At 46.1% G+C, this 111,694-nt stretch carries 132 protein-coding genes and 3 tRNA genes (1 of these 135 cut by a window edge); 63 read left to right on the top strand and 72 right to left on the bottom strand.

The genetic code is table 11. The features are described from left to right. The 6 genes in view from pyrB to B5F25_RS00615 are tightly spaced (at most 33 nt apart) and all read left to right on the top strand, a layout consistent with a single transcriptional unit that may run on beyond the window. A protein-coding gene (gene pyrB / locus B5F25_RS00640) for an aspartate carbamoyltransferase (protein WP_022039878.1) crosses the window boundary here: on the top strand, positions 1-790 show its 3' portion. Its footprint begins 164 nt before the window's first position; 790 of the gene's 954 nt are visible here — the last part of the coding sequence; its start codon lies off the left edge, out of view; it ends in the stop codon at positions 788-790. Between the two features lie 13 nt (positions 791-803). Beyond that, positions 804-1,262, top strand: a complete 459-nt coding sequence (gene pyrI, locus B5F25_RS00635; protein WP_022039879.1) for an aspartate carbamoyltransferase regulatory subunit — start codon at positions 804-806, stop codon at positions 1,260-1,262. A gap of 10 nt (positions 1,263-1,272) precedes the next feature. Further along, complete coding sequence (locus B5F25_RS00630) at positions 1,273-1,839, top strand: flavin reductase family protein (RefSeq protein WP_022039880.1); 567 nt, start codon at positions 1,273-1,275, stop codon at positions 1,837-1,839. Between the two features lies 1 nt (position 1,840). After that, positions 1,841-2,569 carry a porin family protein gene (locus B5F25_RS00625; protein ID WP_087246945.1) on the top strand — a complete coding sequence of 243 codons (729 nt, stop codon included), beginning with the start codon at positions 1,841-1,843 and terminating at the stop codon, positions 2,567-2,569. A gap of 33 nt (positions 2,570-2,602) precedes the next feature. Beyond that, on the top strand, positions 2,603-3,883 hold the full coding sequence (gene glyA, locus B5F25_RS00620; protein WP_087246943.1) for a serine hydroxymethyltransferase: 1,281 nt from the start codon (positions 2,603-2,605) through the stop codon (positions 3,881-3,883). Positions 3,884-3,903: 20 nt separating this feature from the next. Further along, a complete protein-coding gene (locus B5F25_RS00615) occupies positions 3,904-4,623 on the top strand; it encodes an OmpA family protein (RefSeq protein WP_022039883.1) in 720 nt (239 codons plus the stop codon). Positions 4,624-4,947: 324 nt separating this feature from the next. Here the strand turns inward: B5F25_RS00615 and B5F25_RS21000 are convergent, their stop codons facing one another. The 5 genes from B5F25_RS21000 to lysS form a co-directional block, all read right to left on the bottom strand. After that, the gene (locus tag B5F25_RS21000; RefSeq protein WP_140406832.1) at positions 4,948-5,265 is read right to left on the bottom strand and encodes a hypothetical protein; all 318 of its coding nucleotides are present in this window, start codon (positions 5,263-5,265) and stop codon (positions 4,948-4,950) included. A 66-nt stretch (positions 5,266-5,331) separates the two neighbouring features. Next, positions 5,332-6,060 carry an HAD-IA family hydrolase gene (locus B5F25_RS00610; RefSeq protein ID WP_022039884.1) on the bottom strand — a complete coding sequence of 243 codons (729 nt, stop codon included), beginning with the start codon at positions 6,058-6,060 and terminating at the stop codon, positions 5,332-5,334. Between the two features lie 3 nt (positions 6,061-6,063). Then, positions 6,064-7,413, bottom strand: a complete 1,350-nt coding sequence (locus tag B5F25_RS00605; RefSeq protein WP_022039885.1) for a glucose-6-phosphate isomerase — start codon at positions 7,411-7,413, stop codon at positions 6,064-6,066. A 15-nt stretch (positions 7,414-7,428) separates the two neighbouring features. Continuing rightward, entirely contained in the window at positions 7,429-8,424 is a 996-nt protein-coding gene (locus B5F25_RS00600) for an NAD(P)H-dependent glycerol-3-phosphate dehydrogenase (protein WP_087246941.1), read from the bottom strand. 13 nt (positions 8,425-8,437) lie between these two features. Beyond that, positions 8,438-10,168, bottom strand: coding sequence for a lysine--tRNA ligase (lysS, locus tag B5F25_RS00595; RefSeq protein ID WP_087246939.1), 1,731 nt, complete (start codon positions 10,166-10,168; stop codon positions 8,438-8,440). 255 nt (positions 10,169-10,423) lie between these two features. Here lysS and B5F25_RS00590 point away from each other — a divergent pair, with 255 nt between their 5' ends. From B5F25_RS00590 to B5F25_RS00565, 6 genes are all read left to right on the top strand, one after another. Continuing rightward, positions 10,424-11,200: an amidohydrolase gene (locus tag B5F25_RS00590; RefSeq protein WP_087246937.1), complete on the top strand. Its 777-nt coding sequence runs from the start codon at positions 10,424-10,426 to the stop codon at positions 11,198-11,200. Positions 11,201-11,363: 163 nt separating this feature from the next. Continuing rightward, on the top strand, positions 11,364-12,983 hold the full coding sequence (locus B5F25_RS00585; protein WP_087246935.1) for an indolepyruvate ferredoxin oxidoreductase subunit alpha: 1,620 nt from the start codon (positions 11,364-11,366) through the stop codon (positions 12,981-12,983). Next, complete coding sequence (locus tag B5F25_RS00580; RefSeq protein WP_022039889.1) at positions 12,980-13,576, top strand: indolepyruvate oxidoreductase subunit beta; 597 nt, start codon at positions 12,980-12,982, stop codon at positions 13,574-13,576. The genes B5F25_RS00585 and B5F25_RS00580 overlap by 4 nt, the downstream gene beginning before the upstream one ends. Positions 13,577-13,714: 138 nt before the next feature. Next, the gene (locus B5F25_RS00575; protein WP_087246933.1) at positions 13,715-15,043 is read left to right on the top strand and encodes a pyridoxal phosphate-dependent aminotransferase; all 1,329 of its coding nucleotides are present in this window, start codon (positions 13,715-13,717) and stop codon (positions 15,041-15,043) included. Between the two features lie 69 nt (positions 15,044-15,112). Beyond that, positions 15,113-16,414, top strand: a complete 1,302-nt coding sequence (locus tag B5F25_RS00570; RefSeq protein ID WP_022039891.1) for a phenylacetate--CoA ligase — start codon at positions 15,113-15,115, stop codon at positions 16,412-16,414. 64 nt (positions 16,415-16,478) lie between these two features. Next, positions 16,479-16,886, top strand: a complete 408-nt coding sequence (locus B5F25_RS00565; RefSeq protein WP_022039892.1) for an amino acid-binding ACT domain protein — start codon at positions 16,479-16,481, stop codon at positions 16,884-16,886. A 194-nt stretch (positions 16,887-17,080) separates the two neighbouring features. Here the strand turns inward: B5F25_RS00565 and B5F25_RS00560 are convergent, their stop codons facing one another. Both B5F25_RS00560 and B5F25_RS00555 read right to left on the bottom strand, forming a co-directional pair. Then, positions 17,081-17,377, bottom strand: a complete 297-nt coding sequence (locus tag B5F25_RS00560; protein ID WP_022039893.1) for a chaperone modulator CbpM — start codon at positions 17,375-17,377, stop codon at positions 17,081-17,083. 115 nt (positions 17,378-17,492) lie between these two features. After that, positions 17,493-18,425, bottom strand: a complete 933-nt coding sequence (locus tag B5F25_RS00555) for a J domain-containing protein (RefSeq protein WP_022039894.1) — start codon at positions 18,423-18,425, stop codon at positions 17,493-17,495. A gap of 131 nt (positions 18,426-18,556) precedes the next feature. Between B5F25_RS00555 and B5F25_RS00550 the strand changes: the two genes are divergently transcribed. From B5F25_RS00550 to B5F25_RS00530, 5 genes are all read left to right on the top strand, one after another. Next, positions 18,557-20,260 carry a bifunctional metallophosphatase/5'-nucleotidase gene (locus B5F25_RS00550; protein WP_241148324.1) on the top strand — a complete coding sequence of 568 codons (1,704 nt, stop codon included), beginning with the start codon at positions 18,557-18,559 and terminating at the stop codon, positions 20,258-20,260. Between the two features lie 64 nt (positions 20,261-20,324). Further along, complete coding sequence (locus B5F25_RS00545) at positions 20,325-21,167, top strand: metallophosphoesterase (RefSeq protein ID WP_087209540.1); 843 nt, start codon at positions 20,325-20,327, stop codon at positions 21,165-21,167. 282 nt (positions 21,168-21,449) lie between these two features. Further along, a complete protein-coding gene (locus B5F25_RS00540) occupies positions 21,450-21,851 on the top strand; it encodes a hypothetical protein (RefSeq protein WP_087246929.1) in 402 nt (133 codons plus the stop codon). Beyond that, positions 21,848-23,143, top strand: a complete 1,296-nt coding sequence (locus B5F25_RS00535; RefSeq protein ID WP_087213046.1) for a DUF3440 domain-containing protein — start codon at positions 21,848-21,850, stop codon at positions 23,141-23,143. The genes B5F25_RS00540 and B5F25_RS00535 overlap by 4 nt, the downstream gene beginning before the upstream one ends. Continuing rightward, on the top strand, positions 23,140-23,751 hold the full coding sequence (locus tag B5F25_RS00530) for a ParB/RepB/Spo0J family partition protein (protein ID WP_022039899.1): 612 nt from the start codon (positions 23,140-23,142) through the stop codon (positions 23,749-23,751). Before B5F25_RS00535 ends, B5F25_RS00530 begins: the two co-directional genes overlap by 4 nt. Here the strand turns inward: B5F25_RS00530 and B5F25_RS21425 are convergent. From B5F25_RS21425 to B5F25_RS00515, 4 genes are all read right to left on the bottom strand, one after another. Continuing rightward, complete coding sequence (locus tag B5F25_RS21425) at positions 23,691-24,029, bottom strand: hypothetical protein (protein ID WP_162614335.1); 339 nt, start codon at positions 24,027-24,029, stop codon at positions 23,691-23,693. The genes B5F25_RS00530 and B5F25_RS21425 overlap by 61 nt on opposite strands. A 30-nt stretch (positions 24,030-24,059) precedes the next feature. After that, positions 24,060-24,836 carry an MBL fold metallo-hydrolase gene (locus B5F25_RS00525; protein ID WP_087246927.1) on the bottom strand — a complete coding sequence of 259 codons (777 nt, stop codon included), beginning with the start codon at positions 24,834-24,836 and terminating at the stop codon, positions 24,060-24,062. 106 nt (positions 24,837-24,942) lie between these two features. Then, entirely contained in the window at positions 24,943-25,953 is a 1,011-nt protein-coding gene (gene murB, locus B5F25_RS00520; protein ID WP_087246925.1) for a UDP-N-acetylmuramate dehydrogenase, read from the bottom strand. 26 nt (positions 25,954-25,979) lie between these two features. Beyond that, positions 25,980-26,843 (bottom strand): DUF4348 domain-containing protein, encoded by an 864-nt coding sequence (locus tag B5F25_RS00515; protein WP_022039903.1) that lies wholly within the window; start codon positions 26,841-26,843, stop codon positions 25,980-25,982. A gap of 156 nt (positions 26,844-26,999) precedes the next feature. Here B5F25_RS00515 and pheS point away from each other — a divergent pair, with 156 nt between their 5' ends. Further along, positions 27,000-28,034, top strand: a complete 1,035-nt coding sequence (gene pheS / locus B5F25_RS00510) for a phenylalanine--tRNA ligase subunit alpha (protein WP_022039904.1) — start codon at positions 27,000-27,002, stop codon at positions 28,032-28,034. Positions 28,035-28,145: 111 nt separating this feature from the next. After that, positions 28,146-29,345, top strand: coding sequence for an MFS transporter (locus B5F25_RS00505; protein WP_022039905.1), 1,200 nt, complete (start codon positions 28,146-28,148; stop codon positions 29,343-29,345). Positions 29,346-29,638: 293 nt separating this feature from the next. Here B5F25_RS00505 and B5F25_RS00500 read toward each other — a convergent pair whose 3' ends face one another. From B5F25_RS00500 to B5F25_RS00490, 3 genes are all read right to left on the bottom strand, one after another. Beyond that, entirely contained in the window at positions 29,639-30,772 is a 1,134-nt protein-coding gene (locus tag B5F25_RS00500) for a hypothetical protein (protein WP_225226423.1), read from the bottom strand. A gap of 116 nt (positions 30,773-30,888) precedes the next feature. Further along, positions 30,889-30,962, bottom strand: a tRNA-His gene (locus B5F25_RS00495). A gap of 50 nt (positions 30,963-31,012) precedes the next feature. Next, positions 31,013-31,086, bottom strand: a tRNA-His gene (locus B5F25_RS00490). A gap of 128 nt (positions 31,087-31,214) precedes the next feature. Here B5F25_RS00490 and B5F25_RS21420 point away from each other — a divergent pair. Together B5F25_RS21420 and folD are read left to right on the top strand one after the other, a co-directional pair. Further along, positions 31,215-31,355, top strand: a complete 141-nt coding sequence (locus tag B5F25_RS21420; protein ID WP_162614334.1) for a hypothetical protein — start codon at positions 31,215-31,217, stop codon at positions 31,353-31,355. A gap of 95 nt (positions 31,356-31,450) precedes the next feature. Beyond that, a complete protein-coding gene (folD, locus tag B5F25_RS00485; protein ID WP_087246923.1) occupies positions 31,451-32,332 on the top strand; it encodes a bifunctional methylenetetrahydrofolate dehydrogenase/methenyltetrahydrofolate cyclohydrolase FolD in 882 nt (293 codons plus the stop codon). Positions 32,333-32,429: 97 nt separating this feature from the next. Here folD and B5F25_RS00480 read toward each other — a convergent pair whose 3' ends face one another. Beyond that, positions 32,430-33,449, bottom strand: coding sequence for a glycosyltransferase family 2 protein (locus B5F25_RS00480; protein ID WP_191764636.1), 1,020 nt, complete (start codon positions 33,447-33,449; stop codon positions 32,430-32,432). 320 nt (positions 33,450-33,769) lie between these two features. Further along, positions 33,770-35,098, bottom strand: a complete 1,329-nt coding sequence (mtaB, locus tag B5F25_RS00475; RefSeq protein WP_087247092.1) for a tRNA (N(6)-L-threonylcarbamoyladenosine(37)-C(2))-methylthiotransferase MtaB — start codon at positions 35,096-35,098, stop codon at positions 33,770-33,772. Positions 35,099-35,343: 245 nt separating this feature from the next. Here mtaB and B5F25_RS00470 point away from each other — a divergent pair, with 245 nt between their 5' ends. The 4 genes from B5F25_RS00470 to B5F25_RS00455 all read left to right on the top strand — a co-directional run bounded on the left by B5F25_RS00470 (position 35,344) and on the right by B5F25_RS00455 (position 39,064). Beyond that, a complete protein-coding gene (locus B5F25_RS00470) occupies positions 35,344-35,541 on the top strand; it encodes a hypothetical protein (protein ID WP_022039911.1) in 198 nt (65 codons plus the stop codon). A gap of 293 nt (positions 35,542-35,834) precedes the next feature. Further along, the gene (gene dapA / locus B5F25_RS00465) at positions 35,835-36,728 is read left to right on the top strand and encodes a 4-hydroxy-tetrahydrodipicolinate synthase (RefSeq protein ID WP_087212173.1); all 894 of its coding nucleotides are present in this window, start codon (positions 35,835-35,837) and stop codon (positions 36,726-36,728) included. Between the two features lie 495 nt (positions 36,729-37,223). Next, positions 37,224-38,522, top strand: coding sequence for a phenylacetate--CoA ligase (locus B5F25_RS00460; RefSeq protein ID WP_087247090.1), 1,299 nt, complete (start codon positions 37,224-37,226; stop codon positions 38,520-38,522). A 113-nt stretch (positions 38,523-38,635) separates the two neighbouring features. Beyond that, positions 38,636-39,064 carry an acetohydroxyacid synthase small subunit gene (locus tag B5F25_RS00455; protein WP_022039915.1) on the top strand — a complete coding sequence of 143 codons (429 nt, stop codon included), beginning with the start codon at positions 38,636-38,638 and terminating at the stop codon, positions 39,062-39,064. An 80-nt stretch (positions 39,065-39,144) separates the two neighbouring features. Here the strand turns inward: B5F25_RS00455 and B5F25_RS00450 are convergent, their stop codons facing one another. Together B5F25_RS00450 and aspS are read right to left on the bottom strand one after the other, a co-directional pair. Continuing rightward, positions 39,145-39,534 (bottom strand): GtrA family protein, encoded by a 390-nt coding sequence (locus B5F25_RS00450; RefSeq protein ID WP_022039916.1) that lies wholly within the window; start codon positions 39,532-39,534, stop codon positions 39,145-39,147. A gap of 43 nt (positions 39,535-39,577) precedes the next feature. Continuing rightward, complete coding sequence (aspS, locus tag B5F25_RS00445; protein ID WP_022039917.1) at positions 39,578-41,335, bottom strand: aspartate--tRNA ligase; 1,758 nt, start codon at positions 41,333-41,335, stop codon at positions 39,578-39,580. A 107-nt stretch (positions 41,336-41,442) separates the two neighbouring features. Here aspS and B5F25_RS00440 point away from each other — a divergent pair, with 107 nt between their 5' ends. After that, the gene (locus tag B5F25_RS00440) at positions 41,443-42,813 is read left to right on the top strand and encodes an MATE family efflux transporter (RefSeq protein ID WP_087247088.1); all 1,371 of its coding nucleotides are present in this window, start codon (positions 41,443-41,445) and stop codon (positions 42,811-42,813) included. Here B5F25_RS00440 and B5F25_RS00435 read toward each other — a convergent pair. From B5F25_RS00435 to B5F25_RS00365, 15 genes are all read right to left on the bottom strand, one after another. After that, positions 42,765-43,502 carry a murein L,D-transpeptidase catalytic domain family protein gene (locus B5F25_RS00435; protein WP_087212170.1) on the bottom strand — a complete coding sequence of 246 codons (738 nt, stop codon included), beginning with the start codon at positions 43,500-43,502 and terminating at the stop codon, positions 42,765-42,767. The two genes, B5F25_RS00440 and B5F25_RS00435, sit on opposite strands and share 49 nt — an antisense overlap. A gap of 108 nt (positions 43,503-43,610) precedes the next feature. Further along, positions 43,611-44,636 carry a L,D-transpeptidase family protein gene (locus B5F25_RS00430; RefSeq protein WP_087246921.1) on the bottom strand — a complete coding sequence of 342 codons (1,026 nt, stop codon included), beginning with the start codon at positions 44,634-44,636 and terminating at the stop codon, positions 43,611-43,613. Positions 44,637-44,871: 235 nt separating this feature from the next. Further along, the gene (locus B5F25_RS00425) at positions 44,872-45,888 is read right to left on the bottom strand and encodes a porin (RefSeq protein ID WP_022039921.1); all 1,017 of its coding nucleotides are present in this window, start codon (positions 45,886-45,888) and stop codon (positions 44,872-44,874) included. A 331-nt stretch (positions 45,889-46,219) separates the two neighbouring features. Beyond that, positions 46,220-46,474, bottom strand: a complete 255-nt coding sequence (locus tag B5F25_RS00420) for a hypothetical protein (RefSeq protein ID WP_225226422.1) — start codon at positions 46,472-46,474, stop codon at positions 46,220-46,222. A 164-nt stretch (positions 46,475-46,638) separates the two neighbouring features. Then, complete coding sequence (locus tag B5F25_RS00415; RefSeq protein WP_087246919.1) at positions 46,639-48,969, bottom strand: TonB-dependent receptor; 2,331 nt, start codon at positions 48,967-48,969, stop codon at positions 46,639-46,641. 317 nt (positions 48,970-49,286) lie between these two features. Then, on the bottom strand, positions 49,287-50,504 hold the full coding sequence (locus B5F25_RS00410) for a transglutaminase-like domain-containing protein (RefSeq protein WP_241148321.1): 1,218 nt from the start codon (positions 50,502-50,504) through the stop codon (positions 49,287-49,289). Positions 50,505-50,590: 86 nt separating this feature from the next. Further along, positions 50,591-51,802, bottom strand: a complete 1,212-nt coding sequence (locus B5F25_RS00405; protein WP_239414148.1) for a hypothetical protein — start codon at positions 51,800-51,802, stop codon at positions 50,591-50,593. Positions 51,803-51,972: 170 nt separating this feature from the next. Beyond that, complete coding sequence (locus tag B5F25_RS00400; RefSeq protein ID WP_140406831.1) at positions 51,973-53,031, bottom strand: hypothetical protein; 1,059 nt, start codon at positions 53,029-53,031, stop codon at positions 51,973-51,975. A 314-nt stretch (positions 53,032-53,345) separates the two neighbouring features. After that, positions 53,346-55,106, bottom strand: coding sequence for a hypothetical protein (locus B5F25_RS00395; RefSeq protein ID WP_087246916.1), 1,761 nt, complete (start codon positions 55,104-55,106; stop codon positions 53,346-53,348). Positions 55,107-55,392: 286 nt separating this feature from the next. Then, a complete protein-coding gene (locus B5F25_RS00390; RefSeq protein ID WP_087213434.1) occupies positions 55,393-55,986 on the bottom strand; it encodes a YigZ family protein in 594 nt (197 codons plus the stop codon). A 21-nt stretch (positions 55,987-56,007) separates the two neighbouring features. Further along, a complete protein-coding gene (locus B5F25_RS00385) occupies positions 56,008-56,937 on the bottom strand; it encodes an EamA family transporter (RefSeq protein WP_087246914.1) in 930 nt (309 codons plus the stop codon). 455 nt (positions 56,938-57,392) lie between these two features. Continuing rightward, positions 57,393-58,640, bottom strand: coding sequence for a DUF1015 domain-containing protein (locus tag B5F25_RS00380; RefSeq protein ID WP_087246912.1), 1,248 nt, complete (start codon positions 58,638-58,640; stop codon positions 57,393-57,395). A gap of 160 nt (positions 58,641-58,800) precedes the next feature. Then, complete coding sequence (locus B5F25_RS00375; protein ID WP_013616292.1) at positions 58,801-59,721, bottom strand: NAD(P)-dependent oxidoreductase; 921 nt, start codon at positions 59,719-59,721, stop codon at positions 58,801-58,803. A gap of 178 nt (positions 59,722-59,899) precedes the next feature. Next, complete coding sequence (gene serC, locus B5F25_RS00370; RefSeq protein WP_087246910.1) at positions 59,900-60,970, bottom strand: 3-phosphoserine/phosphohydroxythreonine transaminase; 1,071 nt, start codon at positions 60,968-60,970, stop codon at positions 59,900-59,902. Between the two features lie 254 nt (positions 60,971-61,224). Continuing rightward, complete coding sequence (locus tag B5F25_RS00365; RefSeq protein ID WP_087246908.1) at positions 61,225-62,541, bottom strand: DEAD/DEAH box helicase; 1,317 nt, start codon at positions 62,539-62,541, stop codon at positions 61,225-61,227. 437 nt (positions 62,542-62,978) lie between these two features. Here B5F25_RS00365 and B5F25_RS00360 point away from each other — a divergent pair, with 437 nt between their 5' ends. The 25 genes from B5F25_RS00360 (at position 62,979) to B5F25_RS00245 (ending at position 88,351) form a co-directional block, all read left to right on the top strand. Continuing rightward, entirely contained in the window at positions 62,979-63,407 is a 429-nt protein-coding gene (locus tag B5F25_RS00360) for a hypothetical protein (protein WP_087246905.1), read from the top strand. A gap of 80 nt (positions 63,408-63,487) precedes the next feature. Next, the gene (locus B5F25_RS00355; protein ID WP_087246903.1) at positions 63,488-64,738 is read left to right on the top strand and encodes a DNA methyltransferase; all 1,251 of its coding nucleotides are present in this window, start codon (positions 63,488-63,490) and stop codon (positions 64,736-64,738) included. 13 nt (positions 64,739-64,751) lie between these two features. Beyond that, positions 64,752-65,204 carry a hypothetical protein gene (locus tag B5F25_RS00350; protein WP_140406830.1) on the top strand — a complete coding sequence of 151 codons (453 nt, stop codon included), beginning with the start codon at positions 64,752-64,754 and terminating at the stop codon, positions 65,202-65,204. Beyond that, positions 65,194-66,639: a phage terminase large subunit gene (terL, locus tag B5F25_RS00345; protein ID WP_087246899.1), complete on the top strand. Its 1,446-nt coding sequence runs from the start codon at positions 65,194-65,196 to the stop codon at positions 66,637-66,639. The genes B5F25_RS00350 and terL overlap by 11 nt, the downstream gene beginning before the upstream one ends. Further along, positions 66,636-68,054, top strand: coding sequence for a phage portal protein (locus tag B5F25_RS00340; RefSeq protein WP_087246897.1), 1,419 nt, complete (start codon positions 66,636-66,638; stop codon positions 68,052-68,054). Before terL ends, B5F25_RS00340 begins: the two co-directional genes overlap by 4 nt. 160 nt (positions 68,055-68,214) lie before the next feature. Next, positions 68,215-68,835: a hypothetical protein gene (locus B5F25_RS00335; protein WP_087246895.1), complete on the top strand. Its 621-nt coding sequence runs from the start codon at positions 68,215-68,217 to the stop codon at positions 68,833-68,835. A 24-nt stretch (positions 68,836-68,859) separates the two neighbouring features. Next, positions 68,860-69,402: a hypothetical protein gene (locus B5F25_RS00330; RefSeq protein ID WP_087246893.1), complete on the top strand. Its 543-nt coding sequence runs from the start codon at positions 68,860-68,862 to the stop codon at positions 69,400-69,402. A gap of 13 nt (positions 69,403-69,415) precedes the next feature. Beyond that, positions 69,416-70,522 carry a major capsid protein gene (locus B5F25_RS00325; RefSeq protein ID WP_087246891.1) on the top strand — a complete coding sequence of 369 codons (1,107 nt, stop codon included), beginning with the start codon at positions 69,416-69,418 and terminating at the stop codon, positions 70,520-70,522. Beyond that, entirely contained in the window at positions 70,522-70,860 is a 339-nt protein-coding gene (locus B5F25_RS00320) for a DUF6706 family protein (RefSeq protein WP_087246889.1), read from the top strand. Before B5F25_RS00325 ends, B5F25_RS00320 begins: the two co-directional genes overlap by 1 nt. A 2-nt stretch (positions 70,861-70,862) precedes the next feature. Next, positions 70,863-71,186 carry a hypothetical protein gene (locus B5F25_RS00315; protein ID WP_087246887.1) on the top strand — a complete coding sequence of 108 codons (324 nt, stop codon included), beginning with the start codon at positions 70,863-70,865 and terminating at the stop codon, positions 71,184-71,186. A gap of 1 nt (position 71,187) precedes the next feature. Then, entirely contained in the window at positions 71,188-71,586 is a 399-nt protein-coding gene (locus tag B5F25_RS00310; RefSeq protein ID WP_087246885.1) for a hypothetical protein, read from the top strand. A 2-nt stretch (positions 71,587-71,588) separates the two neighbouring features. Continuing rightward, the gene (locus B5F25_RS00305; protein ID WP_087246883.1) at positions 71,589-72,143 is read left to right on the top strand and encodes a hypothetical protein; all 555 of its coding nucleotides are present in this window, start codon (positions 71,589-71,591) and stop codon (positions 72,141-72,143) included. A 69-nt stretch (positions 72,144-72,212) separates the two neighbouring features. Further along, positions 72,213-72,593 (top strand): hypothetical protein, encoded by a 381-nt coding sequence (locus B5F25_RS00300; RefSeq protein WP_087246881.1) that lies wholly within the window; start codon positions 72,213-72,215, stop codon positions 72,591-72,593. Between the two features lie 26 nt (positions 72,594-72,619). After that, positions 72,620-72,793, top strand: coding sequence for a hypothetical protein (locus B5F25_RS21415; RefSeq protein ID WP_162614330.1), 174 nt, complete (start codon positions 72,620-72,622; stop codon positions 72,791-72,793). Beyond that, complete coding sequence (locus B5F25_RS00295; RefSeq protein ID WP_087246879.1) at positions 72,790-73,266, top strand: hypothetical protein; 477 nt, start codon at positions 72,790-72,792, stop codon at positions 73,264-73,266. The genes B5F25_RS21415 and B5F25_RS00295 overlap by 4 nt, the downstream gene beginning before the upstream one ends. A gap of 1 nt (position 73,267) precedes the next feature. Beyond that, on the top strand, positions 73,268-77,371 hold the full coding sequence (locus B5F25_RS00290) for a hypothetical protein (RefSeq protein ID WP_087246877.1): 4,104 nt from the start codon (positions 73,268-73,270) through the stop codon (positions 77,369-77,371). Beyond that, complete coding sequence (locus tag B5F25_RS00285; protein ID WP_087246875.1) at positions 77,368-77,784, top strand: hypothetical protein; 417 nt, start codon at positions 77,368-77,370, stop codon at positions 77,782-77,784. Before B5F25_RS00290 ends, B5F25_RS00285 begins: the two co-directional genes overlap by 4 nt. Next, positions 77,781-78,200 (top strand): hypothetical protein, encoded by a 420-nt coding sequence (locus B5F25_RS00280; RefSeq protein WP_087246873.1) that lies wholly within the window; start codon positions 77,781-77,783, stop codon positions 78,198-78,200. The genes B5F25_RS00285 and B5F25_RS00280 overlap by 4 nt, the downstream gene beginning before the upstream one ends. A 159-nt stretch (positions 78,201-78,359) precedes the next feature. Further along, positions 78,360-84,029 (top strand): hypothetical protein, encoded by a 5,670-nt coding sequence (locus tag B5F25_RS00275; RefSeq protein WP_087246871.1) that lies wholly within the window; start codon positions 78,360-78,362, stop codon positions 84,027-84,029. Positions 84,030-84,032: 3 nt separating this feature from the next. After that, positions 84,033-85,670, top strand: a complete 1,638-nt coding sequence (locus B5F25_RS00270) for a hypothetical protein (protein ID WP_087246869.1) — start codon at positions 84,033-84,035, stop codon at positions 85,668-85,670. 12 nt (positions 85,671-85,682) lie between these two features. Beyond that, the gene (locus tag B5F25_RS00265; protein ID WP_087246867.1) at positions 85,683-86,807 is read left to right on the top strand and encodes a hypothetical protein; all 1,125 of its coding nucleotides are present in this window, start codon (positions 85,683-85,685) and stop codon (positions 86,805-86,807) included. A 6-nt stretch (positions 86,808-86,813) separates the two neighbouring features. Continuing rightward, positions 86,814-87,110 (top strand): hypothetical protein, encoded by a 297-nt coding sequence (locus B5F25_RS00260; protein WP_087246865.1) that lies wholly within the window; start codon positions 86,814-86,816, stop codon positions 87,108-87,110. A 3-nt stretch (positions 87,111-87,113) separates the two neighbouring features. Continuing rightward, the gene (locus B5F25_RS00255) at positions 87,114-87,368 is read left to right on the top strand and encodes a hypothetical protein (protein ID WP_087246863.1); all 255 of its coding nucleotides are present in this window, start codon (positions 87,114-87,116) and stop codon (positions 87,366-87,368) included. 47 nt (positions 87,369-87,415) lie between these two features. Beyond that, entirely contained in the window at positions 87,416-88,024 is a 609-nt protein-coding gene (locus B5F25_RS00250; RefSeq protein WP_140406829.1) for a BACON domain-containing carbohydrate-binding protein, read from the top strand. A 3-nt stretch (positions 88,025-88,027) separates the two neighbouring features. Beyond that, positions 88,028-88,351 (top strand): hypothetical protein, encoded by a 324-nt coding sequence (locus B5F25_RS00245; RefSeq protein WP_087246859.1) that lies wholly within the window; start codon positions 88,028-88,030, stop codon positions 88,349-88,351. 36 nt (positions 88,352-88,387) lie between these two features. On the opposite strand, the gene B5F25_RS00240 is transcribed toward B5F25_RS00245, so the two are convergent. After that, positions 88,388-88,651: a type II toxin-antitoxin system YafQ family toxin gene (locus B5F25_RS00240; protein WP_087246857.1), complete on the bottom strand. Its 264-nt coding sequence runs from the start codon at positions 88,649-88,651 to the stop codon at positions 88,388-88,390. Further along, positions 88,648-88,893 (bottom strand): ribbon-helix-helix protein, CopG family, encoded by a 246-nt coding sequence (locus tag B5F25_RS00235; RefSeq protein ID WP_087247080.1) that lies wholly within the window; start codon positions 88,891-88,893, stop codon positions 88,648-88,650. The genes B5F25_RS00240 and B5F25_RS00235 overlap by 4 nt, the downstream gene beginning before the upstream one ends. Before the next feature lie 186 nt (positions 88,894-89,079). Between B5F25_RS00235 and B5F25_RS00230 the strand changes: the two genes are divergently transcribed. The 12 genes from B5F25_RS00230 (at position 89,080) to B5F25_RS00175 (ending at position 95,340) form a co-directional block, all read left to right on the top strand. Next, positions 89,080-89,421 (top strand): hypothetical protein, encoded by a 342-nt coding sequence (locus tag B5F25_RS00230; protein WP_087246855.1) that lies wholly within the window; start codon positions 89,080-89,082, stop codon positions 89,419-89,421. A gap of 82 nt (positions 89,422-89,503) precedes the next feature. Further along, complete coding sequence (locus B5F25_RS00225) at positions 89,504-89,986, top strand: N-acetylmuramoyl-L-alanine amidase (RefSeq protein WP_087246853.1); 483 nt, start codon at positions 89,504-89,506, stop codon at positions 89,984-89,986. Next, entirely contained in the window at positions 89,977-90,312 is a 336-nt protein-coding gene (locus tag B5F25_RS00220) for a hypothetical protein (protein WP_087246851.1), read from the top strand. The genes B5F25_RS00225 and B5F25_RS00220 overlap by 10 nt, the downstream gene beginning before the upstream one ends. 219 nt (positions 90,313-90,531) lie before the next feature. Next, a complete protein-coding gene (locus tag B5F25_RS00215) occupies positions 90,532-91,128 on the top strand; it encodes a hypothetical protein (protein ID WP_140406828.1) in 597 nt (198 codons plus the stop codon). A gap of 106 nt (positions 91,129-91,234) precedes the next feature. After that, positions 91,235-91,648: a hypothetical protein gene (locus tag B5F25_RS00210; RefSeq protein ID WP_087246847.1), complete on the top strand. Its 414-nt coding sequence runs from the start codon at positions 91,235-91,237 to the stop codon at positions 91,646-91,648. 51 nt (positions 91,649-91,699) lie between these two features. Further along, positions 91,700-91,906 carry a hypothetical protein gene (locus B5F25_RS00205; RefSeq protein WP_087246845.1) on the top strand — a complete coding sequence of 69 codons (207 nt, stop codon included), beginning with the start codon at positions 91,700-91,702 and terminating at the stop codon, positions 91,904-91,906. A 240-nt stretch (positions 91,907-92,146) separates the two neighbouring features. Beyond that, complete coding sequence (locus B5F25_RS00200) at positions 92,147-93,112, top strand: hypothetical protein (RefSeq protein ID WP_087246843.1); 966 nt, start codon at positions 92,147-92,149, stop codon at positions 93,110-93,112. A 17-nt stretch (positions 93,113-93,129) separates the two neighbouring features. Then, entirely contained in the window at positions 93,130-93,513 is a 384-nt protein-coding gene (locus B5F25_RS00195; protein WP_087246841.1) for a hypothetical protein, read from the top strand. Between the two features lie 56 nt (positions 93,514-93,569). Then, positions 93,570-94,112 carry a hypothetical protein gene (locus B5F25_RS00190; protein ID WP_087246839.1) on the top strand — a complete coding sequence of 181 codons (543 nt, stop codon included), beginning with the start codon at positions 93,570-93,572 and terminating at the stop codon, positions 94,110-94,112. Positions 94,113-94,114: 2 nt separating this feature from the next. After that, the gene (locus tag B5F25_RS00185) at positions 94,115-94,450 is read left to right on the top strand and encodes a hypothetical protein (RefSeq protein ID WP_241148320.1); all 336 of its coding nucleotides are present in this window, start codon (positions 94,115-94,117) and stop codon (positions 94,448-94,450) included. Positions 94,451-94,507: 57 nt separating this feature from the next. Continuing rightward, positions 94,508-94,927 (top strand): hypothetical protein, encoded by a 420-nt coding sequence (locus B5F25_RS00180; RefSeq protein WP_087246837.1) that lies wholly within the window; start codon positions 94,508-94,510, stop codon positions 94,925-94,927. After that, positions 94,924-95,340 carry a hypothetical protein gene (locus B5F25_RS00175; RefSeq protein WP_087246835.1) on the top strand — a complete coding sequence of 139 codons (417 nt, stop codon included), beginning with the start codon at positions 94,924-94,926 and terminating at the stop codon, positions 95,338-95,340. The genes B5F25_RS00180 and B5F25_RS00175 overlap by 4 nt, the downstream gene beginning before the upstream one ends. 5 nt (positions 95,341-95,345) lie before the next feature. Here the strand turns inward: B5F25_RS00175 and B5F25_RS00170 are convergent, their stop codons facing one another. From B5F25_RS00170 to B5F25_RS00005, 37 genes are all read right to left on the bottom strand, one after another. Continuing rightward, entirely contained in the window at positions 95,346-95,741 is a 396-nt protein-coding gene (locus tag B5F25_RS00170) for a hypothetical protein (RefSeq protein WP_087246833.1), read from the bottom strand. A gap of 4 nt (positions 95,742-95,745) precedes the next feature. Further along, a complete protein-coding gene (locus B5F25_RS21410; protein WP_162614333.1) occupies positions 95,746-95,910 on the bottom strand; it encodes a hypothetical protein in 165 nt (54 codons plus the stop codon). A gap of 4 nt (positions 95,911-95,914) precedes the next feature. After that, entirely contained in the window at positions 95,915-96,454 is a 540-nt protein-coding gene (locus B5F25_RS00165) for a hypothetical protein (RefSeq protein WP_087246831.1), read from the bottom strand. Positions 96,455-96,656: 202 nt separating this feature from the next. Continuing rightward, a complete protein-coding gene (locus B5F25_RS00155) occupies positions 96,657-97,364 on the bottom strand; it encodes a hypothetical protein (RefSeq protein WP_087246827.1) in 708 nt (235 codons plus the stop codon). A 37-nt stretch (positions 97,365-97,401) separates the two neighbouring features. After that, a complete protein-coding gene (locus tag B5F25_RS21405; RefSeq protein ID WP_162614332.1) occupies positions 97,402-97,554 on the bottom strand; it encodes a hypothetical protein in 153 nt (50 codons plus the stop codon). Continuing rightward, positions 97,551-97,913: a hypothetical protein gene (locus B5F25_RS00150; protein ID WP_087246825.1), complete on the bottom strand. Its 363-nt coding sequence runs from the start codon at positions 97,911-97,913 to the stop codon at positions 97,551-97,553. Before B5F25_RS00150 ends, B5F25_RS21405 begins: the two co-directional genes overlap by 4 nt. Further along, entirely contained in the window at positions 97,882-98,112 is a 231-nt protein-coding gene (locus B5F25_RS00145; RefSeq protein WP_087246823.1) for a hypothetical protein, read from the bottom strand. The genes B5F25_RS00150 and B5F25_RS00145 overlap by 32 nt, the downstream gene beginning before the upstream one ends. 3 nt (positions 98,113-98,115) lie before the next feature. Then, complete coding sequence (locus tag B5F25_RS00140) at positions 98,116-98,556, bottom strand: hypothetical protein (protein WP_087246821.1); 441 nt, start codon at positions 98,554-98,556, stop codon at positions 98,116-98,118. 5 nt (positions 98,557-98,561) lie between these two features. Next, the gene (locus B5F25_RS00135) at positions 98,562-98,918 is read right to left on the bottom strand and encodes a hypothetical protein (RefSeq protein ID WP_087246819.1); all 357 of its coding nucleotides are present in this window, start codon (positions 98,916-98,918) and stop codon (positions 98,562-98,564) included. Positions 98,919-98,920: 2 nt separating this feature from the next. Then, on the bottom strand, positions 98,921-99,112 hold the full coding sequence (locus B5F25_RS00130; RefSeq protein ID WP_087246817.1) for a hypothetical protein: 192 nt from the start codon (positions 99,110-99,112) through the stop codon (positions 98,921-98,923). Next, positions 99,109-99,384, bottom strand: a complete 276-nt coding sequence (locus B5F25_RS00125) for a hypothetical protein (RefSeq protein WP_087246815.1) — start codon at positions 99,382-99,384, stop codon at positions 99,109-99,111. Before B5F25_RS00125 ends, B5F25_RS00130 begins: the two co-directional genes overlap by 4 nt. 25 nt (positions 99,385-99,409) lie before the next feature. Next, positions 99,410-99,637, bottom strand: coding sequence for a hypothetical protein (locus B5F25_RS00120; RefSeq protein WP_087246812.1), 228 nt, complete (start codon positions 99,635-99,637; stop codon positions 99,410-99,412). 2 nt (positions 99,638-99,639) lie between these two features. Next, complete coding sequence (locus tag B5F25_RS00115) at positions 99,640-99,831, bottom strand: hypothetical protein (RefSeq protein ID WP_087246810.1); 192 nt, start codon at positions 99,829-99,831, stop codon at positions 99,640-99,642. Between the two features lie 3 nt (positions 99,832-99,834). Further along, entirely contained in the window at positions 99,835-100,701 is an 867-nt protein-coding gene (locus B5F25_RS00110) for a hypothetical protein (protein WP_087246808.1), read from the bottom strand. Between the two features lie 2 nt (positions 100,702-100,703). Further along, on the bottom strand, positions 100,704-100,907 hold the full coding sequence (locus B5F25_RS20995; RefSeq protein ID WP_140406827.1) for a hypothetical protein: 204 nt from the start codon (positions 100,905-100,907) through the stop codon (positions 100,704-100,706). A gap of 407 nt (positions 100,908-101,314) precedes the next feature. Then, positions 101,315-101,662, bottom strand: coding sequence for a hypothetical protein (locus B5F25_RS00100; protein WP_087246804.1), 348 nt, complete (start codon positions 101,660-101,662; stop codon positions 101,315-101,317). Continuing rightward, positions 101,643-101,843, bottom strand: coding sequence for a hypothetical protein (locus B5F25_RS00095; RefSeq protein WP_140406826.1), 201 nt, complete (start codon positions 101,841-101,843; stop codon positions 101,643-101,645). The genes B5F25_RS00100 and B5F25_RS00095 overlap by 20 nt, the downstream gene beginning before the upstream one ends. 2 nt (positions 101,844-101,845) lie before the next feature. Beyond that, positions 101,846-102,751: a phosphoadenosine phosphosulfate reductase family protein gene (locus B5F25_RS00090; RefSeq protein WP_087246800.1), complete on the bottom strand. Its 906-nt coding sequence runs from the start codon at positions 102,749-102,751 to the stop codon at positions 101,846-101,848. Beyond that, positions 102,748-102,963: a hypothetical protein gene (locus B5F25_RS00085; RefSeq protein WP_087246798.1), complete on the bottom strand. Its 216-nt coding sequence runs from the start codon at positions 102,961-102,963 to the stop codon at positions 102,748-102,750. The genes B5F25_RS00090 and B5F25_RS00085 overlap by 4 nt, the downstream gene beginning before the upstream one ends. A gap of 18 nt (positions 102,964-102,981) precedes the next feature. Next, complete coding sequence (locus B5F25_RS00080; RefSeq protein WP_087246796.1) at positions 102,982-103,614, bottom strand: hypothetical protein; 633 nt, start codon at positions 103,612-103,614, stop codon at positions 102,982-102,984. Then, on the bottom strand, positions 103,611-103,796 hold the full coding sequence (locus tag B5F25_RS00075) for a hypothetical protein (RefSeq protein WP_087246794.1): 186 nt from the start codon (positions 103,794-103,796) through the stop codon (positions 103,611-103,613). Before B5F25_RS00075 ends, B5F25_RS00080 begins: the two co-directional genes overlap by 4 nt. Further along, complete coding sequence (locus B5F25_RS00070; RefSeq protein ID WP_087247076.1) at positions 103,796-105,136, bottom strand: DnaB-like helicase C-terminal domain-containing protein; 1,341 nt, start codon at positions 105,134-105,136, stop codon at positions 103,796-103,798. The genes B5F25_RS00075 and B5F25_RS00070 overlap by 1 nt, the downstream gene beginning before the upstream one ends. 5 nt (positions 105,137-105,141) lie before the next feature. Next, complete coding sequence (locus tag B5F25_RS00065) at positions 105,142-106,230, bottom strand: hypothetical protein (RefSeq protein ID WP_087246792.1); 1,089 nt, start codon at positions 106,228-106,230, stop codon at positions 105,142-105,144. A gap of 173 nt (positions 106,231-106,403) precedes the next feature. Then, positions 106,404-106,694 (bottom strand): hypothetical protein, encoded by a 291-nt coding sequence (locus tag B5F25_RS00060; RefSeq protein WP_087246790.1) that lies wholly within the window; start codon positions 106,692-106,694, stop codon positions 106,404-106,406. A 316-nt stretch (positions 106,695-107,010) separates the two neighbouring features. Beyond that, a complete protein-coding gene (locus B5F25_RS00055) occupies positions 107,011-107,376 on the bottom strand; it encodes a VRR-NUC domain-containing protein (protein ID WP_087246788.1) in 366 nt (121 codons plus the stop codon). A gap of 17 nt (positions 107,377-107,393) precedes the next feature. Further along, a complete protein-coding gene (locus B5F25_RS00050; protein WP_087246786.1) occupies positions 107,394-107,705 on the bottom strand; it encodes a hypothetical protein in 312 nt (103 codons plus the stop codon). A gap of 12 nt (positions 107,706-107,717) precedes the next feature. Beyond that, positions 107,718-107,939 (bottom strand): hypothetical protein, encoded by a 222-nt coding sequence (locus B5F25_RS00045; protein ID WP_087246784.1) that lies wholly within the window; start codon positions 107,937-107,939, stop codon positions 107,718-107,720. 21 nt (positions 107,940-107,960) lie between these two features. After that, positions 107,961-108,044, bottom strand: a tRNA-Asn gene (locus B5F25_RS21400). 79 nt (positions 108,045-108,123) lie between these two features. Further along, on the bottom strand, positions 108,124-108,576 hold the full coding sequence (locus tag B5F25_RS00040) for a DUF4494 domain-containing protein (protein WP_087246783.1): 453 nt from the start codon (positions 108,574-108,576) through the stop codon (positions 108,124-108,126). Then, a complete protein-coding gene (locus B5F25_RS00035) occupies positions 108,573-109,010 on the bottom strand; it encodes a recombination protein NinB (protein WP_087246781.1) in 438 nt (145 codons plus the stop codon). Before B5F25_RS00035 ends, B5F25_RS00040 begins: the two co-directional genes overlap by 4 nt. Positions 109,011-109,012: 2 nt before the next feature. Then, the gene (locus B5F25_RS00030) at positions 109,013-109,444 is read right to left on the bottom strand and encodes a DUF3127 domain-containing protein (protein WP_087246779.1); all 432 of its coding nucleotides are present in this window, start codon (positions 109,442-109,444) and stop codon (positions 109,013-109,015) included. A 7-nt stretch (positions 109,445-109,451) separates the two neighbouring features. Further along, positions 109,452-109,931 (bottom strand): hypothetical protein, encoded by a 480-nt coding sequence (locus B5F25_RS00025; RefSeq protein WP_087246777.1) that lies wholly within the window; start codon positions 109,929-109,931, stop codon positions 109,452-109,454. Continuing rightward, on the bottom strand, positions 109,928-110,596 hold the full coding sequence (locus tag B5F25_RS00020; RefSeq protein ID WP_087246775.1) for a hypothetical protein: 669 nt from the start codon (positions 110,594-110,596) through the stop codon (positions 109,928-109,930). The genes B5F25_RS00025 and B5F25_RS00020 overlap by 4 nt, the downstream gene beginning before the upstream one ends. Before the next feature lies 1 nt (position 110,597). Next, a complete protein-coding gene (locus B5F25_RS00015; RefSeq protein WP_087246772.1) occupies positions 110,598-110,780 on the bottom strand; it encodes a hypothetical protein in 183 nt (60 codons plus the stop codon). Positions 110,781-110,785: 5 nt separating this feature from the next. After that, positions 110,786-110,941 (bottom strand): hypothetical protein, encoded by a 156-nt coding sequence (locus B5F25_RS21395; RefSeq protein ID WP_162614331.1) that lies wholly within the window; start codon positions 110,939-110,941, stop codon positions 110,786-110,788. Further along, positions 110,938-111,123: a hypothetical protein gene (locus tag B5F25_RS00010; protein ID WP_087246770.1), complete on the bottom strand. Its 186-nt coding sequence runs from the start codon at positions 111,121-111,123 to the stop codon at positions 110,938-110,940. The genes B5F25_RS21395 and B5F25_RS00010 overlap by 4 nt, the downstream gene beginning before the upstream one ends. After that, the coding region (locus B5F25_RS00005) for a polymer-forming cytoskeletal protein (protein WP_140406825.1) at positions 111,120-111,694 on the bottom strand (575 nt) is incomplete at its 5' end. The genes B5F25_RS00010 and B5F25_RS00005, both read right to left, overlap by 4 nt.

Raw genomic sequence — 111,694 nt, 5'->3', positions numbered from 1 at the left:
TTTTGAGACAGCTGCCAATCGTTTAGGTGCAAAAGTCATCGGATTCACCGACCCCAAGGTGACAAGTTCTTCGAAAGGAGAAACCCTGAAAGACACCATCATGATGGTAAGCAATTATGCCGATATCATCGTCATGCGTCACTACTTGGAGGGAGCCGCACGCTATGCCAGCGAAATAGCACCCGTTCCTATCGTCAACGCGGGCGACGGGGCCAACCAGCATCCTTCTCAAACCATGCTTGACCTCTATTCCATCTATAAGACACAGGGTACACTGGAAAATCTGAACATCTATCTGGTAGGTGATTTGAAATACGGACGCACAGTACATTCCCTCCTGATGGCAATGCGCCATTTTAACCCGACTTTCCATTTCATCGCCCCCAACGAACTGAAAATGCCGGAAGAATACAAACTGTACTGCAAGGAACATCACATCCATTACGAAGAACACAGCGACTTCAACGAGGAAACCATTGCCAATGCAGACATCCTGTACATGACCCGTGTACAACGCGAACGCTTCACCGACCTGATGGAATACGAACGGGTAAAAGACGTATATATCCTGCACAACAAAATGCTGGAACACACACGGCCTAACCTTCGCATCCTTCATCCGTTGCCCCGCGTGAACGAAATAGCCTATGATGTGGATAATAACCCGAAAGCCTACTATTTCCAACAAGCACAAAACGGCCTGTACGCACGTGAAGCCATTCTTTGTGATGTATTAGGAATTACGCTGGACGAAGTGAAAGCAGATACCAACCGAATCATGAACCTTTAAAACTTTTGATGTAATGAGCAACAAAAAAGAATTGCAAGTAGCCGCCCTTGAGAACGGAACGGTAATCGACCATATACCTTCAGACAAGCTGTTTACCGTAGTATCCTTGCTCGACCTGCAACACATGGACAGCAACATCACTATCGGAAACAACTTCGAAAGTAAAAAACTGGGAAAGAAAGGCATCATCAAGATTGCCGGACGGTTCTTTACCGATGAGGAAATCAGCCGCCTTTCTGTAGTGGCACCCAACATGAAGCTGAACATCATCCGCAACTACGAGGTAGTGGAAAAGAAAGAAGTGGTGATGCCATCCGAACTGAAAGGAATCGTGAAATGCAACAATCCCAAATGCATCACCAACAACGAGCCGATGCAGACGTGGTTCCATGTCGCCGACAAAGAACAGGGTATCCTGAAATGCCACTATTGCGAGAAAGAACAACAAGTAGACAACATCAAACTAATCTGACACACAAACCATGAAACAAGACTGGAAACCTGGCACGATGATATACCCCCTGCCAGCCGTACTTGTGAGTTGCGGAAGCACGGAAGAAGAATACAACATACTGACCATAGCGTGGGTAGGAACCATCTGTTCCAACCCACCCATGTGCTACATCTCCGTACGACCGGAACGACACTCCTACCCGATTCTGAAAAAGAACATGGAATTTGTCATCAACCTGACCACCAAAGATATGGCATTCGCTACCGATTGGTGCGGTGTACGCTCAGGCAAAGACTATAATAAGTTTGAGGAAATGCACCTCACACCAGGCAAGGCTTCAATGGTGCAGGCACCACTCATCGAGGAATCACCTCTATGTATCGAATGCAGGGTGAAAGACATTATCGCCCTTGGCTCGCACGACATGTTCATAGCAGATGTCGTCAATGTAAAAGCTGATGAAAAATATTTAAATACAGAAACCGGGAAATTTGAACTTGCACAATCCAATCTATTAGTATATATCCACGGCGGATATTATGAAACAGGAGAAAAAATAGGAAAATTCGGTTGGTCTGTAGAAAAGAAGAAATAAGATGAGAACAAATGCCTTTATCCTGCTTTGCCTTATGGGGCTGTCCGGACTTTCCGCACACGCCCAAACAGAATCGCGCAATGAGACAAACGACCCCAAGGTCAATATAGGCATCAAGGCAGGATTTAATTCCACCATGTTCTTCATCGACCATTTTACATTAGGAGAAAATGAGCTGCAAGATATCCAGAACAACTACAAGATAGGATATTTCGGAGCCTTTTTCTGCCGCTTCAATTTTAAAAAACACCATTTCCTACAAACCGAATTTTCGTATAACGTTTCAAAAGGGAGTATTTCGATTCCGAATGATGTAAACAATGCAGGACTAATAGATGACAATGCCTTGGTAAAAACAGACATCCATTCTATCGACATGCCTTTGCTTTATGGTTACAAATTCGTAGATGCCTATCCATACGGCATGGCATTCTTTATCGGACCGAAAGTTGCATACGCATGGGAAAAACATACCAAAAGCGAATATTCCGGGTTTTATCAGCAAGGAATCAAAGAAGAAATACGTCCCTTCAGCTTTAGTGGAGTAGTCGGACTTGCAGTCAATGTATCAAACATTTTTTTCGACTTCCGCTATGAAATCGGATTACACGATTGGGTTCAATCCATCACATACGACAAGACACTGACTGAAAATCCTTATAATACCCAAGACATTTCCCTAAAACGTCGCCGGAATGTATTAAGTTTCTCAGTAGGTGTAATATTTTAACATCAAATTATTTTATCAAAAAAACATACAAATATGAAAAGAGACGATTTAATTTTCAACATTATCGAAAGAGAACACCAACGTCAACTGAAAGGCATAGAACTGATTGCTTCCGAAAATTTCGTAAGCGATGAAGTAATGCAAGCCATGGGGTCATGCCTCACTAATAAATATGCCGAAGGTTATCCTGGCAAACGCTATTATGGAGGTTGTGAAGTTGTAGACCAAAGCGAACAACTCGCCATCGACCGCATCAAGAAAATCTTCGGTGCCGAATGGGCAAACGTCCAGCCTCACTCTGGAGCACAAGCCAATGCAGCCGTATTCCTTGCAGTATTAAACCCTGGAGACAAGTTCATGGGACTGAATCTGGCACACGGAGGACACTTATCCCACGGTTCGGCCGTCAACACTTCAGGCATCATCTACACACCTTGCGAATATAACCTGAATAAAGAAACCGGACGTGTAGACTATGACCAGATGGAAGAAATCGCACTACGCGAACATCCCAAATTGATTATCGGAGGTGGTTCTGCCTATTCACGCGAATGGGATTACAAACGCATGCGCGAAATTGCAGACAAAGTAAATGCCATTCTGATGATTGACATGGCTCACCCAGCCGGACTGATTGCTGCCGGTCTGCTCGACAATCCAGTAAAATACGCACATATCGTAACGTCTACTACTCATAAAACTTTACGAGGACCACGTGGAGGCATCATCCTAATGGGAAAAGACTTTCCCAATCCTTGGGGAAAGAAAACGCCCAAAGGTGAAATCAAAATGATGTCACAATTGCTTGACTCTGCCGTATTCCCCGGTATCCAGGGTGGCCCGCTGGAACATGTGATTGCAGCAAAGGCTGTCGCCTTTAATGAAATCCTCCAACCCGAATGGAAAGACTATGCTTTACAAGTAAAGAAAAATGCCGCTACATTAGCACAAGCATTGATAGACCGCGGATTTACCATCGTATCCGGCGGTACAGACAACCATTCGATGTTAGTAGACCTGCGAACCAAATATCCCGACCTGACCGGAAAAGTAGCTGAGAAAGCGTTGGTTTCGGCAGATATTACCGTAAATAAGAACATGGTTCCGTTTGATACCCGTTCAGCATTCCAAACCTCTGGAATCCGTTTAGGAACTCCAGCCATTACGACACGGGGTGCAAAAGAAGACCTAATGTATGAAATTGCCGAAATGATAGAAACGGTATTATCGAACGTAGACAATGAAGAAGTGATAGCTTCCGTTCGTACCCGTGTAAACAACACGATGAAAAACTATCCCTTATTTGCATATTAAATGTATAATATAAAAAGCTTATGAAAAAAACAAGTTGTATGGCTATCTTACTGAGCGGATGCTTGGTACTTAGCGGTTGTGGAAGTTTAAACAACACCGCCAAAGGAGGAATGATTGGAGGTGGTGGCGGAGCAGCTTTGGGTGCCCTCATCGGAGGTATTGCCGGTCATGGAAAAGGCGCAGCAATCGGTGCTGCTGTAGGAGCTGCCGTAGGAACAGGCGCAGGGGTCTTGATTGGTAAGAAAATGGATAAGGCTGCCGAACAGGCTGCGCAAATCGAAGGAGCAGAAGTAGAACAGGTTACGGATAACAATGGCTTACAAGCCGTCAAAGTAACCTTCGATTCGGGCATCTTATTTGCTACCAGCAGCTCTACCCTGAGCACTTCTGCCAAAGCGGCTCTAAGCAAATTTGCCAACAACGTATTAATCCAAAATCCCGATATGGATGTAGCCATCTATGGATATACCGACAATACGGGTTGGAAAAACAGCACCGCAGAACAAAGTGTACAGAAAAATCAAGCCCTCTCACAAGAACGAGCACAAAGTGTATCCAGCTACCTTCTCAGTTGCGGTACTACTGCCTCACAAATCAAAACAGTGGAAGGATTGGGCGAAAGCAATCCGGTTGCAGACAACAGCACCGAAGCAGGCCGTCAAGAAAACCGGCGTGTAGAGGTATATATGTATGCCAGCCAGCAAATGATACAAGCAGCCGAAGCTGGCACATTGCAATAATATGGCAGAACAATACTGAATCAAGGATATTCAGTAAATGACCTCAAAAATTAAATGGCATATGAAGATGATTGCCTATACTCATCTCATATGCCATTTTTATTGGATTCTCACTTATGTTGTATAAATCCTGTTTTATACTTCTTGCGGCATTAATTTGTGCATTTTGTCGCTTGTCACATTTGTCAAGCTGGATTTGTGCCTGTACACTTTATGTCTACCGGTTGCTTTTCCAAGCCAAACCCTAACATCAGCTTAGTCCGACCATCCAATCTCCATGACTACCTTGTTTGTAAGATTATTAATCTTCATGCCGGAAGATTATTAATCTTCACGCTGTAAGATTAATAATCTTACAAGCAAGGCAGCTATATTGCGGAGAGAACAAAGCTTGATTGTCATGCCGGACGTGTAAGCCGGCGTAATTGAAGAAGCGGATTGACAATCCGGTGTGACACAGGCAACAGAAGTAATACCGACTGTGTGTATTCCATTAAAATGCACAATTCCACACTGTTCAAAATATAAGCTTTGTAATTCTGCATTTCTAGGAATAGCCAGAGTTAAATGCATAGCAACCGGCATACTCCCAAACATCGAACAGAAAAAAGACCGCTTCTCCCGAAGCAGTCTTTTTAACATCCAATTGAATTTGTTAGGGTTAGTATAAGCATTTGTAAATGCTAAGTGTGGTGCAAAGATACAACTTTATTTGATTACTTGATAAAAACTTTCCCAATTATTATTGAATTCCATCATAGAATGGAAAAGAAAGTTAGCTCCTTCTTGTGTCAATACTTCGTCAGGTAAGGGGCCGGTATTTACAGCTACTGTAAAAATGCCTGCCGCTACTCCTGCTTTTACTCCCAATGGGGCATTTTCTACCACGATGGCTTCGTTTGCTTTTACCCCTGCTTTCTGGAGTCCCATAAGATAAGGCTCCGGATTGGGCTTTCCGTATTTGACATCAAAAGCCGTTACCATTAATTCAGGTCTGAAAATATCCGGAAAGTTTTTATTGAGCCGTTCCAATAATGATTTTTGACCTGAACCGGTGACAATGACCGGTGTTAATCCTTCTCCTTTTATTTTTTGTAATAATTCGTATGCGCCCGGCATACGTTCTGCTTGGGGTAATGAATTGAAAATTTCGGATTTGGTTTCGTAGATGTTTTCAATTTCTTCATCCGTCGCTTCTTTCTTCCGCTGGCGGGCGCTTATGATGTTGATAGTATCTGCTCCCGTACGCCCTTCGTGCAAATAAGCCTCTTCAGGAGACATTTGTAGGTTGTAACGTTTCATCGCTTCGTGCCACGCTGCCGCATGGTTTTTCATGGAGTCGAACAATACGCCGTCCATGTCGAATAATACAGCTTTCAAGTCGAGTGACCCGAAGCGATGTGCTTGCAGATAAGTCCGAATTGCTTCTTCAAACATAGGCTACTTGTTCAAACGGGCTTGGATAGCTTTCGATTCTGCTTCGTATCCCGGTTTGTTCAGCAAGGCGAACATGTTTTTCTTGTAAGCTTCTACACCTGGCTGGTTGAACGGATTGACTTCCAGCAAATAGCCGCTGATACCGCATGCTTTTTCAAAGAAATAAATCAGCTCGCCCAGATAGAATTCATTCAGCATCGGAACGCTGACGCGCATATTGGGCACTCCTCCGTCTACATGGGCCAATTGAGTACCTAATTCTGCCATCTTATTGACTTCATCAATGCGTTTTCCGGCAAGGAAGTTCAGACCGTCCAAATTTTCTGCATCGGTAGGAACTTTCAATTCATGGTTAGGTGTCTCGACAGATACTACGGTTTCATAAATGGTACGTTCGCCTTCCTGAATCCACTGTCCCATTGAGTGTAAGTCTGTAGAGAAGTCTACCGAGCTTGGATAAATGCCTTTGTGGTCTTTTCCTTCCGATTCGCCGAACAATTGTTTCCACCATTCCATGAAATAGTGCAGTTTAGGCTGGAAGTTGACGAGGATTTCAATTTTCTTTCCATTCTGGTACAGTTCATTGCGAGTTGCCGCATATAAGGCAGAAGGATTTTCCATCAGGTTCTCGCTGGCACATACCTTTTCCATTTCGCGTGCTCCGTTTACCAGCTGTTCGATATCGAATCCTGCCACGGCAATGGGCAACAGACCTACCGGAGTCAATACAGAGAAACGTCCGCCTACATTGTCAGGAATGATAAACGACTTGTATCCTTCTTTGTCGGCAGTAGTGCGGGCTGCACCTTTCTTGGCATCGGTTACAGCTACGATAACTTTGCGTGCCATTTCTTTACCGCGTTGTCTTTCGCATTGCTCTTTCAACAAACGGAATGCGAGGGCGGTTTCTGTTGTTGTTCCTGATTTGGATATGTTGATGATACCAAACTTTTTATCTTGCAAGTAAGAGGTCAACTCGTACAGATAGTCTTCGCCGATGTTATGTCCTGCGAATAAAATAACGGGCTGGCCTGCTTTTTTCTCTTTCAGCCATGCAAAACTGTCAGACATCGCTTCGATAACGGCACGGGCACCCAAGTAGCTTCCTCCAATGCCGGCAACAACTACTACTTCACAATTTTCACGTAATACTTGAGCTGTAGCTTTTAAATCGTCCAAGTGTTCTTGAGTGATAGAAGAAGGCAGGTGCAGCCATCCCAGGAAATCGTTTCCAAGGCCGGTGCCTTTTTCCAGAGTTTCCATACAAGCTTTTACTTTGGGTTCGTAAGAAGCTAATTTTTCTTTAGAAATGAATCCTAAAGTCTTTTCGATGTTAAGTTTGATATTTTCCATAATAGTATATGTATTTTATCTGAATGAATCAGTCAGTAATTTTATCTCAATCATGGGAGAAATGCGTTCGTACAGGATGTTGTAGACAGCATCTACTATCGGCATATTCACATGCAGGTGCTTGTTCAGTTCTTTGATGCATTTTGTGCCGTAATAGCCCTCTGCTATCATTTCCATTTCGATTTGTGCACTTTTCACCGAGTATCCTTTGCCTATCATGGTACCGAACACACGGTTACGGCTGAAGTTGGAATAAGAGGTAACGAGCAAATCGCCTAAATAAGCCGAGTCGTTGGTGCATCGGTCTACCGGATGTACCGTGTCTAAGAAACGGTTCATCTCTTGCAGGGCATTCGAGACCAATACAGCCTGGAAATTATCTCCATACTTCAGACCGCTGCAGATACCTGCCGCTATGGCGTATACGTTTTTCAACACCGAAGCATATTCGATTCCTGCCACATCCGTATTTACGGAAGTCTTGATATATTGTCCGCTCAGCTGGCGGGCAAACATTTTGGCTTTTTCGATGTCTTTACATCCCACGGTAAGGTAAGAAAGACGTTCCAGAGCCACTTCTTCCGCGTGGCAAGGACCTGCCAGTACGGCGATGTTTTCTTCGGGCACATCATACATCTTGTGAAAATAATCGGATATGATCATGTTTTCATCGGGTACGATACCCTTGATGGCTGTTACGATGAACTTGTCCCTTAGCTTCGTTTTCAGCTTTTTCAGGTGTGCTTTCAAGTAAGGTGAAGGAGTGACGAATATCAGCGTATCCGATTCTCTCACTACTTTGTTTATATCCGATGAAAAGTTAATGCATTTGATGTTGAAGCGCACACTGGTCAGGTAAGCCGGATTATGCCCCAACCGCTTGAAGTCCTCGATGCGGTCGTCTCGGCGCATATACCAGTTTATCGTACCGGCTTGGGCAAGGACAATCTTTGCGATAGCCGTTGCCCAGCTTCCTCCACCCATGATTGCTATTTTCCCGGGTAATTTCATGTTTGTTTTTTACTTACATGATTTTACTTATCCATGCTGCGATTTCGTCAACACTTGGATTAGCCAGTCCCAATTTATATTTCTTGTTTACTCCGCAGATGTCCATTTGCAGCTTTTGCGGATTAACTTCTTTCATGTCTGATACCAAATTATATCCTGCTTTTTGGATAAGCGGGACCCATTCTTCAGGAATGCCTAAAGCAGTAAATTTTTCAGTTTTATCTTTAGGGGTCACCTTTTCGGGACGCATCTGCGGGAAGAACAATACTTCCTGAATGAAAGTCTTGCCCGTCATAAGCATAACCAGACGGTCAATTCCGATTCCGATACCGCTTGTAGGAGGCATACCGTATTGCAGGGCACGCAAGAAGTCCTGGTCAATAATCATCGCTTCATCATCGCCTTTGTCGGCTAAGCGCATCTGTTCCTTGAAGCGTTCTTCCTGGTCTATCGGGTCATTCAGTTCCGAGTATGCATTGGCAAGCTCTTTCCCGTTTACCATCAGTTCGAAACGTTCGGTCAGTCCGGGTTTCGAGCGGTGCATCTTGGTAAGGGGCGACATCTCTACGGGATAATCGGTGATGAACGTGGGTTGTATAAAGGTGCCTTCGCAGAACTCGCCGAAGATTTCATCAATCAGCTTGCCCTTGCCCATGGTGTCGTCGATTTCCATGTTCAGCTTTTGGCACACTTCGCGGATTTGTGCCTCGTCCATGCCAGTCAGGTCATAGCCGGTCTTTTCTTTGATAGCTTCCAGGATAGGCAAGCGGCGGTAAGGCGCCTTGAAGCTGATGATGTTGCCGTCAATTTCACGTTCGGGCTTTCCGTTTACGGCGATGCAGACGGTTTCCAACAGCTTTTCGGTGAATGCCATCATCCAGTTGTAATCCTTATACTGTACGTACAGTTCCATACAAGTGAACTCCGGATTATGATTGCGGTCCATTCCTTCGTTGCGGAAGTTCTTGCCGATTTCGTATACACCTTCGAATCCGCCCACTATGAGCCGCTTCAGGTAAAGCTCCGTAGCGATACGCAGGTACATGTCGGTATCAAGAGCGTTAAAGTGGGTAATGAAGGGCTTGGCGCTTGCACCGCCTGCAATGTTCTGCAAGGTAGGGGTCTCTACCTCCGTATAGCCGGCTTCGTCCAGTACGCGGCGGATGGTACGTATCACCGTAGCGCGTTGCATGAAGATGTCTTTCACTCCGTCATTTACTATCAGGTCCACGTAGCGTTGGCGATAGCGCAGTTCGGGGTCTTCGAACTTGTCATACGCCACGCCATCCTTGTATTTTACAATGGGAAGCGGGCGGAGCGATTTCGCCAGCACGGTCAGCTTCTGCGCATGGATGGATATTTCTCCCATCTGAGTTCGGAATACAAAACCTTCAATGCCGATGAAGTCGCCTAAGTCGAGCAAGCGTTTAAATACCACATTATATAAATCTTTGTTTTCATCCGGACAGATGTCATCACGGGTGATATATACTTGGATACGTCCTTTCGAGTCTTGTAGTTCGATGAAAGAAGCTTTCCCCATTACACGACGTGACATCATGCGTCCTGCAACTGATACTTTGCGCGGTTCTGCCTCGTCATCCTTGAATTCGGCTTTTATATCGGTTGAAAATGCATTAGTTACATACTCGGCAGCAGGGTACGGTTCGATGCCCATCGCTTTCATCTCATTCAGACTGTTACGCCTGATAATCTCCTGTTCACTTAGTTCTAATACGTTCATTTGTCAGTACATTAACTCAATTTCGCTACAAAAATAAAAAATATTTTGCAATCTATCCCTATGTTCACCATTTCTTTTTATGAATTCCATCTTAAGCTGGCAGCTTCTAACTTCTTTTGCCTCTTGGAAAATGCTTTCGTTAGTACCCTATCGGCAAGACATCGAAGCCCATTTATTAAAATTTTACTCATTTTGTTGGGTAATGCCGATTAATTCGTTACCTTTGGGGATGTTTCTAACGATATGAAAAGCATTATGAAAGTCATTATTCTGCAAACCGATATTTGTTGGGCAAATCCAGCAACGAATCAAAAGCATATTGAAAAGATGATGGAGGCGCATACGGGAGCCGACCTTTATGTGCTGCCCGAAATGTTTTCGACCGGTTTTTGTACGCAGCCTGAGGGAGTGGCAGAGACGGAATGCGAATCACTTCGATGGATGGAGCAACAAGCAAGGAAACGCGAATGCGCTATTGCCGGAAGCATAGCAACCGAAGAAGACGGTAAATATTACAATCGTTTTTATTTTGTATACCCTGATGGGCAGGTATGCTGGTACGACAAAAAGCATTTGTTCACATACGGGGGCGAAGATAAGCATTATACGCCTGGCAATAAACGTGTGATTGTTCCGTTTCGGGGCGTACGCTTCCTGTTGGAAGTCTGCTATGACCTGCGTTTTCCTGTCTGGTCGCGCAATCGGGGCGATTACGATGCCATCCTTTATGTGGCAAGCTGGCCGACACCACGCGTGGAAGCATGGAAAATGTTGCTCCGTGCCCGTGCCATTGAGAATCAGTGCTATGTAATAGCCGTGAACCGTGTGGGTAAGGACCCTACATGTGAATATTGTGGGGGAAGTGCTGTAATAGACCCTTACGGACACACACTAGCTGCCTGCAAGGACGAGTGTGAGGAAGGAACTGAAGCCATCGTGGATATGGACAGTTTGGAAGTTTTCCGCAAAAAGTTTCCCGTACTGGACGATGCCGACGGATTTTCTTTGTCTTTTTCCACTACAGATTATTAATTGATTAAAATGAAAAAATTCATCACGAAAACACGAAATCCAGTTAATGATTAATGTCAATGTGTGGATAACTAATCACAGAGAATAGCCTCATTGCTGTTATCATTTTTTATTATTACATTTTGGATTCATGTTATTCGATGGTGAACCAATAAACACATTTATGGAAAATAGCGAAAAATTTTTATTATTGGGTGACCAGGCAATAGCTTTGGGAGCCATCCATGCAGGGATTTCAGGGGTATATGCCTATCCGGGAACTCCCTCAACCGAGATTACGGAATACATACAAGATTCGTCTCTGGCAAAAGCCAGAGGATTACACAGTACCTGGTGTACTAACGAGAAGACTGCAATGGAAGCGGCTTTAGGAGTTTCGTATGTGGGCAAGCGTGCATTGGTATGCATGAAACACGTGGGCATGAACGTATGTGCCGATGCTTTTGTTAATTCTGCCATCACGGGAGTGAACGGCGGTATCGTAGTTGTAGCGGCAGACGATCCTTCAATGCACTCATCGCAGAACGAACAAGACTCTCGTTTTTATGGCAAGTTTGCAATGGTACCTGTCTTAGAACCTTCATCGCAACAAGAGGCATACGATATGATGGCATATGCCTACGAACTTTCGGAACGGGAAAAACTTCCTGTACTGATGCGTATTGTAACTCGTTTGGCACACTCACGTGCAGCGGTGCAAGTGAAAAGTTCATTTCTTGATGTGACTTGTACGGGAAGGGAATCAGTACCTTCCGATTGGGTATTGCTGCCAGGTAATGCTCGCCGGCGCTATCTGGAAGTAATTGCCGCCCAACCCCAACTGCTTCAGTTAGCGGAAACTTCTCCTTTCAATAAAACCGTATCACGCGAAGGAAAGGCTGAACGGGGCATTGTAGCATGCGGCATCGGTTATAACTATGTGATGGAAAATTATCCCGAAGGATGTCCGTTCCCGATGGTAAAGGTATCGCAATACCCGCTCCCGATGAAACAGATAGCCGACCTGGCAGAGTCGTGTAAGGAAATACTAGTGGTGGAAGACGGCCAGCCTTTTGTAGAAGAACAATTGAAAGGTTTGCTTCCTTCTCCCTACGTAGTGAAAGGACGTCTGAGCGGAGACTTGCCACGCACCGGAGAATTAACCCCTGATAGTGTGAAGATAGCATTAGGCATTGCCAGCGTAGAGGTGTATGCTCCTGCGCAACATTTAGTACCGCGTCCACCTGCCTTGTGTGTTGGATGCGGCCATCGTGACGTATATGATGCATTAAACCGTGTGGCTGCCGAATATCCAGGTGCGAAAATCTTTGGTGACATCGGATGCTATACGCTGGGAGCGCTTCCTCCGTTCCGTGCATTAAATAGTTGCGTGGATATGGGTGCGTCCATCACAATGGCGAAAGGTGCGGCAGATGCCGGACAATTCCCTGCCATTGCGATTATCGGAGACTCTACATTTACTCATTCAGGAATGACCGGTCTGTTAGATGCAGTGAACGACAAAGCAAACATCACCGTAGTGATTTCGGATAATCTTACCACAGCCATGACCGGCGGACAGGACTCGGCAGGCACCAACAAATTTGAAGCCATCTGCCTGGGGCTGGGCGTAGAGCCAGAGCACGTACGCGTGGTAGTTCCTCTGCCTAAGAATATGGATGAAATTACCCGCATCATCCGCGAAGAAATCGAGTATCGGGGCGTATCGGTTATTATTCCGCGACGTGAGTGCATACAGACATTAAACCGTAAGTTGAAAAAGAAAAGAGCAGAAAAGAAATGAAAACAGACATTATACTTTCAGGAGTTGGTGGACAAGGTATCTTGTCCATTGCTACCATCATTGGAGAAGCCGCCACCCGTATGGGGTTGGCATTAAAACAAGCCGAAGTACACGGGATGAGTCAGCGTGGGGGCGATGTGCAGTCGAACCTCCGTCTTTCGGACAAACCTATTGCGTCCGATCTTATCCCTTTAGGAACAGCAGATATGATTCTTTCGCTTGAGCCAATGGAGGCGTTGCGTTATCTACCTTTTTTGGCTAAAGACGGATGGATTATTACTTCGTCTGCTCCGTTCAAGAACATCTCTAACTATCCAGATGAACAAGCCTTGACAGATGAACTGAAAGCACAGCCCCACGTAGTGTCACTCGATGTGGAACAATTGGCGAAAGAAAACCAAATGCCAAAGTCTGCAAATGTAATTTTACTGGGAGCTGCATCGGCATTCCTCAAGATTCTCGACCCTGCCACGTTACGCGAAAGCGTGGGACGGATATTCGCCTCGAAGGGAGAAGAAGTCGTGCAAATGAATTACCGTGCTTTCGACATCGGTCACAACTATGTGAAAAAGCTTGGATTTGTGAAGGAATAATAATGCAGGTCCATACTGATTTTCGCAGATTATTGCGATTCATTTATATTGCTGTTTCAAGTGTCCATCGTCAATTGAAATAATCGATTAATCTGCGAAAATCAATATTTTCAAATTGTAAATTATTATATATATTATATGAGCAGTATATTTAATAAGGAATTGGTTGCAGAAGTGGCACGCGAGTTGAAAGTCGCCGACTTGCAAAATGCCACTATCGGCGATGTGTTGCTTGTAGCATCCCGTTTAGAAGAACTGACGGGCATTCCGTTTATCCGTATGGATCAAGGTTCTCCCGGACTCCCGGCAAACAAGGTAGGTATTGAGGCTGAGAAGAAAGCTCTTGATGCGGGATTGGGAGCACAATATCCTGCTGCAGCCGGTGTTCCCGAACTGAAGGAAGCAGCATCCCGTTTCGTAAAAGCATTTATTGATATTGATATCTCTCCTCGCGCATGCATACCTACTACAGGCTCGGTAGCAGCATCATTTGGAGCATTCATTGCCTGTACCCAGCGTATTCCAGGTAAAGATAAAGTGCTTTTCATCGATCCTGGTTTCCCTATCCAGAAGTCGCAACTCCGTATACTGGGCGTAAAATGGGAATATTTTGACATCCACGATTTTCGGGGAAATCCGCTTCGGACCAAACTGGAGAGTTATCTAGAGAAAGGAGATATAGCGGCGATAGTTTATTCTAATCCGAATAACCCTGCATGGATATGTCTGGAGGAAGAGGAATTGAAAATCATCGGCGAACTTGCCACCCGCTATGATGCTGTGGTAATGGAGGACCAGGCTTATTTCTGTATGGATTTCCGCCACCCGTATGGTCATCCGTACCAAGCTCCGTTCGTGCCTACCGTGGCACGCTATACCGACAATTACATCCTGATGCTTTCTGCCTCGAAAATATTCAGCTATGCCGGTCAGCGTATAGCCTTGGCTTGCATATCCGACAAGCTTTTCGACCGTCAGTATCCAGCGTTGGCAGAGCGGTATGAAAACTTGGGAGTATTTGGTCCCACTTTAATCGCTTCCATTCTTTATATGATTACTTCGGGATGTACTGCTACTACCCAATACGGAATGGCAGAGATGCTTAACCGCTCGGTTTCGGGTGAAATCAATTTCGTAGAAGATGTACGCGAATACGAGCGTCGTGCCCGTCGGATGAAGCAGATATTCACAGAAAACGGTTTTACCATTGTGTACGATAGAGATGTGACCCAACAGGTGGGCGACGGTTTTTTCTTCACATTAGGTTATCCGGGTATGACTGGAGGAGAACTTCTTTTAGAATTGATGTATTACGGAGTGAGTAGCATTTCACTCTCTACTACCGGAAGCGAGCAGCAAGGTGTTCGTGCTTGTACCTCGCGGATGTGCGAAGAACTTTATCCGGTGTTGGAAGAACGGATGAAAGCGTTTCATGAGGACCACAACATAATGAATAATAAACAATGAAAATTGTAATTGATAGCAATGAGCCATGCTCAGCCTTAAATTATTAACCATTAATTATTAACAGATTAAATGATTTGGAATCCCAATAAAGAATGTATGCCTCGCGAACAGTTACGTGAGCTGCAAGGCAAACGGTTGCAAAAGCTTGTTGCCTACGTTTATCATAATGTGCCGTTCTATCGGCATAAGATGCAAGAAATGGATTTGATGCCTGAAGACATCAGGAGTATTGATGATATCGTGAAGCTTCCCTTCACCACTAAGCAAGACCTGCGTGACAACTATCCTTATGGACTGATGGCAGCACCGAAATCGGAAGTAGTGCGAGTACATGCCTCATCGGGAACAACTGGAAATCCAACCATCGTGGGCTACACACGCAAGGACCTTGCGATATGGTCGGAGGTGATGTCGCGTTGCCTTTCGGCATATGGCGTGACACGTGAAGATACTTTCTCTGTGAGTTATGGGTATGGATTATTTACAGGAGGTTTAGGAGCGCACTACGGAGTAGAAAACCTAGGTGCCACGGTAATACCAGCTTCGACTGGCAACACAGAAAAACACGTGCGACTTATTCGTGATTTAAAGATTACGGGCATTGCCTGTACCCCATCGTATGCTCTCTACCTAGCAGAAACAGTAGACAAGATGGGCATTAATAAAAATGATTTAAGCCTGCGTATCGGAGCATTCGGAGCTGAACCGTGGACAGAACATATGCGGCAGGAAATACAGGAACGACTAGGGCTGAAAGGATATAACCTGTATGGCTTGAGCGAGATTATGGGACCGGGTGTGTCATGCGAGTGCGAGGCACAGCATGGATCGCATATCCACGAAGACCATTTTTATCCTGAAATCATTGACCCTGTTACCTTAGAGCCTCTCCCTATTGGAGAACAAGGTGAATTGGTATTCACCACACTTACCAAAGAAGGGATGCCTTTACTACGTTACCGCACCAAAGACCTTACTTCGCTGATGCCCGGCGAATGCGCTTGTGGGCGTACCAGCGTACGTATGACTCCCATTATGGGGCGGAGCGATGACATGCTGATTATCCGTGGTATCAATGTCTTTCCTTCACAAGTGGAAAGTGTGATATTGAGCATGAAGGAGTTCGAACCACGATATATGCTTGTAGTAGACCGGGTAAACAATCTCGACACCTTACAAGTACAGGTGGAAGTTCGGCGTGATTACTTTAACGACGATATCGGCGGTATGCTAGCTTTGAGAAAACAGTTGGCAGACAAGTTGAAGAGTGTGCTTTCCATCAGTGCTGACGTGAAATTAATGGAACCGAACAGCATTCAACGCAGCCAGGGCAAATCACAACGTGTAATAGATAAACGGGTATTGGTGTAAAAATTTGTTCCAGATAGTTTTACAGGACATATTTAGAGTTTAGTCAACTTAAAATAAAAAACTTATGACAATTAAACAATTATCAGTCTTCTTAGAAAACAAAACCGGACGAATCAACGAAGTAGTACGTATCTTGGGGACGAACGGTATCAATATGCATGCTTTCAGTATGGCGGAGACAACAGATTTCGGCATTCTCCGCTTAATAGTGTCTGATGTAGACAAAGCAGTAGAAGTACTTCGCTCACATGATTTTGCCGTGATTTCCACAGATGTCGTTTGTTTAAGTTGTGTCAATGAACCAGGTGCATTGGCAGTCATTTTGGAATACCTGGCACAAGAACAGATTTTTATCGAGTACATGTATGCCTTCGCCCAAAACGACCGGGCGAACGTGGTCATCAAGCCTAACGACCTGAAGCATTGCCTGGAAGTGCTTCAAGCCCACCAATGCGATGTATTGACCTTTTGACAATTTATTCACTAATTTTCTGTTTTACAGTGATGACTTTTACATTCCACCATCTGTAGGAACAAGGTCTTGCCCACTTATACGTTATTCACGTTTATGCTTCCAAGCAGGCAACTCCTGTTCTTACAGAAGGTTGGTGAAAAGAGCCTTACAAACAAAAAATTGTTTTCAACCGGAAACTTGTATCCGATTTGTCAATTGCCTATTGTATAGAAATGCAATTCATTTTCCAGCTTGCGCACGCGCTCTTGCAGGTCTTCTATCCGCCGGAGCAGGTGTCGGATGGCATCAATGCCTTCGATGTTAATCGACAAGTCGTAATACAGATGGGTGTAACGCTCCAGTTCGCCCAATTGGGAAGCCGGGAAATAACCGGTATTTCCGATAATTTCTACATCTATCAGTCCGCCTTCGCCTAACATCAGTACGAAATCCGGCTCGATGTCGCACCGTTCGCAATAATCGTTTATGATAATCAAATCGTTTTGCATAATCTTTGAGTTTTTAAGTTGTTGAGTTTGAAACACAGATTTTCGTGGATTAAAACAAACGATTAAGAACAATAATCTGCGATAATCCGCATTAATCTGCGTTTCAATAAAAGCATCACGCTCCTTTTTGCAACTCCCGGAAGAGGTCTTTCTGATGTTCCGTGAGCGAAGTCGGGATAGTTATATGATACGTTACCAGCAGGTCGCCGAAACTGCCTTCTTGCTTGTAGACCGGAAAGCCTTTGCCCTTCAGGCGCACCATCGCGCCGTTTTGCGTGCCGGGACGCACCTTCAGTTTCACTTGCCCGTCGAGCGTATTCACCGTGACCTCGCCGCCCAACACAGCCGTGTAAAGGTCGATGGTGACATCGGTATACAGGTCGTTGTCTTTCCGCTTGAATACAGGGTCATCGCCCACTACGAACGTGATGTACAAGTCGCCGTCCGGACCTCCGTTGGCACCTTTCCCGCCATGGCCTTTCAGCTTGATGACCTGCCCGTCCGCCACGCCTGCAGGCACCGTGATACGCAAGGTTTCTCCGCCCACGGTAAAAGTCTGCTTATGCGTCGCCGCCGCCTCACGCAACGTAAGGTGCAGCTCCGCTTCGATATCCTGCCCTCGGAAGGCTCCTCTTCCCCGCCGGCCACTTGCACCTCCACGGTGCCCGAACAGTTCTTCGAAGAAATCGGAGAAGCCTCCGGTATTTCCGCCAAATCCGCCGGTAAAATGCTGCCCGTCGGTAGAATACCAGTATTCCGTTCCGCCGGCGGCATCTCCCTGACGTGCCTGATAAGCCCTCTGCTGTGCTTCGAACTCATCGGCATGCTTCCAGTTCTCCCCGTAAGCGTCGTATTTCTTTCGCTTCTCGGGGTCGCTCAATACCTCGTTGGCCTCGTTTATCGCCTGAAACTTTTCCTTCGCGCTCGGGTCGTTCGGGTTCAGGTCCGGGTGATACTTGCGTGCCAGCTTACGGTATGCTTTCTTAATGTCGTCTTGAGTTGCCGTTTTGTCAACTCCCAAAATGCTGTAATAGTCTATGTAAGCCATATAGTCAGTTGTTTTTTTACGCGAAAAGGAACAAAATATATGCCAATGACATTATTTTAACTATCTTTGCACTAACCGACAATTTGTCACATCACATAAAAACCAAACTTATGCATATCCGAAACTATCTTATGGCGTTGCTCGGCGCCGGAAGCATGCTGGGCGTACAGGCATCGAACACCGAAGAAATTACCATCAAACTGCTGGAGACAAGCGACGTGCACGGGGCTTATTTCCCCTACGACTTTATCAACCGGCGCCCACAGAAGGGCAGTCTGGCACGGATTTCCACCTTCGTGGACGCCCAGCGCAAGCAATACGGCGACAACGTACTGCTTTTCGATAACGGAGACATCCTGCAAGGACAGCCCGTAGCCTATTACTACAACTACATTGACACGACCTCGACCCACGTATGCGCCGCAATGCTCAACTACCTGAAATACGATGCGGGCAATATGGGGAACCACGACATCGAGACAGGACATGCCGTATACGACCGCTGGGCGAAGCAATGCCGCTTTCCGATGCTGGGCGCCAACATCATCGACCGGCGCACGGGCGAGCCTTACTTCCCTCCATACCGCGTGTTCGAACGCAACGGAGTGCGCATCGCCGTGCTGGGGCTTATCACACCCGCCATCCCCTCGTGGCTGCCCGAAACGATGTGGAGCGGACTGCGCTTCGAGGATATGGAAACATGCGCGCGCCGATGGGCAGGCATTATCGCCGCCAAAGAGCATCCCGATGTATTGGTAGGGCTGTTTCATGCCGGACCGGAAGGAAACCTGCTGGATAACGTAGTAGAAAACGGCTCGGAAGCGGTGGCACGCAACGTGCCGGGCTTCGACATTGTATTCATGGGGCACGACCACCGCCGCCTGTGCAAGAAGATATGCAACGCGGAAGGTGACTCGGTATTGCTCATCAATCCTGCCAATGCCGCCCGCACCATAGCCGACGTAACCCTGAAAGTGACGCGCCAAGACGGCCGCATCCTGAAGAAAACGGTTGAAGGCAAGCTGAGCGATGTGTCCTCCCTTCCCGTCGACGAAGACTTCATGCAGGCGTTCGACCCGCAATACCAAGCCACGCTCGGTTTCGTGTCGCGCAAGATAGGAAGCATCCGGCAAACCATCTCCACGAAAGACGCCTATTTCGGCTCTTCGGCATTCATCGACCTGCTCCACCAGCTCCAGCTCGACATTACAGGAGCCGACATCTCGTTCTGCGCCCCGCTCTCGTTTGATGCTGAAATCAAGGCGGGCGACATCTACATGAGCGACATGTTCAACCTCTACAAGTACGAAAACCTGCTCTACACGATGCGCCTTACCGGACGCGAAATCAAAGGTTTCCTCGAAATGTCGTATGCCTTGTGGACCAACCGGATGCAATCACCCGATGACCACCTGCTCCTGCTCAACGACAAAGACGAAGGTTTCGGCCGCCTGAAGAACCCAAGCTTCAACTTCGATTCGGCGGCAGGCATCCTTTACACGGTAGATGTCACCAAGCCCGAAGGCGAGAAAATCACCATCACGAGCTTAGCAGACGGCACACCGTTCGACCTTGACCGCACCTACACCGTAGCCGTCAACTCGTACCGGGGCAACGGAGGAGGTGACTTGCTGACCCGAGGGGCAGGCATCCCAAAAGAAGAACTCCCCCGGCGCATCGTCTTTTCTACCGACAAAGACCTGCGCTATTACCTGATGAAACGCATCGAAGAGGTCGGGACACTCGACCCGCATCCCTTGAACCACTGGCGTTTCATCCCCGATGAGTGGGTAAAACCTGCCGCTGAACGCGACAGGAAAGTATTGTTTGAATAATCCGCCACAGATTACGCAGATTTAGATAATTGATTAAAAAGAAAGCACTCCATTGAATAAGAAAATCAAATCTATCCCTATTCTGATAATCACCGCTTGTCTGGCTCTCACCTCGTGCGCCACCGCTTCCTTCTCGAAATACAAAGGAGTGGGGCGCATCAAGCGGTATGAGATTTACAGCGAGCAAGTGCCCGACTCTTTCAACGGGTTCCGCATCGCTTTTGCTTCCGACTTCCATTACGAAAGCCGGTTTGACGCCAAGCGCCTGCATGGAGCCATCCGTGCCTTGCAAGCGGCAGATGCAGATGTCCTCTTATTGGGAGGAGACTATCGCGGACGGGAAGGAGGAGATATGGAAGAACTGTTCTCGGCACTGGCACAGGTAAAGACACGTTTCGGCACATACGCCGTCATGGGCAACCACGAACGGGGAGAAAGCGATACGTTGGTGCGCCGCGCCATGGCACATACGGGAGTGCGTCTGCTGGAACATAAAACGGATACCTTATGGAAAGGAAACGAATACATCCTGATATGCGGTATCCGCAATCCGTTCGACCTGAAACGGAACGGCGTATCGCCTACCCTTGCGCTTCGTGCGGAAGACTTTGTGGTAATGCTGGTACATACCCCCGATTATGTGGAAGACACGGACGTATCGAACACCGACCTTGCCTTGGCAGGACATACGCATGGCGGACAAGTCAGCCTGTTCCGCCGGTGGAGTCCTGCACACTTCTCCAAATACGGGAACCGCTTCCTCACGGGACTGAAGCACAACAGCCAGGGCATCCCCCTCATCATCACCAACGGGCTGGGCACCTCGCGGAAAGACATTCGCCTCTTCACGCCCAGCGAAGTGGTAGTAGTAGAACTCAAACAACAATTCCCCAAGCCATCAAAATAATTGGAGTTTCTGATTGGGTCATATTATCAATCCAGATAGCATCTTTTTATAGTTTCCATATCAAAACCGTACGTTCTCCATATCGAAAACATACGGTTTCCATATGGAGAACGTACGGTTTTGATATGGAGAACGTAAAAAGAAGACAGTCAGAAACAGAAACTGAATCTTTCAATCATACATTTATTCGTATCTGCTGAACAAACGTAGAAACAGTTTCTTCCAGGTTTTATTTTTAACCGATGATTTCGTATATTTGCAGAACATTCAAAACATTCACGTATGACACACATCATTCAATTAGAAGGAACTGATAAACAATTATACCCATTGATCGGACCGCTTGTAATGAATCCTGATGTACTCCGATACAACAACCGATACCCTTTCAAAACCGGGAAAAAATTCCGTTGGTACATTGCCGTCAACAAACAAAATGAAGCCATCGGTTTTATTCCGATTGAAAATAAAGCGAGCGAATGCCTCATTAATAATTATTACGCACAAAAGGAAGGGCATGATAAAATCCTGACCGACTTATTACAAACCGTATGTGCCGACTATACAGGCGATACACCCCATCTGACCGCACTGGTACAGACTGTGCATAAAGAATTGTTCATCAGACTAGGTTTCAGCACCATCAAGGAATGGAAGCTTTACATAAAAATGGAAAGAAAATGAAAGAGACAACAGCTAAAAATGTCTACCAGCTGGCACAAGAACGGCTTGACATTATTTTCAAGGAATTTGACAATGTATATGTATCCTTTTCGGGTGGAAAAGACAGTGGGGTCTTGCTGAACATGTGTATCGATTATATCCGAAGTCATAAGCTGAACCGCAAGCTGGGAGTTTACTTCATGGACTATGAAGTGCAATACAAAATGACTATCGACTATGTAGAACGTATCTTTGAAGCAAATAAAGACATTCTAGATGTATACCGCATCTGCGTCCCATTCCGGGTAGCTACCAGCACATCAATGTACCAATCCTACTGGCGCCCTTGGGAAGAAGACAAAAAAGACATCTGGGTACGCCCCATGCCCAATGATGCCACTACCGCAGACAATTTTCCAGGATTCAAGCCAGAAATGTGGGATTACGACTTTCAACTTTACTTTGCCAGTTGGCTTCATGAAAAAAAGAAAGCCATACGCACCTGTTGCCTGGTAGGAATCCGCACACAAGAGAGTTTCAACCGCTGGCGATGCATCTACCAGACTCCTAAAATGTTATTATACCACCGCTATATCTGGACTTGCAAAATTAACAATGACATCTACAACGCTTATCCACTCTATGATTGGCGCACCTCCGATGTATGGGTAGCCAATGCAAAATTCGGCTGGGACTACAATCATCTGTATGATTTATACTACAAAGCAGGAGTCAGTATCGAACGTATGCGCGTAGCCAGTCCGTTTATCGGAGAAGCCATCGAAAGCCTGTCTCTTTATAAAGCAATCGACCCCGACATGTGGGGACGTATGATAGGCCGTGTGAACGGAGTCAATTTTGCCGGTATCTATGGTTCTACCCATGCTACCGCCCGCAACAAAATCAAACTTCCCAAAGGCTACACATGGAAATCATTTATGTTTTTCCTCCTATCCACCCTTCCCGAAGAAACAAGGAACGGCTACCTGCGCCGCTTAGATGTCAGCATTAAATTCTGGCGGAACAAAGGAGGATGTTTGAGCGATGAAGTCATCCAAAAACTGATTGATGCCAAAATACCTATAGAAATCGTGGACAAAAGCAACTACAAAACCCATAAACATCCTGTACGTATGGAATATCAGGAAGATATCGACATTCCCGAGTTCCGCGAAATCCCTACTTACAAACGAATGTGTATTTGCATCTTACGAAATGACCATGCCTGCAAATACATGGGATTCTCGCCCAACAAGGAAGAAATCAGCAAGAAAAACCAAATAATGGAAAATTACAAACATATCTGGAGATGAGAAAGAAAAAAGAACAACTTGAGGAACCTATCCCCCAAAACTATAAAAGTCCGGTATACAATGTCATTGCCGTACCAGTAGAAAAAGTACATGCCAACGATTACAATCCGAACAAAGTGGCACCGCCTGAAATGAAATTGCTCGAATTGTCTATTTGGGAAGATGGCTTTACCATGCCTTGTGTGTGTTACTACGACCATGAAAAAGATGAGTATATACTGGTAGACGGTTTTCACCGATATAGTGTATTAAAAAAATCAAAACGCATATACGAACGTGAGAAAGGTATGCTTCCGGTAGTAATAATCGATAAAGACCTGTCAAACCGTATCGGTTCTACCATCCGACACAACCGCGCACGGGGAACACACGATGTAGACCTTATGTCGCACATCGTATCCGAATTGGACAAAGCTGGCATGAGCGACCAATGGATAATGAAAAACATCGGGATGGACCGCGATGAACTGCTCCGCCTGAAACAGATATCCGGACTTGCCGAACTTTTTATCGATAAAAACTTTACGATTCCACCAGCTAAGCCCACTTATCTGCCCGACCCTGAAAATACAGAAGAAAATGCTGTAAAGAGCGAAATCGAAAAATAAATGCCAAGAAGAGGAATAGAGGAAAGTCTAGGAAAAAACGTTCCACGTATAGGAAACTGCCTTATAAAGCTATTAAGCAGCTTGTGATTTTCTTTGACTTTCTCTTCCTTAGAAGCTGTTTTGAATTTCTCCAAAAAGTTTTTCTTGGCTTGATGTATCCGTTTTCGTGTGTGCTTTGGGCGATTTTTTGGTCCTTTCCGCTCCTGTTCTTTGTCAGATAGCCCGCTATCTTCCTCATCACAGAAGCGAAAATGCCTCAAAAACTCATCCCAAATCATCGCACGATAAATTCAAAACAGCTTCTTATTTTATAATCGGACTACTTCACCATCGAAAGCCAGATGCACACAAGGCGGAAGTTTTCTCTCAACCTCGGCATGCAGGCCTAACTGATGGCTGATGTGGATAAAATAGGTTTCACGCGCCTGTATACGTCCTGCCTGGTTCAACGCCTCTACCAAAGACTGGTGTGTAGGATGAGGCTGGATGCGCAAGGCATTCATAAACAGACAATCCACCCCATTCACGTATGCATACGACTCATCAGGCAAATAAGACATATCAGTAATCCATGCCATTTTGCCAATACGAAAACCCAATATAGGAAGCCGGCCGTGCATCACACGAAAAGGCACAACCTCGACCGAATGACCTGCATCGTTTGTGACCTGAAAAGGCACGTATGGCTCGATTTTCGTCAGTGGAATACGGGGAACACCCGGATAAGGATGCTCGTCGAAACAATAAGGAATACGTTTTACCAAACGGTCTGCCGTATAAGCCTCGGCATATACCGGCACATCCCGAAACTTGCAAAACGGACGTAAATCGTCCAGTCCGCCCACGTGATCGTAATGTTCGTGAGTAATCAATACACCATCTATGGGATGAAAATCAGGCAAACGAAGGGCTTGCTCCCGAAAGTCAGGTCCACAATCTATTAAGATACGAACCCCTTCTGTTTCTACCAGTGCCGAACAGCGCAATCGGTTATCACGCGAGTCTGCACTCGTACAGACCGGGCACGTACACCCAACCTGCGGCACACCTGTGGAAGTACCGCTTCCCAATACCGTTATCTTCATATACTAATGAGTTTGTGAGTTTGTAAGTTTGTGAGTTTGTGAGTCAAAACGTTTAAGAGTTTAAAACTTAAAAACTTAAGAACTTAAAAACTTAAGAACTTAAGAACTAAATATAATTCACTTCGGGCACAATCACGATGCCGAACTTTTCTTTTACCGAATCCGCCACATCCTCTGCCAAGCGGCGGACCTCTTCACCCGTAGCTCCCCCTAAATTCACCAATACCAATGCCTGCTTATCGTGCACGCCTACTTTCCCTCGCTTTTTACCTTTCCATCCACACCTGTCTATCAGCCATCCGGCAGGCACTTTCACCTTCCCTTCTCCAGCCGGATAATGAGGCATATCAGGATATGACACACGCAACGCTTCGTACTGAGCCAACGGAATCACCGGATTCATAAAGAAACTTCCCGCATTCCCCACCTCCACCGGGTCGGGCAATTTGGCTTTCCGGATGCGGATTATCACGGCACGCAACGTCTCGAGCGTAAGCTCCTCATGGGCTTTCTCCAGTTCGGCACGGATATTCCCGTAATCCAAATGCCACACCGGCTTCTTGCTTAACCTGAAAAAGACCTTAGTCACGATATAGCATCCTTTCATCTCTCGCTTAAAAACGCTTTGGCGATAGGCATAACGGCATTCGGCATTCGAGAAGCGGCGATGTTCACCCGTGGCTATGCATAATGTATCCACCTTTGTTATCAAGTCCTTCACTTCGACTCCGTATGCGCCGATATTCTGCACAGCCGAAGCCCCCACTTCTCCAGGTATTAACGAAAGGTTTTCGGCTCCATACCAGCCATGGGAAACGGCATATGCCACAAATTCGTCCCACACGACACCCGAACCGACACACACTTCTACCTCCTCCTCATTCTCACGTACCACACGGATACCTTGAATGGCAGAATGAAGTACCGTACCGGAGAAATCATCCAAAAAGAGCAGGTTACTCCCGCTTCCGACAGGCAAAAGTGGCAAAGGAGTATTCTTTTGCCTCAGAAACGCACAAAGTTCTTCTTCCGATTCGTATTCTACAAACCGTTTGGCATGTACATCCATACCAAACGTATTATGAGACAACAAGGAATAATTTCGTAAATCTTTCATTCTCTTTGTTTTTATTGAAGAAGCTGTCAATCGCTCAAATCCTCAAACTGTTTCAACCTCCATTCTCCACCCCGACGCTTGAAGTACAATGTATTGCTGAATCCATTTCCGAACCCTTTAAATTCAATGATTTTCGTATCTGTATCAGGCAATGACTCTTGTCCATAATGCACATTGGTCAACCGTTCCTTCAACAAAGGCGGACGAAACGAGAACCATTGCCCTTCATCAAGTGTAGTTTCCAGAATCTGAAATTCATCTTCCGGATCAACCGTCACAAACGACAACGGATTGGCAAGTCTTTCAGCCTGAAAAACCGAATCGTTGGCAAAACGATAATAAAAATCGAAGAAGTCTTCCTTTCCCTCTTCCGCCTGTGCCAGTTTCTCCTGATTGATTGCTTCCAGAAACCAAGTCTCACTGACACGCTGGAAGTAATAACGTTTCACCTTCCGTTCTTTCAAATAAATCCAATCCACTTGCACACTCCGTACAGCCGTATCTTTCTCCAATTCCATTTCCTCTTCCTTATCAAAAAGTACGGTATACACCAAATCACGGCTGAACAAAGGATCATACTTCCACTCATCTTTCGCTATACGTGCCACATTCTTCCCTTTGTAAAAAGAAAGAGGAAACATCACACGCGAATGTTGGAAACGTTCATTCGAAGCAAAGTTGTAGAAAAAGTCGGCAAAACTCTCATCGGCTGTAGCCGGAATCACTTCCGGACGGACAGGAGCCGTGTCAATCACCATCGTGTCGGGCGCGGCAGACAACGAATCTATCTCACTCGTCAGCGTCTCAAAAGGATCTATCTTTTTCTTTCCACCTCCGCAGGAGGTTGTTGCCAATACAAGCAAACAACATCCGAATACAATTTTTTTCATATTTAGTGCTTCTGAAAAATCAAGCGCAAAATTACTTCTTTTTTTCTTTTATTGGATAAAAGACCTGTAGTTTTCTTTTTTGTCGGAAGAAAAAGACAATAATTCAGTTTAAATCCTTACCTTTGCGCTAAAAATAAGAAAACTAAAGAATAGGTTATGATAACGAAAATAGAAGAATTACTTCAAGAAGTAGATCAGCTGAACGCCCAGAACACAGAAGAACTGGAAGCGCTCCGCATCAAGTACCTGAGCAAAAAGGGAATCATCAATGCCTTGATGGCAGACTTCCGGAATGTGCCCGCCGAACAGAAGAAACAAGTGGGCATGAAACTGAACGAACTGAAAACCCGTACACAAGAACGCATAGCCGCCCTGAAAGAGACATTCGAGAACCAGGATGCCGACATGTCGGGCATTGACCTGACCCGTACGGCCTATCCCATCGGACTGGGCACACGCCATCCGCTGAACATCGTGCGCAACCAGATCATTGATATCTTCAGCCGTCTGGGATTCACCATTGCCGACGGTCCGGAAGTGGAAGACGACCTGCACGTATTCACAAAGATGAATTTCGCTCCCGACCATCCGGCACGCGACATGCAGGATACCTTCTTCGTAGAGACCAATCCGGACGATGTGACCAAGAACATCATCCTGCGCACGCATACCAGTAGCGTACAGGCACGCACCATGGAAGTGACCCAACCTCCTATCCGTGTCATCTGCCCGGGACGTGTGTACCGCAACGAAGCCATCAGCTACCGTGCCCATTGCTTCTTCCATCAGGTAGAAGGACTGTATGTAGACAAGAACGTATCGTTCACCGATCTGAAACAGGTCTTGCTGCAATTTGCCCAAGAAATGTTCGGACCTGAAACCAAAATCCGTCTACGCCCTTCCTATTTCCCGTTCACCGAACCCAGTGCCGAAATGGATATCAGTTGCCACATCTGTGGTGGAGAAGGATGTCCGTTCTGCAAATACACCGGCTGGGTGGAAATTTTGGGATGCGGCATGGTAGACCCTGCTGTGCTCGACGCATGCGGCATCGACAGCAAAGTTTATTCGGGCTATGCCTTCGGCATGGGCGTAGAACGCATTGCCAACCTGAAATACAAGGTGAAGGACTTGCGCATGTTCTCGGAAAACGACACCCGCTTCCTTGAAGAATTCGAAGCGGCAAACTAAATAAACAGTTAATAGTTAATAATTAATAGTTAAGGGTAGGAACATCCGCTGATCCCTATTAATTATTAATTGTTAACTATTAATTAACCCCACCCCCTAACACTCCTGTTTATGGAAAAGCAACGGCTTATTACCCCAAGTTATTGTTGCATCCTTGCCGCCAATTTCCTTCTCTACTTCGGCTTTTGGCTCTTGGTTCCGGTGCTTCCCTTTTATCTTTCGGAAATTTTCCATGCTTCAAATACCACTATCGGCATTGTCTTGTCGTGTTATACTGTATCTTCACTTTGCATCCGCCCGTTTTCGGGATACTTGCTTGATACTTTCGCACGCAAGCCCTTATACCTGTTTGCCTATTTTGTTTTCACATTGATTTTCGCCGGCTACATCTTTGCCGGCGCACTGACCATGTTTATCATCTACCGCATCATCCACGGCATTTCGTTCGGGATGGTGACCGTAGGAGGAAATACCGTAGTCATCGACATCATGCCTTCATCACGAAGAGGGGAAGGCTTGGGCTATTACGGACTGGCTAACAACCTCGCCATGTCTGTCGGACCGATGTTCGGATTGTTCCTTCATAGCGCAGGCACATCTTACATCGCCATTTTTTCTTATGGACTCGGTTCATGCATCTTGGGCTTTATCGCAGCCAGCCTGGTAAAGACCCCTTATAAACCGCCGGTCAAACGCGAACCGATATCGCTCGACCGCTTTATCTTATTGAAAGGGCTTCCCGCCGGACTCAGCCTGCTTCTGCTTTCCATCCCTTACGGCATGACGACCAATTACGTGGCAATGTATGCCCGGCAAATCGGCATCACCGCCGAAACCGGATTCTTCTTTACCCTGATGGCTGTAGGCATGGCTATCAGCCGCATGTTCAGCGGACGGCTGGTCGACAAAGGGAAAATCACGCAAGTCATCAATGCCGGACTATATCTGGTATGCCTCTGCTATTTTGCCCTGACCGCTTGCGGCTGGCTGATAGAGTGGAACTATGCTTTCACAACGAGTCTGTTCTTTTCAGTCGCCTTGCTTTTGGGCATTGGATTCGGCACCATGTTTCCTGCCTACAATACGTTATTCGTAAACCTGGCTCCCAACAACCAGCGTGCGACCGCCACCAGTACTTACCTTACTTCGTGGGATGTAGGGCTTGGAATCGGCATGCTGCTGGGCGGATACATTGCCGAAATCGCTTCGTTCAGAGACGCATACCTGTTCGGAGCCATACTTACAATCGTATCCATGACCTATTTTCACTTGAAAGCAGGTCCCCATTTTCAACGTCACCGGTTGAGATAAAATCGAATAAACGGAAAGACAAGCTGTACAGAAAATCAGCACACGATAAATTCAAAACGGTTTCTTAGAGCCTGTTTAAATTTTGCTCAAGTTAATTTTGCGAATTGTTTTCGAGGATGTTTTTCTGATTTTATGAGAAAAAGGATAGCGGGCTATCTGACGAATAAAATCGGGAAAACAGACCGGAAACAAACGCAAAAGAACCTGATAGAATATTACTTTATTGGAAAAATTAAACAGGCTCTTACTCTTCTCGCAACATTATTTGCGCATCGTATAAAAAGAAAATCATTTTAATTCTTATACGTGAAAACAATGATATGCGAATACTTGTTGCCGACTTTTGTCACCTGCGCAGAAAAAATGAATGAGCGGAACAAATCGACATGCTGCATCACAAATTTGGGCAAATAAAATCCACCAACCTGCAACATATCCCCTCCTTTCAACTTATCCATATCCGCCACAAAAATAAAAGAGGCATCACGCGAAAGATTCGATACACATTCTTCGAATAAAGTATGTTGTGGAATGCTTATCATACGCGATATACACGAATCCACCTTTTCTTGTCCCGACAACACCAGCAAGCCATCTTCAGAAACTGAATCCATTTGATACAGCCGGTCTGTGACACGAAACCGGCATGAATCCGGCAATACCATCGAACCACTCAAATAAAACACCTCACTGTTTAAATGGATATCAAAACTGCTCCAGCAACTCGCACAATCCCTTACCAGGAAAGGCAGTGAAGGAGCATGCCCGTACAATGTAATAAAATTGACAGCCTTTCCTTCGTAACATTCCATAAACACAGCATCCTCACGCAACGAAACATCATCTTTACGGGCATCAATCACTTGCTCTATCAAGCTTTTCTGATAACTAAGGACACAAAAACCCTTGCCACAATAAGCAGCTATAAAATCACCGTTTTCGAGTGCATAGATATCTATATCGCTACCTCGATACGACTCTTTCTTAGGCACAAACCTTCTCCCTTGGCGCTGCATCATCCGCTGTAAAAACTCTCTTCCCGAACCGTGGGTACGGAAATACATTACGACATTACGCGCCGACATTGGTGCATGAAAACTGATCATCATTCTTTCAATGCCATTGCTCAGCCGATGTACCGTACTGTCTGCATTCGGAAATACGGCATTAAGTACCATCGGGAACAAACCACTCTGCCGCAATGTATCCAATTGCAAACCATAAGTGGTTTGTGGAAATTCATTAGCCAAGAAGTCAGGATTATCAGTTTCAAGCAAGCCAACACTCTCCAATGGCACAAAAGACAACAAATCGACATCCTTGCCCTTATCAGCCACACTGAGTTGGACAAAGCTATAAACTCCTACTGCTATGCAGAAAAGAACAATAGAAACGATAACACCTACCTTACCGACCATATTATTCATATTTTTTTGCAAATATAGGCAATTAATTAAAAAAGTACAAATCCAATAGGGAATATTTAAAAAAGAAAAAGCAGTGAATATACATTTAGATACTCACTGCCTGATACCCAAGTGTGGGTGACTAGTGGGACTCGAACCCACGACATTCAGAACCACAATCTGACGCTCTAACCAACTGAACTATAGTCACCATGTTGGTATAAAATGTAATGAATTACTTCGAAGAGGTTTTTAAGTGAGGGTGACTAGTGGGACTCGAACCCACGACATTCAGAACCACAATCTGACGCTCTAACCAACTGAACTATAGTCACCATGTTGATTACCTCTCAAAAGCGAGTGCAAAGGTAAACATTAATTTTGAATCTGCAAACTTTTCCAATGTTTTTTTATTCGGAAACAGACAAAAACACAGAAAACACAGAACAAACGCATTTAAATCATGCAGATTACCCTCAGTGACGGAGAGGATTATCCGATATTGGAAAAGATTATCTTCTACAGCGTAGCATTTATGCCTTCCGACACTGATTTCACAAATTCTTTCAGGCATTTCATTTTACCGCTACGGATGCTGGGTTAATAAAGCATAAAGAAACAAATATACTAGATGATATGAATGGAAAATATTAATTTTGTTAGAGCATTAATATATTAAACAATTTAAACAGAAGAAATATGACATTGATTGATGGAAAAGCTATTTCTGAACAGATTAAACAAGAAATTGCAGCAGAAGTAGCAGACATTGTTGCCCATGGAGGAAAACGTCCGCATCTGGCTGCCATTTTAGTGGGTCACGATGGTGGAAGTGAGACCTACGTGGCATCGAAAGTAAAAGCATGTGAAGTATGCGGTTTCAAGTCCACATTGATCCGCTACGAAGACAACGTGACCGAAGAAGAACTACTGGCAAAAGTCTGTGAGTTAAACGACGATGAAGACATCGATGGTTTTATTGTCCAGTTGCCTTTGCCCAAACACATATCCGAACAGAAGGTAATCGAAACGATAGACTACCGCAAAGACGTAGACGGCTTTCACCCCATTAATGTAGGACGCATGTCTATCGGACTCCCCTGCTATATTTCAGCCACTCCCAACGGAATCATGGAATTATTCAGACGGTACCACATCGAAACACAAGGAAAGAAATGTGTCGTACTGGGAAGAAGCAACATTGTAGGCAAACCGATGGCGATGCTGATGATGCAAAAAAATTATCCGGGCGATGCCACAGTGACCGTTTGTCATAGCCACAGTGCAAACCTTGTAAAAGAATGCCAAGAAGCAGACATCATCATAGCCGCCATGGGACAACCCAACTTCGTAAAAGCAAATATGGTAAAAGAAGGAGCGGTTATTATTGACGTAGGCACTACCCGCGTTCCAGATGCAACAAAAAAATCAGGATTCAAACTGACTGGAGACGTAAAATTCGATGAGGTAGCTCCTAAATGCTCCTTCATCACACCTGTGCCAGGAGGTGTAGGCCCCATGACTATCGTTTCATTGATGCGGAACACCCTGCTGGCTGGGAAAAAAGCTATTTACAAATAAAAAAACTGTTTTGAGGGTGTATCAAAACAGGACTTAGTTTTCATTTTGATAGCCGTCCTTTATCTTGATATACCCTCAATAAACATTCTATAAAGAGTTATCCTATCAACTCTTCATACGTTCTCTTCCTTCTTCCCTGTACTCGCCACAGCAGACTGAAACGATATCGCTCCCCAATATCAGTATTGACTGATTTCTGCAAATTCTCTTTGCGGTCCGTTTCAAACTGAGGTCGCATGGCCACATAGTCACAACGTGCTTTCAACACAGCACGTGCTTCCCCTACTTTCCCACGCAAAGCAAAGAAACCAGCTGCCAGATAGTCCAATATCAGCCGGACACGCATTACACGCTTCAACTCCTTAGCTGGCAAATTTTTATAAAGCATCAGCAAGTTGTTTCGAAAATTCAAATAAGTTTTCTTCGGGTCACTTGTCTTTAAAGTAGCCCCTCCTACATGATATACTTCACATAGCGGCAAACAGACAATACGATACCCCCGGCTACGCAACCGCCAACAAAAATCTATTTCTTCCATATGGGCAAAAAAGCGTTCGTCCAGACCTCCCACTTCCCAATATACATTCCGCCGGACAAACAACGCCGCCCCTGTAGCCCAGAATATCGGTATATTATAATCATACTGTCCACGGTCTTCCTCTATCTCATCCAGCACCCGTCCCCTACAGAACGGATAACCATACCGGTCGATAAATCCACCTGCCGCCCCAGCGTATTCGAAATTAGTCTTTACCCGCCAGCTCAAGATTTTAGGCTGGCAGGCTGCCACTTGCGGATGTTCGTCCATATATTTCACCATAGGCTCCAACCAGCCTTTCCCCACTTCTACATCATTGTTCAACAACACCACGTATTCTGCATCTATCTGCTTTAATGCCTTGTTATACCCACCCGCATAGCCATAATTCTGATCCAGCCTCATCAAGCAAGCCTCAGGAAACTCATTTTCCACAACCGCACATGAATCATCTGTCGATGCATTGTCGGCTACATACACTTTCACACCTTCTCCCTGTGAATAGGTCAATACAGAAGGCAAGAATTTGCGGAGCATCTCTGCACCGTTCCAATTCAAAATGACAACAGCTACATTTATCTTACTCATACATTCTTATTCCTTATAAGATTAACAACAAACACGTGCCAGGGAAACACAAATACCGACTCTATTTAGAAGCTGTTTTGAATTTCTCCAAAAAGTTTTTCTTGGCTTGATGTATCCGTTTTCGTGTGTGCTTTGGGCGATAAATCCAAAACAGCTTCTTACAAATATACAATTTTATTGCAAAACAACAAGCGCCAATGAGCTGAAATTACAATAAAACTTCTACAGGATCGGTTCCCATTTGTCCACCGGCACCAATAGAATGCAACAAGTCCTATTTTCACTGCTCCGGAAATGTTAAAACATCCAAATCAATCCAACTTTCCACACAAGATTCCTTTTAATGCTGTCCCATCGGCATTCATTTCACCCAGCTGTACACGCACTAAATTATTGTCCAAGCCTTCTTTATTTTCCAGTTCTACCCGTATATAGTTCGGTGTAAAGCCATGCATTCGTGCTCCCGCCTTAGCATGTTCCATCAAGACAACAGCTTCCTGACCAATATGTCTTTCATAAAAGGCTGTTGTTTTTTCGTCCGACAGAGCAAGCAGACGCTGGCTTCGTATATGCTTATCTTCCGGAGAGACTACATAATCTATCTTTAATGCTTGCGTACCCGGACGTTCCGAATAACTGAATACGTGCAACTGGGTTATATCCAGTCCCTCAATAAACTGATAGGTACGTTCAAAATAGCCGGGTGTCTCCCCACGCGTCCCCACAATCACATCCACACCGATAAACGCATCAGGCATATACGATTTGATCGTTTGCACCTTCGAAGCAAACAGCTTCGTGTCGTAGCGCCGGCGCATCAATTTTAACACTTCATCGCATCCCGATTGTAATGGAATATGAAAATGAGGCATAAACCGTTTCGATTGAGCTACAAACGCAATAATCTCATCGGTCAACAAGTTTGGTTCAATCGAAGAGATCCGGTACCGTTCGATTCCCTCCACCTCATCCAGTGCCTGCACCAGCTCAAGGAATGTCTCACCGGTGCTTTTACCAAAATCACCGATATTGACTCCCGTCAATACTATTTCCTTACCACCTTCTGCTGCAACCTGTCGTGCCTGTTCCCGCAAATCAGCAATTTTACCATTCCGGCTTCTTCCACGTGCAAAAGGAATCGTACAATACGAGCAGAAATAATCACATCCGTCCTGTACTTTCAGGAAATAACGGGTACGGTCTCCCCTTGAACAAGAAGGCACAAATGTATGTATATCTTGCTGAGGTGAAGTCACTGCTTCGCCATGAGCACGCTTTTCCAGCCCACCCAAGTATTTCATCAAATCTCCTTTCTGCTCGGCACCCAATACCAAGTCTACCCCTTCAATGCCCGCCACTTGTTCCGGTTTCAGCTGTGCATAACATCCTGTCACCACGATGAAAGCTCCCGGATGCTCTTTCACCATCCGATGAATCGCCTGCCTGCACTTTTTATCAGCGACCTCAGTCACCGAACAGGTGTTGATTACGCATATATCCGCCTTTTCTCCTTTCTGCACTGTCTGTACGCCTGCTTCTTTCAGCATCTTTCCTATTGTAGATGTTTCGGCAAAATTCAACTTGCATCCCAAGGTGCAATAGGCCGCTTTCTTATTGCGAAAAATAGAATTATCTGTCATATATATAATAAGGTGTATAATTAATCCTGATTCAGGGAATGCAAAGTTACACATTATTTTGCAGACCATCGCTAACCGGCATCAGAGAATCGCATTTTTACACTTTGTACGTTCAGATTCCTTTACCAAACATATTTTTTTCAAAAAAAAACCGGTTTTCATGAACAACCTATTAAAAAACTCTATATCTTTGCAGCGTTTTAAGAAGACAACATAAGTATTACAGATTTAAAAAAGCAAAGAAAATGAAAAAATTAGTATTTTTGTTCGTAGCATTTGCTGCTGTTTCTTTTGCATCTTGCGGAAACAAAGCAGCTAACACTGAAAGCACTGTAGATTCTTCAGCAACAGTTGAAACTGTAGAAGAAGCTGCTCCGGTAATGGATTCTACAGCAGTTGATTCAACAGCTGCCGCTGCTACTGATTCAGTAGTTGCTGAATAATCCAATCTCGAACAATTAGAGAGAATTGAAAAGTCTGTAAGCTCAGCCTACAGACTTTTTTTATAACCTTTCCCCTACCCCGTCAGCAAACCGGCACCGCGAAGTGTAGCAAGTAACTGGAATGGCAGATGAAGCATATCTTCGTTTGTGGAAACGAACGAATTCTTTAAATCAATTTTAAATTGCATGGGCCGGTTGACTTTACAACGTTAAATAATTAAGGGCATATTTGTTTTTAAAAAAAAAATATTCGTATTTTTGTGAAGCTAATAGATCACGTTTATATTTTGATTATGATACGAAGAAAGTTGAGAGGAATGGGGGTGGCATTAGTCACTCCTTTTAATGAAGACGGAAGTGTGGATTATGATGCACTTATTAAGTTGGTGGAATATCAGATCCAAAATGGCACAGACTTCTTATGTGTACTGGGAACCACAGCAGAAACCCCAACACTGACGGCTGACGAAAAGAAAAAGATAAAACAAACTGTCATAGAACGAGTAAACGGAAGAGTTCCCATTCTGTTAGGCGTGAGCAGTAACTGTACCCAAACTGTAGTTGACACGTTAAAAAATGATGATATGACAGGAGTAGATGCCGTACTCGTTGCCGTACCTTACTATAATAAGCCGTCACAAGAAGGGATTTACCAACATTACAAAGCCATCGCACAAGCTACTAAATTGCCGGTAGTACTTTATAACGTACCTGGACGCACGGGTGTAAATATGACAGCTGAAACGACGTTGCGCCTGGCACGTGATTTCGAAAACATCGTAGCCATTAAAGAAGCCTCGGGAAACATTACACAAATGGATGACATCATAAAAAACAAACCAACCAATTTCGATGTTATTTCAGGCGATGACGGCATTACCTTTCCTCTGATTACATTGGGAGCCGTAGGAGTCATTTCAGTCATAGGAAATGCATTTCCACGAGAATTCAGCCGTATGACCCGTCTGGCACTAGCCGGTGATTATCCTAGCGCATTGGCTATCCATCACCAGTTTACTGAATTGTTTAAGCTACTCTTTGTTGACGGTAACCCGGCAGGAGTGAAGGCCATGCTTAGCATGATGGGGATGATAAAGAACCGCCTGCGCCTTCCTTTGGTACCTACCCGCATCACTACGTTTGAAAAAATGCGTTGCATTTTGAACGAACTGAAAATAAAGTGCTGATGAAAGTTCAAAATAATTAACCAGCCTGTAAAAACAATGAAAAATCTTATATTTCCTAATGAAACTTCAATCTCTTAAACCTCAGAGAGCAAAGGATTCAAAGAAAACAAAATCTGTCCCAGTCAAGTCTCAACATAAAATATAAAGCACTTAAGTATAAGATTTTTCTACCATGTTTATAACGGCACCAATCAAAAAGGAAAACAATTAATGAATGTCCGCAAACAGTCAATGCATACCCCTGAAAAATGAATATATACTGCATCAGCTTATGAACATATACTGCATCAGCTTATGAATATATACTGCATCAGCTTATGAATATATACTGCATCGGCTTATGAATATATACTGCATCAGCAAAGGCAGTACTACTGCATTTTCAACTCAGCGAATTGGCTGATTGCGGACATTCATAAAACAATTAAAGATGACATCTCAGAATGTTCATACTAAATACATTACATCTCAGAAAAAACTATGAAACACGAACAAATGTACTTGCATCCGGAACTGGAAACAATGACTCGCCCGGAGATAGAACGGCTTCAAATGGAGAGGCTGCAACAAACATTGCAACGCTGCATGCGCTCTCCTTTCTATAAACAACGCTTCACCGAGAACGGCCTCAGGCCGGAAGACATACGCTCGCTGGACGATTTACAGAAAATACCTTTTACCACCAAGCAAGACTTGCGTGACCATTACCCATTCGGACTTTCGGCTGTTCCGCTGGAAGAAGTGGTACGCCTGCACTCGTCCAGTGGCACAACGGGCACACCTACCGTCATCCTGCATACCCAACACGACCTGGATGAATGGGCAAATGCCGTAGCACGCTGCCTCTACATGGTAGGATTACGCAAAGGTGACATTTTCCAAAATTCATCGGGCTACGGAATGTTCACCGGTGGACTGGGATTCCAATATGGTGCCGAACGGCTTGGAATGCTCACCGTACCTGCAGCAGCTGGAAACACCAAGCGGCAAATCAAGTTTATCACCGACTTCGGCACTACCGCGCTACACGCCATTCCCAGCTATGCCGGACGACTTTATGAGGTAATGGAAGAGATGGGCATTGACCCGCACCGCGATACAAAGCTCCGTACCTTGATTATCGGAGCTGAACCACATTCGGACGAACAACGCCGGCGTATCGAGGACATGTTAGGCGTAAAGGCATACAACTCTTTCGGAATGTCTGAAATGTGTGGTCCGGGAGTAGCATTCGAGTGTCCCGAACAGAATGGTCTGCACATTTGGGAAGACTATTACATCGTGGAAATCGTAAATCCGGAAACACTGGAACCGGTACCTGAAGGTGAGATAGGCGAACTGGTGCTGACTACCATCAACCGCGAAGCAATGCCCCTCCTGCGCTACCGCACACGTGACTTGACACGCATCTTGCCAGGTGACTGTCCTTGCGGACGTCACCACAAACGACTGGACCGCATGAAAGGCCGGAGCGATGACATGATAATCTTGAAGGGTGTGAACATCTTCCCTATCCAGATAGAAAACATTCTGATGCAATTTAAGGAACTGGGTAACGAATACCTCATCACGCTGACCAATCTGGAAGCGAATGACGAAATGACCGTAGAAGTAGAACTGAACGACTTTACCGATGACTATGGTTTCCTGCAAAGACTAACCAAGGAAATCACCCGCCAGTTGAAAGACGAAATATTGATAACTCCGCGCGTCAAACTCGTACCTAAAGGCAGCCTGCCCCAGCAGGAAGGTAAAGCCATACGCGTGAAAGACTTAAGAAAAACATTGATATAATACCAACACAAGGCATCAGCTGATAAGGTGACAAAGCTTTAAATAGCCTTGAATATTCAGAGTTTTGCCAACCTCGTCAGAGCTTGTTCTTGTAAACCTAAAAAGCATAAAATATGACCATCCACCAGTTATCTGTATTTGTAGAAAACAAGTCGGGCACATTGCTTCAGGTGCTCGAACTACTGAAAGAAGCGAATATCCAACTTATCGCTTCCACCATTTCCGACACAGTAGAATATGGTATCTACCGCATCATCTGTTCCGAACCGATGCGCGCTTACGAAACATTGAAACAGGCAGGCATCTCAGCAAATCTTTCGGACGTGTTCGCCATCATGCTCGATAACCAACCGGGACGTGCAGCCGATGCCATTCGAAGCTTCAGCCAGGCAGGGATAGGTATTTCCTACCTCTATTCATTCCTACTTTCGGGCAAAGGCATCCTGGTATTCCGGACTGACAGCCCGGAAGAAACCCGTAAAGTCATACTCGATAAAGGACTGAATTACATCGAAGAACAGCACCTGCTGAAAATGGCATAATGTTTTTAATGAATATCCGCAAACATCCCTTGCAGTAGCATATCGCATACGCCACTGCAAGGGATGTTTGCGAAATGACATCAGCGGAAAGTAATGTGACGGTTGGTGATAAAGTTGACCGCACCGTAGATGAAAAGTCCCAGAAACTGAGCCAGATACTCATTGCAGTAAAACAACTCCACCAACATCAGCAGGAAAAGGAACTGCATGCTGTAGGCCAGCAGGAAGGCACCGGCAAAGAACAACACCTGATGCCAGATGCTGTTCTTCTTATTGCCAGGCTCAAGAGGGAATATCCAATATTTACACCAAATAAAGTTGTGAATCTGCGCCACGACATAAGCAATGATATTCGCCGTGATGTAACTTTCACCCTCGATATGCATCAGCAGCCATACCACAAACGCAGTAATCAAAGCATTGAGCGTGCCTACGATAGCAAAACGGATGACGCGTACAGATTCTTTCATTCAACTTCTTTTAAGAGATAACGATGACCAGTGCCTCTTTGGGTCAGTCTTCTTTCACTACTTGCAGATGTAATTCGTCCAGCTGCTTCTGGTCAAGATAGCCTGGAGCATCCAACATTACGTCACGACCGGAATTGTTCTTTGGGAATGCAATACAGTCGCGGATGCTGTCAAGACCGGCAAAGAGCGATACCCAACGGTCGAGACCATATGCCAATCCGCCATGAGGAGGTGCACCGAACTTAAAGGCGTTCATCAGGAAGCCGAACTGCTCTTGCGCCTTTTCCTGTGTGAATCCCAGAATTTCGAACATTTTCTCCTGAAGCGCTGAATCGTGGATACGAATAGAACCACCCCCTACTTCTACGCCGTTGACCACCATATCATAAGCATCGGCACGCACGGCAGCCGGGTCTGTATCCAGCAAAGGAATGTCTTCGTCTTTAGGATGGGTAAACGGATGGTGCATTGCCATCAGGCGACCTTCTTCCTCACTCCATTCAAACATCGGGAAATCTACCACCCACAAGCAGGCAAACTTATTCTTATCGCGCAAGCCCAGCTGGTTACCCATCTCCAAGCGCAATTCGCAAAGCTGTTTGCGAGTTTTCATCGCATCGTCACCACTCAATATCAATATCAAATCACCCGGTTTGGCACCGAAAGCCTCTTTCATCTGCTGAAGCACATCTTGAGCATAGAATTTATCGACACTTGATTTCACGTTACCATCGGCTTCCACGCGGGCATAGACCATGCCTTTCGCACCGATTTGCGGACGCTTCACAAACTCAGTCAACTGATCAAGTTGTTTGCGAGTGTAATGCGCCGCCCCCTCAGCACAGATACCGCCGATATACGCTGCATTGTCGAATACTGAGAAGCCATAACCTTTCAATATATCCATCAGTTCGACAAACTTCATGCCGAAACGCAAGTCGGGCTTGTCGCTACCATAATACTTCATTGCATCGGCCCATGGCATACGCTGGAACGACTCAGTCAGTTCCACACCACGCAATTCCTTGAACAGATGCTTTGCCATCCCTTCAAACATCTGGATGATGTCTTCCTGTTCCACAAAACTCATCTCACAGTCAATCTGTGTGAACTCAGGCTGACGGTCAGCACGAAGGTCTTCATCGCGAAAACATTTCACAATCTGGAAATAACGGTCGAACCCCGACACCATCAGTAGCTGCTTCAACGTCTGCGGAGACTGGGGCAAAGCATAAAATTGTCCCGGATTCATACGTGAAGGCACTACAAAATCGCGCGCACCTTCGGGTGTAGACCCAATAAGCATCGGAGTTTCCACTTCGAGGAAACCTTTACTATCCAAATAACGGCGCACTTCCATTGTCATCCGGTGGCGCAACTCCAGATTCTTGCGCACGGCAGTACGACGCAAATCCAGGTAGCGGTATTTCATCCGGAGGTCATCGCCGCCGTCTGTATTATCTTCAATCGTAAACGGAGGGGTCTGTGCCACATTCAGCACATTCAATTCCGACACGATGATTTCGATTTCACCAGTAGGAAGGTTGGCATTCTTGCTGGAACGCTCGCTCACCACGCCCATTACCTGAACAACGAATTCACGTCCCAAGTGATTGGCTCGCTCGCACAGTTCTGCATTCACTTCTGTATTAAACACCAATTGGGTGATGCCATATCGGTCACGAAGATCCACAAAGGTCATCCCTCCCATCTTACGCGTACGCTGCACCCAGCCGGCGAGCGTCACGTTTTTGCCTGCATCGGCGAGTCTCAGCTCACCACAAGTATGACTTCTGAACATATCATATAAGGTTTATAAATCCAAGTTTGACTATAAATTTAGGCAAAGGTAGTATATGTTTTTGATTTATGCAATATCTTTGCGGCAGCAAACGTAAAGACAAAGCCATGAACATACAAGACCATACTTCAGCGGGCGACCTGACAAAAGGTAGCATCACGGGCACAATGCTGCGTTTCGCTATCCCGATGATGTTGGGAAACCTGCTTCAACAATGCTACAACATAGCCGACACACTCATCGTTGGACACTTCCTAGGTGCTGATGCACTGGCAGCGGTAGGGTCGGCTTATTCGCTGATGGTGTTCATTACCTCCATCTTTATCGGGCTTTGTATGGGTACAGGAGCCGTATTCTCTCTGCAATATGGAGCAAAAGATTACGAGGGAATGAAACGAAGCCTGGTCTCATCACTCCTTCTGACAGGCGGTATTACTCTCATCATCAACACGCTGTCACTGATATTCGCCCATCCCATCATCCGCTGGCTGCAAACTCCTGCCGAAATCACTGGAATGATGCATGACTACCTGCTGGTGATATTCATCGGTATCTTCAGCACATTCCTTTATAATTATTATGCTTTCCTGCTCCGTGCCTTAGGCAATTCCATCGTACCCCTCGCTTTCCTAGGTATATCAGTGGTACTCAACATTGTACTTGACCTGGTGTTCATCGCAATTTTCCACTGGGGCGTGACAGGAGCAGCAGTAGCCACCGTCATCTCACAAATCGTATCGGGTGTAGGACTTTGCCTGTATACCCTCTACCGCTTCCCAATATTCCGGCTAAAATGGAAACATATCCGCATCAACAGACAATCCATCCGTGAGATAGCCACTTATTCCTCACTTACATGCATGCAACAATCGGTGATGAACTTTGGCATTCTGATGGTGCAAGGGTTAGTCAACAGTTTCGGTACCGCCGTAATGGCAGCCTTTGCCATCGCTGTCAAAATTGATACCTTTGCTTATATGCCTGTACAGGACTTCGGGAATGCTTTTTCCACCTTTATTGCCCAAAACTTCGGTGCTAAGAAATTCGAACGGATAAAAAAAGGAATACACAATACGCTATGGTTCATCACCGGCTTTTGCCTATGTATCTCTGCAGCGGTCTTTGTCTTTGCACGTCCTTTGATGCAACTTTTTATCGATGCCAATGAAACCGAAATCATCGCCATTGGGGTAGAATACTTACGTGTGGAAGGCAGTTTTTACGTAGGTATCGGATACCTTTTCATGCTCTACGGACTTTTCCGTGCCATCCGCATGCCAGGCATGTCAGTAGTGCTCACCGTCTTTTCGCTCGGTACCCGCGTCGCATTAGCTTACGGACTGGCCTCTATTCCTTCTATTGGCGTACATGGCATCTGGTGGTCCATTCCCATCGGCTGGGCACTGGCTGACCTCTTCGGATGGTGGTATTACCGCAAGGCCGCTTCCAGACTGATACCTGCCTCTTCTCTATCCTGACCCTCCGCGTGCAAGATTGAGCTTTGCGCCAGATAGCTGGGTTTGGCGGCATAGATATACATCACACTACCACCCTTAATGGCGTCAATGATAGGACGGCATAACTTCTGAGGGACAGCAGGACAACCGAAACTCCTTCCCAAACGCCCACCATTACGAATGACAGAAGGATTGGCATACGCAGCCCCGTGCATCACGATGGCACGCTGACGGGCACGATCGTTGATACCTTTTTCCAATCCTTCCAGCAACAGCGAATAACCATTTCTGCCCTGATACGTTGATTCAGTTAAATAAAACCCCAACGAACTTTTGTGTGAACCGTCTTCGTTTGAGAACGAAGTAGCATAGATGTTCCCACTGTTCTTCCCATGTGCCACCACCGAAGAGAACAGCATTTTCTTCTGCTTCATATCGAACACGTACAAACGTTCCTGCGTAGAAGGCTTCGAAAAGTCGATAAGGGTCAGCACCTCCCGTTTCCGCTGTCCGATACGGTAATAACCCGTCACAGCCTGACGGAAAGCAATATAATTCACCCGTCCTTCCAAGTCCATCTCGTGATACAACTGGAGGCAACGATCCACAATCTTCACTTGTGGAGCATCTTTCTTTTCTTCCGACCGACAAAGCACAGAGCTACATACGGAAGCTACCATCATCAAAATAATCAAGAAAATACGCAGCATGAAATCAATTTAGAATACGGCTGCAAAGTTACAAAATAAATAATTTTCCCACCACAGATTACACGGATTTCTCAAAATAATATTTCCACAATGCTTCTGTATTTCCAACTACTCAATAATTACTACAAGCGTAGCCTCGGTTGGCAGATAATCGAAAATGAACTTAGCATGCGAAGTAGCATTACGCACACACATATGTGAACGGGGAATCGTACCTAGCGACCAACTGTATTCTACCATCCGGGTTTGTGGAACATTAACCGGCACGCCATGCAAATAGGCACCGTTCGTAAATCTAGATGCATATGGAGCATACCCTCCTACACCGGAACCACCGTCTTTCAAAAACACCATCCGCTCTTTCTTTTCTTGCAACAAAAACATTCCTAGCGGGGTCTCCTGTGCATATGGTGGACGGTGCATACCTGTCGTTGCCGGATTCATACTTCGAATGGTCCATTGCCCTTCTCCTGTCCGCTCCAGTGTAGTGATGTTCTGATCGAGCCGGTCGACGAATACCGCATGGTGGAACTTTATGCCCGCAGGAAGCTGTCTGACGTATCGCGACGGAACAAGCCATTCACTTTCCGCCGTCACAGGAACGATACGCAAGAAACTACCTTCCCGGTCCTTCAGATAAGCCAGTGAACCATCGCGCCCGTATCGAACAGGCACTAACGAGTCATTCGGCTCATAGAAAGGTATTGACTGATAACGCTCCACACCACATGTGTCTGCCACCCTCCCATATACGTTCCGCACATACCGATGTACCAAAGCTGCTTCTCCATTACGATTCTTATAGTTTCGAAGCACAACCCAATCCACCTCATCACGTTGCATATTTTCTATGAATGCCAAACATTTGCGAATGATTTCCCACTTAAAGCTACGCACCGTATCGCCATAGGGATAGATATCTTCCAGTGTATGCTGATCGTAAAGTAAATCTTTTGTCAAAAGAATATCCGAAGCATCCAATTGCCTGGAAGAGCCTAAAGCTTCTCTTTGCGAAACCATGTCCGAAATGATTTCCAGCTTATCAGACACCGAAAAAGTCTGCACCTGCTGTTTCTCACATCCCAAAAGCAGCAGACACATCACACACGCGACCAGTAAAACCTCTCTCTTCATAGCAGGCAGGTTAAGGTTTATACAAAGATAAGCATTTTTTCCCATTTTCAAAATTAGTTGTCAAGATAATAACAAACGAACCACGTATTTTGTTCCTTTTATTCCTTACATCCTTATCCCGACACAAGAAAGATACCCAAGTTCCTACCAGCAACTAATAAATAAAAAAACGCCGCCCCAGGTGTAACCACTACAACCAGGACGGCTTCAAACAAATGTTTATAAAAGCAAATTATCAGAAGCGAACCATCATTTCTACTACCAATTTATCTTGTTCCGACTCCAATGCCAACGAGTTGTCATCGTAAAAATATTTCTCATAGTTCAAGCGGAGATCGGCTTGGAAAGGCTTACCAAAACTAAACGTCAAACCGCCAGTAACACGCTTGCGCTCGTGGTCGGTGATGATGTAATCTATCCCATCCTCATCCAATTCATCGCTGTTGTTGCCCATATAGTCGAAACGTGCCAGAAAAGACACTTTCTTTATCAAGCTTTTTTCTTTCTTGATGAAATAATCGTAATTGATGAAAGCATCCACTGCCCACACACTCTCGAACGAAGAGTGAGCATAATCCTTATACATTGCTTCTACCTCGAAATGCCAGTTATTCCAGTCATAATAAGTGCCAAGGTCGTACATGTAGATGTTGCGGTCGAACGGGCGAATGCGCTGCGTACTTAACGTCAGATTATACCCTTTGAAAGGCTGCATCTCCAGTTTTGCTGAATAAGACAAAGCTTTGTGCCACCCTTTCTGTTCGGTCAATCCTGAACCACTGAACAAACCAGCTTCCAACGAAAAGGGAAAACCTTCTTTCATACTATATTTCAACGTGGCACCCGCATCGCGCAGACTACCCATCTGCTTGGCAATGAACGAGCGGTTAGCAAAATACTGCAAGTGAGGAGAACGGTGCGCATCAATGGTAAAAGGCACACGCATTTGCCCGATGGTGACATCAAAACCTTTAAATGGAGTAACCCTTGCATAGGCATCCAACATCTTGATAACCCCCTCGTCGCAAAGGTCGATTTCAGCCTTATAACTCACGATAGGGAGCAGTCTGCCAGTCGCGCTGACACGTGCGTTACGCACTTGGAAACGTTGCTCATTGGTCGTAGTCTGATATTCGTACTTTCCACGCACTGTACCGTGAATCTCGGGAACCGCATCTTTCCAACTAAAATCTTGAGCACCGACAGATGCTACAGAGAGCGCCAACAACAGCGCAGAGAGATATTTTTTCATTTGTCTCTTCATTTTTAACTTGTGCAAAGGTAAAGGACAAAGGTAAACTATTTATGTCAAACATGTTACAAACATGTTACATTTTATTAAGAGCCTGTTTTGAAATGTGCTCGGACTTAGAGCCTGTTTAAATTTTCCAATAAAGTAATATTCTATCAGGTTCTTTTGCGTTTGTTTCCGGTCTGTTTTCCCGATTTTATTCGTCAGATAGCCCGCTATCTTCCTCATAAAGTCAGAAAAACATCCTCGAAAACAATTCGCAAAATTAACCTGAGCAAAATTTAAACAGGCTCTTAGAGCCTGTCGTTTAAATATATGTTTAAAGATTGTGTTACATAACAATACCAGTTTCCCGGTCTACATTGTTCGTGACCTTGGTTCCTGCATGGTGTTTCTTTCCCACACTGAAATCCCATGACAGAGTGAGCAGGAACATGTTCCCGTTATCCTTTATGAAGGACCAAGTTTCTTTCCGTACCTCATTGCTCAGCAATTTCGTGCCACCGCTCCATCCTTTGGACTTAAAGGGATAAAGCATACCGGCACCCACATTGAAATGCTTGATTTTGTATGAACATTGAAGCATACAGTTTCCAATATAACTGCCTTTTCGGTAAGATTATTAATCTTCAGGCTGTAAGATTATTAATCTTACAAGCGCAAGATTATTAATCTTACACCAGATGAAGCTATCACAATTTGGCGATTTATTTTTTCCACCACATTACTGCTTGTTATTGTTACGATGATTTACATACGGTTCTTCTGGCTGTCTCCGGCTCCTGTTCCTTTGTACTTGCTCTTGGCAGCATTGAACTTATAGCGTAAAGTAATGCCAATATTCCTGCGGGCTTCCATTTTGATTGTCATCAGACGGTTGCCACTGTAAACAGTTGATTTTGCCTGATAGGAATTGAAAAGGTCATAGGCTTTCAGCTGAACCGAAAGGCGGTCTTTAAGGAAACTCTTATAAAGACTGATGTTGGCATACCAGCACCCTTCTTCGACCTTTGTATTTTCGTTGTCACCCGGAGTGTCGAACCCCAAATCTACATCGAGACTGATACCAAGAGGCAGCTTGAAATTGTTGTTCCAGGCAAAGCTCAATATCGGATTATTGAAGTTTTCTGTTCCATTGGATGTTTCCACTTTATACCATTGCTGGAGCAGAAGAAAATTAAACTGCGGAGACCATAATCCGATTGTTGGAGCCAATGTAAGAGTGGTATATAACTTGTCACTGTTATACATGTTGTAGAAGGAATATAACGAAACGGTCGGATTGTCTTCCGAATATGCCCTGCTCAACTGTGTAATGGCATCTTCTCCGTGTATGTATCGTGAATTGAGATATATCCACTTGTACGATACATTCAGTGTAAGACGGTTTATCAGTGACGGTCTCAGCAGCGGGTTACCTCCTTCGTAAGTATATCGGTTGCCGTACATGATGTCACTTCTCAGCATCCAGTATGAAGGACGGTAGATACTGCCGGTGTAGGTCAATTGTGTCTGTACTTTACCAATCGGAAGATTCAAGGATACGGATGGGAATACGTTGTCGTATGTCCTGCTTTGATTGTCCATATACTTGTCGTCCTCGTAATAGTCGGAAGACAAATGCTCATAACGTACACCTAACTGTGCCTGAAGTTTGCCGAAGCTGCGGGCATATTCCAGAAATGCCGAAGTAGAGTTTTCCTTGATGTTGCTGTTATTGTTATCCAGGATTCCTTCCACATTCATGTACGCATTATTCCGGTTCGTATAGGTGTATTCACCGCCAAAGGAGAGATTACCGCCCCATAAGGGATGTCCGAATACGAGCTTGGTCGCATAAAGGGTATTGTCTGTCAAATTTTTGGTGGTGACAGTCTGTTTCTCTAAGGAACCTCCCGCTGGAGTGAACTGCTCAAGCATCTCCTGTGGATTCTTCGTATCCGACCAGAAACCGTCCGCATTGAAGTCGATATTCCAGTCTCCTACACGTCCGTTATAATAAGCATTGAGGGTATGTCTGGTTTCCTGTGTATTTCTCCAGCCCGTAGTGTGACTCTCCTCATAAAGAGCATCATCCTGATACACCAGGGTATTCATCGGGTCTACCGTTTCATGACGTTCCGGTGTCCGGTCATAATCATAGCGTGCACCCAGAGAGTGATTTTCGTTAAACTGATAGTTTAGCGACAGCATGGCCGAAATATCTTTCATGTCATATTGTGTGCAGAGATATGAATCCTGTATCCATGTCTTATCCAACAGCGTTTTCTGTGTGATGGTCTTGCGGTCTTCCGTGTATCCTTTCTTGCCATACAGCATACCCGAAAGGTCGAAGCCTCCTTTTCGGTAATTGAAGTTGTACTGGTCCAGCACATTCCATCCGTAACCGTAGCCTGTATAAAAACGGTTGTTGAAACCGAACCCTTCTCCCTGTGGCTTTTTAGTCTGAATGCGGATAACCGCATTGACTGTCGCATCATAGCGCGAGCCGGGATTGTTCACCACTTCCACGCTCTTGATGTTGTCGGATGCAAGTTGGTCGAGTTCGGATTTGTCCCGTACTTTACGTCCGTTGATATATATTTCAGGAGTTCCGGCACCAAAAACTTTAATATCCCCCTCATTGGCTGATACGCCAGGTATTTTGTTTAACAGGTCGTTTCCTGTTCCTGCGTTTTCAAGGATGCTACCCGCAACTGTAGTCACCATGGCATCCCCTTTTACGCGTGTTTTAGGTAAGTCTGCTTTTACAACAACTTCCCCTAATTGTTGTGCATCTGATACGAGCTGCACGATACCGATATTGGCCGGAGATACAGGCTTACATACGGTCTTATATCCGATAGAGGATATTTTCACTATCTGATTTTCCGATGTTGACTCCAGTGTGAAAGAACCATCCTCACCGCTAATGGTTCCATTTACAAACGCTGAATCCGGAAGAGACAATAATACGACGTTTGCATACGGTAACGGTTGGTTCTGTTCGTCTACTAGCTTCCCACTGACGGTCTGTGCCGACAAACCGAAAGAAGATGCCAAAGTGCATAGTAGCAGTAGTGTTTTCCTAAGTGTTTTCATGCTGTATGTATTATTTTGTATTTCTGTTGTAAGTTCTTCACCGACAAAGATAGAATGAATTATCGGAACAAAAATGAAAAACGTCTCTACAAGCCGGCTTATAGCATATACTTATATTCATCTGATTTTCTGATCATTACTATTATATCCACAAATTATCATCTCTACAATTGCATTTTCAATACTCTGCCAGCCACCGGTCCAACGTCATATCTTCTGCAAAACATTCTGAAAGGAAGACTCAACAACTCTCTGAAAGAATTTGTAGCCAGGAGAAATCATGTAATTGAGTTACTTGACAAATGTGATACCTCTTACTAGGGAACCTGCCAAAAGTACCGGTCGTCGTTGACAGAAAAGTTCCCCGGGTTCCGTTGGTCGCTGTCGCAGCCGGTGGGTTGCAGAAAGATGTAGTTGATAAGGTTCTCTCGGTCGCTTTCCGTATTGAACCCGTAGCGCGTCCAACTTTCCAGATAAAACAGGTTCTTGGCCATGTACTCGTACAGATAGTCTTCCGTCGTGGTCTTCTTTTCATTGTTCCAGTTGGCCTCTTCGTTCACCCGGACAGGCTGGCCGCTCCTGAGACGTACGCGCACTTCCTGCACGCTCAGCAGGTTACCCTGTTCGTCGGTCACCCAGGCGTTGTTCGTAGGGTCTATCCAAAGCCACTTGCCGAGGGTGGACGAATAGACGGCGTTAATGACGTGGCAATCGTTGATGTACGTCTTTGGCATGCAGGTGATGACGCGCGACGGAATACCCATCGACAGGTAACACTCGTTCAGCACCGTAGCCAGTCCGCGGCAGTTCAGACCTCGGCTGCCGTCCTTGCAGGCCTCAGCAAAGTTGATGGAGTTGTTTCCACCCTTCGGATTACCGTTCTGCCCGTCGTGGCGTATCTTGTTGTGGATATAGGTCAGGATGCGTTTGATGGTGCCCAGTTCGTCGCCCGCCACGGCCACGCTGTCCAGCCGGAAATAGTCACGGACGCGCTTCAGGTCGGGCTCGTCGGCCTGCGCATAGACAATCCGGGGCAGGCTGTCTACCGACTGCGTGCGGGTGTATTCCGGCGCATTCTGCAGAATATAAAGATAATCGGTGGTTTCTTTCAGACGCTTCAGGGCGGGTTGTAGTTCAGGTGCGTCCAGAATGTCTTTCAGGTCTTCGTCGTTGGTTATCCTGTTGTAGCTTACTTCAATCTTTCCGCTGTCCAGTGCTTTGAGCAGGCTGCTGGCAGCTTCTTGTTTTTTCCCTTGTATTGCCTGGATGCTGGCCATGTTATAGTAGCTGGAGTATTTGAAGTAAGCATAACCTTCGGCCAGTTGCGTCGCGTGTGCGTCGTATAAGTCGATAATCTTCTGGCAGAGGACTTCGGCGGCCGGATAATCTTTCCCAGTATATGCGTCGAAGAGTAGCGTATTCAGCGAGTCGGCTGAGGCCAAGAACTTCCGTTCGGCATCGGTTTGTGCCGACAAGCTTGTGAAGCAGACTAAACTTAATAGTAAAATCAGCAAGTGTCCTTTCAGTCTTTTCATTGTGTGTTCTGCTTAAAAAGTAGTTGTCAATAGGATTGCTTGGACTATAAATGTAGGGCTAATAATTCAATACCACTACATTATTGTCAAAGATTCTTCTCCAGTACTTCCTGAATGATTTCCTTCACTTCCTCTTTGCTTTTGATGGCAGCTGGATGGGCATGAAAAACATTGTATTCTTCTATGGCAGCCTCCATGGGTATTTCTGCACCGGGTTGTGTTGCCTGGAAAAATAGGGTCAGGCGGCGTTTGATTTCAGGTTCAAACTCTTTGGTTATAAGTCCTTCAATACCCCATGCAGCCATATGGTCATAGAGGGGTGCATAGTAGATAAGCCCATCTGCCACATCTTGCCAACACTTATTCTTTGCACTGGTCGTAGTACCTCCGACGTGACCGTTGTAAGCCGTTTCTCCGTAAGGTGTGTTTTTCAAATCAATGGCGAACGGGCGACATTTCAACAATTCAAAGGCTGCATCCCAATGTCCTTCGCCCGTCATCGGGAAATTACTGCCATCAAACAGGTTGTAATCAAACCAATTCAGTACCACGATTTTGACTCGTTCTTCTCCAAAGATTTTCTTCATCCACCAACCCTGTGCTCCATAAACAGTATTGCTCTTTTTGAGAATAAATGAATCGTTTATAGCATGAGGCTGATTGGTTATCACCAAGGCCTTGCGTTTACCGTTCAAGGGTGTCTGGCGGGCATACATTTCCGAAATATGGGTAGCCATTAAACTGTCGCGATCGTTCAATCCAGGAGATTTCCAAAATCTTTTGTAGTCTTCTACAGTACGGATTTCATCCCATAAGAACTCGCAATCGGTAAGTCCGAGTTTGATTTTCCTTGGAGAGGTACGATTTATTTCATATATACCTTTCAGGAACTTCACACGGTTGTATTTCTCCCAAATCGGATAGAAGGTCTCCGACTTTCTATAGTAGGCATACAGGCTGTCCATGAAAGCCGCCTCCGTTGGATAACAGCCTTGCAGCAGGCGGTTTACATCATCATTCATGTTGTACGAGCCGACTTCGGTATAAACATATCCTATCTGTTCGGCAAAACGAGGATCGGCCAGGATGTCGTGAATCAGGTCGTATTGTACCGTATCACGGTGGTCGCGCTCACCCAGCACGACTATATCCGATTTCTCAAACTGCTTGAATATGTATTCTTTGGGAGACATTCCCTTTTCAGCTGCGCATGTACGCAACGCCTCGATAGAGGGTGTCTGTGCCTTTAATGCAATGGCTGTAAAAGCACTGAAAATAAAAAACAATAACTTCCTCATATATAAAATTATTTATTCAAAGTCATTCCTGAATTTAAGATAATACTTACATACGGCTCTTTTGGTTGTCACCTGCTCCTGTTCCTTTATACTTGCTCTTGGCAGTATTGAATTTATAGCGGACTGTTACCGCAAAATTTTATCTGCATCTGATAATTTTTGAATAGATATTATTGCATCAATCCACCCTCAATAAAAAAAACGACTTCATTCAATCGTTGTTTGTTGTTTTCTTCGTCTTTAAAAACAGCTGGTATGTTTAACACTTTATCCTGGATCAGATTATCCATTAAATACCACATAACTTCATGATACAAAATCACCATTGCTGTATTTTCATCATTTATATCATATTGAGTTGCGATATTGCCACAGTTGTCTTTAAGTTCTGACGAAATGGAATTAACAAGTTTATCAATAATTTGATGAAAACTATCTTGCTGTTTTTTTATGATAGGAAATAGAATGTCTCCGCTTTGGTTTGTCAAGCCGTATGGAATGAGTTTAGAGATAAGTTGCGGATTGTTTATTTTACCATATTGGGATATTTCATCAGCACTATCATCCATCGTTTTACTGCTTGGCGAAACCTCACTGTTGAGATAGGTTAATATCAAATTCATATCACCGAAACCATTTGTACCGAATTTAAGGTCTTTGCGTGGCTCATATAAAACCCAATAACAACCGCTCCAACCAGCATGGTTGTTTATATCATCAAATAAAACAAGCTTTGTCCACATCCTACCGTCCAAAAGATATGAAAAGACCAATGAAAGTGCATTGTTTTCAAATCCCATTCCCTTGATTGTATGTACAAGAGAGACAAAATCATTCTTAGTTTTTGAATACATAGATGCCGCAATTTCCTTACTGACATTTCTTAAAGAGGTAGTCTGTTCTTTATCGAGAATAGGAATTGTGCATTTCCATTTTCCTTTTGTTTTATTAATCAGCCCTCCTACTTCCAACAATAATAATTGGCTATCAGAACATTTTATCCCCATATCAAGAAGTTCACTTTGGGTATGTGGAGTACGTAAATTATACATTATTTCCCAATTATTATCAGTAAGAACATAATCTTCAGGTTGATGTCCACTAACAGCAACGAATTGGGTAGCTTCCCACTCTTTATAAGGGCGAACATCAGTTTGAGCTTTAATAGTCGAAAAAGCACATGATATAAATAAGGAAATAAAAATAGAAAATATTAATCTATTAGTCATAAGAATATTAATTTATAATTATATATTATTTAAGTTGTTCTCGTCAATCAATTTTCCGCTAACTGTCTGTGCGGATAAACTGACAGGTAGTATGATTCCTGTCAGCACAAATAAAAATACTTTAATAAATCTCATTGTATATTACTCTTATTGTTTACGATTATCTATTCCGACCACAAAGTTAGTATATACAAATTAAAAGTGTATAAAAAGTATATCTACATTTTAATCAGAATAAAAATCCATGTATTATATTAATATACAATGGTTTATCATACGTTTTACACCAAACCCCAAATCTACATTTTCATTTTTCAGAACTCTGCCACCCATCTGTCGAGTGTCATTTCATCCGGAAGACCGTCTTGCAGAGTATCGCTCAGATGCTTCTTCAGGCGGAACTTTTTCTGGGATACGGAAGTCGTATTCACACCGAAGATCTCCGACATCTGTGCATTGCTGAAACGTAGTTTTATCAGCATACAGAGGTGTAGCTCCTGCTTCGTAAGAGTTGGGCATACACCCTGAAGGCGGCTCACGAAATTGCTGTATGTACTTTCGCACATTTGTTCCAGAGTCTCCCATTCACCGGCCTCCAGAACACGGCATTTTTCTCTCAGTTCCTTCACCAGTCTGTCGGTGTCCACCACATAGTCGGTAAGCACACGTTCCCTCTGCTTCAGGTAGAGATTTTCTTCCGATAAGTTGCGGAACTTATCTGCCTCCCGTCTGGCCTTATCCAGTTTGGAAGAATAGTCGTTAATATGATGTTGAAGAGAGTTTATCTTTTCAGACAGCCTGCTGTTCTCAACCTGAAGGCTGTCTATCTGTTCACGGTATTCATGCAGTTCTTCAGAGTTCATTTCCTGGCCGGACAGCTGTTCCTTCAGTTCCTCCATGTAGCGGTTGTTCTGCATGAGCTGTGTCTCGTATTCGTGCAGTTGAAGCATATAGTCCTGTAGCTGTTCCGACTGTTTGCGGATGGTGGTTTCCTTTCTCACAAGCCGTTTCTGATAGAGGTAAGCAACTACAGCTATAACCACTATCAGGCATATCGTGATGATGAGCATCATACGCTGTGCATCTGCCTTCTCCAGCCTCAGACGCTGCTGTTCGGTGATTAGTCTCTGGTGGTCGTATTTCTCCTTGTAGGCGACGATTTCCTTGCCTTTATCAATAGCTATGATAGAATCGTTGTAAAAAAGAAGGGAATCGCAATAGGTTTTCAGGTATTTACGGTATTTGGGAATATCCCCCAATTTATATAGGTATTGGTATGCAGACACCTTAGTATAAATGTTATCAGTTTTTAAAGCTTTATTTAAAAAGAAATAAGCTGAATCCATTTGCCCCAAAAGGTAGTAGTCCTTTCCCATCAATGAAGCTCGCTGGTATGTAATTGGAAAGCTTTTTATAATCTCTAAAGACTTTTTGATATCACCTTTATGCATATATACTAAGGCTATTTCGCTCTGTATGTCATAATAATAACTTTCAAGATCAAGTTCTAAAGTCAGCTCACTACATTTATGATATGTATCTATTGCCTTCGACAATGAATCTGAAATGCAATAACATCTGGCCAGATATTTAAGAGAAGCTAACTGATAACGCTTGTTGGAATCTTTCACAGCATAATCGTATGCCTTCCTGCTGGCTTCCAAAGCATAATCAGCAAAATCACGATATAAATATAACCTACATAATGAGATCATGACCAGATAACCCGTTTTGTAGTCATCCGTTTTTTCCACTTCTGTTTTACCCTCCAGATAATACTGCATGGCTTCCTCTATATTCCTTAATTCATAATTTATATCACCCATATAAAGTGCCGACATTGCTTTTCTACGAGCATTATCTGTCGGCTTGTAATAATCGTATGCTATCCGTACAAGCGAATCGGAAGAGATTTTCATCAGCTGTTTTACCTTTGCCTGTGAGGTCAGCAGACACCACAGCGCATGGTTCTCCTTATCAGTTCGTGACGAAGGAACCTCCATACTTTCCAATAGATGCAATGCACTGTCCGGATGGTCGAACATTACCTTTTCCGCTTGTTCAAGTTCCGGCATCAGTTTGTCTGCTGTTTTATTTCCGTTGCATCCTGAAATTATCAAAATGGAATGTAATATTATAACTGCGTATATTATTTGTCTCATATAATCATTATTTTCGATGCAAAAGTATAAAAATATTGCTTTCAGCTATGTTCCTAAGGTTATTTATCGAGTGTTTTCCCGCCTTTGATAAGCAACCGTCCCCGTTTGCCTGTGCGAACGCCGTCGTACGAATACCACAAGGCGGCATCATTACATTCCCGGAAACAATTCGCAAATAAACCTGAGCAAAATTTAAACCTTACACAAAGCGCAACGTTTCCACCTTTTCCAACCGCGCACGCAAACGCGGCATTTCCGACTTACGGATGCGCAGACGCATGAAACAATCCATATCATAGGATTGGCTCACAATCTCAGGCAGATTTTCTTTCACAACCCGCATCACATCGTTCATAAAAGGATATTCAAAAGCGATGCCCACTTCTTCGTCAACCGTCTTTTCTACCACTTCGGCTTCCTCCAAAGCCAGTGAAGCAGCCGTACGGTATGCTACTATCAGCCCGCTTGTACCTAACTTGATACCCCCAAAATAGCGCACCACAATCACCAGCACATCGGTCAGCTCTTTCGAATTGATTTGCCCCAATATCGGTTTTCCGGCTGTGCCCGAAGGCTCTCCGTTATCATTGGCACGGAAATTCTTCCGCTCCGCCCCTAACATGTAAGCATAACACACATGGCGGGCATCGTAATATTTCTTCTGGTAAATATCCAGCTGCTCTTTCACCGCTTCAAGGGTACGCACAGGAAGGGCAACGGCGATAAACTTGCTCCGCTTCTCCGTATAAACAGCTTCCGAAGGTCCGGTTATGGTTCTATAGGTATCGTCCACGTGTCCTCCTGCCTTTTTCGGTTAACGTTGCGGGAAATGATGATTACGGTGAATCACCCGTACCTGAAGCTGGCGGATCAACGACTTGCCCAGAATGATAAGTGTCACGGCTATCAGTATCAGCACAATTCCCAATATAATGCGGGGAGTAAGCCGTTCGCCGAACACCAACACCCCGCAACAGATAGCGGTCAGCGGTTCTAATGCACCTAATATGGCGGCTGGAGTCGAACCGATATAATGAATGGACTTTGTCATTGCCACCAATGAAATAACGGTCGGGAACAAGGCAAGGCATACCGGATTTATCCATAATACCGGCTGGCTGACTACATCCAGTTGGGTGCAGAATTTCAGGCGTATCACATAGACGCTCAAGCCAAACAACAAGACATAGAATGTCAGCTTGGCGATAGGCATATCCTTCAATACCGAGCGGTTTACACCTATTATATACAGAGCATACGTGAGCGAGGATATAAAGACCAGCGTCACGCCCGTCAGGCTTAAAGTCTGCCCGCCTTCGCCTTGATAAAGCAACGAGATGCCCGTAAACGCCAATGCGATAGAAATCATTGTTATCGGGGAAACTTTTTCTTTAAAGAATACCGCCATCAGAATGGCCACCAGCACCGGATAGACAAACAGGATGGTGGAGGCAATCCCCGCATCCATATAATTATAAGACAAGAACAAAGTAAGCGACGAGAAGGAAAAGAGCAATCCCATGATTACCAACGGCAACACTTCGCACCGGCGCAATGCAAACGACTGCTTCTGCACCAACATCATCACGCCAAGCATGAACAGCCCAAAGGCATACCGGTAAAACAACACAGAATCCGCCCCCATGCCATCGGCATAAAGAGGCAAGGCGAACAAGGGATTCAACCCATAACTGGCAGCTGCTATAGCTCCATACGCAAACCCTTTGAATGTAACACGCTCCATAAATCCAATCCGTTTTTCAAAACCGGGTGCAAAGATAGGAGTTTTTAAATGAAGAATGAAGAATGAAGAACAAAGAATTTTTGCGTTTTTACAATTCTTCATTTATGGGATAGGAGTTAGAGGGAGTTAGCCTTGCTTCTGAAACCGACATCAGAAACACAGATTTTCGCAGATTATTTTAATTTACTATTTTTCAATTTACGAAGTACGATTTAATGCTCAAATAGTAGATAGTAAATTGTCAAATCGTAAATTAAAATAATTTGAATATCCGCATTTCACCCAATTGCCTTGTAGGGGCGTATCGCATACGCCCTGAAGACATCCACGTGGATTAGTTGACGAATTCGGGCGTATGCGATACGCCCCTACATGGGATGTTTGCGGATATTCAATTAAAATAATCCGCGAAAATCTGCGTGAATCTGCGTTTCTGAAATAACTCCCTCTAACTCCTATTCCAGCTTATGAACAACAAGCCCCGAACGCAACTTAGGCTCGAACCAGGTGGTTTTGGGCGGCATAATGTTGCCCGTATCGGCAATGTCCATCAACTGCTTCATCGATACCGGATACAACGCCAGCGCCATTTGCATCTCGCCGCTATCCACCCGCTTCTTCAGCTCTCCCAATCCACGGATGCCGCCTACGAAATCAATGCGCTTGTCCGAGCGCAAATCCTTAATGCCTAATATCTCATCCAGAATCAATCTGGAAGCAATCGTCACATCCAGCACGCCTATCGGGTCATTATCATCATACGTATCCGGCTTCGCGGTCAGGCTATACCATTTGCCCCCTACATAAAGCGAAAAGTTGTGCAAAGCCTGCGGCTTATAGATTTCCGCCCCCTTCTCCTCCACCTCAAAATGCTTTCTCAAGGCTTCGATGAAAGCTTGTGGAGTCAATCCGTTCAAATCCTTCACAACCCGGTTATAGTCAATAATGGTCAACTGATTGGCGGGGAAACATACTGCCATGAAGTAATTGTATTCTTCATCCCCTTTGTGGTTCGGATTCTGCCGGGCTTTCTCCGCCCCCACCAGTGCAGCCGCCGCACTCCGGTGATGCCCGTCGGCAATATACATGGCAGGAATCTTTTCAAATGCACGCGTGATGGCTTCGATGTCCTCCTCCGCGTCTATTACCCAAAATGTGTGGCCGAATCCGTCTCCCGGCGCGATGAAATCGTATTCAGGCTTCCGTTCCACATATTTCTTCACAATCGCATCCAGTTCCGCGTTTTCCGGATAAGCGAAGAAAACCGGTTCGATATTCGCATTATTCACCCGTACATGCTTCATGCGGTCTTCTTCCTTATCGCGGCGGGTCAGTTCGTGCTTCTTGATGTTCCCGTTCATGTAGTCGGGCACGTACGCACCTACCACCAATCCATATTGGGTCTTCCCGTCCATCGTCTGGGCATAGACGTAATAGCACGCCTTTTCATCCTGCACCAGCCAGCCTTTCTCTTGGAACATCCGGAAATTCTCTGCCGCTTTTTCATATACGCGCGGGTCATGCTCATCCGTTCCTTCGGGAAAGTCTATCTCAGGCTTGATAATGTGATACAGCGATTTCTCATTGCCCGCGGCTTCTGCCCGCGCCTCTTCCGAATTAAGCACGTCATAGGGGCGCGAAGCCACTTCCTCCACCAACTCTTTCGGCGGACGTATGCCTTTAAAGGGTCTTATCTTTACCATAGTATTCAGTTGATAATTAATAATTAATAATTAATAATTAACAATTATATCATACGCGGTATGGATTTTGCTACGCCGGATTTGTAATCCGAAAGAACAAAACAATCACAGTGCCGCATAGTCAATTATTAACTATTAATTATTAATTGTTAATTGATAGTTACTTATTCACCCGGAACTTCTCACATCCGTCTTTCAAAAAGCCGACAATCTGTTTTGCGGCTGCTATGCCCGCGTTGATATTGGCTTCGGCGGTCTGTGCGCCCATCTTCTTCGGAGTAGAGAAATAACGTCCGGGGAATTGCTCGGCAAATTCGGCATGATGGACCGGCATGATATCCGTCACATACTTCAAGTCAGGACGGTCGTTCATCAAACGAAGCAAGTCTGCCTCGTTAATGACTTCCTTACGTGCCGTATTCACCAGCAGCCCGTTCTTCGGCATACGGTTCACCAAATCATAATTGATGGAATTCTTCGTTTCAGCAGTAGCCGGGATGTGAAGCGAAACCACGTTACAGGTTTCGTACAAGGCTTCGGCGGAATCTACCGGAACGATTCCGTCACCCTCCATCACTTCTTTGGGACAATAAGCGTCGTAAGCATAAATCTCCATGCCGATACCCTTAGCGATACGGGCGACATTGCGTCCCACATTTCCGTAGGCATGAATACCCAGTTTCTTGCCTTTCAACTCCGTACCGGATTTGCCGTCATAAAAATTGCGGACAGCCATTATCATCATTCCGAAAGCCAGCTCTGCCACCGCATTCGAGTTCTGCCCCGGCGTGTTCATTACGCATACGCCATGAGCCGTAGCCGCTTCAAGGTCTACATTGTCATATCCCGCTCCGGCACGTACTACAATCTTCAGTTCCTTGGCAGCATCCAACACTTCATTGTCTATCACGTCGCTCCGGATAATCAAAGCATTTGCGTCTTTCACCGCATCCAGCAATTGCGCCTTATCGGTATATTTCTCCAACAGGGCCAATTCATAACCAGCTCCTTCTATTTCTTTACGGATACCGTCTACCGCTACCTTAGCAAACGGTTTCTCTGTTGCAACCAATATTTTCATAGAAATCCAATCTTAAATTAATAAATTAGAGGGAGTTAAAAGAAGTTAGAGGGAGTTAGATGCCAATACCTTTTACAATTTTCAGAGGCAAGAGTATTGACCTTTAACTCCTTGAACGAAGTGATAACTCCTGTGAAACATAACTACCTTTAACTCCCGTGAAACATAACTGAGCAAATCAATGCATCTTCTCGAACTCCTGCATGCAGTCAATCAATGCCTGTACGCTTTCCACAGGCAGTGCATTGTAGCATGAAGCACGAAATCCTCCGACCGAACGGTGACCCTTAATGCCTACCATACCTTTTTCGGTGGCAAACTTCAAGAAATCAGCTTCCAGTTCTTTATATTCGTCAGCCATCACAAAACAAATGTTCATATACGAACGGTCTTCGGGAGCCGTCACCGTGCCACGGAACAACTTGTTGCGGTCAATCTCGGCATACAGCATGTCCGAACGCAACTTGGCACGGCGCTGCATTTCCTCTACCCCGCCTTGCGCCTTCAGCCAACGCAAGGTCTGCAAAGCCGCATAAATAGGCACTACAGGAGGTGTATTGAACATAGAGCCCTTCTCGATATGGGTCTGGTAATTCAGCATGGTCGGAATGTGACGCGAAACTTTCCCTACCGCATCATTCTTCACGATAACAAAAGTCACGCCTGCAGGAGCCAGGTTCTTTTGCGCGCCGCCATAAATACAGATATACTTCGATACGTCAATCGGACGTGAAAAGATATCAGACGACATATCTGCCACCAACGGCACGTTCACTTCCGGATCGGCATGCAACTCTGTACCATAGATGGTATTGTTAGTCGTGATGTGAAAATAGTCTACGTCAGCAGGTACATCATACCCTTTCGGAATAAAAGTGTAGTTGGCATCTGCCGAAGAAGCCACCTCAATCACCTCACCGAAAGCCTTAGCCTCCTTCATCGCCTTCTTTGCCCAAGTACCTGTATTGAGATAAGCGGCTTTCTTTTCCAAGAAATTGTAGGGTACCATGCAGAACTCCAAGCTCGCACCACCCCCTAGGAACAATACCGAATAGCCGTTAGGGATATTCAAAAGTTCTTTAAACAATGCCACAGCTTCGTCCACCACCGGTTGGAAGTCTTTAGCGCGGTGACTGATTTCCATCAACGAAAGCCCTGAACCGTTAAAGTCCAGAATTGCCTGAGCTGTTTTCTCGATTACTTCGCGAGGCAAAATAGAAGGTCCCGCATTAAAATTATGTTTTTTCATTTGGCAGTTTGTTTAGGTTAGACAATATCATTAAATTCTTTTGTTGCGAATATAGTGATAATTTTTAGACTCCCAAAAGATTTCCTTATATTTTTATGCCGGGACCACCTTTTTTCTTACAAAATAAGAACTGAATCGTGATTTTGATTACATATTGACACATCTCAATCCCCCTATGATTTACATCCGTCCTGCAATCATAGCATTTTGTACGTAACTGAGAAGTTCATTGAGATATTTCTGACACAAAGTTATTATTTTGCCAATTCTATCAAAGCTTTTACCCCTTTTATCTTTTCATTTTGTATAAGATTTAATGTTTGTTTGCATTTATTGCGTGCAATGGCAGCGTAGGCATGACGTTCCTTCACGTCCACCTTGCCGATGTCATCACGCCCAAGGTTAGCCTTCTTCGACAAAAAGCCCACAATATCCACCTTGTTGACCTTATCCTTTTTCCCTTTCCCGATATACAAGGTCACGAAGCGAGGCAGCGCAGGTTCGGGCAATCGTTGAGGGAACTCAAACATTTCCATCTCCCCGTCCAAGTATCCGGGCAACTGCTCCTCACTATAAAGGATGACATAAGCATTGCCTTCAGCTTCCCAACGTGCTGTGCGTCCGTTGCGGTGTACAAAACCGTCAGCGGAAACAGGCAGATGATAATGCACCACATTACGGATTTCGGGAATGTCAAGCCCACGTGCCGCCAGATCGGTCGACACCAATACCGGACAACTACCGTTACGGAACTTATAAAGCGCCCGCTCACGCTCTTCCTGTTCCATTCCTCCGTGATACACCTCGGCATACACCTTCATTCCACGCAGGTACGTCCCTATTCGCTCCGCACTCTCACGATGGTTGCAAAACACCAGCGTTGACTCATCACCCAAGCAACAGAGCAGCTTGTACAATGTCTCCAGCTTATCTTTCACAGGCGACTCCACCTTATATATATGCAGGCGCGAACCTATACCAGCATGTAGGAAATCCAACTTATGCATACGGTTCATTCCAGCAAAGCGGGGAATTTCCTCGGCATCCGTAGCTGATAACAAAAGGCGCCGCTCTACGCATGGCAACTGCCCGAGCACAGAAGCCATCTCTTCCTGGAAGCCAAACTCCAAACACTTGTCGAACTCATCGATAACCAGCATCCGTACCGTTGAGGCATCAAAGTTCGCCTTCTGTAAATGGTCATTCATGCGTCCCGGCGTACCGATGATAACTGAAGGCAACAAGCTGTTCATCGTCCGGTGTTCGTCCATCGCCGGACGGCCACCATAACAGCTCATCACCTTGAAAGGAGTACCCATCTGCCTAAACACCTGCTCAATTTGCAGAGCCAATTCACGCGAAGGTACCAGCACTACTGCCTGCACTCCCTTCACACCGGATTTAAGTAAAGAAACCAACGGCAACAAATAGGCCAGCGTCTTACCTGAGCCTGTCGGCGAAAGCAAGACCAAATCGCCTCCTTCACCGAAAGCCTGTAGGGATGCACGCTGCATCTCATTCAACACCTTTATACCCATCCGTTCCAGTATTTCATCCATATTTTTTATCATTATATTACTCAAGTATTATATTACGACATTTTTACGATTCAAATAATATCCACAAAAGATTCAGGCACTGTTTTTAAGATAAATGCATCAAAAGTATACATTCAGAGTAAAAGATGTTCAAAAATATATACTGCATCGGCAGAGACAGTGCCCGTTCAACCAGGCATTCTTTCAGAAATATTACTACATAAAAATACCTTGATGGCCATTTGTTTAGCCACCAAGGATCTTTTAAGAGCGGTAAGCGGGACTCGAACCCGTGACCCTCAGCTTGGGAAGCTGAATTAGCAATTCCATAACTCATTACATATTAACAATTTACCGACATTTAAAAATTCATTTGCACCAAATTTGCACTTTTCCAAAATATCTATAATTTTGTAACTCATACAAGAGATGGGAAAACAGGATGCAATAATATATATTTTCCTTAATATATGAAAGAGTTTTCTTCGATATTTGAATTGATTACCATAAGAGAACAGAAGTCAAGGCTGACTGCGAGGGAGGAAGAGCTGATGTCGCCCATACTAACAGACATGGAGCTGGTGCCGGTGATATTCAGGTGGTACTGCGGGATTGTGGGGAACAGCGGGGTTCCCGAACGGAGGAAGGCGGCTGAGTTCCGCCAGAAGTTCATATTCATCATCCTGTTCCTCTATTCGCCGAGTACGCTCGCAGGAGGAAAGATGAAGATAGGGCTACGGGACAAGATAACAGAGGTGACCGGAGGGACGGGCACGCTCATATCACACAGCTACACAGACCTCATGTTCAGGTACCAGATGTACAAGGGATACCGTGAAGAGATTGATTCGATATATAAGGCGATAACCGGACTGCTAAGAGAGAACGGGTATGCCTGATTATTCACAATCACAAGAATGTGAAAAGTATTCCCTTGATGTATACACTATATACTTGTATATGAGATTACCTTTACAGCATGGAAAGAAAGAAGGTATACATATCGCAAGTCCATCCGAACGAAGGACAGATTGAAGGGCTTCCGGCTAATCCGCGCCTAATTAAAGACGAGCGTTTCAAAAAGCTTATGAAGTCCATCAAGGACTTGCCGGAAATGACGGAGGCGAGAGACTTGCTGGTTTATCCGTATGGTGGGGATTATGTCGTCATCGGAGGTAACATGCGCCTGCGTGCCTATCAGGAGCTTGGATGGAAGGAGGTGCCGTGTTGTGTCCTTCCGGATAATATGCCGGTGGATAAGCTGCGAGAGATGGTCATCCAAGATAACAACCCGTTCGGAGAAACCGACTGGAACATGATAGCTAACGAATGGGATGTTGAAGAGTTGAAAGACTGGGGCGTGGACTTGCCTGCAGACTGGGACACATCAGAGGCAGAAGAACAGAAAGAAGCAGAAGAGGATGATTTCTCGGATGAGGATGCTGAGAAAGCTGAACCTCGCGTGAAACTCGGTGAAATATGGCAACTTGGTGAGCACAGGCTAATGTGCGGAGATAGCACGGATGCTGCTTCCGTTGCATTGCTTATGGACGGAGAAAAGGCGGATATGGTGTTTACCGACCCTCCGTACAATGTCGATTATTCTTCAAAAAATAAATTCTTGAATGAAGCAGATAAAGGGAATCTTATTCAAGTCGATATTGAAAATGATTCTTTTGAGACAGATGAAGAGGTCGGAGAAAAAATATGGCTTCCTTCATTCACCAATTTGTATAATACCGCAAAATCCGATTGCAGCATATATGTGACAATGCCACAAGGTGGCACTCACATGATGATGATGATGATGATTGCAAAATCAGGTTGGAAAGTAAAGCACGAACTTATTTGGGTGAAAAATAACCATGTACTTGGAAGAACTGACTATTATTACAAGCATGAACCTATAATGTTTGGCTGGAAAGAAAAGCATCATTTTTATGGGAACGGAAGTTTTGATAAAAGTGTTTGGGAAATACCAAAGCCTCAAAAAAGCGATTTGCATCCTACCATGAAGCCAATAGCATTAATAGAAAATGCTTTGTTAAACAGCAGCAAGGAAAATGATAGAATTATTGATTGTTACGGCGGAAGCGGGACAACCCTCATTGCTTGCGAACAACTAAACCGCAAGTGCTACATGATGGAATTATCCCCTCACTATTGCGATGTGATTATAGCAAGGTGGGAGAAGTTGACCGGTAAGGAGGCGGTGAAAGTGCATGGGTAAATACAGCAAAGATATGGTTCAAGCCTGTGCCGACTGGGTTCGCGAGAACGGGCTGATAGACCACGGAGGGGCGACACTTACGGACTTTTGTAGGGCTATGGGCATTGACGACATGAGTTACTACAACTGGATGAAGCGTTCGGAGTTTTCGGAATCAATAAAAAAGGCTAAGGAAGCGTTCCGTGAAAGCCTTGAAAAGGACATCGTGAAGTCGCTTGCCAACGCTGCCAAGGGTTATGAATATACCCAGACAACCACTGAATACACGGACGTGAACGGCAAGCCGAGAGTAAAGAAACAAGTGAAGAAGAACATACGTGTGGAGCCGAATGTAGGTGCCGCCATATTCCTGCTCACCAATATCGCTCCGGAGCGTTGGAAGAACAGGCAGAACCAAGAAGTAAATATAAGCAATGAGAAGCCTATAACCGTTGATGAAGCAAAGAAAATAATCAATGAATTATGACGGGAACACATATCTGAAAGCATTCTGTTTGTCCGGGTCACTAAATTACACCCGTTATTTTTTCAAGCAGAAGACAGGTAGGAGCTTTGTCGTGAACTCCCACCATGTCGCCATATGCAATGCGCTGGATGATGTCTTGTCTGGGAAGACAAACAGGCTTATCATCAACATTGCGCCAAGGTATTCAAAAACGGAGCTTGCCGTCAAAAACTTCATATCCATGGGGCTGGCATTGAACCCTTCATCGAAGTTCATCCACCTTTCCTATTCTGACGACCTCGCGCATGACAATTCGGAAGAGATACGTGATATAGTGAAGTCTGACAGCTATCAGAAACTATTTCCTTATGTGACGATAAAGAAAGATTCCGATTCGAAGAAGAAATGGCTCACGACAGAAGGAGGAGGTGTCTATGCGGTAGCGACCGGAGGGCAGGTCACCGGATTCGGTGCAGGAGCGGTAGATGATGAGGAGCTGTTTTCGGAAATAGATTCAATATCAACAGGAAAATTCTCAGGCGCGATAGTTATAGACGACCCGATAAAGCCGGTAGACGCGTTGTCCGATCTCAAAAGGGACAGGGTAAACAACCGGTTTGAGAACACAATCAGGAACCGCGTGAATTCGAGGAACACCCCTATCATAATCATTATGCAGAGGTTGCATGAGGACGATTTGTGCGGATACCTGCAAAGGATAGAGCCAGAAAAATGGAAAGTCCTCTCTATACCTTGCATCATTCAAGAAGAAGGGGAAGAAAGAGCCTTATGGCCGTTCAAGCATACATTAGAGGAATTGTATGCCATAAGGGATGCAAACAGTTATGTGTTCGACACACAATATATGCAGAACCCTACCCCAATTGAAGGGTTGATGTACCGTGATTTCCCAGTATACGAAACAATCCCTTACTACAAGGATTCCATAAGGAAAAATTACACAGACACAGCGGATACAGGAGCGGACTTCCTCTGCTCGATATGCTATGTTGACACTCCGGTTGGCAATTATGTCACTGATGTGTTATACACGGACAAGCCAATGGAATATACCGAACCGGAAACAGCCAAGATGATTTCAAGGAACGGCATAGAGTGGGCGGACGTTGAAAGCAATAATGGCGGACGAGGATTCGCAAGGAATGTAGCATCGCAATGCCGTGAGATGGGGAATACGAAAACGTTCATCAACTGGTTCTGCCAGACAGACAACAAGCAGGTGAGGATATTCGCGAAGTCGGCAGATGTGAATAACATGACATTTTTCCCCAAGGGATGGGAAAAGAAATGGCCGGCTTTTTATAATGCAGTAACGAAGTACCGGAAAGAGGGAGGAAATCTTCACGATGACGCCCCTGATGCTTTGACCGGATGCTATGAGAAACGGAAAGTAAGAATAATCAAGAACTACAGCAAGGAGGATTTGGGACTATGAGCATAATAGAATACATATTCAACGCCATCAGGAACAAGACGCTCAACTCGCTCGGCGTGGAGCGTGACCTGATGAAGCTGATAGAGGACAAGGACATCAGCAGGGCGGAATCGATGATGCAGAACCGGGACACGGAGGTGTGCGAAGCCATACAGGAGTATAACCCGGAAACGCACGAAGTGAACAAGAGAAGGGACAAGAAAAGGAAAGACCGGGAGCCGTACAGGGTGCAGAAGCTTCCGCGCACCCGCCAACGGTACATCAACGAGATTGAGCTGTTCTTCCTTCTTGCAAACCCCATACTATGGAAGAACAAGGACGGCATGTCTGACAACGCATTCACGGCGTTCAACGATTTCCTCAGGGACACGCGGTTCAACTCCACAATGAGGCAGGCGAAACGCCTTGCAGGAGCGGAGACGGAAAGCGCGAAGGTGTACCATATATATAAGGAGGACGGCGCACCACGCGTGAAGGTGCTTGTCATTTCCAAGTCGAAGGGGTATAAGCTCCGTCCCCTGTTTGACCAGTACGAGAACCTGATAGCCTTCGGTTACGGATATTACCTGAAAGAAGGCGGGAACAGCATCGAGCACTTCGACATACAGACACCGGAGTACATATTCAGGTGCAGGCACGGCGCATTGGGATGGGAAGTGGAAGCGTCCGGAAACCCTACCGGGAAAATCAATGTCATCTATTACAGGCAGAAGAAGGCGTGGGACGGTCTGCAGAGGAGGATAGACCGGGAAGAGTACATAGACTCGAAGGCGGCTGACACGAACAACTACTTCGCCGACCCGAAGGTGAAGGCTACGGCGGACGTGGTCCAGTCTCTTGCCGACCCTGCCACTGTGGGCGAGGTTATACAGATGACCGGTTCTGAAAGCTCCATCGACTACCTTGCGCCTCCCGAATACTCGTCCATGAAGGACAGCGAGAAGAAGGACTTGCACGATTCCATCCTGTTCGACACGTTCACGCCCGACTTCTCCTACGAGAACATGAAGGGAATGGGCACATTGTCCGGAGAGGCGTTGAAGCGCGCCCTTATACTGGGGTACATCAAGCGTGACAACCTGAAAGAGGTGTACGATGAGATGGTGGACAGGGAAAAGAACCTGATCATCGCCATCATGTCCAATGTCACGCATCCTGAGCTTTCCGCGGAGCTTGGGCGCATGGTGCTGGAACATTCATTCGCCGAACCGTTCAACGATGAAAAGGACAAGCAGTGGACGGCAATAACCAGCCTGTACCGCGGAGGCCTTATCTCGCTGGAGACGGCAGTCACCATGCTCGCGGTAACCGATGCCCCGCAGGATGAAATTGAAAAAATCAAGTCCGAGAAGCAGGAGAATATGGAGAACCAGATGAGGATGTCTCAGGGCAATTCCCGGCAATCGCAGGAATAAGATAATGGAAAGGCGTGATTCCGCAAGGTCTCACGCCTTATTTTTCCGCTTTTTTTTCACCAAAAGCGTTTGGTGAATTTCGCAATGCCGATACATGCCGGCTATATCATACTCCGTTCTTAACTTTACCCTATCGAATTGTAAACCAAACTAATGGGGTATGAAAGAAAAAATCTACAATCAGCTCAAACAGGAGTTTTCAAAACTGGGTCTGTCTGACGAATTACTTCAATCGGTAGCAGCTTCCATCGATTCGACCGGACTTGTTACCGACGAGAATCTTGCAACTGTCGTAAAGGGGCAGGAGAACATGCTTAAGTCCTACCAGTCGAATCTTGACAAGCTGCGCACGGAAGGTGCCGGATTCAAGAAGGAACTGGAGGAACTGAGAGCAAGAGGCGGCAAAGGGGGCGGCCAGCAACAGCAACCAGACGAAACGCCCGAATGGTTCAACAAGTACCGGGAAGAGCAGGACAAGAAACTGAGCGCGATTATCGCCGAGAACGAGGAGTTCAAGGCTGAGAAAGCAAGGGGCGAACGTAACGCCATGATTCTTGCCAAGGCGAAAGAACTCAAGATTTCGAAGTCGAGAATCGAAGAGGGCTTCGCAATCCCGGACGACATGGACGAGGTAGGCATCACCTCCTATCTTTCCAAGGTGAAGAAAAACGAGGTGGCAAAAGGCTTGGAGGACAGAAGTTCGGCGTTCTCCCTGTCTACGCCCGAAGCGCAGGGCAAGGAACTGGCAAAAGAGTGGGCGAAATCGTTGCCGGACGCATAATCATCACAACACAAAAACTAAACTATGGGTATTGAAAGAAAGACAACGCAAATCAAGGGCGGTTTCCCCGTATTCTGGAGCAGGTGCTCTACCCTTCCCGGTGACTTCAAGGTGACGAATGTGCCGGTAGGAAGCACCATCGAGAAAGGGACACCCATCAAGCTGGATTTCAGCAAAATGGAGTGCAAGGTATGCCGTGCCATCGAAGTGACCGGCGGCACTACCCAGAAACCGCAGATCAAGAAGGGAAGCTTTGTGACAACGAGCGACACCGTGGGCGAACAGACAGTATCGTCAATCGACACGTCACATGCCGATTATGACGAGCTGACCCTTGCGGCAGCCGAATCGACGGCTACTGCCGGAGCTATACTCGCATTGGACGAAGACTTGCCCGATGCCGTGGTTGAACGTACAGCCGAACACAAGGAAGGCATGACGTTCCAGGCCGTATCGGCAGGATATGACGTGCTTATCCTGAAAGACGTGGCATATCCTATCCCTGCTGATTCTCTTACAGGGTATTGCATGAAGAATAACCCGAGCATCAAGTACATAAGGCAATAAGGAGGACTAAACTATGGCAGAAAACTATTCATCCATTTTCGGCGAACTTACACGGCAGGTGCAGGTCCGCATAGATGCAGCCTCCGAATTGCGGAAGAGGCTGTTCGACCAGAACATTTATGAGAGATACCTGACGTGGGATGTCCCCACTATCGGGTTGAACTTCGAGGAACTTATCGGGCAGTACAACCTGAGTGTTGCGGCAGCCACCCTGGATTCAAGCGGAAAGTCACCGCTTATGGGTACTGAAGGGCTGGAGACCTTGAAGGACAAGGTGCTTAACCATCAGATGGCTTACTCCATGCCGATTGAGGATTACCGGAAAATCCTTCAGATTCTCGATTCGCGCATGCTGACCGACCGTCAGAAGACACAGCAGCTTATTGACTTGATGTGGGGCAATGTGACCAAGGTGGTCAACTCCGTGCAGTCAAAGCTGGACATGATTTTCTTGGGTGCATTGTCAAATGAAGGCGTGTTTACGTTTGACGCGACCAACAATCCTGAAGGCGGTGTCCGCGGGAATATCGACTACAAGATGCCGGAGGAAAACAAGATAGACGTAACGCTGAGCTGGACTGACGGGAACAAGGCGAACGTGGACTGCTTTGAGGATATCCAGGAAGTGGTGGACGCCGCACAGGACAAGGTGACGTTCTCGAAGATTCTCATGTCCCCGTCACGCCTGTCGTACATCCTGAAGAACAAGAAGCTGAAACAGGCTGTATTCGGTACGGACAAGTCGGGCACTCCGCTGCTGATGAACGCGCTGAACGACTTCCTGCGTGCGAACGACCTTCCGGTCGTCGAAACGGTAAGGCGTATCACAAGGATCCAAAACAACGGGAAGATTACGGAATACAAGCCTTGGAACGACAAGAACATCGTGTTCATTCCGGAAGGCAGGCTGGGAGTAATCAAGAATGCCTACGCCGACAATGAATTGAGGCAGGAGCCGGGCGTTACCTACTCCAACTACGGACGCATCCGCATCTCGCAGTGGGGCATCGGCGAAACGCAGAACGCCAACGGTGTCGAATTCACCAAGGCGCAGTCGCTCTCATTGCCGGTCATCACGGAAATCAACGGAATCTATTCGTTAACCGTAGAGACTGACTGATGAATACGCTGGACTACATAAGGCAGAGGTTTTCCTTCATCGGCACCATAACCGATGAAGGTGCTTCCGGTTTCGCTCTTGATTTCGGGCTGGAGTTGAAGGAATACATTGGAGAAGACGAGATGAAAGCCATTGCCGGCGCAGTGGATTCATTTGTCGAGAACAGCATCCTCCATCCTTCTTCGGTCGATGAAAACGGATTCTCGGTCTCATGGAGCACTGATGCAGCAAAGGCTTTCGCCAAAATGGCATTGAGGAAATACGGGATAGAGCCTAACGGGGAGACATCCGCCTTGATAGGACTTAGTGTGATTAAAGACGCGTCTGAACTCTGGTAACCATGTACTATTCACCCCACATATTGCAAATTAAAGTAATCACCCCGCCGGACAGGGACGAATACAACCGTCCCATACCCGGAACTGGTGGCGAAAGCTGGCAGGACGTGTGCCGGTGCCGGTGCGATGACAACACAACCAAGCTGTTCAAGTCGGACAACGGGGAATGGTACCGTCCCGACTACCGTGTGGTATGCGACAGGAATGTCAGCGTGAAGGCAGGGGACTATGTCCGCTGCATGGACGGTGACGAGGTACGCGGAGAGGGTGAAGTGTACATTGTGAAGAATATGAATTACTTGTGTTACTCCGAATTGTGGATGTGATATGATAGTAAGCAGCGACATATACAAGATCCTGTTCGACAAGGTGAAGGAAATCGGGATTGCTGACGTGTATGACGGGTGGAATCCAATTAAGTCAAAGCTGAAGAAGGAGGCGGCGGTAATCGTCACTTCCACTCCGGTTTCTCCGGACACTTACTGGGAGAGGGCTTACGTGCACGTGAACATATGCGTTCCGGACTATCTTGGCTACGTGAATACGGAAAGGCTTAACGAGGTTGAACGCCTTGCCAATGTATGGATACGGGATGGCATGACCGGCGAATATGACGGAAGCATATACAGGATAAGCAAGGATTCCTCAGGAATCGAGAGGGACGATGCGCTGAAATGCAGCTATGTGAATTTAGTATTATTATTTGAAATCTTAAATGTGAGATAATTATGGCAGGATCAATACAGGTATCGGCTATCGACATCAAGAAGCTGTGGTACGCCGACACATCACAAATCTCAGCAGACCTTACAGGCACGGCATTGTATACATTGGTGACTGGCGACGATGTTACGGAGATAAAGAATGTCCACCAGGATACGTGGACGATTGATGAAAGCGAACCTACGCAGGATTCGTTCAGGAACCAGCTTACGGGAAATATCTACCGTTTCGGGGCAAAGCAGATGGGCGAAGTGACGTTCAACTTCACCATCGGACGTTACGACTACGTGACCAAGAAAGACTTGCTTGGTGGCGACGTAATCAATACTGACAAGGGGTGGAAGCGTGCCCGCGGTGCGGTTGAAGTAAAGAAATGCCTTATCGCCCTTACGGAAGACGACCAGTACTGCGTGCTCCCGTATGCGAACGTGGTTGCCCGTGAGGCCAGCACGGACGGTGCTGTAGGACTGGCAGTAGTGGCAACGGCCATGGAACCGGAAACGGAGGCAATCATGCCGGAATACTGGTTCGATGCGAGCGAGGTGAAAAGCGGGGGATAATTGAAGGATATGGTTTTTTCATAAAGGAGGCGGGTGGATGCTCACCTCCTTTTTTAATTTTTGAATGATATGAACAAAGGAGCCAAAGCGGTGGGAGAAGCGATTACCGGACTTGACTTTGCCACGGTAGTCGTAAACGGGAAGGCTTACACAATCTTCCCCCCGACGGTAAACAGGATAGCAGGAGCGGCAAAGTGCCTTTCGGACGTGCATGAAGGGGACACATGGCGTAATGTAATACTTTCCCTTGGAGATTACGGCCAATACGCCAAGGCGTTGTCGTGGTTCATCCAAGGCGATGAAAGCCTTGCCGGAGAATTAGGCAACGGCACAGACCGGGAACTGGTGGAAGCACTGGAAGTGTCCATGTCCATGATCGGCATAGAGGTTTTTCGGAAAGCTGTCAGCTTGGCGAGGAGCGTAGGCCTGCTGACAGCAAGACCCAGGTAAACGGCAACGATACGCTTCTTGGGCAGGTGGCATCCTTCATGGAGACGCTGCACCTGACTTATGATGAAGTTGTCAATAAGATACCTTACCGGAACCTGCTGCTCATGCAGAAGGACAAGCTGCACGTAGTGAACGGTGTCAAGGTGAACAAGGTGAAAGGAAAGGACATGGCTGCACGAAGAAGGATGAACAAGCGATGAAAGTACGAGGTGACATATCCGGACTTGAAGATTACGTACGGGAAGTAGAGCAACACTACATCTCCAGGCTGGCAGAGGCAGGGGAGGCGGCAATCGCAGAAGCCGTCACGAAAGGAAAGTACCAGAACATAACCGGGAACCTGCGCAGCTCCATCGGATACGTGATAGGGTATGACGGAAAAGTAATCAGGGAAGGAGGCTTCCATAAGGTGCAAGGACGTGGAGAGAACTACCAGCGTGTCACTTTCACCACACGGAACGGGAAGAAGGTGGACTTCTGGGCGAAGGGGAAGTTCGGTGACGGTTCGGAAGGGAGCAGGAAAGGGCTTGAGCTTGCACGCTCGGTCATTGCAAAGACAAAGGGATATTCATTCGTCATCGTTGCCGGTATGGAATACGCCTCTTACGTCAACTCGAAGGGGTATGACGTGATGGATTCGGCAAAATTGGAACTTAAAAAGATAGTGGGATAATATGGCATCAATCATAGCAGACTTATCGGACGACATAAAGAAAATGAAGTCTCTCAAAGAAGAGATTCAGCAGGTGAAGAAAGAGCTCGGCTCAATCAACGTAAAGGTGGAGCTTGACATCAAGCGTGACATGGAGGCGAGGCTGAAAGCACTGACCGGGCAGTATGACGCTTTGGTTCAGAAGGTGGCGCAGGCAGAAGCGAAGATAGCGGAATCCACGTCCCGGATCAACAAGTCGGCGGAAACCATCATCAAGGCGCAGGAGCAGATAACGAAGTCGGCATCGGGACAAGCGGATTCAAGCGTACAAGGCGCATCCGGAGGGAATTCAGCGGCGACAAATGCACAGACGGCAAGCGTTCAGGCGCAGGCTAAGGCTTACGACGAACTGGCTAATGAGATTGATGACGTGATGGGCACGAGGGCGCAGAACATCAAGCGTATGGTCGAAGAGCAGAATGCAATACGGATTATCAATGAAGAATTGAAGCGTATGCAGAAACTGAACCAGTCCGGTGTGTATTCTGCAAGCGAAACAAGGAGAATTGAACAGCTGAATGCATCGTTGATGCAACATAAGACTGCTCTTTCCGAGTTGCGGCAGTCATTGAACAATTCTTTCAAGCTGGACAGTGCCGCAGCCACTTCTATGAATGCCCTTTCCCAATCCTTGGCACGGATGAGAATGACATACCGGGAACTGACGGAAGAGGAGCGGAATTCCCCTTTCGGTCAGGAACTGCTCGCCTCCATACAGCAGGCGGACGCCAAGATAAAGCAGCTTGACGCATCCATAGGCAACCACCAACGAAATGTGGGAAACTACGCCAGCGGATGGAACGGGCTTAACATGAGCATACAGCAGATAGGGCGCGAACTCCCTTCACTTGCGATGGGTTGGAACACGTTTTTTCTTGCCATATCGAACAACCTTCCGATTCTGACTGATGAAATCAAGCGGGCGAAGGATGAATACAATGCATTGAAAGCCGCCGGACAGCAAGCCACCCCAGTGTGGAAGCAGGTGGTGTCTTCCCTACTCTCCTGGCAGACGGCACTGACCGTGGGGATTACGCTTCTTACGATGTACGGGAGCGAAATCATCGATTGGGTTGGCAATCTGTTCAAGGCAAAGGACGGTACAGCAGAGCTTGAAGAAGCCACGAAACGGCTTAATACATCTGTCAGCGGAGTATATGGAAACATATCGGAAGAAATGCGCTCGCTGAAACAATTAAGTGAAAGCCTTAATGAAGCCAAGCGTGGAACGGAAGAATGGAATCAGGTACGGAACAAAATTGTAACGGAGTATTCTAAATACCTTCCTTCGATAGATAAGGAAATAGACAAGACAGGAACACTTGCTGAAAGTTATGATCGGCTTGCAGAAAGCATAAGGAAAGCTGCTGCCGCACGTGGATTCGAGGAGCTTAAAAACAAGGAGAATGAGAAATATGCTGAAATGCTTGTCGATAACTATCAGAAGGTGTATGAAAGGCTGATTGATGTATATGGACAGGAGTCAGGGCAAAAGATATTTGAGAACTGGAAAAATTGGGCTGAAAGCAGCAGGGAAATCCCAGCAGAAGTCCAGAAGGCATTTTCAAGCGTTTCAATTGGTTTTAGCGACACAGCAAATTCCTTATTGTTTGAAATCAGGAACCAGCAGAAAGCAAGAGAGCAGACACTTGACAGATTCAAGGAAATATTTGATTTGAATGAAGACAGTTCAGAATTGTTGCCTTCTGATTCTATCAAAGCTTTACGAGACCGGATTTCCGCACAGCGTGAAGCGTTGGAGAAATTGAGTGTATCGAGCAAAGAATATAAAGACTTACTCGCAAGCATACAAAAAGATGAGCAAAAACTTTCAATACTGACTTCAAGTCCAAAGGATATAAACAAATCAACCCAATCAATAAAAGACTACCTTGACGAACTCACCAAGCTGCGAGAAGACAACGAAGACCGCCAGGTGGAACTTATGGAAGACGGTACGGAAAAGCAGATTGCTGAGATAAAGCTACGTTACAAACGAATGAGGGATGAAGTAAGGTCGCTTGAGCAGGAACTGACGAAATCGCAGGGAGGAAAGCTGACCAAAGACCAAGAGGCTACTTTCAGCATGGCTTACACGACAATTGACATGAGGGAATGGAAAGACATTTCAAAAACCGGAAATACAGAAGACCGTATACGTAAGGAAAAGGAAGCCATGAACCGATACCTTCAGGAATACGGCACTTTCCAGCAAAAACGGCTTGCAATCACCGAAGAGTATAACCAAAAAATACAAAAAGCATTATCGGAAAACAACATGGGTGAAGCATTGGCATTTACCCAAGAACGTAACAGGTTGTTGTCTTCGCTTGACAAGGAAAAGGCGTTTGAAGGCATAGAAAAAGCCTTCGGGAACATATCCAACCTATCCGGCAAGGCAATAGACAGCCTTATTGACAATTTAAAAAAGTATAAGAAAGAAGCCATTGACACGTTCGATGTTTCCGACATAGACAGGTATGAAAAAGCCTTGTCAAGGCTGGAAGATGCAAAGCTTGAAAATAAATTCAGCGTATTCTCGAATTTCATACCTGACTTTTACCGTGAGCAGATAAAATTGGAGGAAGAGTTCAATCAGGCGCAGGAAACATCTATCGAGCTCGGACAAAAACAGGCTGAACTGGAAAAGGAAATCCTTGAATACATTGAGAAGCAGACCGGAAAGAAATTCAAAAAAGAAGACCTGTATAGTACAGAAGGAATAAACGGGATTGCAGGATTGCTTTCAGGTAAGGGAGGTGATTCCCTGTCCAAATTCACCGAAATGAAATCTTCCCTTGACAGCGTATCGGCGGCAAGTGACAATGCCGGACAGAAGATGTCCGCCCTCTTTAACATGAAAGGAGGTAGCGGAGGAGGAGCCAGCACGGTAGCCGTAATTGATACCATTGTGCATGGAATCAATGACCTGGTACAAGGTTTGAATGACATGGCGAACGAAATCAAGGACACGATGGAGGCATTGGGAAGGAATACAGACATAGATTCCGGTATCGGCAAGTTCGCGGAAGGCATGAGCATGTTCGCGGAGGCATCGCAGGGTGCGACTGACGCATGGGACAGCTTGAAGAGCGGAAACATCGGGGGTGTATTCGCCGGAGTTACCAAGTCGTTCACAGCATGGATAAAGGGATTTGCAGGCATACATGACAAAAAGAACGAAAAACGTATCCAGCAGTTACAGGAACAAGTAGATACATTAACTGATTCCTATGACAAGCTTGGCCGTGCCGTAGAAGATGCTTATTCAAAGGATGCGTCAGGACTGATTGAGGATCAGAACAAGCTATTGGAACAACAGAAGCTTCTGATCGAGCAACAGATACGCGAAGAACAGGACAAGAAAAATACAGATGACGAACGTATCAAGGAATGGCAAAGGCAGATTGAGGAAATCAACCAGACTATAGAGGATAACAAGGAGGCTGCGGTTGATGCCATATTCGGAGAAGACTTACAGTCCGCCATCGAGAACTTTGCGGACGCCTATGCCGAAGCATGGGCTAACGGAGAAGACAAAGCCGAATCGGCAAAAGATACCGTGAAGAAAATGATGCAGCAGATGGTTACCGAATCCATCAAAGCCGCCATGCAATCATCCGGTGCTATGGAAGAAATCCGGAACAAATTGCAACAATTCTACGCGGACAACGTACTTACCGGATGGGAGCAGGACTATATCTATAACATGGCTGAAGAATTGCAGAAAGAATTGGATAGTCAATTCGGATGGGCGGACAGCCTGTTTGGAAACGATGAAGCAAAGAAACAGCAGTCCGCATCTTCACGAGGCTTCGGTACGGAAATGACACATGAGGACGCAGGAGAACTTAGTGGAAGGTTTACGGCACTTAACGAAAGCTCGTTGCGTCAGGAATCAATCCAGCAAGGTATCAGCAACATTGCCGACGACATGCGTAACATCATCGCCCAATCGTACCTTGAACTACAGCAGATAAGCGAGAATACGAGTGAGATAATAAAACCTATCAAGCAGATGCAGCTTGACATAGCGGAAGTCAAACGAAATACAAGCAGAATATGATTAGTGTAAAGGAAATCATGCAAAAAGCCATAGGATTAGGCGCATGCACCCAATCCGGAAAGGCGACAGACTGGAAAAGCCTTGTATGGCTGTTTTTCAGCCCTCAGGGACGTGAGTTTTGCAGGGATAATAACTATCCTTCTATAGAATTGTTCCGGTCTATGGCTCAATATGTAGAACCATACGGCGGGTACGTTGAAAAGCCGGTAGAAAAGCACAATGAAGACGTGGCATTAATCGGGGAAGCCGAAAGCACGCTCCGCTATGACGGTGTGGAAAAGGCTTATAAGGTGATTCTCATGCACGGTGCAAAGGCTACAATACATGTAAGCAATTATGCGGTAGTAAGGCTGGAGAATATCAGCGGAAGATATGAAATCATAAATGACGGAACGGCGGAGGTATTGGTATGACAGGAGAACTATACATAAACGAAAAGGACGCATACACCACATGGGGTGTGAACATGGGCGAAGGGTTCCTTGACGCGATAGACGCGCCTCTTCCCATGAAAGAATATGTGGAGGACGAGAGCAGGCTGGAGGACGGAATAAGGATAGACACGGGAAATCCGAAAGTGGACTCACGGGAGATAACGCTCGGCTTCACCATCATGGGCTCTTCGGAGACGGACTACCGGAGCAAGAAGGCGGCGTTCCAGACGGAACTGCAGAAGGGGGCTTTCACCATACGCATACCGGCTCTCGGCACGCAGAAGTACAAGATGGTGTATACCGGAAAGAGCATATCCTACGGTCTCAGCAGGAGGCGTGACTTCGGACATTTCACGATGAAGTGCACGGAGCCGAACCCTGCCGACAGGGAATAACGAACAATCCCTCCATTGTTTCGTATCGGAAGTGAAGATTCTCGCGTTTAAGGATCCGTTTGGCGAACTTTGGGAAAGATTTTTCACCAACGGGCTGTGGTGAAAACAGGGGATGTGGAATCTCCCCTACCCTATGAAGATTATAGATAACTTCGAAGCATGGCAACACAGGCTAAAATCGACATAAAATCCGCAGGCGGAACCACCCTGCTCTCCACTTCAATCAACGAGGGAGCCAAAGGCTACTACAGCCTGATGCAGCACGACTACATCGTGCTCCCGTTCAAGCTGCGCACGCCTATTGATTTCAAGATAGGCTCGTACGTGGACCTAAGAGGCGTGTTCGATAACGCGCTGGGCGGCAAGCTGGCGAAGATGTATTACGTGACAGAGCTTCAAAACCCGTCATACAACACGTCTACCGGCGCATACGAGTACCAGCTCAGGCTGAACGCATACTACTGGCTATGGAACAACTTCATCTTCAAGTACACTCCAGAATCGACAGCCGGAGAGGCATCGTGGAGCCTTACCGCCCCGCTTGACGTGCATCTTGGCGTGTTCCTCCGCAACCTTTCCGAACTGGGGTTCACGTACAACGGCGTCCCCTACGAATACAGCATAGATTCCACAGTAGAGAACAAGGCGGTGGCGATGACGTACGACAACACACGCCTGCTGGACGCATTGTTCTTGATGGGTGGCGAGAACGCATGGGACTGCGACGTGTGGGTCACGGAGAACGTGATTCACTTCGGACGTTGCGAGCACGGCGATGCGGTGAAGATTGAAATCGGCGTGGAGGCATCGGACATGACACGGAACGAAAGCCGTGGCACATTCGCCACCCGTATCTACGCCTTCGGGTCTACGAGAAACATTCCTGAAAACTACCGGGAGACCGGCAACCCCGACCTTACTGTAAATGGTATAGTCCAGAAGCGGCTGATGCTGCCTGCTGACACGCCTTACATTGACGCATATCCGGACATGCAGCCGTTCGAGGTGGTGGAGTGTGTGATGGTAAACGAAGCCATATACCCGAAGCGTATCGGTATATTGTCGGACGTCAAGACGGTAGACCGTGCCATTGAGGACGGAGAAGGCAACCAGACCGGCACGTTCAAGGCTTACCAGTACAAGGACACCGGGCTTACGTTTGATGAAGAATACATTCTTGAGGGCAAGGAGCTGCGCATCGTCTTCAAGTCGGGCAAGCTCAACGGGCTGGACTTCGGCGTGACGTTCAATCCCAATAATTCCGACCCTACCGAACAATTATGGGAAATCGTGGCGAACGAGGACTACGGAAGAAGGCTTCCGGACGAGGTGATGAAGCCGGAGAACGGAGACAAGTACATCCTCTACGGGTTCAATATCAAATTGGTGTCAGACCAGTACACACCGGAAGCCGAGCAGGAGCTGAAAGAATGGGCGCAGGGACAGGCTGACCGGATGAAAATAGATGACGGCACATACACCGTCCCGCTGCGTGCGTCCTACGTGCGGGAGGACATGATAAGCCGCACCTACGATGTGGGTCAGAAAGTGAACCTTGTCAACCCGTCCTTCTTCGGAACGGGAGGGCGCATATCCCGTGTGATAGGCTGGGAAATGTGCCTTGACATCCCTTCGGACAACCCGATCTACACCATCGGGGAATCAGCGCAATACTCACGCCTGACGGAGATTGAGGACAAGGTGGATTCGCTCGTGTTCAACGGGCAGACCTACCAAGGAACAGGCGGAGGAAGCGGTGTATATGTCATACGGACCAACGATTCAACTCCGGCATCGGACAGCAACGTGTTCTCGGCACTGAGGTCGCTGGCTACGTTCTTGCGCAAGGATAAAGAGGACAGTACGCAATACCTTCTCAAATTGCTGGGCGGCGCACATTTCTTCCCGTTTGTCCAAGGCATGATAGGCGGAAGCGGGGCGGCATTCTATAAAAACGCTGCGGGCAAGACCTACATGGAGGCGGACGGGGCATATCTTCGTGACGAGCTTATCGTCCCGCAGATAACGTTCAACTGCATCGATGTCATTTCGGGCGACAAGGCGAACACTTTCGCTTTCGGCACCATTAAAAGCGTGGACACGGAGAACAAGACCGCCGAACTGGACCTGCTCGAAGACCAGACGGGCACACTGCACGTGGACGACATCTGCCGGGGCGTGTTCCATAACCTTGACGGGAACAACCGGCAGGATGACATGGAGGATGATAACGGGTTTTATGGGTATGCCGGATTCTCGACTTCTTACTTCACGCCAACGGAAATCGTCACGAACGAGCCGGGGAAAATGGTGTTCCGCTATTCCCTGCAGGCGGGCACTTCGGTGCATCCGATGAAGGGCATGAACTTCTTCGCCTACGGCAACTTCACCGACAAGACGCGCCAATCGATAACCTACGAGACACGCTACTATACTCGCCGGCTGAAAGACGTGAACACGTGGGTGATAGACCCAACGAAGAATATCTCCATGCAGGACGGGCTGCTCGAAGGTCTGACCATTGGCGGCATGGTAATGCATGGCTACGGCACATTCCAGGAGAACTGCTATTTTACGGGCGTGAACATCCAGTTCACTCCGGATATCGAAAATGCATTGAAGGGACAGGACGCCTATAGCGTGTCACTGTCCTCTTACGAGCGTGTGGTGAAGATAGACGAGGACGGGAACATCGTTTCGCTGCTTGAGGCGTTGAACGTCGTTACAGGCGATGAGAACGTGATAACCGGAGACAAGAACGTCATCACGACACAGAAACGCATACAGACACACATACAGGCGTTCAAAGGCTCTACCGAACTGCTTTACTCGGACACGATGGACGCAGGTGTCTACAAGGTCACGCTCAGTCCGCAGGGGTGCACGGCATCAGTAGAAGGCGGCATCGTCTCGATAGACAGCATCACGGCAACGGAGAACTGTTTCGTTGACATACAGGTGAACTGCGAGGGGAACGCCGTGTTCGACAAGCGTTTCTCGGTTTCCATCATCCGGGACGGATCGGACGCTTACACCGTAGACCTGGACAACGAGATGTCGTCTGTGGCTTGCAATGCAGAGGGCAATATCGTTGCGGGACTTCCGGTAACATCGGGCGTGGCTTTCTACAAGGGGACGAAGGCTCTTGCAATATCCAAAGTAGTGACGGAAGCTCCCGCAGGGGTTACCTGTAGCGTAGACGAAGAAACACACTCCGTCACGGTGTCCGCCATCGGGAAGGAAGTGGCTGAAAGCTTCGGAATAACAATCACGGTGACGGCTGACGATGACGGTGTACCGGTGACGAGAAGCACGGTAATGAGCATTCTGAAGGTGAAAGCCGGAGAGAACGCCACGCTGTACCGTCTCGCTCCGAGCGTGAACATCATCAAAATAGATAAGGAAGGAAATTATTCAGAAACTTATTTAAGTTGTGGGGTCAACAAAGTGGACGGTAAGGGCGTGTCTTCACTTTCCACTCTTTCAGAAGGGATTGAAATGACCGTAAAGAAAGACGGACTTTCTGAATCAGGATATTCACTGAATGACGACATCCCCACTGAAGGTATTTCAAAGTCTGTCACATTCAGGCTAAAACAGGAAGGGGTGCTGATAGACACGGAAACAATCCCTTTCGTAGCGGACGGGATGGACGGTTTCACCAACATCATCGCAGACCTTGACAATGAAATGGCATCGGTCGCCTGTGATGCTGACGGAAATGTAAAATCAGGGCTTCCGATAGTGTCTACGATACACTTGTATTACGGGACAAGAGAAATGGAGCTGGATTCATTGGAAGTGGAAGAACCTGCCGGAGTGACCGCTAAGGCTGACAAGAGTACCGGCAAGGTAACGATAAGCTCAATCGCTTCATACACTCCCGATGCTGTTAGTGTCCCTGTCACCTGTTCTGGAAGTTTCGGAGGGCAAAGCTACGGGCGCACCGCATATATAAAGATTAATAAAGTAAAACCAGGAACGAATGGTGAAAACGCGGTCATATACAGCCTTGTAGTAGAACCATCAGCCATAAAGGTTGACAAAAGTGGGACATTATCCTCATCTTCCGTTTCTTGCAAGGTAAAGAAGACGGACGGCAACAGTTCGTCTGTAGTCTCATCGCTCCCCAGCGGATATACGCTTCGCGGATATGTGGATGGAGACTACACGCAAACCTATTCAAACGCATCGGCTACGGTAACCGTCAGCAAGGAATGGCAATCTGTAGGGTTCAGGCTGATGGACGGCACCACAGTCATCGACGAGGAGACCATCCCAATTGTAAAAGACGGTGCGGACGGTTTTGGTTCTGTGATATTAGACCTTGACAACGAAATGGCATCGGTGGCGTGCGACGGCAACGGAAATGTAAAATCAGGGCTTCCCGTCGTGATAAATTTCGACATGTTTTTCGGTACGGAAGAAATGGATATAACTTCCATCAGCAATCCGAACGTGTCAGGTGTTTCCGTGAGCAACAGTGTCTCAGCAAAGACATCTACCATTACATCTATCGGAAGCGGAACTCCCGAATCCATTGAAATAGAATATACAGTTAAGGGTACGTACAGCGGCACATCATACGAACGGAAAGCAGTATTCCGCATACTGAAAGTAACTACCGGAGAAAACGGGAAAGATGCGGTGATTTACCAGCTATCCCCTTCGGTCAACGTGATAAAAGTGAACAAAAACGGAAGCTATATAGATAGCACCATAAAATGCACGTTGACAAAGAACGATGGTGGGGACGTGTCAAGCGTATCTTCACTACCGCTAGGATTCAGGATGACCATACAACGTGACAGCGGTTCGGAGAACACGTACACAATAGGGAACAACGTGAGCACAACTTCCGCTTCGGACAAAATAGCATTCCGCCTATACTATGGAAACGTACTGGCGGACATAGAAACTGTACCCGTAGTGAAAGACGGGACAGACGGAAAGGATGGCCAGGATGGTGTTCCGGGAGAACCAGGGCAAGACGGGGGACAAGGGATACAAGGATGCGTAACTCGTGTTTCGATATGGACTTTAGGAAGGGAGTACCGTAACGATAGTGAAATAGAAAGCAATACTACCATACGATACATAGATGTTGCAATGTTAATGGACACCACAGCATCTACCGGATGGAGGGCTTTCCGATGTAAAATCACACATACTTCTTCTTCAAGTATAACTCTAACAAATACAACATATTGGGAAGAATTTACTGAAAATGTTACAGCTATATATACAGACCTTATCATATCAAAGAATGCGGTGATCCAATTCATGCAGGGAAACCAAATTTTGATTATGTCAGATGACGGTCCTTTGACGGCTGGTATATCCGGTTCAATGGAAGGTGACAAGATTCGTTTTTGGGCAGGAAGCGGAAACCCTTCTACAGCACCATTTCGTGTAGATTATTTGGGTCATGTATGGGCAACGGACGGGACATTCGCGGGAGACCTCTCGGCAAAAACGATGACCTTGAAGAGGAGTACAAGCGGTACATCGCATGCAATCAACGGCGCATTGGTGACAACATACGATGAGCTGGGCCGTTTCCCGGAAATATCCGGGGATAATGTGATGGTAATAGAAATATTGTATCCGCTGATGACCCGAACGATAAGTACCGTCACGTTAATGGGCGTGAACAGCAACGTATGGTTCGCTCCGGACAATGATGTATTGGGTGCGGTCTCATCCTTGACCATAGGAAACATACAGGGATGCTATTTCAGATGCTTTGGGTTTAACGAGTACGGCAGGACGTATTGGAGCGTAATTCCGATGAACGATAATGCGAGAACAGAATTAGAAAATGCGTAGCGTATGGAAGATATAGACATAAAGAATTTCACCCGCGTATCTTCGGTAACCGACGAAGACAGCGTGCTATTATCAAGGGGCGTTTCTTCCGCCACGCACGGCCAGATAGCGTTCGGGCTGTTCGTGTCTTCCGTGTCGAAGTCCATCACGCCGTCCATCGTTGACGGCGTATGGTTCATCGGAGGTTCCAGCACCGGCGTACAGGCGAAAGGCGAGGACGGAAAGACACCTGTATTCAAGACCGGTACGGTAACGACCGGACTGCCCGACACGCATGTCCTGGCACAAGTGAAGTATGACGGTGTGGACGAAAACGGGAATCCGTCTTACCTGATAGACCTTACCATACCGGCGGGAAAGCCGGGGCAGGACGGTGACGGTGCGGGCAACGTATATGTCACGACCGACACGCTCAAATCGGGCAAGCTCTACCTCTTCCAGCCCGGAGCGGACGGTTCCGCAAACGGCACGATGGTGGAGTTCGACAACCAAGGGGGCGTGGGGCGGCAATACCTCGGATATCCCGGTGCGGAGATATTCAACGACTATGACAATAACATCGCCGCCGGACAATATGCCCACGCCGAGGGACGGGAAACCAACGCCACCGGGCCACGGGCTCATGCCGAGGGGTACAAGACCAGCGTGTTTGCGGCGGATGCTCATGCGGAAGGAAGAGAGACTTGGGCGATGGGGGCACAGTCTCACGCTGAAGGCTTGTATGGGATTTCGTGGGGCGGTGTATCACATACGGAAGGTGCGGTTGTTACTGATTTTGCAACAGGAGGCAGTAGCTATGCCATCTTGAATGATGAGGAACTGATTCGGGACTTCTTGAATACCTGCACCGTTCGCTATCTCCCCACAGAGAATGCGGAACCGTATTATTGGAAGATTACTGATGAAGCTCTTGCCACCTACCGTCTTCACGGTGCTTTGGGCTTCGCCACCCATGCCGAGGGCATAAACAACATTGTCTGCGATGAAGCAGGGCACGTGGAAGGATTTGGGAATATTTGTGGTGATATGATTCCTGGCAAGGAACAGGATTCATCTAAATATGCACCACATGTAGAAGGTATCTATAATAAAGTGGGCAGTCGTCTTTGGGCTGTTCATGCAGGGGGAGGTTACAACACTATTCTTAGTGGTAACTATACTTTCGCTCACGGCTATTACCTCTCTGTCTCCAACGACTACGAGACGGCTTTTGGCCGTTACAACCTCTCTGTCCTCAACGACAAGAAGGTGCTTTTCTCTTACGGCATCGGTAGCAGCACCGAGCGCAAGAATGCCCTTTCTGTCTTAGAGGACGGCACGGTGGTTATTCCCATCTTGGAGGCTGGGAACCTGACCAGCGAAAGCATTCAGCAGATAGTGAACGAGGCCGTCGCCCCTATCAGCACGAAGGTAAACAACAACTATAACGAACTAAAAGGCATCGCAGACGAGCATACCCAACAGATTGCCGACCTCTTGAAACTTATCCAAGAAGGTGGCGGCGGTGGTTCTGCTAATGCCTATGTAGTAGGTTCTACGCTCGTCATTACCTCTCGGTTGGAATCGAGTGTTGAGGGCGAGAAGCTGACGATTACGGACAGCGATGCGAGCGTAACAGATGAAGTATTAACAATCAATTAAAACGTAAATGATATGAGCAAGATTACAAAGATTAATGTTGGCGGTGTGGATTATGAGCTTGGGGGCTCGGGCACAGGCAAAATGGTCGAGATTACCCATGCGGAGCTAAAGGCTCTGAAGGATTCGAGCAGCCTCGAAGTAGGCACCAAGTACCGCATCACCGACTACGTGGGGACGTTCAAGACCCTCAAATCGGCCAACCACCCGTTCGACATCGTGGTGGAGGCATTGTCTGAATCCGTGCTGTCCGAGAAGGCTTCGGCTATGCAGAACGAGAGGGACAAGTATTTTTCCAATTCTAAAATGGAACTTTGGGAAATTTGGTATTCGTTAGAAAATGATAATACCCGGTTTTCGGAAGCATCAGAGAACGGGAAAGGATATATCTACAAGTTGAAGGACGAATATGGGAATGATGTTTGCTTCGACTTCAAAAATGCGCTCTTTACACTTACTTCGGCGGAATATCCATTTATTACGGCAAGCGGAGGAAGTATGGACTTCTATTTGTTCTCTCATAATAAAGGGACTACAGGTGTTTTTTCTAATCAGGATGATATTGAAGATTTTTCTAATGCTAAACCTGATAAAGTCAGAGATAATTATGTGAATGTATCTAAACTATCTTGTATCATATTAGGATTAGATAATTTTCTTCTGGAATCTATTCTTTCGATAAAAAACAATAAGATACTCAGTGATAATGTAATTTATATTTCTAAGAGTGGCATTATCATAGATAACTTAACAGCATCTTACAAAATATATAATAGAGAAAGAGCTACCATCCGAAATTGTTATTTTAACACTAACATTACCATAAAAGGTGATGGGGATTTATTAGAATGCGATTTTTTTAATTTTACAAGTATTGAAGCACTTAAATCAAATATATTAAAAAATGAATTCTATGCTGGTCCTACATCCGGTTCCTCTCTGAAAATTAATTGTGAATTAAGAGGGTGTATTGTTAGACTTGAAACATCCAATAATGATTCGAATAATTGGGAACTGTCAGAATCTACCCTTGGAGCATCAACACTAATCAACAAGTTGATTTGGGGGCGAAGAACTGGGAGTTCCGTACCGTATGAATATGAATACAAAGTATTTGACCCTTTTGATTTAACCGATTAATATATTATGCAGACCGACTTAGGCACAACCTACAAGCTGAACATCAACATCGAGGGGCTTCCCGGTACAATGGACGATGTGGACTTCCGCTGCAAGTTCTGGACTTACCGCAAGGAACTTACGGTGGAGAAGAAGGACATGATACGCATCGATGAGAACAACTATATGGCAGTGATTGATTCTTCCTTGCTCGGCAGGGGGACAATCAAGGTGCAGACCACCGTGCTGGTGCCCGATACGGATGTGGACGGCGGCGTGCGGAGGGAGATATATACGGAATACACGGACATCAAGGTAAACTGACGTATGGGATGCTTCAAGGTTAAGACAACAAGGGCGGGCGGATACCTTGACGTGAAGGCTTCACGCAACGGAGGAATGCTGTGCACGTGTGTTTCACGTACAGGAGGCGGTCTTCGGGTAGACATCTCGCTGGTATGCATGGTGAGCATAGAGGGTAAGTTCCTCCGCATAGAGCCGGAACATGTCTGGCTGATGGAGTCGAACCTGTACGAGGCGGACGTGGACGTATATTCAAATGCAGAATGGGAAGCACAATAGCTTCATATATAATTTTTTATTTATAAACTTAAAAACTCAAATCAATTATGGCAAAACCATCATGGCTAACGGTAAGCCCCATGAGCGGAAGCGGAAACGGGGTATTGCAGAACACAGGTTCGGTGCACACGGGACGTAACGTGCGTACGGGTACGGTAACGGTGACGGCTACGGGAGTGGCGGCACCGAAAACCTACAAGGTGACGCAGGAAGCGAAACCGGAATTCATCAGCATCGACAACGGGGCGGACATGGCTGCGGACAAGGCAGGCGGCAAGGTGACCGTAACGGGAAAGTCCAACTCGGCGAAGCTCGGCTTCTCGTGGGTGGGCGAGGCGCATAACGGAACGATTGCAGCCACCTATACGGCCGGCGGTACATCGACTGATAACGGAGAAGCCATTGACGGCGACCCGGGCGCATCGGCGGAATACAACTGGTCAGTAGAACTGACGCTCCCGGCGAATGATACCGTCGAGCAGGTGGACCGCACGTTGAAGGTGGACAACGGAGGCTCCGTATCACAGCAGATCGTCATCGAACAGACAGCCGGAGACGCTACCTTGTCATTGAGCAAGGCTGAAATCACCATCCCGGCAGACGGCAGTGCGGTGAGCGTGAACGTGACTTCGAACACAAGCTGGACAGTATCGTAAGGTATGGAACGTCTTATCGCATGGGGAACGGGCGGAGGTAACTTGCGCATCACCTATACGGGAGAAGGCAGCGGCACCGTAAGGCTGGAGAGCGACACCGAAAACCTTACGGGCTACCCCCGTTCGCTGACGGTCACGTTCCGCACCACCGGCGGTACGGGCGAAAAGACACGCCGCCTGACCGTAAGCCAGCCCAGCCGGAAAGCATACGTGAGTGGCGGCACGTTGTTCGTCACCCATGCGTTGGACGCTTCGGTATCGGGCGGAACGCTGTCGATAGAAGATGCGGAATGCAAGGTGTCAGACAATGTATTACTAATCGAATAAACTGATAAGGTTATGAAGAAGATAAGCTACAACAGGTCAGAACAGTTCGGAATGGGAGCCGATGCGGATCAAGTCGATTATGTCCCCCTCAATCCAGATAAGGAGAAAGTCATTCCCGATATGGCATTCCATACACCCCTTATACTGCCCTTTCAGCATGTGAGGGCTGTACTCTTGGGGTATCGGCTTACCGTTTATGAGAAGCTCGGCGATGCGCTCAAACGCAGCTACTTTTTCAGGGAAATTCCTCACACGCTTGAAGTCTTTCTTGAACTGGCTGGTAGGATGAAGCTTTTTCATTTCATCAGTTCATTCATCAGGGATTCCACACTATCGAATGTTTCCTTGTCTTTTGCCGAACGTGCCTCTTCGATGGCTTCCATGGTTTCGGGGTTCGGGCGGTTTTCAAGGGCTTCATACAGAAGCACTTCTACGATGTTGTTCAGGCTGCGGTGCTCGCGCCTGGCTTCCGCTTTCAGGCGTTCCAGCAAAGAGGAATCAAGGCGGAAGGCGGTCTGTTTTCTTTCTGTTACGGCATTCATAGGCATCTCAGTTTATGTAGTTTATGCAAATATATAACAAAAGTATAACACGTGCAAACAGGTTGAGTTAAAAATAAAGCAATATGATATGATGAAAATAGTAAGCTACAACATTATCCGGCACACGGGGAGCAAACCGTGCCGGAACATTCCATCTGGAAGCGTGGAAAAGGAAGGAGGCGCGGCATGACGGTAAACGACTGGGTGATTTTAATTACCGCCCTCGGAGGTATTGAGGGTATCAAGCAGTTCCTGAAATGGTGGATGAGCCGCCGGACGAACGCACGCATCGAGGATGCCCATGCGGACGTGGAAGAATTCAAGGCACTGCGCGAATACAACGAGTTTTTGCAGAAGCAGCTTAGTGAAAAGGAAGAAAGGTTTGTCGAGCAGACCGGCAGGCTGCGTTCCGTTCAGGACGAGCTGTTCAAGGCGAAAGAGGACATTTCTAAGTTAAGCATCGAGCTTGCCTTGAAACGATGCGAGAAAAAGAAATGCGGTCAGAGGGAACCACCAAACGGGTATTGAAAAAAAGCCGTCCTATCCTCACGGACGGGAGCGGCTTACACATCTTAGATTATTTCACAAATATATGTAAAATAATCCGGAAATGAAAACAATTGACGCAATTATCATTCATTGTTCTGCCACCAAGGAGGGGCAGGACATCACTGCGCGTGACATCGACATGATGCACAAACAGAGAGGATTCTCCGAGATAGGTTACAACTTCGTTGTGAAGCTTAACGGGGACGTGGAAACGGGTCGCTCGTTACTGAAGGACGGGGCGCACTGCAACAACCGCGGTTTCGGAGGGCTGTCGTACAACAAGCACTCGATAGGCATCTGCTATGTAGGCGGTCTGGACGCAGGCGGCAAGGCAAAGGACACAAGGACGGAGGCGCAGAAGCGTGCGCTCCGGGTTCTGATAGCCAAGCTGGTGAAGGAATACCCTATCAAGGAGATACTGGGACACAGGGACACCTCGCCCGACACGGACGGTGACGGGATAGTTGAGCCGCACGAATGGACGAAGATGTGCCCGTGCTTTGACGCTAAGGAAGAATATAAGGACTTGTTGGCATGGAGATAGTAAGGAACAACATCATCCCTTTCAAGGGATACAAATGCGTCAATCTTTTCGGCATCCTGTTCGTAAGAGACGATGCTGTGATTGGCAGTGTGGACATCAACCACGAGAGCATACACACGTCGCAGATGAAGGAGATGCTGTATGTGTTCTTCTACCTGTGGTATGTTATTGAGTGGCTGGTAAGGCTTGTCCGGTACCGGAACGCGCACACGGCGTATCGGAACATCGGATTTGAGCGTGAGGCGTACATGAACCAAGGGAGCATGGGCTACCTGCAAGGCAGAGGGCGTTACGCTTGGGTGAAGTGTTTGAAAAATGAGTTATAACCGGCGGGCACGGGAAGCCGGAAGCGTTCTTTGACTTGTTGGGTACACCGCTTATTAATGTTTTGCAACATCTAACTACTACAAATAACATCCTAAATTTGGCAAATAGGACAATTCTTGCCATATTTGCATAGGAATAAGACCAAGAATTGTTTTCCATGGATAAACACGAAGCGGAATGCGGATGTTTTTTCATGGGATTTTTGTATATACACGGTTATGGAAGATAAATTAAACGAAGTAATAATCGAACATTTCGGACTGGCTGTATTCATTATGATTGCTGTCATTGCGGTTATAATCGGATTAACTTGGTGGTGCGCCATGATGTACGTCAAGATTAAGAAGATAGACGAACTCCCTTGCGAAAAACATAATGAAAAAATGAGCGAGCATGACAATGCTGTTTCAAGATTGAGCACTTCCATTACATTCTTGACTAAAGAGATAGATTCTGCAATGAGGATGTTCCAGCAACAGCATATCAAGACGGACCAGTTTACTCAAACCCAAAGCCCACTTTCGATAACGGAATCAGGGTGGGATATGGTGAAAAGATTAGGCCTTGACAAAATGTTTGATAAAAACTGGTCTCGCATAAAAGAACTGATTGATGCTAATATAGAAGACAAAAACGCATACGATATTGATGCTTTCTGCGTGCAACAGGCAGTTGTCTTCCCTGAGAAATTTTTATCTGATGATGAGATTTCAATACTGAAAGACGATGCGTTCAAGAATGGACTGACTTTGACGTCATACATGAAAGTAATAGCTGTAATGGCTCGTGACAAATATCTTCAATCAATGAACTGAAAGGAAATAAACACAATCCTACATTCGCTTCCAATGACTTTTTTAAGCGGTGCACTCAACATGGTCACCGCTTTTTTGTTTCCCGCCCGCCCAAACAAGGCAGACAATGGTAAAGAAATATGTAATATTCATCTATTTCCTGGCAATGCTCGTATTGCTTGCCATGTCGGTAACATCATGCCGGAGCGTAAGATATGTTCCGGTGGAGACGGTGAAGCACGATTCGGTATACTTCAACAAGGTTGTCCGTGACAGCATCCACGTGAAGGACAGCGTGCTGGTGATTGTGAAGGGAGACACGGTGACGGAGTTCCGGTACAAGTACATTTACCGGGACAAGGCAAAGACGGACACGGCATACGTCAGCCGGACAGACACCCTTCGTGTCCCCTACCCTGTGGAAGCCAAGCTGACCAAGTGGAAGCAGTTCAAGATGGAGGCTGGAGGGTATGCGATAGCACTCGCCGTTATCCTTGTAATTGCTGTGGCAGGATACTTTGTGATGAAAATCAGGAAATAACAATGCCGGACGGAAAAATTCCGTCCTTTTCATTTTAAAACCTATAATATTATGGCACAAAGAAGATTCGGTACGGTATTGCGTGACAATGCCGTCCATGAGATGTACGAACAGGAGCTGAAAACCCTTGGCATGATGGCATGCTATGTATCGAAAGGATATATATACAAATGCATCAGCGAAAAGACCGGACTGAGCACACGTACTATATCGTACATACTGAACCATACGCGCAAGCACGATGCCGGCTTGATTTAAGACAGCGTAAAGCGTACATAGGAAAACATTCCACTATCATGTGGTTTGAAAACCGGTTAAGTTTTCAACTAAAATATTTCACAACAAACAATTCTTCTTCTAAAAGTGCGATAAATAATCATATTAATCTGAAACAAGCTTCTTGTTATCGTGAAAGCTAAAATTCATAACGAAAATGTGTATTGGTAGCTTTGTGATGTCGGGCAATGGTGCCCGTCACAACACAAAAACTATCATAATATGTCTACAGAAAGAACTTACGTCTTCGGCAACGGAGACAACGGCGGAAGCAAGTTCGATGTAACTGCCATGCTTCCCGGACTGTGCGGTTACCGTGGGGTTGACCCGAACGTACTCGCAATGATGAACGGAAACGGAGGTTTCGGCGGTCAGAACGGAATCTGGGGAGTAATCTATCTTGCTATTGTCGCAAGCATTTTCGGATGGAACAACGGCGGCTTCGGGGGATTGGGCGGTCGTGGCGGCAACGCCCTTCCGGCAGAACTGGCAGGGAACGCAGGACGTGAACTGCTGATGCAGGCAATCCAAGGTAACGCCAGCGCAATCAACCAGATTGCGTCGACATTGAACTGCTCAAGCCAGCAAATTGAAAGCGCATTGTGCAACATCCAGAACAGCATCGGTCTGAACGGCACGCAAATCATCAATGCAATCCAGTCGGGAGACAACAACATTGTAACCCAACTCTCTTCCTGCTGCTGCAACATCCTGCAAGCCGTGGAACGCCAAGGCGCGGCAACACAATTGCAGAACTGCCAGAACGTGAATGCATTGACAAACACCATGAATGCAAACACCCAATCTCTTCGTGACGCTTCGCAGGCACAGACGCAAGCTATACTCGCAAAGCTGGATGCAGCCGAAACCCGTGTGCTTCAGGACAAGCTTGATGCTGAGCGTCAGAAGAGCTCTACACTTGCCGCACAGCTCAACAACGAGCACCAGACACAGGCAATCATGGCAAATGTGGCACAACAGAACGCGCCTATTGTCGCCGCATTGCAGGCTCTCCGGTCAGATGTAGACGGAATCAAGTGCAAGCTGCCGAATACGGTCAGTGTTCCTTACCCACAATTAGCTGTATACAATCCCGAAGTGGTGCGTGCGGCAGCCGTAGGTGCGGCAGCAGGCAACTATGCCGGATACGGGTGTGGTTACGGATATAATGCAGGTTTCTGGGGATAACAGGAAAGGAGGCGACTATGTGGGACTTCTTTCCAAACTTATTCTTCAGATACCCGAACCTGGGACGTGACAACTTCAACACCATACCGAGCACCAATGTTACGGTAGGCACGGAGAACGTTACGATAGAAATACCCAACCATGCGTTTTACAGACGCAACTATGTGGGCAGTTTCTTCCTTGACCTTCGGGATGCCATTCCGGCAGGTACGACCGCCACGCTGCCTATCCTAATAGGCGTGAACGGTGACACACGTCCTCTGCTTGAGTATGCCGGTACACCTGCTACGGTGGCAAATTTCGCCGGTGCGGGAATCTATGAGATCCACTACAACCGGTATACCAACCAACTGTATATCGTGAACGGCGGATTCAGACCGAGTGCGGCAGCTACCGCATGATACAATAAATAACTACGGGGCTGCGAAGGCAGTCCCATAACTTAAAACAACCAGTCATGTTTCAGAACCTTAGAGTAAATTCACCAGTATATATCCTGCATAAGGAAAACTCCCCTTATATCGAGCAGGGGAATGTGATAAGCGTATCCATGCCCAAACCAAAGTATCCGTCACAGACGCAGTTCGGGCAATATCCTCAAATGGAAATGGTCGTTGATGTCGTAGTCAACATAGGAGGGCAGAACACGAACCTGCAGGGGCTTCCGGCAGGTGCCGACATTGCGGACTTCGGGCAGAACGGCAACATCGTAGTGTCATGCTCTCGTGACGCGATGAACGGGGAGCTTTCAACGCTCCGACAAAAGAGCGTCGACATACTTAACAGCGTGGAATACCACAAGGGCATGATCGAATCATGCGACAAGATGCTGAATGCGCTGAATCCTGAATTTGCCGCAAAACAGCAGCAGGAACAGGAAATAGACATGATGAAGCAGCAGATTGCCACTATGACGCAGAATATGAATACGCTTATGCAGATGAACCAGAAGCTGATGGAGCAGCTGGGGGTTTCTGAGAATGACATAAAAAAACAATAATTATGAGCTGGGGAAACTTGAAAATGATACACGAGATCTGTGACGAGCCTGAGTACGCTCGTGACGGGTACGGAGAAAGAACAGGGGATGCCGGAGCGGCTTATCAGGAAGGATACCGCAGAGGGTTCGCTGAAGCCATGAAGGAAGCGTCAGGAGGATACGGGCATCGCGACCGTATGCCGGACGGGTACGGTGAAAGGCGCATGCTCCCTCCGTATTACCCGGGATATCCCGCAATGGGGATGAGGGAACATTACGACCCGATGGGCATGCGCGGAGATTACCCCGATGACATGGGGGAACGCCGGCGCAGGCGCGAAAACGGGCAATGGTACTAAGGTTGTTTTCATCCGGGCACACGGGAGACCTTGTGCCCTTCATTAAATCATTTGGATATGAATCAGAGACTTGATATGTATGAAAGGCTTCCGGAAGACCTGTACAGGTATGTGTCGCAGTACGGTCCGCACTTCAACGCCAAACTGTGCAAGTGGGCGGTAAGCAGGATGTACGTGAAAGACGACGCAACCGGCAAGGAGAAGAAGCTGGAACCATGGTCTATCGATGAAGTGGAGGAAATGCTCAAGAAGAACGAAATCGAGATAAAGAACGCGCAGGGGTATGATGCGGCATACGTCGCCAACATGCTCAAGGCGGACTTTTTCAAGAAGTCGCTTCCTGACGAATCGAAGCTGTGTCTTCACATGAAGCTGTATATGGACGACATTGACGGTGACCCGTGCCGTGCGTTTGACGAGTTCTATGCAACATGCATAGGGAAGGGTACTGTAATACCTTGGGAACGGATGGTATGATAACACAAGACATCTACATACCTGAATATGACTGGCATGTCAGGATATACTATGCGGTATCTACCTACTGGGCATACCGCATAGCATCCGACATGCGCCGTATCGGATGCAGTGGAATCCAGCTCGACCGTGCATATTCAAGCCTTGTGAAAGGTGACCTCAATACGGGAATCACCTACTCCAACTTCAAGCTCGGCGAGACGGTGATGGTGATTTCGCTTACTTCCACGCCTGCCGAGTTCCTCAACTCGTGGGAGCACGAGAAGAAGCATCTTGCAAGGCATATCGAACAGGCGTACGGAATAGACCCGTACAGCGAGGAAGCCGCATATCTTGAAGGTGGAATTGCGCAGAAGATGTTCATCGTGGCAAAGAACTTTATCTGCGAACATTGCAGAATGGGTTTGGGATGATGGGCTCATTTGCTGATTAAGTCGCACCATTTGTAGGATTCATTCTCGTAGAACCACTGCCAGCCGTTCTTGGGCTGCCTAATTCTGCCTTTCAGATACCGCCTTGCGGTGGCGTAATTGATGCCAAGAGACCTTGACGCGTCTATGACGGAATCGAACCTTCCCAGCAGCCTCCCTTGGTGAATCACCACGCAGGGCTTAGCGGCAGCCCTCCGGTTTGACCAGTACGGATGCCCTTTCAATGCCTCGCTGTGTCTTTTCCTTATCTCCTTGGCGCGTTCCTCGCCGTAGTATTCTTCGTAGGTCTTTCCGCGAAGTCCGTGGCGGTATCCCTTGTTGAACACGTTGTGCCCGTTGACCACACGTGTCACCGGTATGATGGGGTCTAAATGCAGTTCCATATATTCAGCTTTTTAGTGTAATCTCAAATTTTATCCCCTTATAGGGCTTTTCAGAGAAGAACTCGGTGCATTTCTTTATGTCTACTTCGCAATGCAGGTCGCATTTGAGTTCTTCTGAATATTGCGCCAGCAGGTCGGTAATCTGTTTCTTTACTTCCTCGTATGTCATATCCTTAATATCTTTTGCCTCCGTGGTGGTAGCCACGCAGGCGGTTATAGTTCATTTTGGTGCGGATGAAGAAATCAATGTCAATGGCTGTCAATTCACAGTATTTGAGCACAACCGCAATGATTGCAATTACCTTTTCTTCGGTGGAATCATCGCAGGTGGATATTCCGGAGAGGGCATAGCATAAATCAATGAAGCCCTTTCCTTCCTTTATGCTTTCAGCCATTTCCATAAGGGATTCCACTTCTTCAAGGTCAAATCTCCGTAGTCCGGCTAAATCCAAACATCGTATAACCACGTCGCTAAGTTCATCTTCCACCGTATTCTTTATTTGCCGCTCGAAGTTTTCCTTGAAGTCTATGATTTCTTCGTACTTCTTGAAGGCTTCCACGTCGGCGTGAAGGTTCTTACGGTCTGTCTGTACGGCTTCGGCTATCTCGGTAATGATTAACATTAGCCAGTGTTCGTCACTGTGCTCTTCTTCGTGCCATCCGTTCGCCTTGGCGATGGAGTAGGCTTCGTCTCTTAGTTCGTTCAGGTTCATAGTTCGTATGTGATTAGTTTGTTATTGGTTTCAGAAAACAAAAAGCCCGGCACGGTGGGTGTCGGGGAAAAAGAAAGAGCACCGGATTGCTCCGATGCCCCGTGCCCACGAAAAGAGGTGTTGCAAATGATTCCGTGAGGTTCGCAATCTGCGAAAATCATGATGCTTACACATTCCTCAATGTTCATCAGTTGCATATATTCTATTCCGCTTTTGAGTTCTTAAAAATATTCCGTATCTGCTCGGCTACTTTTTCTGCGGCTTCTTCTGTTTTAAAGTAGTTGCCTGATTTATAATAGCAATTATCACATTCTCCATGCTCATCTGTTGATTCTTTAACATATCCGTCAGCTGACACCCAACGATACAACTTCCCCTTTTTAGCTCTCCACCTTACATTCTCCAAACATTTCTTTTCTTCATTCCACCGCTTGCCTACCTCGGCTAATTTTTCAATCAGCAACTTCTTTTCTTCTTCGGTGGCAGGACGGATTTCGTCAAACATTGATGTATAGCCATTGGATATTTTATTTCCAATATAATCAGATGGTATCATTAACGTAGGATTATTTTTAAAATCATCTCCAACGAAATATGTTACATAACAATATAACATATCGTGTCCTGTCTCCTTAAATATGCCTATTGCTTCTTTTTCTCCTTCCTCATATGGAAGAAATGTTTTTACGCCTTTCCACTTTAAATATATAAAGTCCCCGTCTTTCGGCTCGTACTTCTGCTCTTTCTTTCCACAGATAGCTTCTCCGTATTCCTGAATCATTTTATTCCATATATTGGAATCGTCTTTTTCAAGCTCAACATTTACGGTCATTACTCCGCTTTTAAAGTCCACGTTTGTCAACGTGACTTTCTTGCCTTTTGGCAACTGAATTTTGTACTGTTTCTTCATTTCAATCCCCTTTCTGTCAATGTTTTCAAATCATTGTTCATATCAAATCACCCTCCTTGGCTGTCCTGTATTTCTGTTCGCTCACTTCGATTTCCTCAATGGTAAACTCACCGTCCAGCTTGATGCGGGCGATGAGGTAGTATTTCCCGCCCCTTTCATGACGGGAATAAATCTTGTCTATCTTCTTCATGGGTTATTCGTTTTTTTCGTTTCAAACTTAGGAATGGGCATCCATTCTATAACCTTTACATGATTTGACTCGCATGAGAATTTACCCGAATAGTATGTTGCAAGTAACACGCAATGCTCAATTCCATGTCCTGTATCCACTTCTACATACACGTTCATAAATACATCAAATTCTTCTTTAGGCAATGTACCTTCGACGCTTATCCATTGGTGGGATAGTGCGTATTGTGCGCCTTCCATAAATCCTGCTTCATAATGACATCCTAATTCAAGTTCTTCAATTCTGTCTTGTGACAAATACTTGAATGAATGTTTATCCGCCGCTTCCTCAATCCTTTTCTTCAGTATTTCGTTCATCATTGTATTCATCCATAATTTTACTCATCTCTTCACATTCTTCATAGGGTATTTCCGTCCAAAAGGAAATGGTTGCAGACGGTTCTGTATTTTCCCTTACGTACTTGGTACTATTCGCCAGCGGGAATGTTTTGGATTCTGATTTGCATAATCCCCAGCCGAATCCTAATTTGTGGGTGTAATAATAATAGTAATATCTCATACCTCATTCGTTTTTGTTCGTTTCTACAAATTTGTTATCGATAGCCCAACACAACAAGGAGTAGGCAGCATCAATAAGACTTTCATCTATCATTACCGCTTCATAGTAAACCCATCTATGCTCAAAACGGGCATTCTCATAGTAATAGCCAATCATTTCATCTGCAAGTTCAATGCAAAGCCAACATCTTTTATATCTATATTTTATTTCTATTGGCAGCGCATCCAGCACGTCCTGCAAGGTGTAGGCGGGAATAAACTCCCAGTGCATAAGACCTACGGTTTGAGCATTATTCCCTTTTATCAGAACCCATTTCCCATAGTGGGTTGCAGCACGAGGATTGTTATCCACACATCTTGCCCAATACAGCATAGTTTCTTTCATTTCCAGCCCCAACTCTTGCAGGTGCTTCATCTGCTCGATTGATAATGTTTGTTTTGCCATAATCCTTACTTTTTAATGAGTTTAATCGCTTCACGTAAGCCGTCCTCAAGAGCTTTTTCAAAACTTGATGTGACTATGTTTCTGATAATCATTAGATGTTTGTTTTTATAAACATTGCAGACATAATAATCCCTATTATATACATCTACCATAACATCAATGTTATATACCTCGCGTAGCCACCTCGCCGCCAAATCCTGCGTTGGGCACGAAGTTACACACTGACTTTTGTTGAAATTTTCCGGGCAATCACAATGCCATATTGTGCCACGCTCTGTGTATTGGTTAAAGCACGGCACGTCAAACCCTGCCTCTTTCAGCATTCGGGCAGTTTCGAACGAAACAAATTGTTCTACTATCATAATCAAAAAGGTATTTTGTTGCTTCTGTTTTGCTTTCTTCTTTCTTTCAAGTTGTTCACCTTGTGCCACCACTTAGGCAACGGCTTGTTTTGGTCGAACGGGTCACGCCCGATACGTTCAAGATACTTCATCTTTGCAAGTATCTTAGGGACTGCCGCTGCGTATGCGTCCGCAAACTCGTCAAAAGTTATCATAGCTGACCTTTATTTAATTCTTCTTTTATCTTTTCAAGCAATTTACCTTTTGCTGTTATAGTAAATAACTCACCCTCTTTGGCAGATATTGTAACAGAATCCGTTCTGTTCGTCACACAATAATTGTGAAGATACCATTCTATCAATGCGAATATCTCTTCCTCATCAATCACACGTCTATCTTCCAACATCATGTTCGGATTGCGCTTGCTCACTTTAGCTATATAGGCATAGAACAATGCCGGACATATTTTATAATCTTTCGCTGACATATCTATTCTTCGTTTATCAGTTTACTCATTCCAAATTATTAATCGAATAATTCCACTCCAAACCGTCTTTCTCTCTTACGTGCGTCGAAAGCCAATCCAAAGCAGTTGTTTCTTTACTTTCTGAACTGAAACAATCTTGAGTGCTAATCTCATCGATATTCTCCAATGCCTCATATACCTCATCAGGAACTTCTATATCGCATAATGTAACCTCATAAGTCACACTTACATTTAGTTCTTTTATCTTCTTCATATTTATTCTTCATTTATCGGTTTCAAAACAAGTTCTCGCGGTTCTTCATCTTCCCATTTGACTTCTGAAAAGATACTTTTATCTACAAGGGAAACCAATTCTACGTCACCCATAGAACTCCATTGGTCGTAAGTCTTTATAGTCTTTTCCTTGTGAAGCCACAACTCACCATTTTTGTCACGAGCTATCCACATAGTTTATTCCTCCCAGTTTATCTTAACCGTTGTTATATAAGCACTACCAGCTTCTTTTACGGCTCGTTCTTTAGTATCATATATAAATCTACAACCTCTATGTGAAGAAGCATCATTATCATAATACACATTCACCCATCCCTCTTTCTTTTCGGGGAGCATCATAAGGTCTAATTCGCCTTCCTTATTTCCTACAAGCAACCCGTCTTGCGTATAGGCATGAACAAGTTCATTATCATTATTATTAACCATCGCAACAATAGGATAATTATACCAATCATGATAGAATTTCCTATCAAAGCAAATAATCCTTGCCTTTCTTCCGTCCCTTGTGCAGACTGGCTTGCCTTGTTTAGCTGCTTCAAGGTTAAATTCTTTTAGAGTCAGTTTACTATCCTTTTTATAAGAATATAATTCTTTTACAGCTTCTTCAAATGTTTCATAATCAATTAGATTATTCACATACTTGCCTACTAATCTTGTAAGCAGAGTATCTTCTGCTTTATAATTTTCTTCCATATCTTCTTTGTTTTGTTTAATTTCTAAATCAATAGTATTAGTGTCATAATTTACATTGCAAATTACTCCATTTATAAATGGAGTAGCGAATAGCTTATAAGGTTGAAGCATTACAATTCCTTTATGTTGAACAAAGTACTCATAAGGCTCTCCGACTTTTTCAAGTTTCTTGTAAACAGTACGTTTATTATCAGTTCTCCAATTCATGCAATTACCTACGTGCTGTTTGCCTTGCATTCTTATACAAAGTCCCTGTAAATCGCAAGCATTGCAATTATCATTTTCATTAGCTTCTACGCACTGATACCATTTACCGTTAACCTCAAATATTTCTCCTATCTTGCGTTCCATAATTATTTGATTTTAATAAATGATACACTTTTTCTGTCACTTCTCAAGAGATATTCACAATGACCAGTGACTTTAATATGAGGTTGACAAATACAAGAGCCTTGTCTTTTGATACTCTTAAAATAACAACCTTCACAGAATTTTCTTTCTTCAACCTGCAAAAGAGTGTTGTTATAATAGAATGTTTCTCCTATTCCCCGTTCCATAATCAGTATATTTTAGTTCCATTATTACATTTAGCTGGGTCATCCTTCCCATAAAATCCTCTATATTCATCCCCTGCTAATATAGGACGTTTAGCTAATCTGCATGTTGGATAGCTTAATCCATATGGTTGAACATAATATCCACAACCCTTACATATTGAAATTATGTTTTCTACCTTGTCTCTTGTCTTATACTTCGTGCGAGAACTCTTTCCGCAACTGTCGCACACTGCTTCGTACATCTTAACTTCGCGTATCATTTTCTTTGAATTTAATTGTTCGTATTCATTCTTTTCGCGCAATTTGGGCATATACAAGAGTTACCTTTTATTGCCCATTCTTTTCTTCGTAACATTAATGCCAGTTTTGTTGGGTTCTCATATAACTCACTTTTTATACCACAAATATCACAATGAGCTTGGTATGATTCTACTTTCTGTATCATTTCTCACCTCCTTTCTTTCGGGAAGCAAATCGTCAAGATATGCCCACTGCGAAACCGCTCTCCATAAATCAAATCGAGTACCAGAATCGGTTATTTCGCATCCCCCTCCTCTGAATAAGACTAACGTATCACATCCTGATTCTGGTAGTTCGGTTTCTGCTTCGTGCCACACGGAGTTGATGCGCCACTGTGCGCCGGCAATAAATCCATAATAGTTGCCTACAAATTCACCTCTTACCTTTCTGTCGTCACAATATGGCAGTTTAGATTGGTGTTCTTTCGCTGCATTTTCAATCTGTTCTCTTGTCATAATCAATATCTTCTTTAAGTTCCACCAATTCTTCCAAAATCTCATTAAACGGGACGCTCATCAGGTATTCAGCCAGCCAGCACCCTCCTGCCTTGAAATCTTCATCGCAGTGCGACTTGCGGTCTTGGTAATGCCTTATCCCTTCCTTGTGCCGGAGACCGGCTTCTTTTATCGTTTCCATTTTCATATGTCAAAATCTATTTTACTTTGCATAAATTCGTCAGCGTAGAACTTGTCGAATGACTTGCCGCTTATCCACCAGTGAAATCCGGTCTCGGCATCGTTGAAATTATGGTCTATATAGCCATTATCGATAAGCCATTGGATTGTTTTCAGCCAGTTTCGCTTGACGTGTGGCCAGCGTTTGATTTCCTTCGTTTTTTGCCGTGGCTGTGACATGGGACAGCAAATGCAACCGATTCGGGTACACCCTTGGTCGTACAACTCGCAATGCGGTATGCCGTTCGCGTTGAGGAACTCCCATACATCCCGCTCTGTCCAATAGATAATTGGCGACACGAGTATCTTGTCCTTGCCACCTACGCAGGTGACCATCTGTTCTTCGTGTTCGCTCCATTGGTCGAAGGTTTCTTCATTGCGATTACCCTTTATATCTGTGCTGATTTCTTCCCGTTTGGCGCGCCGTGCGCTTTCCTGTTTACGCACGCCGATGAGCGTCACTTTCCCTGCGCCGCTGGTTTCCTTAAATTCGGCACAGCACCAGCGTAAACGCCTCGTGGGAAGGATGTGTTTCTTCTTCGCCATATCGTAGATGCTCATCCGTGGCTTTATCAGTTCTACGTCCGGGTAATGATGCTTGACGAAGCGTATCACTTCGGGTGGGTCAACGCTGGTGAGGTTCATGTGCGTCTTGTGCTTCACGCCTGCCAATTTTACCAAGTGGTATAAAACTTGGCTGTCCTTGCCCCCGGAAAAGGTATTGTAGAAGCCATTTTCAGGGTCAAGGCGCAACGCCATCTTCTCTGACTTTCGGATAAGGTCTATTGAGTATTCTATCTTCTTTGCAAGCGAAGGTCTTACTTTTGACAGAACTTCATCAATTTTCGATTCAATATCTTGCGCTTTCATACCCCTAACTTCTCCTTCCTGTACTTTTCCGCATATTCCTCGTTGCACTTCTCCGGCTTGACCAGAATGACCGTGTTCCGGCTGATGCGGAGCGGCATTAACGATTCCTCGTGCCTGTAATACTTTCTTATCTTCTCGTTCAGCCCCTTGCTGTTCTCGTCCACCGACGGCTTCCTTTCCACCATCTGGTCTTTGATTCTTGCTACGCTCATACTGTCTGTTTTTAGTGGTTATGCCGATATTGCCTTGGCGATTATCCTTGCGTCGCAGAGCTTCGCCGAAAGGGCGTTGACCGCCGCACGGCAGGTGTCCGTGTCAAGGTTTACCGTGCAGGGTATTCCCATTGTGCGCATCAGCCTGTCAAGCTCCTTTTGGAGAGCCGTGAGGCGTAAGTAACCGATGTTGGAACGCCTGAAACGGGAATCGACCTGCCTTAACTCCTCCTCCCTCTTGTCCAGCTGTATGCAGGAGAACTCGCACATCGTCCTTGCCAGCTCGCACCGTGCAAGCAGGGCGGAATCTTCCAGCCTCGCCTTGTCGAACACCCCCTTGATGCTGTAGTAGAGGATGTCCACGTGTTTCTGGATGTCTTCAAGGAACGTCTCGTTGGCGTCCGCGAAGAATCCGCTGCGGTCTCCTATGCCCTCGAAGAGCATCTTCTCGTACTTTCCACGGAGCCTGTCTATCACGTTTGTTATTCTTTTTGTCTCATGCCTGTAACGGTCAGACTTCCTTACCGCTTCCACCGCCTCGATAACGGTTGTAATTGCGATGTCGTTTGTGAACAGGATGTTGTATGTGCATCCTATCACGGCTGGAGCGTGCTTGTCTATCAGCCGGTTCATGAATTCAATCTGTGTCATTTTTCGATTTTTCTAATTATCAGGAATTTGGGCTCTCCCTTCTTCAGTTGAGCCAGTGTTTCTTCGCTGACTTCCGCGTATGTGATGTAGTTGATGTTCATCTGCTGCGGAAGCCTGTATTTCTCGCGTATCCTGCGTATCAGTGACCAGTCGTTAGTCACCCAATAGATGGCTGCCTTCATCAGAACGGGTCTTCTTCTTTCTGCTGGAATTCGGCTTGCGGTACGGTTCCCAATTCGTAGAAGTTGGTGGTCGGCTTGTTGAACCCGACAATGAATTTCAACAGACCGATATTCCTTCCCTTAGCCACTTCAATCATCGCCGTGTCCTTCGTGCTTGCGTTCGTGAACGGGTCAGGGTAGCTTCTTCCGTACACTTCCGGACGGTAAATGAGGATAACCGTGTCGGCAGCTTCCGCTATCTGCCCAGAATCCCTCAATCGTGAAAGGCTCGGTGCCGGGTTGTCACGGTCACGGTTTATCTGCGAAAGGGCGATTACCCAGATGTCAAGGTCTTTGGCGATGTTTTTCAATCGCCTTGCCACGTCACCCATCTGCTGTTCCTTGTTCGCACCCTTCATGTTCACGTTCAGGATTTGCAGGTAGTCTACGACCGCTCCTTTTATCCCGTATTTGATTTTCATCATGCGGATGGATGCAAGTATCGTCTCGATGCTTGAAGTGCTCCTGTCGTCAAAAAAAACGGGCTTTTCGCATATTTGTGAAACGCCCTTGTCAATCGCCGTAATCTGGCTTGCCCCAAGACGGGAATAAAGTATCTCGTTTGCCGACACTCCGGTTTCGATTGAAATCATCCTCGCGGCTATCTGTTCCTTCTTCATCTCCATGCTGTAGAAGGCTACCGGGCACCCGGCGTTCATTGCCATCTTGATGGCAAGCGATGTCTTTCCCATGGACGTGTCAGCCGCAATGATTACCAGGTCGGATGTCTGCAATCCGCCTGAACGTCTGTCCAACTCACCGAACCCTGTCGGGCTGCCTGTAAGCCCTTCCCCTCCTGCCATGTTGCGGTTGATATTGTCATACACCCCTTGCACCGCGTCCCGCATCGTGGATACCGAACTCCCGTCGTCGGGGAATATCCCTTCCATCTTCTTGCGTGCCTCTTCGGCGACGTCGACAACATCGTTGTCTTCGGAAAAGCAGTTTGACTGTAGGTAGCACCCTATCTCGAAGAACTGCCTGCGCTTGTACTTGTCAAACACTTCGGCGGCGTGCTGCGCAAGGAAATTCGTCACATGTCCCGAAATCTCGGTAAGCTCGTAAGGCGTCACTCCCGACTTCCTCCTGTTCAGTTCGTTCATCACTGTGATGAGGTCGGGGAAATCGCCCCTCTCGCTGATGGCGAGCTGTGCCTTGTATATTTCCCTGTGCGTCTCGTAATAGAACGCTTCCACGTCAAGCATCTGCCTTACCTCCGGCAATGCGTTCTTGTCAGCCATTATGGTCGCAAGCACGGTCTTCTCCGCCTCTTTGTCCTGCGGTAACTGTTTGTCTTCCATATCGTTCATGTATTGATTTTCTTCGTAATTGCAAGCTGGTCACGGATTGTCTGCCCGAGGTATTCCCTCTTACGCCGTAGTTCTGTGTTGTTCTCTACCTGCATGAGCGCTTCCCTGATTGTCTTTGTGCTCTCGAACATGTGCTTGAACCCGTCCACCTCCTCTTCTGACGGCATCTTCATGTTTGCGAAACAATAGGGCGCAAAGTCATGCACCATACCGACGAATCTCTTGTACATGCCATCCGGAAGCCATTCCAGCAGCCTGTTGTTTTCCGAAAGATATGCGTTCTTAGGAGCATTGCCAAGCTGTATCACCAGCCACCGGTAGAAATGGCTCTGCGCATCGGAAGGCGATTTGCCGTCCTCCCCTTCGTTTTTCAATTTTTCGAAGAATCTACGCAGATAGTCCTTGAAGGAATCCACCGTGAAATCCGGGAATCCTGAACTCCGTATGTTCATCGTTACGGTCTCTACCCATTGGCTGTAGTTTTTCAGGATATAGGCATGGCATTCGTCCAAAGGCATCTTGATGTCCTTCTCCAATTGGGGGATTTCTTTATCTCTCGATAGAGAGATTTCTTTATAATTTATTTCTTCTTTCTTTTTATTAGTGTCGTAGCTGTGTCCTAATTTTGACTGCTGTGTCATTACCTGTGTCACCACCTGTGTCACAACCTCTTGCAACTGATTGAATGTTACATAGTTAGGTGTGTCATTTGCTGTGTCTTTAGCTGTGTCGTTTGGCACTTTTGGCGAATCATTGTACTTGTCGTAATTCACAAGCGTTATGATACTGACTCCTTGGCTGTTTTCAACTGTAATCATTCCTTCTTTCTTCAGTTTTGTCAAAAACACCCTTACCCAGCGTTCTCCACGCCCCCACTTCTTTGATAAAAATCTCACGGATGCCGGATATTGTCCTCTTCCCCAAGTCACTTTGCAACTCCCGAAGCACGACGTTGTCGTAGAAGCCTCAAATCGTGCGGACTGTATCAAGTCCAGCCACGCTTCGCATTCACTGAAAGCCCGGGCGGCCTGCCATATCTCGTTGTCAAAGAATTTTCGGGATAATTTGATATATCCTTTTTCCATGTCGGATTATTTTTTCAATTGTTTAATGATTATGTAATACAAATTTATTTCTCCGCTTTCCGGACATACCGGGCTGTCCCTGATATTGTCCATGATTGCATTAATTCTTTCCATAGCAATATTCAATAGAGCATCGCACGGCATAGGGTGTATGCCGTGTGTAATAGTTGTAATCAGAATGATTTTCCGATGTTTACCTGTGTCGTTTCGGCGAGCAGCTTCTTGAATGCGGATTCCATGCGGACATACCCGTCATAGAACTTGTCGGCTATGTTGCCGTAGCATTCGTTTTCCTCGCTTTCCTTTTCAAGGCGCGTGTACTCTTCGTTGAACTTCCTTTCGATTTCTTTCAGCGTGAAGAATAGGTTCAGGACGTTTCCGTTGATTACGGATACAATGTTTGCCGTTTCGTGGCTGTACGCAGATGAAGAACTTACTGTGCTTCGGTTCGTCTCTAATTTCATTGGGTTTGGCATAAATGAAATTAAGTTAGTAAAAACAGGAAAGGCTGTCGCCTCTCTAAGTCGCCAAACCCGATACACACTATTGAAATGAGTATCTATGAGAGAACAACAGCCTTATATCTTTGCGATAAAGCAGTCTAAAATGAGCATAAAAAATCTCATCTCAATAGTTATGTTGATGCAGGTTTGGCGTACTTGCACCGCAAAGATACAACTCATTTCCGAAATGCCAAACTTTTACGCATAAAAAAAGCGGTGAAATTTTATTTCCACCGCCTGAACCTGTCATGCAGCATCACATCGAAAACCAGCGTCTTCATATAGCATCCATGTATTCGTTCACCGCCTTCATGAACTCGTCAAGAGACCGGCATACCGTGCACTTGTAGTTTTCACTCTCCAGCCTCCGGATGGATTCTTTCTGCTCTGGCGAAAGCCTTCCCTTCGGCGTCTTCATCTCGATGAACATGCCGTGGTAGAACCTGTTGGCGTGAGGTATGAACAAGTCCGGAACTCCCTTCATATATCCCATATCCTTCATCCGCTTTCCAAGAATGGCGCGCTTCGTGGCATCCCCTCCGAATACATATCCGGCAGGGAAAGACGTTATCATCTTGTCACGGTGGACAAGGCGGTACCACCTTACGCATGTTTCCTGTATATGGTCTTCATCTCTTTTCATGTTACCCTCCCAACATCTTAAGCCTTATATTCAATGCGTTGCTCTCCCGTATCAGTGCGTCCGCTTGCGGATTGAACAGGATGGATTCCGTCAGGAGCCGTTCCCTTATTTCCGCCAGCCTTTCCCTGATTGCCCGTTTTTCTTCTTCGTTTGTCCTTATCATACCTTATCTGTCTCTTTAGTTTTTTACATAGCTTCGCGATAAAACGCTGCTGGTTGTCGTTTGCCTTGTCATTCTCAATCAAGACCTCGCCCACGATGTCCGATAGCCTGTCTTGCGCCAGCTTGCATAGCAATGCAGCTTCACTGGCTGTCAATGTCAGTTTCATAATACCCTAAGTTTATTCCGGAATCCTGTTGCGGTCTATCATCCGGCAGCTGCCTTCCTGTACGTTCCGCCGGAGGGCAATGTGCTTCACGATTCCGAACTGTTCCTCGGTAAGGTCGTACAGGATTGCGTGCCTTTCCCTAAGAGCGCATACCTTGTTGCAGGTCTTGTATCCGCTGCTTTTTCTTATGCGGTCAAGCGCTTCTTTCATCCTGATTAATGTAAATGCTTCCATAATTGTATCTGTAGTTTATTGCCGGGCAGGCGGGAATCGAACCCGCATCTTGTTCAACCTTAATCAGGGTGGGACTGCCATTCTCCCATTACGAAACACTGCCCGTCTGAAGCCACCGCGGTGCGTCCTCCGTTTCATGGCGGTTGGAGCGGCTGCGCACCGCTATATGTGGGACGATGCACCGCTATGCGTCCGCAGGCGCACCTTTGTAGGGGAACACGTCCATGATGGGCGTCTCCTTGATGCATACGGCGTTGTAGTCCAGCATCGTGGATTTCATCGCATTGTCCAGTTTTCGCATGGCATCTCGAAGGTCTGCTGCCTGTACGAGCATGGTCGCTTTTGTCTTTTTTTCAATTGCCGTCCTTTCATCCAAAGTGATAAACTCCAATTTGCATGAGAACCATTTGTCTGCTGAACCTTCATCGGAAGGGAACAGCTCGTTGTACCTTGCCCTCTTAATGTCAGCTACCGTAAACTCCCCGCTGATGAACGGCGTTATCTCTTCGATTATGCGGGATTCGGCTTCGGTAAAGCTGAGCGCATCCACAAGATAGGGTTCCGTAACCATCTTTCTCATTCCATTCTCCATTACTTTTTCGTAACGGACTTTGCATTCAAACCAGTTGTGCATCATATAAATTCTTTATTACGTTCGATTTCCATTTCCATAAGTGATATAAGCCTGATTTCGTCCGGACTTGGAAGGTATATTCCGGAAGCCTCGGATGACCAGTTCCTGAACCTGTCGATGCTAAGGCTGAACTCTCCTGTATCAAGGTCGGCTGAGCTTCGCAGGTATTTAACTTTTCCGAGAAACCGATCTTCCTTTTCCCTGATGAACAGGGAGGGATTGACCAGCTTCTTGTAGTATTCACGCTTCACCCATTCCATCGTGTTCCCGGTTTGGCACGCGAAGTAGGAAAGGATGACATGCAGGTAGGCATTTTGGCTGATTGACCTTTGCTGTTTCTTTTCGGTAATTTCGAATGTCTTTCTGTCACTTATCAGCTTCTCCAGCCTCGCCCTCGCCTGTGCGGCGTGCAGCTCGTTCTTCCCGTCGTAACGCATGGTCAGAACGGAAGGTCGTTATTCTCTTGTGGGTTCCCGTATGCGTCAACTTCCGGAGGGAACGACTGTCTCTGCGTCCCGTTGTTCCCCTGTAATTGCTGTTGCGCCTGCTGGCTTCTCCGTTCTATCTTGTAGCATCTTATGGATGCCATGCGTTTTACGGTTCCGTCCTGCGCTGTCCATTCCCTTCCCTGAAGGGCGAATGACACCGTGATTACATCTCCTTCGCTGAATTTGTCAAGTTCTTCGCATTTTTCTCCTGATACTTCCAGCGGAACGATGTTCTCATACTGGCTCCGTTCGCCCGTGTAGGGGTCGTATGTCGTCGCGTCAAGCAAGAACTCCCGCTTGAAAAAAGTTTTCCCTCCGTTCTTGGATTGCAATTGGACGGTATTTCCGATTGCGGAAATCCGTCCTGTAATAGTGTTTGCCATATTTTGTTTATTTCTTAAATGTTACGCTGTATGATGTGGACGCGGTTCGGACCGGTGGAAGTATCGTGTATATTTCTCCGGTCTCTTCGTCTATCTCCGTCTTACTTGACGTGATGGTTTTCAGATAGGTTTCGCGCTGCTTCATCTGCTGTTTCAGTTCTTCCATCTGAAGGGAAAGGCTGTTGTATAACGGGTCTTCGCAGTTCTTGTAGTCCCATTTCACTCCTGCCTCCTTTATCTGCACCACCGCACCACAGTAGTCCGGTGATTCTCCCTTGCCGTATTTGTCACACTCTTTTTCCACACATTCCTTTACGTCCTCGTCCTTCAGGAACACCGAAAGGACTTCGTACAGGCTTTTCGCCTTCACGATGGATTCGATAGGGTCTACTTCTCCTTCGACAAGCGCATCTTTCATTCTTTCTACCAATGTCTTCTGTCCGGTCTTTGTCACAGGGATGTTACCGAATATTTCTATTTCTTTCATGACAATGAATAATTAATCTTGTATTGTTCGTAATTGTTTACTATCGTTCCGATGTCCTCCTTGCATACGCGGTAATTGGACTCAAGCAGATTTGACGCGGAGAACCTGCTGTTGTTCTTGCGTGCCGCCTTCTCTTTTCCGTAAATCCATTCCATTACTTTTGTGTCGTTGAACATGGACGGAGGAAGAACCTTCCTTTTGTCTGGCGGCGTATCGTTTCCGCCTGTGTCAGTGTACTTGGTCACGTCGTTGGAGTAGTATATGTCTGCGGCGAATCCAAGAGCCTTGCACGATACAGATATGGCATCCGTAAGAGCCATTTTGTAGCATTCATCCGATACATATTTCCCCTGCTTCTCGGTGCTGACGAATGAAGAGCCTCCAACTCCTTGTATTCCATCGCTCCATTCACCGTTCATCTTGACATACAGGTTGATGTGTACGAAACATGCTTTCTCTCCGTTGTATCCTTCTTCCGTCCACATCTTTATGATATCATACTTCCATCCGAATCCGCATACGCCGAATTCTTCGGTAAGCTTCTTGATTCTCCACATGGGGTTTATGTCGGATTTCCCCTTCAGCCTTCCGGCGTTTATAGGCTTTACCGCTTCTTTAGGGACATCCCTTACCTTGTTGTATAATTTAAGATTTTCATTTTCCATATCATTCAGTTTTCATTTCAACGTAACTTAGATTTACCCCTTGTGCTTCATGCCTTTGAATCAATTCCTTTCGGAATTCTTCCAGATCTTTTACAATTAAAGGTTGTTGCAGCTTTACGTTGTCACGGCTTAAATTGTAGATAATCTGATATCCTGTAATCTGGTATATGTATTTCTCTTCCATTCCGTTCAGCTTTTAATTTGTTCCAAAAGTTCCTTTTCACGCATTATCCAGAACAGACGCTCTTTGAGGTGTTCCGGAGCCTTGTCGATGATTGCCGATATATTATTCCAGAACATGTACGGCACTGATTCTGCTTTCCTGATGTATTCCTCGTCACTCATACCAGTTCCGATATGTTCCTGATCGCGGTTTTCAACGCGTTCAGCTTGTTGTTAGATTCCGACCACCATTCAGCGGCTTGCTCTTTCTCTTTCTTGAGGGATTCTGCCTTGTCTTGCAGTTCCATTGCGTAACGCACCAGATCTTCGGTGGTCATCGCCTTCAGTTCTTCGTAAGTTTTCATAAGCCAAATTTTATTTTAATTACATTTATAATTGCCTTGTACTGTTTCTCATACACAGTCCCTGAATGGGTTTCCTCAACTTTCTTCTCAAATTCTTCGATTGAACCTTTGAAACATCCACAGGTTATTTCCACCTTATTGTATTTAGTAAGGTAGGCGTGTGTATGTCGGTTGGCTGAACCGAAGCAATCGAATCCGCAATGGTTGTCATTATTTTCAATTTTAGCATCGCCGGACACCCATGCATTGCCGTACACCCGTGCATCGCCGGACACCAGTGCATTGCCGTACACCAGTGCATCGCCGGACACCCGTGCATCGCCGTACACCCGTGCATTGCCGGACACCCGTGCATCGCCGTACACCCGTGCATCGCCGGACACCTGTGCATCGCCGGACACCCATGCATTGCCGTACACCCGTGCATCGCCGGACACCCGTGCATCGCCGGACACCAGTGCATTGCCGGACACCTGTGCATCGCCGGACACCAGTGCATTGCCGGACACCTGTGCATCGCCGGACACCCATGCATTGCCGGACACCAGTGCATCGCCGGACACCCGTGCAT

This window comes from Bacteroides sp. An19 (assembly GCF_002160215.1).
Lineage (GTDB): Bacteria > Bacteroidota > Bacteroidia > Bacteroidales > Bacteroidaceae > Phocaeicola > Phocaeicola intestinalis.
The sequence above is the reverse complement of the archived record's forward strand: the minus strand, read 5'-3'. Positions and strand labels throughout refer to the sequence as shown.

What these genes read in the sequence shown, in the direction of transcription:
- B5F25_RS00375 (WP_013616292.1), bottom strand. Translation starts at nt 59,721, where the DNA reads ATGAAAATATTGGTTGCAACAGAGAAACCGTTTGCTAAGGTAGCGGTA.
- B5F25_RS00100 (WP_087246804.1), bottom strand. Translation starts at nt 101,662, where the DNA reads ATGACAAGAGAACAGATTGAAAATGCAGCGAAAGAACACCAATCTAAA.
- B5F25_RS00050 (WP_087246786.1), bottom strand. Translation starts at nt 107,705, where the DNA reads ATGAAACTGACATTGACAGCCAGTGAAGCTGCATTGCTATGCAAGCTG.
- aspS (WP_022039917.1), bottom strand. Translation starts at nt 41,335, where the DNA reads ATGTTCAGAAGTCATACTTGTGGTGAGCTGAGACTCGCCGATGCAGGC.
- dapA (WP_087212173.1), top strand. Translation starts at nt 35,835, where the DNA reads ATGATACGAAGAAAGTTGAGAGGAATGGGGGTGGCATTAGTCACTCCT.
- B5F25_RS00340 (WP_087246897.1), top strand. Translation starts at nt 66,636, where the DNA reads ATGAGCATAATAGAATACATATTCAACGCCATCAGGAACAAGACGCTC.
- B5F25_RS00590 (WP_087246937.1), top strand. Translation starts at nt 10,424, where the DNA reads ATGAAAGTCATTATTCTGCAAACCGATATTTGTTGGGCAAATCCAGCA.
- B5F25_RS00350 (WP_140406830.1), top strand. Translation starts at nt 64,752, where the DNA reads ATGGTTCAAGCCTGTGCCGACTGGGTTCGCGAGAACGGGCTGATAGAC.
- B5F25_RS21395 (WP_162614331.1), bottom strand. Translation starts at nt 110,941, where the DNA reads ATGAGTGACGAGGAATACATCAGGAAAGCAGAATCAGTGCCGTACATG.
- B5F25_RS00270 (WP_087246869.1), top strand. Translation starts at nt 84,033, where the DNA reads ATGGAAGATATAGACATAAAGAATTTCACCCGCGTATCTTCGGTAACC.
- B5F25_RS00530 (WP_022039899.1), top strand. Translation starts at nt 23,140, where the DNA reads ATGAGAAAGAAAAAAGAACAACTTGAGGAACCTATCCCCCAAAACTAT.
- B5F25_RS00245 (WP_087246859.1), top strand. Translation starts at nt 88,028, where the DNA reads ATGGAACGTCTTATCGCATGGGGAACGGGCGGAGGTAACTTGCGCATC.
- B5F25_RS00385 (WP_087246914.1), bottom strand. Translation starts at nt 56,937, where the DNA reads ATGGAGCGTGTTACATTCAAAGGGTTTGCGTATGGAGCTATAGCAGCT.
- B5F25_RS00315 (WP_087246887.1), top strand. Translation starts at nt 70,863, where the DNA reads ATGTACTATTCACCCCACATATTGCAAATTAAAGTAATCACCCCGCCG.
- B5F25_RS00010 (WP_087246770.1), bottom strand. Translation starts at nt 111,123, where the DNA reads ATGAAAACTTACGAAGAACTGAAGGCGATGACCACCGAAGATCTGGTG.
- B5F25_RS00505 (WP_022039905.1), top strand. Translation starts at nt 28,146, where the DNA reads ATGGAAAAGCAACGGCTTATTACCCCAAGTTATTGTTGCATCCTTGCC.
- B5F25_RS00285 (WP_087246875.1), top strand. Translation starts at nt 77,368, where the DNA reads ATGATTAGTGTAAAGGAAATCATGCAAAAAGCCATAGGATTAGGCGCA.
- B5F25_RS00585 (WP_087246935.1), top strand. Translation starts at nt 11,364, where the DNA reads ATGGAAAATAGCGAAAAATTTTTATTATTGGGTGACCAGGCAATAGCT.
- B5F25_RS00090 (WP_087246800.1), bottom strand. Translation starts at nt 102,751, where the DNA reads ATGAAAGCGCAAGATATTGAATCGAAAATTGATGAAGTTCTGTCAAAA.
- B5F25_RS00550 (WP_241148324.1), top strand. Translation starts at nt 18,557, where the DNA reads ATGGCGTTGCTCGGCGCCGGAAGCATGCTGGGCGTACAGGCATCGAAC.
- B5F25_RS00615 (WP_022039883.1), top strand. Translation starts at nt 3,904, where the DNA reads ATGAAAAAAACAAGTTGTATGGCTATCTTACTGAGCGGATGCTTGGTA.
- B5F25_RS21425 (WP_162614335.1), bottom strand. Translation starts at nt 24,029, where the DNA reads ATGATTTGGGATGAGTTTTTGAGGCATTTTCGCTTCTGTGATGAGGAA.
- B5F25_RS21420 (WP_162614334.1), top strand. Translation starts at nt 31,215, where the DNA reads ATGCAGATTACCCTCAGTGACGGAGAGGATTATCCGATATTGGAAAAG.
- B5F25_RS00020 (WP_087246775.1), bottom strand. Translation starts at nt 110,596, where the DNA reads ATGGAAAATGAAAATCTTAAATTATACAACAAGGTAAGGGATGTCCCT.
- B5F25_RS00405 (WP_239414148.1), bottom strand. Translation starts at nt 51,802, where the DNA reads ATGAGGAAGTTATTGTTTTTTATTTTCAGTGCTTTTACAGCCATTGCA.
- B5F25_RS00555 (WP_022039894.1), bottom strand. Translation starts at nt 18,425, where the DNA reads ATGGCTTACATAGACTATTACAGCATTTTGGGAGTTGACAAAACGGCA.
- B5F25_RS00425 (WP_022039921.1), bottom strand. Translation starts at nt 45,888, where the DNA reads ATGAAAAAATATCTCTCTGCGCTGTTGTTGGCGCTCTCTGTAGCATCT.
- B5F25_RS00410 (WP_241148321.1), bottom strand. Translation starts at nt 50,504, where the DNA reads ATGAAAAGACTGAAAGGACACTTGCTGATTTTACTATTAAGTTTAGTC.
- B5F25_RS00025 (WP_087246777.1), bottom strand. Translation starts at nt 109,931, where the DNA reads ATGAAAGAAATAGAAATATTCGGTAACATCCCTGTGACAAAGACCGGA.
- B5F25_RS00055 (WP_087246788.1), bottom strand. Translation starts at nt 107,376, where the DNA reads ATGAAAAGAGATGAAGACCATATACAGGAAACATGCGTAAGGTGGTAC.
- B5F25_RS00335 (WP_087246895.1), top strand. Translation starts at nt 68,215, where the DNA reads ATGAAAGAAAAAATCTACAATCAGCTCAAACAGGAGTTTTCAAAACTG.
- B5F25_RS00175 (WP_087246835.1), top strand. Translation starts at nt 94,924, where the DNA reads ATGATAACACAAGACATCTACATACCTGAATATGACTGGCATGTCAGG.
- B5F25_RS00115 (WP_087246810.1), bottom strand. Translation starts at nt 99,831, where the DNA reads ATGTGGATAGCTCGTGACAAAAATGGTGAGTTGTGGCTTCACAAGGAA.
- B5F25_RS00365 (WP_087246908.1), bottom strand. Translation starts at nt 62,541, where the DNA reads ATGATAAAAAATATGGATGAAATACTGGAACGGATGGGTATAAAGGTG.
- B5F25_RS00265 (WP_087246867.1), top strand. Translation starts at nt 85,683, where the DNA reads ATGAGCAAGATTACAAAGATTAATGTTGGCGGTGTGGATTATGAGCTT.
- B5F25_RS00355 (WP_087246903.1), top strand. Translation starts at nt 63,488, where the DNA reads ATGGAAAGAAAGAAGGTATACATATCGCAAGTCCATCCGAACGAAGGA.
- B5F25_RS00380 (WP_087246912.1), bottom strand. Translation starts at nt 58,640, where the DNA reads ATGGTAAAGATAAGACCCTTTAAAGGCATACGTCCGCCGAAAGAGTTG.
- B5F25_RS00155 (WP_087246827.1), bottom strand. Translation starts at nt 97,364, where the DNA reads ATGAAGAAACAGTACAAAATTCAGTTGCCAAAAGGCAAGAAAGTCACG.
- B5F25_RS00260 (WP_087246865.1), top strand. Translation starts at nt 86,814, where the DNA reads ATGCAGACCGACTTAGGCACAACCTACAAGCTGAACATCAACATCGAG.
- B5F25_RS00255 (WP_087246863.1), top strand. Translation starts at nt 87,114, where the DNA reads ATGGGATGCTTCAAGGTTAAGACAACAAGGGCGGGCGGATACCTTGAC.
- B5F25_RS00540 (WP_087246929.1), top strand. Translation starts at nt 21,450, where the DNA reads ATGACACACATCATTCAATTAGAAGGAACTGATAAACAATTATACCCA.
- B5F25_RS00290 (WP_087246877.1), top strand. Translation starts at nt 73,268, where the DNA reads ATGGCATCAATCATAGCAGACTTATCGGACGACATAAAGAAAATGAAG.
- pheS (WP_022039904.1), top strand. Translation starts at nt 27,000, where the DNA reads ATGATAACGAAAATAGAAGAATTACTTCAAGAAGTAGATCAGCTGAAC.
- B5F25_RS00180 (WP_087246837.1), top strand. Translation starts at nt 94,508, where the DNA reads ATGAATCAGAGACTTGATATGTATGAAAGGCTTCCGGAAGACCTGTAC.
- B5F25_RS00200 (WP_087246843.1), top strand. Translation starts at nt 92,147, where the DNA reads ATGTCTACAGAAAGAACTTACGTCTTCGGCAACGGAGACAACGGCGGA.
- B5F25_RS00455 (WP_022039915.1), top strand. Translation starts at nt 38,636, where the DNA reads ATGACCATCCACCAGTTATCTGTATTTGTAGAAAACAAGTCGGGCACA.
- B5F25_RS00190 (WP_087246839.1), top strand. Translation starts at nt 93,570, where the DNA reads ATGTTTCAGAACCTTAGAGTAAATTCACCAGTATATATCCTGCATAAG.
- B5F25_RS21410 (WP_162614333.1), bottom strand. Translation starts at nt 95,910, where the DNA reads ATGACATACGAGGAAGTAAAGAAACAGATTACCGACCTGCTGGCGCAA.
- B5F25_RS00450 (WP_022039916.1), bottom strand. Translation starts at nt 39,534, where the DNA reads ATGAAAGAATCTGTACGCGTCATCCGTTTTGCTATCGTAGGCACGCTC.
- B5F25_RS00610 (WP_022039884.1), bottom strand. Translation starts at nt 6,060, where the DNA reads ATGTTTGAAGAAGCAATTCGGACTTATCTGCAAGCACATCGCTTCGGG.
- B5F25_RS00170 (WP_087246833.1), bottom strand. Translation starts at nt 95,741, where the DNA reads ATGGAACTGCATTTAGACCCCATCATACCGGTGACACGTGTGGTCAAC.
- B5F25_RS00440 (WP_087247088.1), top strand. Translation starts at nt 41,443, where the DNA reads ATGAACATACAAGACCATACTTCAGCGGGCGACCTGACAAAAGGTAGC.
- B5F25_RS00095 (WP_140406826.1), bottom strand. Translation starts at nt 101,843, where the DNA reads ATGGAAACGATAAAAGAAGCCGGTCTCCGGCACAAGGAAGGGATAAGG.
- B5F25_RS00080 (WP_087246796.1), bottom strand. Translation starts at nt 103,614, where the DNA reads ATGACACAGATTGAATTCATGAACCGGCTGATAGACAAGCACGCTCCA.
- B5F25_RS00165 (WP_087246831.1), bottom strand. Translation starts at nt 96,454, where the DNA reads ATGAACCTGAACGAACTAAGAGACGAAGCCTACTCCATCGCCAAGGCG.
- B5F25_RS00395 (WP_087246916.1), bottom strand. Translation starts at nt 55,106, where the DNA reads ATGCCGGAACTTGAACAAGCGGAAAAGGTAATGTTCGACCATCCGGAC.
- B5F25_RS00185 (WP_241148320.1), top strand. Translation starts at nt 94,115, where the DNA reads ATGAGCTGGGGAAACTTGAAAATGATACACGAGATCTGTGACGAGCCT.
- B5F25_RS00250 (WP_140406829.1), top strand. Translation starts at nt 87,416, where the DNA reads ATGGCAAAACCATCATGGCTAACGGTAAGCCCCATGAGCGGAAGCGGA.
- B5F25_RS00140 (WP_087246821.1), bottom strand. Translation starts at nt 98,556, where the DNA reads ATGGCAAAACAAACATTATCAATCGAGCAGATGAAGCACCTGCAAGAG.
- B5F25_RS00110 (WP_087246808.1), bottom strand. Translation starts at nt 100,701, where the DNA reads ATGGAACGCAAGATAGGAGAAATATTTGAGGTTAACGGTAAATGGTAT.
- B5F25_RS00085 (WP_087246798.1), bottom strand. Translation starts at nt 102,963, where the DNA reads ATGAGCGTAGCAAGAATCAAAGACCAGATGGTGGAAAGGAAGCCGTCG.
- pyrI (WP_022039879.1), top strand. Translation starts at nt 804, where the DNA reads ATGAGCAACAAAAAAGAATTGCAAGTAGCCGCCCTTGAGAACGGAACG.
- B5F25_RS00305 (WP_087246883.1), top strand. Translation starts at nt 71,589, where the DNA reads ATGGCAGGATCAATACAGGTATCGGCTATCGACATCAAGAAGCTGTGG.
- B5F25_RS00120 (WP_087246812.1), bottom strand. Translation starts at nt 99,637, where the DNA reads ATGAAGAAGATAAAAGAACTAAATGTAAGTGTGACTTATGAGGTTACA.
- B5F25_RS00150 (WP_087246825.1), bottom strand. Translation starts at nt 97,913, where the DNA reads ATGATGAACGAAATACTGAAGAAAAGGATTGAGGAAGCGGCGGATAAA.
- B5F25_RS00070 (WP_087247076.1), bottom strand. Translation starts at nt 105,136, where the DNA reads ATGGAAGACAAACAGTTACCGCAGGACAAAGAGGCGGAGAAGACCGTG.
- B5F25_RS00560 (WP_022039893.1), bottom strand. Translation starts at nt 17,377, where the DNA reads ATGCAAAACGATTTGATTATCATAAACGATTATTGCGAACGGTGCGAC.
- B5F25_RS00035 (WP_087246781.1), bottom strand. Translation starts at nt 109,010, where the DNA reads ATGCGTTACGACGGGAAGAACGAGCTGCACGCCGCACAGGCGAGGGCG.
- B5F25_RS00570 (WP_022039891.1), top strand. Translation starts at nt 15,113, where the DNA reads ATGATTTGGAATCCCAATAAAGAATGTATGCCTCGCGAACAGTTACGT.
- B5F25_RS00360 (WP_087246905.1), top strand. Translation starts at nt 62,979, where the DNA reads ATGAAAGAGTTTTCTTCGATATTTGAATTGATTACCATAAGAGAACAG.
- B5F25_RS00470 (WP_022039911.1), top strand. Translation starts at nt 35,344, where the DNA reads ATGAAAAAATTAGTATTTTTGTTCGTAGCATTTGCTGCTGTTTCTTTT.
- terL (WP_087246899.1), top strand. Translation starts at nt 65,194, where the DNA reads ATGAATTATGACGGGAACACATATCTGAAAGCATTCTGTTTGTCCGGG.
- B5F25_RS00240 (WP_087246857.1), bottom strand. Translation starts at nt 88,651, where the DNA reads ATGAAAAAGCTTCATCCTACCAGCCAGTTCAAGAAAGACTTCAAGCGT.
- B5F25_RS00295 (WP_087246879.1), top strand. Translation starts at nt 72,790, where the DNA reads ATGAAAGTACGAGGTGACATATCCGGACTTGAAGATTACGTACGGGAA.
- B5F25_RS00060 (WP_087246790.1), bottom strand. Translation starts at nt 106,694, where the DNA reads ATGAAATTAGAGACGAACCGAAGCACAGTAAGTTCTTCATCTGCGTAC.
- B5F25_RS00435 (WP_087212170.1), bottom strand. Translation starts at nt 43,502, where the DNA reads ATGCTGCGTATTTTCTTGATTATTTTGATGATGGTAGCTTCCGTATGT.
- serC (WP_087246910.1), bottom strand. Translation starts at nt 60,970, where the DNA reads ATGAAAAAACATAATTTTAATGCGGGACCTTCTATTTTGCCTCGCGAA.
- B5F25_RS00065 (WP_087246792.1), bottom strand. Translation starts at nt 106,230, where the DNA reads ATGGAAAAAGGATATATCAAATTATCCCGAAAATTCTTTGACAACGAG.
- B5F25_RS00400 (WP_140406831.1), bottom strand. Translation starts at nt 53,031, where the DNA reads ATGACTAATAGATTAATATTTTCTATTTTTATTTCCTTATTTATATCA.
- B5F25_RS00525 (WP_087246927.1), bottom strand. Translation starts at nt 24,836, where the DNA reads ATGAAGATAACGGTATTGGGAAGCGGTACTTCCACAGGTGTGCCGCAG.
- B5F25_RS00040 (WP_087246783.1), bottom strand. Translation starts at nt 108,576, where the DNA reads ATGATGCACAACTGGTTTGAATGCAAAGTCCGTTACGAAAAAGTAATG.
- B5F25_RS00275 (WP_087246871.1), top strand. Translation starts at nt 78,360, where the DNA reads ATGGCAACACAGGCTAAAATCGACATAAAATCCGCAGGCGGAACCACC.
- B5F25_RS00215 (WP_140406828.1), top strand. Translation starts at nt 90,532, where the DNA reads ATGGAAGATAAATTAAACGAAGTAATAATCGAACATTTCGGACTGGCT.
- B5F25_RS00145 (WP_087246823.1), bottom strand. Translation starts at nt 98,112, where the DNA reads ATGAGATATTACTATTATTATTACACCCACAAATTAGGATTCGGCTGG.
- B5F25_RS00580 (WP_022039889.1), top strand. Translation starts at nt 12,980, where the DNA reads ATGAAAACAGACATTATACTTTCAGGAGTTGGTGGACAAGGTATCTTG.
- B5F25_RS00220 (WP_087246851.1), top strand. Translation starts at nt 89,977, where the DNA reads ATGGAGATAGTAAGGAACAACATCATCCCTTTCAAGGGATACAAATGC.
- B5F25_RS00015 (WP_087246772.1), bottom strand. Translation starts at nt 110,780, where the DNA reads ATGGAAGAGAAATACATATACCAGATTACAGGATATCAGATTATCTAC.
- B5F25_RS00415 (WP_087246919.1), bottom strand. Translation starts at nt 48,969, where the DNA reads ATGAAAACACTTAGGAAAACACTACTGCTACTATGCACTTTGGCATCT.
- B5F25_RS00280 (WP_087246873.1), top strand. Translation starts at nt 77,781, where the DNA reads ATGACAGGAGAACTATACATAAACGAAAAGGACGCATACACCACATGG.
- B5F25_RS00130 (WP_087246817.1), bottom strand. Translation starts at nt 99,112, where the DNA reads ATGATAACTTTTGACGAGTTTGCGGACGCATACGCAGCGGCAGTCCCT.
- B5F25_RS00320 (WP_087246889.1), top strand. Translation starts at nt 70,522, where the DNA reads ATGAATACGCTGGACTACATAAGGCAGAGGTTTTCCTTCATCGGCACC.
- B5F25_RS00310 (WP_087246885.1), top strand. Translation starts at nt 71,188, where the DNA reads ATGATAGTAAGCAGCGACATATACAAGATCCTGTTCGACAAGGTGAAG.
- B5F25_RS00630 (WP_022039880.1), top strand. Translation starts at nt 1,273, where the DNA reads ATGAAACAAGACTGGAAACCTGGCACGATGATATACCCCCTGCCAGCC.
- B5F25_RS00205 (WP_087246845.1), top strand. Translation starts at nt 91,700, where the DNA reads ATGGCACAAAGAAGATTCGGTACGGTATTGCGTGACAATGCCGTCCAT.
- B5F25_RS00565 (WP_022039892.1), top strand. Translation starts at nt 16,479, where the DNA reads ATGACAATTAAACAATTATCAGTCTTCTTAGAAAACAAAACCGGACGA.
- B5F25_RS21000 (WP_140406832.1), bottom strand. Translation starts at nt 5,265, where the DNA reads ATGTTAAAAAGACTGCTTCGGGAGAAGCGGTCTTTTTTCTGTTCGATG.
- B5F25_RS00230 (WP_087246855.1), top strand. Translation starts at nt 89,080, where the DNA reads ATGACGGTAAACGACTGGGTGATTTTAATTACCGCCCTCGGAGGTATT.
- B5F25_RS00135 (WP_087246819.1), bottom strand. Translation starts at nt 98,918, where the DNA reads ATGATAGTAGAACAATTTGTTTCGTTCGAAACTGCCCGAATGCTGAAA.
- mtaB (WP_087247092.1), bottom strand. Translation starts at nt 35,098, where the DNA reads ATGACAGATAATTCTATTTTTCGCAATAAGAAAGCGGCCTATTGCACC.
- B5F25_RS00575 (WP_087246933.1), top strand. Translation starts at nt 13,715, where the DNA reads ATGAGCAGTATATTTAATAAGGAATTGGTTGCAGAAGTGGCACGCGAG.
- B5F25_RS00075 (WP_087246794.1), bottom strand. Translation starts at nt 103,796, where the DNA reads ATGAAGGCAGCCATCTATTGGGTGACTAACGACTGGTCACTGATACGC.
- B5F25_RS00210 (WP_087246847.1), top strand. Translation starts at nt 91,235, where the DNA reads ATGGTAAAGAAATATGTAATATTCATCTATTTCCTGGCAATGCTCGTA.
- glyA (WP_087246943.1), top strand. Translation starts at nt 2,603, where the DNA reads ATGAAAAGAGACGATTTAATTTTCAACATTATCGAAAGAGAACACCAA.
- B5F25_RS00500 (WP_225226423.1), bottom strand. Translation starts at nt 30,772, where the DNA reads ATGAATAATATGGTCGGTAAGGTAGGTGTTATCGTTTCTATTGTTCTT.
- B5F25_RS21405 (WP_162614332.1), bottom strand. Translation starts at nt 97,554, where the DNA reads ATGAAGAAGATAGACAAGATTTATTCCCGTCATGAAAGGGGCGGGAAA.
- lysS (WP_087246939.1), bottom strand. Translation starts at nt 10,168, where the DNA reads ATGAACGTATTAGAACTAAGTGAACAGGAGATTATCAGGCGTAACAGT.
- B5F25_RS00235 (WP_087247080.1), bottom strand. Translation starts at nt 88,893, where the DNA reads ATGAATGCCGTAACAGAAAGAAAACAGACCGCCTTCCGCCTTGATTCC.
- B5F25_RS00225 (WP_087246853.1), top strand. Translation starts at nt 89,504, where the DNA reads ATGAAAACAATTGACGCAATTATCATTCATTGTTCTGCCACCAAGGAG.
- B5F25_RS00605 (WP_022039885.1), bottom strand. Translation starts at nt 7,413, where the DNA reads ATGGAAAATATCAAACTTAACATCGAAAAGACTTTAGGATTCATTTCT.
- murB (WP_087246925.1), bottom strand. Translation starts at nt 25,953, where the DNA reads ATGAAAGATTTACGAAATTATTCCTTGTTGTCTCATAATACGTTTGGT.
- B5F25_RS20995 (WP_140406827.1), bottom strand. Translation starts at nt 100,907, where the DNA reads ATGGAACGGGGAATAGGAGAAACATTCTATTATAACAACACTCTTTTG.
- B5F25_RS00325 (WP_087246891.1), top strand. Translation starts at nt 69,416, where the DNA reads ATGGCAGAAAACTATTCATCCATTTTCGGCGAACTTACACGGCAGGTG.
- B5F25_RS00460 (WP_087247090.1), top strand. Translation starts at nt 37,224, where the DNA reads ATGTACTTGCATCCGGAACTGGAAACAATGACTCGCCCGGAGATAGAA.
- B5F25_RS00420 (WP_225226422.1), bottom strand. Translation starts at nt 46,474, where the DNA reads ATGCTTCAATGTTCATACAAAATCAAGCATTTCAATGTGGGTGCCGGT.
- B5F25_RS00030 (WP_087246779.1), bottom strand. Translation starts at nt 109,444, where the DNA reads ATGGCAAACACTATTACAGGACGGATTTCCGCAATCGGAAATACCGTC.
- B5F25_RS00300 (WP_087246881.1), top strand. Translation starts at nt 72,213, where the DNA reads ATGAACAAAGGAGCCAAAGCGGTGGGAGAAGCGATTACCGGACTTGAC.
- B5F25_RS00045 (WP_087246784.1), bottom strand. Translation starts at nt 107,939, where the DNA reads ATGGAAGCATTTACATTAATCAGGATGAAAGAAGCGCTTGACCGCATA.
- B5F25_RS00600 (WP_087246941.1), bottom strand. Translation starts at nt 8,424, where the DNA reads ATGAAATTACCCGGGAAAATAGCAATCATGGGTGGAGGAAGCTGGGCA.
- B5F25_RS00535 (WP_087213046.1), top strand. Translation starts at nt 21,848, where the DNA reads ATGAAAGAGACAACAGCTAAAAATGTCTACCAGCTGGCACAAGAACGG.
- B5F25_RS00330 (WP_087246893.1), top strand. Translation starts at nt 68,860, where the DNA reads ATGGGTATTGAAAGAAAGACAACGCAAATCAAGGGCGGTTTCCCCGTA.
- B5F25_RS00430 (WP_087246921.1), bottom strand. Translation starts at nt 44,636, where the DNA reads ATGAAGAGAGAGGTTTTACTGGTCGCGTGTGTGATGTGTCTGCTGCTT.
- B5F25_RS00195 (WP_087246841.1), top strand. Translation starts at nt 93,130, where the DNA reads ATGTGGGACTTCTTTCCAAACTTATTCTTCAGATACCCGAACCTGGGA.
- B5F25_RS00625 (WP_087246945.1), top strand. Translation starts at nt 1,841, where the DNA reads ATGAGAACAAATGCCTTTATCCTGCTTTGCCTTATGGGGCTGTCCGGA.
- folD (WP_087246923.1), top strand. Translation starts at nt 31,451, where the DNA reads ATGACATTGATTGATGGAAAAGCTATTTCTGAACAGATTAAACAAGAA.
- B5F25_RS00125 (WP_087246815.1), bottom strand. Translation starts at nt 99,384, where the DNA reads ATGTCAGCGAAAGATTATAAAATATGTCCGGCATTGTTCTATGCCTAT.
- B5F25_RS00515 (WP_022039903.1), bottom strand. Translation starts at nt 26,843, where the DNA reads ATGAAAAAAATTGTATTCGGATGTTGTTTGCTTGTATTGGCAACAACC.